This window comes from Litorerythrobacter xanthomarinus, from assembly GCF_046254955.1.
Taxonomy (GTDB): Bacteria; Pseudomonadota; Alphaproteobacteria; order Sphingomonadales; family Sphingomonadaceae; genus Qipengyuania_C.
In genome coordinates this window covers 940,081-1,052,693 of record NZ_JBJXRG010000001.1, presented here as the reverse complement: position 1 = coordinate 1,052,693, position 112,613 = coordinate 940,081, and the positions used below count along the sequence as shown (strand labels likewise).

Below are 112,613 nucleotides of genomic sequence, written 5' to 3'. Positions count from 1 at the left end.
GGCATGCGAGGGACCGGGAAGCGGCACGCCGAAAACGCCCTCGCTTGACGAACAGGCGGCGCTCGAAAAAGCCGAAGCGATGATCGAGGAAAACCGCGATCGCATCGAGAACCAGGAAACGGAAGGTGAGGAATGAGCGAGGCGGCCACGGCGCAGGGAATGGACCCCGAAATCTTCGACCAGTTCATCGAGCAACTCGAACGCTATGTCCGCGAGCGGCTGATCCCGGCTGAAAAGGACGTGATCGCGAACGACAAGATCCCGGACGAGATCGTCGACGAGATGCGCGAGATGGGCCTGTTCGGCCTTTCGATCCCCGAGGAATATGGCGGCGCGGGTCTCAACCTCTCGCAATACGCCCGCGTGGTCTACACGCTCGCCTATGCCGCCCCGGCGTTTCGCTCCATCATCTCGATCAATATCGGCATGTTCAATTCGGCGATCAAGAATGGCGGCACGGACGAGCAGAAGGCCGAATGGTGGCCGCGCATCGCTGCGGGCGAGATCGCTTGCTTCGGGCTGACCGAGCCAGGCTCAGGCTCTGACAGCGCTGCGATGGCAACCACCGCCACGCCCGATCCCGATGGCAATGGCTGGATCCTCAACGGGACCAAGCGCTACATCACCAATGCGCCGCACGCCAAAGTCGGCCTGATCATGGCGCGCACCGAGAAGGAAGCGCTGCCCAAGAACGCACATGTCAGCGCCTTCATCGTGCCGATGGATGCACCCGGCGTTTCAGTCGGCTCGCCCGACGAGAAGATGGGCCAGGCAGGCAGCCATATCTCCGACATCATGCTCGACGATGTGAAAGTGCCGGGCGAGAATCTGCTCGGCGGGGAAACGGGCCAGGGCTTCCGCTTCGCCATGATGAGCCTCGACAACGGCCGCATCTCAGTCGGCGCGGCGTCGACCGGCTATGCCCGCCGCGCGCTCGATAGCGCGCTGCGCTATGCTAATGAGCGCAAGGCATTCGGCGAACCGATTGCAAACTTCCAGCTGATCCAGCAGATGCTCGCCGAGAGTGAAACCGAGATCTATGCCGCCGAAGCGATGATGGCTGACGTGACTGCGCGTGCTGATCGCGGGGAGAATGTCATTACTAAGGCGGCGGCCTTCAAGGTCTTCGCCAGCGAGATGTGCGGACGCGTTGTCGACCGCGTGGTGCAGATTTACGGAGGCGCAGGCTATCTCGCCGAATATGACGCGGAGCGCTTCTTTCGCGATGCGCGCATTTACCGCATCTACGAGGGCACGACACAGATTCTCCAGCTCCAGATCGCCAAGCATATGCTGCGCGAGTGGGGGGAGAGATCTTGATTTTGGACGGCGCCAGCCCGCAAGGGAAGCGCGGACATGTTTCCCACGCCAACAGGAAAACTAATGTACAATCTGCTCTCAGGCCTTTCGATCATCGAAGCTTCCAGCTTCGTCGCCTCCCCCACAGCAGGACTATACTGCGCGCAGATGGGCGCCGAGGTGATCCGCGTCGACCACAAAGCCGGCGGGCTCGATTACGATCGCTACATGCTCACCAGCGAAGGCCGTTCGCTCAGCTGGGAGAACCTCAATCGGGCGAAGAAGTCGGTCGCGCTGGATCTGCGCAGCGGCGAAGGGCGAGAGCTACTGGTCGAACTGGCGGCGAAGACCGGCAACCTCATCACCAACTTGCCGGAGAAAAGCTTCCTTTCGCACGAGGCGGTTAAGGCAAAGCAGCCAGACGGCGCGCCTAATCTCGTCAGCGTGCGGATCATGGGCTGGCATGACGGCCGCCAGGCAATGGATTTCACCGTCAACGCCGCCTCCGGTTATCCTTTGATGTGCGGGCCGGAAGAATGGGACATGGATACCGCCCCGCCGGTCAACCAGGTGCTGCCGGCATGGGATTTCATCACCGGCGCCTATTGCGCCTTTGCCATGCTCGCCGCGCTGCGCCACCGCGACCAGACGGGTGAGGGCAGCGAATTGCGCGTGCCCTTGGGCGATGTCGCCATCGGCACCATGGCCAATTCGGGCGCAATGGCTGAGATGCTCTACCGCGGCGGGGACCGCGAACGGCTCGGCAATGCGATCTGGGGCGCGCTCGGGCGCGACTTCAAAAGCCGGGACGGCAAGCGCTTCATGGTCGCCGCTTTGACCGAAAAGCAATGGAATGGGCTCATCGAAGCCTTCGACGTTGGCGAGGAGATCGCCGCACTCGAGAAGGAAGTCGGCGCGAATTTCGCCGATGGTGACCGCCCGCGTTTCGAGCATCGCCACCGCCTGTTTGATCTGTTCCAGAACGCCGCCGAGCGCGAGGATTTCGATGCGCTGGCGATACGCTTGTCGGCCGCTGGAACGACTTTCGAGCGCTACCGCACGATGCACGAGGCTTCCACCGATCCGGTGCTGATCGACGAGAATCCCTTGTTCGGGCCGTCACCCGCCAATCCTTCACAGTTCGAATATCCCGCAACGCGAAGCTTCGCCAATATTCCCGGGCGCGATGCCGGCACTCCGGCCCCCGCCCCTTATCTCGGCCAGCACACGGAGGAAGTCCTCGCCGAGCGATTGGGGCTCTCATCTGGCTCAATCGGCGAGCTGGTGGATCGCGATATCGCGCGCCTTTCCGACAAGAATTCAAATTAGGACTTTGCCATGACCGAACTTCGCCGCGTTGCCATCTGCTCGCCCCTTCGCACGCCGGTTGGCAAGTATCTCGGAACCCTCGCACCGCTCGAAGCTGGCGCGCTGGGTGCTGTGATCCTCAAGGCGCTGGTCGAGCGCAGCAAGGTCGATCCGGAGCGGGTCGACGATGTGGTCTTCGCGCAAGGTTATGGCTCGGGAGAGGCACCGGCGATCGGTCACTGGAGCTGGCTGGCCGCGGGATTGCCGCTCGAGGTTCCCGGCTATCAGGTTGACCGGCGCTGCGGTTCGGGACTGCAAGCGGTGATCAATGCGGCGATGATGGTGCAGACCGGCGCGGCCGATTGTGTCGTCGCTGGCGGTGTCGAGAGCATGTCCAATGTCGAGCACTACACCACCAAGGCACGCCATGGCGCACGCATGGGCGACATGGTGCTGTGGGACCGGCTAACGCGTGGGCGGCTGATGAGCCAACCGATCGAACGTTTCGGGATCATCACCGGGATGATCGAAACCGCCGAGAATCTGGCGCAGGATTGCGATATTTCGCGCGAGGAGGCCGACGCCTTCGCCGTGCGCAGCCACCAGAATGCCGCCAAGGCCTGGGAGGAAGGCAAGTTCGCCGACCAGCTCGTTCCGGTCGAAATCCCGCAGCGCCGCGGTGATCCGATAGTGTTCGATCACGACGAAGGCTACCGCGCCGATGCGAGCATGGAAACGCTGGGCAAGCTGCGCGCAATCGACTTGAAGCGCGATGAGAAAGCCATCGTCACTGCGGGCAATGCCAGCCAGCAGAACGATGCCGCAGCAGCCTGCCTTGTGGTGGCCGAAGACAAGGTGGAGGAATTGGGTCTCACCCCGATGCTGTGGTTCTCGGGCTGGGCAGCGGCGGGCTGCGACCCCAGCCGCATGGGGATCGGACCGGTCCCGGCAGTCGAGCGGCTGTTTGCACGCAGCGGCATGGGCTGGGACGACATCGACTTGATCGAGCTCAACGAAGCCTTCGCGCCGCAAGCGCTGGCAGTGCTGAAGGGCTGGGGTTTTTCAAACGACGACAGCCGGCGCGAGATCGTCAACGTCAACGGATCGGGCATCTCGTTGGGCCATCCCATCGGCGCTACCGGTGGGCGGATCCTTGCCGATATGGCGCACGAGATGCACCGCCGGGGCAGCCGCTTCGGGCTCGAGACCATGTGCATCGGCGGCGGGCAGGGTATCGCCGCGGTGTTCGAGCGAGCCGCCTGATGAGCCAGCGGGATGCATGGGTCGGGGGCGAGGAGAAGCGTTCCGACCTGCTCGATAGAGCCCTGGCCTCTCGCTGGTTGGCGACTTTCGACCAGCCCTCACCTGCAGATGGTATCATGCCCCAAGGGATCCATTTGTGCCTGTGCACGCCGGATGCCCGCACCGACGCGCTGGGAATTGATGGCCATCCCTCGCGCGATGACAGCTCATCGAGCTTCTTCCCGCCAATCCCGCTGCCGCGAAGAATGTGGGCATCGAGCAGAATCGAGTTTCTCTCGCCGCTCAAGGTTGGAGCCAAGATCGAGCGTACCAGCCGCATCGTCTCGGTGTCCGAGAAGGAAGGCTCGACCGGCAAGCTTGGCTTCGTCGATGTCGAGCATGTGACGCGCGCGGATGGCACAGAAACGATCCGCGAGGTTCAGACGCTGGTTTATCGCGACGCAATGGCGAGCGATGCGCCGCTCAGCCCGCCTGCTCCGGGCGATGGTTCTCTTGATTCGAGCGAATGGGACACAGTCCAGGTGCTGACACCGTCTGAAGTGCTGCTGTTCCGCTACTCGGCACTGACCTTCAATACGCACCGGATTCATTACGACCTGCCCTATGCCCGTGACGCGGAACGCTATCGTGGCCTTGTGGTGCATGGGCCGTTGATCGCCAGCCTACTGTTGCAGCTCGCCGCACGCGAAGTCGGGGAGAATGCACTCAAGTCATTCGCCTTCCGCGCCGTGAGCCCGGCGATAGCACTCGAGCCGCTGCATCTTGTGATGCGCGGTACGAGTGAGGGAATCGAAATGGGCAGCTTTGCCAGCGATGGCCGCCAGACCTTGAAAGCGACCGCGACGCTCTAGTCGACCGGATAATCCGCGATCGGCTGCAGGACACCGTAGCTCTCCGCAATCGGCGCGTGATCCAGCTCGGGAAATTCGAGCGGCGGCGGATCGATATGCGTATCGGGCAAGCGGTCTAGCAGGTCGCGGATCAGCGTCAGTCGGCCGCGCTTCTGGTCATTGAAATCGACCAGAGTCCACGGCGCATGATCGGTGTGCGTTGCCGCGAGCATGGCCTCGCGCGCATCGGTATAGGCTTGGTATTTTTCGCGCGCGGCGAGGTCGATCGGCGAGAGCTTCCAGCGCTTGAGCGGATCCTCCAGCCGCTCTGCGAGCCGCTCTTCCTGCTGTTCCTGGTCAGTCGTCAGCCAGTACTTCAACAACAGTATGCCGTCATCGACCAGCATCCTCTCGAACCTCGGCGCTTCCTCCAGGAACTTCTCCACCTGCGCATCGCTGGCGAATCCCATGACCTTTTCGACTCCCGCCCGATTGTACCAGCTGCGATCGAACAGCACGATCTCGCCCGCGCTCGGCAGGTGTCTGGCGTACCGCTGGAAGTACCACTGCGTTTGCTCGTCTTCGCTTGGCTTGGACAATGCGACGATGCGGCATTGACGCGGGTTGAGGCGCTGGCTGACCGCGCGGATCGCGCCGCCCTTGCCCGCAGTATCCCGGCCCTCAAACAACACGACAATGCGTTGTCCCGTTGTACGCGCCCAGCGCGCCATTGATACCAGCTCTTCCTCCAGCGGATCGAGCAAGCGTTCGTAATCTTTGCCTTTCAGCTTCTTCAAGCCCACCTCCTGCCGAACTAACCCTTTGTTTGCGCAAAGTCTGCGCGATTGGTAGCATTTGATACTATGGCAACCGCATCAAAAGACGACCAAGATTTTTCGATCCTGCCCGAATTGCCGGCGGATGTCTTCACCGCTCCGCTCCAGAAGCCCGCACATGTCGGAAATGACTGGGTCGAACCGCAGCAGGCACAATATACGTCAGAAGACGACGCGATCTGGAACGACCTGTTCGCGAGGCAAATGGACGTGCTGCCCGGGCGCGCAGCCAGTGCCTTCATGGCTGGGCTGCAGAAGCTCAACCTCAACCGCGGCGGCGTCCCGGAATTCGGCAAACTCTCCGAAGACCTTGGCGCGCTGACCGGCTGGAGCGTGATCCCGGTGCCGATGCTGATCCCCGATCACGTGTTCTTCTGGCACCTGGCCAATCGCCGGTTCCCGGCCGGGAATTTCATCCGCACGCGCGAGACCTTCGACTACATCCAGGAACCCGACGTGTTCCACGATGTCTTCGGCCATGTGCCGATGCTGACCGATCCGGTGTTCGCCGATTACATGCAGGAGTATGGCCGCGCCGGGTGGAAGGCGATGCGCTATAACCACATCAAAGCTCTCGGCTCGCTATACTGGTATACGGTCGAATTCGGCCTTATCGAGGAGAAGCCCGACGATATCCGCGCCTATGGCGCAGGGATCCTGTCAGGACCGACCGAAGCGATATTCTCGGTTGAGGCGGAGAGCCCCAACCGGATCATGCTCAATGTCGACCGCGTCATGCGCACCGACTACGTGATCAGCGACCTGCAGCCGACCTACTTCGTGATCGAGAGCTTCGAGGATCTTTACCGTCAGACGGTCGAGCGCGATTTCGACCGCCTGTACCGCAGCCTCGGGCCGAGCTTTACCTACGCCAATTCGGCGGTGATCGACGTCGACAACGTGCTTCATCGCGGCAGCCAAGAATACTGGTTACGCGGTGGTCGGGGGAGCGGTGCAAAGCCGGTCTGAACCGGCCGCCGGTTTCAGGAGCCGGTACGCATCCGGAAGAAGTTGAACGCAGCCAAGATTGCTGCGCTTCCGGCAAACGCCGCAAGCACCGACACGCCACTGACGCCGAGCAGGACCGAGCCACTATTGACTACTGCCCCTACAAGGACTGCTGCCGCAGCTCCGACGCCCAGATTGAGCAATATGCCGCGCTTGTCCTCGATACGGGTCAGGATCGTTGCGAGCCATCCGAGGATGGCCCCCACCACCACCAAGATCAACAAACCCATTATTTCATTTCCAAATGTACTTACCTGTCTCCAAAGCTTCACCAAGGCATTGGTTCCGCGAAAAATCACGCATTTCAGCCATTTTTCCCTGGCTCACCGAGCTTCTAGCGAGTCGCCAGCCACACCAGCGCCGCACCGCCGACAACGATCCGGTACCAGGCAAATGGCGCGAAGCCATGGCGGCTGACATAAGCAACAAAGGCGCGGATCACGACCAGCGCGACGATGAAGCTCACGGCGAAACCGATTGCGATTTCGTCCCAGCCGACGCGCGTTGTACCGGCCATCAGCTCTCCGCCATTCTGCCACATCTCGAGCGTCGATGCCCCGATCATGGTCGGCACCGCGAGGAAGAATGAGAATTCCGCCGCCGTCTTGCGGTTGATACCCATCGCCAGCGCGCCCATGATCGTCGCGCCCGAGCGGCTTACGCCCGGGATCATCGCCATGCATTGCGCAAGACCGACACCGATGACCTGCTTGAGCGGCAAGTCGGCGACGGTGGCGTCTCCGGTCGGCTTGGCCACCTTCTCGATGCCAAGGATCGCGATGCCGCCGAGGATCAGCGCCCAGGCCACGATCGAGGGACTGCCGAGCATGATATCGATGTAGTCCTTGAAGGCGAGGCCCAGGATCGCCGAAGGAATGAAGGCGACGATTATATTGCGCGCGAAACGCAGCCCTTCACTTTCGAGCTTGAGAACGCCCATGCCCGCGCTCCAGAAGGTGCCCCAATACTGGTAGACCACCGCCAGGATCGCGCCGAGCTGTATCACGACATTGAACATTGCCCATTCGGCAGCGTCATATCCGAACAGCTCGGAAGCGAGGATCAGGTGCCCGGTCGAGGAGACCGGCACGAATTCGGTCAGACCCTCGACAATGCCGAGCAGGATGGCGGTAAGCGTCTCGTTCATGGCGCGCGGGCTTTGGCGCTTGTGGCGGCGAAGTCAAGCGATCGCCGCCGCAAGCAAAAGGAGTTACCAGATCTTGATGCGATCTTCCGGCGCGACATATAGCGCGTCATCGGGGGTCACGTTGAACGCCTCATACCAGGCATCCATATGGCGCACTGCATTGTTGAGCCGGAACTCATTCGGCGGATGGCTCGCCGAGATCAGCAGCATGCGCTGCCATTCGGGCGATTCGATCCCGCGCCAGCTCTGCGCGAAACCGAGGAAGAAGCGCTGATCACCCGTCAGGCCGTCGATCACCGGCGCTTCCTCGCCGCCCAACGACATCTGATAGGCGCGATAGGCCATCTGAAGGCCGATCGCGTCGCCCAGCACTTCGCCAAGCGATTGGCGCCCGGTCAGGCACAGCTCGCCATTATCAAGCGGACAATAGGCGTTGATGAATTCCACCATCGCATCGCCCTTGGCCGCGAATGCAGCCTTGTCTTCCGGCTGCCACCAATCGCGCAACGTTCCACTCTCGTCATAGCGTGAACCCGAATCGTCGAACCCATGGCCGATTTCGTGGCCAATTACGGCGCCGATCGCGCCGTAGTTAACCGCCGCTTCCGCTGCGAGGTTGAACATAGGCGGCTGCAGGAAGGCAGCGGGGAAGACGATCTGGTTCTGTAGATAGGCGTTGTAGGCATTAACTGTCTGCGGGGTCATGAACCACTCGCTGCGATCGACCGGCTCGTCGAGTTCGGCGCGATTGTCGGCAATTGCCCACGCAATCGCGTTCATGCGGTTCTGGAATGCGCTATCAGCAGATATCTCGAGACCTTCATAGGTCTCGAATTTCTCTGGGTAACCGATCATAGGTTCCATCGCTTCCAGCTTGGTTAGCGCCGCAGCCTTGGTCGCCTCGGTCATCCATTCGCTCGCTGTCAGCTGCTCGCGCATGGCCGCGCGCAAATTTTCCACGAGCGTGTCCATGCGGGCCTTGGCCTCTGGCGGGAAATAACGTTCAACATAGAGTGCGCCCAGCTGTTCACCGAGCATGCCTTCGACCGCGCCAGTCGCGCGATGGTCGATTGGACGCGGCGCCTGCTGGCCCTGAATCGTCCGCCCGTAAAAGTCGAAACTTGCATCATAGACATCCGCCGGCAGAACCGATGCATTCGAGGCTACCATGCGCGCCGCCATATAGGCCTTGAGCGTTGCAAGCGGCGTTTCGAGCAGCAGATCCATCATCGCAGGCAATCCGCCGCCGATCTGCGTCAGTTCGGCTTCGCTCAGCCCGGCCTTGGCGATTTCTTCCTCGGTTGGCGGGATCTGCGCGATCAGGAACTTGTCGACCTGCGCAAATTCGCTCGACTCGAGAAACGCGGCCAGCGGGAATTGCGGCGAAAGCGCTTCAAATTCCGCCCGCGTAATCGCGTTATAGGTCAGATCGGGATTGCGGAAGAACTGCCGGTCCCATTCCAGCTCAGCAACCTTTCGTTCAAAAGCATAGACCGCAGCAGCCGCAGAGACGGGATCCTGGTAACCCGCCTTGCCCAGCATGAATTCCAGCAGCTCTTTGTATTTGGCGCGAATTTCCAGATTGCGCTCGCTGTCGACTAGGTAATAGTCGCGGTCCGACATGCCCATGCCAACAAATCCAACGCTCACTTCGTGCTCGGTTGGGTTCTTGCTGTCGGGTCCGACCCCGGCAGAGATCAGTCCCGGGTATCCCGCCTGCGGGAACAGGCGCGCCAGCGAGGTCAGGTCAGGCGCAGAATAGACATTCTGCAGATAGGGTTGCAGCGGCGCCATACCGGCTGCCTCGATCCCATCACGGTCCAGATAGGCATTATAGGCATCGACGATGCGCCGCGCGCTGGTGCCCGGCGCCGGGTTCGACGCGGCAAGATCGGCGATCAGCGCCGCAATGTTCTCGCGCGACTTCTCCTGCAGGAAATCCGCGCTGGAGAAGCGCGGGCGGTCCGCCGGTAGCTCGTGCCGGGAATTCCAGCCGCCATTGGCATAGGCATTGAAGTCATCACCAGGATCGACCTCGCTATCGATGGTCGCCGGATCGAAGCCCCATTCGCCGAAGGTCATTTGCGGATAATCCGGCGCCTTTGCCTCCGTTTCGGCCAGTGCCGGAGCGGTAAGCGTCAGGGCAGCGAGCGAGGCTCCTGCGGCGAGAAGGATACGATACGTCATGATTGCTCCTGCGAACTCGAAGGGCCTTTGCGACCGAGAATGATAGTGCTTGCACAACCGCATAGCGCTCGATTTGATCCGGGCGATGGCGGTTGTCGGTTTCTCTTGTAACTTTGTCGATTAACGTGAGCCGAAGCGGCCTACAAGCGATGGTTTCAGGCGGCAGCGGTATCGCTGAACTGCAGCGATGCGAGGTGGGCATAAAGACCGCCCGCGGCGGCCAGCTCGGCATGCGTGCCTTGCTCGACGATCCGGCCCTCATCGAGGACCACGATCCGGTCAGCCGCGCGAACCGTTGCCAGCCGGTGGGCAATGACCAGCGTCGTGCGGCTCGCCATCAGCCGGTCGAGCGCCTGCTGCACCAGCCGCTCGCTTTCCGCATCGAGCGCGCTGGTGGCTTCATCGAGCAACAGGATCGGCGCATCGCGTAGCAGCGCACGCGCGATCGCGAGCCGCTGCTGCTGGCCGCCCGAAAGCCGCGTGCCGTTCTCGCCGAGATAGGTGTCGAGCCCTTCCGGCAGGTCTGCGAGGAACTGTTCGGCATTGGCAGCGCGCGCCGCGTCCCAGACTTCCTCGTCGCTCGCTCCCCAATTGCCGTAGCGCAGGTTATCGCGCGCGTTGGCCGAGAACAGCACACCATCTTGCGGCACAAAGGCCATCCGGCGGCGCACGTCTGCCGGGTCGGCACTGGTCAGCGGCACGCCATCGAGGCGGATCGTGCCGACCTGCGGATCGTAGAAACGTTCTGCGAGCTGGAAAATGGTCGACTTGCCCGCGCCCGAGGGGCCGACGATCGCCACCGTCTCGCCCGGCTCCACTTCGAGGCTGAAATCGGTCAGCGCGGCGGTTTCGGGCCGCGTAGGATAGCGGAATGTCACATTGCGGAAGGACAGGCTGCCGCGAGGCGGCTCGGGCAGCGATTGCGGCTTGGCCGGCGGCGCAATGCTGGGCTTCTCCCGCAGCAACTCGTTGAGGCGGCTCGCCGCGCCTGCCCCGCGCAAGAGATCGCCATAGACTTCGGTCAATGCGCCGAACGAACCTGCCACCAGACCACCGGTGATCACGAAGGCAGCGATCGTGCCGCCCGAAATTTCACCCTGGCTAACCCCGATCGCGCCGCGCCACATCAGCAGTGTAATCGATCCGAATATCACCGCGATAATGACAGAAGTCATCGCCGCGCGGATCGCGATCCGGCGCTTGGCCACGCTGAACGTCTGTTCCACCGCATCGCCGAAGCGATCGCCTTCGCGGCCTTCCTGGTTGAAGGCCTGGACGATCTTCATCGCCGAAAGCACTTCGGTGACCATCGCGCCGACGTCTGCCACGCGGTCCTGGCTGGTGCGCGACACATTCTGCAGGCGCCGCCCGAAGATCGTCAGCGGCATCACCACCAACGGGATTCCCAGGAGCAGCCACAAGGTCAGCTGCGGCGCGAGGAAGAACAGGATGATCGTGCCGCCGATCGCCATCAGGATATTGCGCAAGGCGACCGAGATCGTCGTCCCAACCACCATCTCGATCTGCGCGGTGTCCGATGTCATCCGGCTGGAGATTTCCTTGGGGCTATTCTCTTCGTAAAAGCCGGGCGAAAGCCGCAAGAGGTTGGTCTGCACCGCCAGGCGGATATCGGCGACAACGCGCTCGCCGAGCCAGCTGACGAAATAGAACCGCATCGCCGTGCCCAGCGCGAGCACGCCCACGATCAGCAGCAGGTAGCGAAACCAGCGCGCGATATCGGCTGGATCACCGCCTTCGGCAAAGCCGCGATCGATCACGAGCTTGAAGCCCCACGGGATCGCGAGGGTTGCGGCCGCCGTGATCAGCAGTGCAAGCAATGCGAGCGCAACCTGGGTGGGGTATTTGGTCGCTGCGCGCCAGACCATGCCGAGAGGGGCCATGGTCTTGGCTTTGGGAGGCAGGCTTTCGGAAGTACTTTCGGTCATCGGCTGACCGCCTAGACCCCTGCACAGCCGAAATAAACAGCCATCAATCCACAGGATCGGGCGAATTCCGCCACCAATCGCCAATTGTGCATTGCACAACGCTCAAATCGTCGCCATCTTGGCCGCAACAGGTGCTCGGGAGAAGCGCCAGGATGGCCTTGAGCAGGCCGAAGCAGGGGACGGACTATTCTCTACCACGCCTATGAGCTCCAGCGCGCCTGGCTGAGCAGCGCCAGCGCCATGGCTTCGATCGGGGCCGAGATGCTCACCAATCCGGTCAATCCGCTGGGATACACCGGGCTTGGCCCGATGACCGCTTCTGCGCTGGAAGTCTTTGCCCATGCCGCCGCCCCGCGCGGCAAGCCAGAATGGGGGCTGGATACGGTCCTCGTCGATGGCCAGCATCACGCCGTGCAGGAAGCGACCGTGCTCAATCGCCCGTTCGGCGATCTCAAGCGCTTCCGGCGTGACGATCTTCCCGAAAATGCCGCCAGGCTGCTGATCGTCGCGCCGATGAGCGGCCACTATGCCACGCTGCTGCGCGGCACGGTCGAGCGGATGATCGAAAGCTACGAAGTCTATGTCACCGACTGGGCCGACGCCAAGACCGTCCCGCTCAGCGCCGGGCGTTTCGATCTCGACGACTATATCGACTACCTGATCGCCTTCCTTGGCCATATCCACGAGACCTCCGGCCAGCGCGCGCATATGATGGCGGTGTGCCAGCCTTCAGTCCCGGCCTTCGCCACTGCCGCGCTGATGAACCAGCACATGGATCCGGCGCGTCCGGCCAGCCTGACGATGATGGGCGGCCCGATCGACACGCGCGAATCCCCCACCACGGTCAACGACCTGGCGATGGAACGCCCGATCGAATGGTTCCGCCAGACCGTGATCGCCACCGTGCCGATGAGCCACCGCGGGGCGGGCCGCCGCGTCTATCCCGGCTTCCTCCAGCTGGCGAGCTTCATGAGCATGAACCTCGGCAGCCACATGATGAGCCATTACGAGATGTTCAAGCATCTCACGGCTGGCGACGACGACAGCGCGCAACTGACCAAGGATTTCTACGAGGAATACCGCTCGGTCTGCGACATGACCGCCGAATTCTACCTCCAGACGGTCGAAGAAGTGTTCCAGAAGCACTCGATCCCCAATGGCACCTTCCTTCACCGCGGCGAGATCGTCGATCCGGGTGAGATCAAGGATACCGCGCTGCTCGCGATCGAAGGCGAGCGCGACGATATCTCAGGCATTGGCCAGACCAAGGCGGCGCTCGACCTTGCGACATCGCTCAAACCCGGCCGCAAGCACTACCATCTTGCACCAGGAGCCGGACATTACGGCATCTTCAACGGCAGCAAATGGCGCGACAGCATCGCCCCGGTGGTCGAGGACTTTATCGCCAAATACGGGTGATTCTGAGGGTCGTAGAGCGAAGGACCGTTAGCGACCCGATTGGAGGCGGTCGGACTATCTGACAGCCCTGGACCTTCAACTACGCCGGAGCGGACCCTCTTGGTTTTGTGCGTCCGCCGATCATAAAATGAAGGATGGCACCGACCAACATAAGGCTGATACCCATGATGCTTGCCTCCGTGCCCGACCCGTAGAGAACCCATCCACAAAACGCTAAACCCAGCACTGCCAATATCGGCTTGGCTCCATCCTTGAGGGCTGCGAGGCATATGCCGGCATAAAACCAGATATTCGCTGCGACCGTGAGCCGAAGCAGAAAATCGAATACCTGAGCGCCGAAAGCGTTCGAACTCATGAGCACCACGGTTGCAGCAATCACAGCTGCGACGATCAATGGACGCCTTCCAACTCCGCTGTCGCTGCCCGGAGCAACCCAATCCGGTAATTGGCCATCGCGCGCCATCCCGAACGGCACCTCGCCGAGCAGCAGCAAAATAGCGTTTAGGCATCCGATCGCCGAGATAACGGCAAACAGCGCAACTACATTTCCAGCCCAGGAGCCGGCGTGAGTTGAAGCAAAGGCCGCGACAGGTGCGCTTGCCCCGTGCAATTCGTCTGCGGGGGTAGCGAGCACAATACCTGTGCTCACCAAGAAATAAATGATGAGGACGAACAAGACACCAAAGAGTGTCGCCCGAACAACGTTTCGCTCGGGGTCACGCACTCGTTGCGCAACCAAGCTGGCGGCCTCAAATCCCAGGACGGCAAAAAACGTAGCGCCGAGCGCAGGAGTAAGAAGCGAGGCCCTGAAAGGTTCGGACTGCGATGCGGTGTAAGTCTCAGGCACTGCAAATGCGAGGTAGGCAACGATCGCAATCACAATAGCAAGCGGGAACAACTTCAAGGCGGTGGTTGCCACTTGGAACTTCCCAGCGCCTTTTACCCCGCGAAGGTTTATTATTACGAGCGAGGCCAGGATCACGGTCGCAATGACAGGTTTCAATCCATCGTCGGATCGAACATCTGGAAAAAGAAAGACCAGATAATCAGCCGCCGCCAATGCCAGGAATGTGGCTGCCACCAGTATCCCAAACCAGTAACTCCACGCAATCAAGCGCACTGCAAGCAGGCCGAGAATATCGCCAGAGATGGTAAGAGCGCTAGGCTCCTTTGGATATCTGACGTGGAGCTCAGCAATCAATCGGGCGATTACTAGAACACCGGCTCCGGCTACCACCCAACCGACGGCCACGGTCCAACCAAATTGCCCCAGGGAGCTTGGGAGAACGAATATTCCCGCGCCAATCATAGAGCCGACCACCATCGAAGCAGCAGTCCACAGGCCAAACGGTCGTTGCATAGATGTTCCCCCAGTCGAGAATTGCACAAGGCCGCTGCCGGGACAAGTATTGGGCGCTATCGGAGCGTCCACTTCCCGCCCTTGACCAAAAATACGCCACAAAGCTGCGATACCCAGCTACCCCTCCGGCTTGGGAGTCCTGAAGAACAGTCGCTTGATCACCCTGCGCGCCCAGAGCAGCAGCAGGACAACCAGCCCCAGCAGCACAAGCGCGACAGCGCCCGCCGCCACCGGATACTCGTAGGCGAGATAGAGCAATCCGACAGTCGCAACGTCCTCGACGCTCGAGGCGGCGATGTTGCTCACCGGTTCAGGGCTTGTGTTGATCGCTGCGCGCGCGCTCGCCTTGCTGCCGTGCGCCAGGAAGCTCGCCCCGCCGCCGAGCAGGAAGGCGACCACCTGCGTCGCCGGATCGCCCGGATCGACTATAGCCAACGCCAGCAGCGCTCCGCCCACAGGCCGAACGAAGGTATGCACCGCATCCCACGCGCTATCGAGCCACATCACCTTGTCGGCGAAGAATTCTGCCAGCGCAGCGATCGCCGCGACGCCCATCACCCAAGGATTGGCCAGCGCATCAAGCGCGGCGAGGTGTTCGGGCAATGGCAGCGCTCCCAGCCGCATCGCGAGGCCCGTCGCAAAGATGCACAGATAGAGCCGCCAGCCCGCCAGCAGGCTGACCGATCCGGCTATTCCGATGATTTCCATCACACCCATGGAAGGAGAATGCGCCCGAATGGGAATTGGCGCAAGTTTTCAGACGCGTAGGTCGGGATCGATTGTGTCGCCGTCTTCGATCTGGATGCCGAAGCTGTTGAGGATCATCGAGACCTGCGTGTACTGGCCAACGGTGAAGACGAGGTTCATCCGGCCCTTGTCGCCCAGCTCGGCGAGTGCTTCCCACGTCGAGTCCGATACATGATGATCGGCGACCAGCTCGTCACACGCGCGCAGCATAGCCGCCTCGAGCGCGGTCCAGCCCTCGGCTTGCGGTCCGGCCTTGATGCGCTCGATCTCATCACTCGACAGGCCGCAATCGCGCCCGATGCGGGAGTGCTGGGCGAACTCATAACCCGACTTGCAGAGCCAGCCGACCCGCAGGATCACGATCTCGCGCTCGCGCGGAGGCAGGCTGTTACGCCGCGAGAGCACGTAGTTGCCCCAGGCGAGAAAACCGCTGAGCGCCTTGGGCGCATGGACCAGCGTGCGGAAAATGTTGAGCACCTTGCCGCCGCCGACCATGTTCGACGGGTCGGCGAAGGGTGCAAGCGTGCTTTGCTGCTCCTCGCTGAGCCGATCCATATCGACCGGCTCGATCCGAGGTTTATCGAGACGCATTATACCTGCGGCCTCAAGTAGCGAAGCGGTAGGCCATCAAAGAACTTCAAAGAGCCCTGCCGCGCCTTGTCCGCCGCCGACGCACATGGTGATGACGACATATTTGACGCCCTGGCGCTTGCCTTCGATCAGCGCGTGGCCGACGCAGCGCGCACCGGTCATGCCAAAGGGGTGCCCGATCGAAACCGAGCCGCCGTTGACGTTGAGCTTGTCGTCAGGAATGCCGAGCCGATCGCGGCAGTAGATCACCTGCACGGCGAAGGCTTCGTTGAGTTCCCACAGGCCGATGTCGTCGATCGAGAGACCAAACCGGTCGAGCAGCTTGGGGATCGCGAAAACCGGGCCGATGCCCATCTCGTCAGGCTCGGTCCCGGCAACGGCCATGCCAACATAGCGACCCATGGGGGTGAGCCCGCGCGCCTTGGCGACTTCGGCTTCCATCAGCACCGATGCGGCGGATCCGTCGGCGAGCTGGCTGGCATTACCGGCGGTGATCGTGTGGCCTTCGCCCATCACCGGCTGCAACGAAGACAGCCCTTCAAGCGTGGTATTGGGGCGGTTGCAGTCATCCATTGAAATGGTGACTTCCTGCTCGCTCGTCTCGCCGGTTGCCTTGTCCTTGACGATCATGGTCGCCGTGCACGGGACGATCTCGTCGTCGAGCTTGCCTGCGGCTTGCGCAGCGGCAGTGCGCTGCTGCGACTGGAGCGAATATTCGTCCTGCGCTTCGCGGCTGATGTCGTAGCGCTTGGCAACGACTTCTGCCGTGCCGATCATCGGCATGTAGATATCGGGATGCTGGGCCAGCAGCGCCTCGCTGGGCACCAGCCCGCCGGTGTTCTTCTGCATGCCGCTGATCGATTCGAGGCCGCCGGCGACGCAGATGTCCATCCGGTCGACAATGATCTGCTTGGCTGCAGTGGCGATCGACATCAGGCCGGAAGAGCACTGGCGATCCATCGACATGCCTGCGACGGTTACCGGAAGACCCGCCATGAGGCCGATCTGGCGCCCGACGTTCATGCCCTGCATGCCTTGCTGGCTGGCGGCGCCCATGATGCAATCGTCGACTTCAGCGCCATCGATACCGGCGCGTTCGACCGCCGCCTTGACCGAAAAAGCGCCCAGCTCGACAGCGTGGGTGTTGTTGAATGCACCGCGGCCCGCTTTGGCAAGCGGGGTGCGGGCGGTGGAAACGATGACTGCATCGCGGGACATGGGAATTCCTTCAAATTGCGAGTCCCCGCAAAGGCGGGGATCTCAGGTAGTTTTGGGCCAGCCTACTGAGGCCCCTGCCTCAACAGGGGTTCAATGGCTCAGACGAAATACTGGGTGATCCATTCACAGATCAGCGCGGGCTTGTCCTCGCCCTCGATCTCGATCGTGATCTCAGCCGTCTGCTGCCATTGGCCGGGACGCTTCTCGATCATTTCGAGCAGCTTCCAATGGCCGCGGATGCGCTTGCCGACGCGCACGGGCGAGATGAAACGCGTTTTGTTGCCACCATAATTGACGCCCATCTTCACTCCGTCGATCTTGGGAGTTGAGCTGTTGGCGCCGAGGTAGGGAATCATCGAAAGCGTCATGAAGCCATGTACGATGGTGCCGCCGAACGGCGTCATCTTGGCCTTCTCTTCATCGATGTGGATGAACTGGTGATCGCCAGTCGCATCGGCGAACATGTTCACCTTGTCCTGGGTCATCTCGACCCATTCGCTGCTTCCGATGTTCTCGCCAACTTTTTCGGCAACTTCCTGCGGGCTCATGGGGCTCTCCTGTGCAAGTGATTCTCGGGAATATGGCCACCTTCATGCCGCATCGCAGCAGCAGGCGCAACGCGCACAAAGGTGCCGTTACGGCACGGCGGCTCGGCGAACAGGTGAGCGGCGCGCCGAGGCCTTCCGGGGCGAATCGGGTGGCGGAATTAGGCCTGCGTTTACTTCCGCGCGATACACGTACGGGCATGGATTATCGCAAGATCGGACAGGGTTTGCGGCCCGAGATGGTGGCAAAGGCGCGCGCCACGGGCGTACCGTCGCTGCAGGTCAAGCCGCTGGCGGAACTGGGCCTGACCGGACTGGTCGAGCGTCTGGCACTCGCAATTCAGGCAGCAGAGCAGCGCAAGAGATAGGGAAAAGCCTGCGCTCGGGCGCGATATCGCGCACCGAAATCTTTCGCTGGCCGAAATATTCCTACGCATCTCGCAGTTGCAAAAAACCGATTCTATCGGCATGAGGATCGTTCACGAAATTATCGCCACCCGGCGTCGTGCCCTCATGTACGACACTGCCGGACCCTCTCAGGGCCCGGTTGAGTTACGGTGGCTGCTTGGACGAGACGAACTATGGGCTACCCCGAGCCGCAAGGCTTATACGATGCACGCAATGAACACGATGCCTGCGGTGTCGGGCTGATTGCGCATATCAAAGGGGAAAAGAGCCACTCTGTCATCGGACAGGCGCTTGAAATCCTTGCCAATCTCGATCACCGCGGCGCAGTGGGTGCCGACCCGCTCCTGGGCGATGGCGCCGGCATCTTGCTGCAGATCCCGGATCCACTGTTCCGCACATGGGCGGATGAGAAGGGCCACGACCTTCCGCAGGCGGGCGACTATGCGGTCGCGATGTGTTTCATGCCGCAGGACGAGACGGCGCGCGACTTCATTACTGAACAATTCGAAAAGTTCATCACCAAGGAAGGCCAGCGCCTTGTCGGCTGGCGCGAGGTGCCGACGACCCTGGATGGCTTGGGCGATGCGGTGATCGAATCGATGCCGGTTATCCGCCAGTGCATCATCGCGCGCGGCGAAAACTGCGCTGACCAGGATGCGTTCGAGCGCAAGCTGATCGTCATCCGCAAACAGACGCAAAACCCGCTCAAAAAGCTGGCGGAGAAACATGATCTTCCCGGGCTGACAGATCTCTACATTCCGAGCTTCTCGTCACGAACCATCGTGTACAAAGGTTTACTCTTGGCGAACCAAGTTGGTTCGTTTTACGATGACTTGCGCGATCCTGACTGCGTTTCAGCGCTTGGCCTCGTACACCAGCGCTTCTCGACCAACACTTTTCCGAGCTGGCGGCTGGCTCACCCCTATCGCTTCATGGCGCATAACGGAGAAATCAACACGGTTCGCGGTAATGTGAACTGGATGAACGCGCGCCGCCGGACAATGGAATCGCCGCTGCTCGGTGCCGATCTCGATAAACTGTGGCCGATCATCCCGCATGGCCAGTCCGACACCGCTTGCCTCGACAATGCGCTCGAGCTGCTGTTGCTGGGCGGATACGATCTTGCCCATGCGATGATGATGCTCATTCCGGAAGCCTGGGCCAAGAACGAGTTGATGGATCCGGCGCTTCGGTCATTTTACGAATATCACGCCGCACTGATGGAACCATGGGACGGGCCCGCAGCAGTGTGCTTCACCGATGGCCGCCAGATCGGTGCTTGCCTCGATCGCAACGGCCTGAGGCCTGCGCGCTTCTGCGTGACCAAGGACGATTACCTGTGCCTCGCCTCGGAAAGCGGCGTGCTGCCTTTTGCCGAGGAAGACATCACACGCAAATGGCGGCTGCAGCCTGGCAAGATGCTGCTGGTCGATCTCGAAGAGGGCCGGATCGTCGAAGATGAGGAGCTCAAAGCCAACCTCTCTTCGGCGCAGCCCTACGCCAAGTGGCTGGACGAGGCGCAGTACAAGCTCGACGATATCGAGGAAATCGATCCCGAGTTCGCCGAGCTGCCGCAAGACGAAAACATGGAAACGCCAACGCTGCTCGAAGCGCAGCAGGCCTTCGGCTACACCCAAGAAGACATTTCGCGTTTCCTCGAGCCAATGGCGCTCAAGGCCGACGATCCGATCGGATCTATGGGCACCGACACGCCGATCGCGGTGCTCTCCAATCGCTCGCGCCTGCTGTACGATTATTTCAAGCAGAACTTCGCGCAGGTGACGAACCCGCCGATCGACCCGATCCGCGAAGAACTGGTCATGAGCCTGCTCTCGATGATCGGGCCCCGTCCAAACCTGCTGGGCAAGGAAGCCGGCACGCACAAGCGCCTGGAAGTTACCCAGCCGATCCTCACCAATGACGACCTGGCGAAAATCCGCTCGGTCCAGACCGCTCTCGACGGTGCGTTCCACACGGTCACGATCGACATCACCTGGGACGCTGAAAGCGGCGCCGAAGGCCTCGCGATGGCGCTCAAGGAAATGTGCTGGGCGGCGACCGAAGCAGTGCTGGGCGATGCCAACATCCTGATCCTCAGCGACCGCGCGCAAGGACCTGACCGGATTCCAATGCCGGCCTTGCTCGCGACCGCAGCCGTGCACCACCACCTTGTGCGGCAGGGCCTGCGCATGCAGACCGGCCTTGTCATCGAAACTGGCGAAGCACGCGAAGTGCATCACTTCTGCGTGCTGGCGGGCTACGGCGCGGAAGCGATCAATCCCTATGTCGCCTTCGAAACGCTCGAGGAACTGCGCGCCAAGCGCTTCCCCGAGATCGAAGCTGCGGCCGTCCAGAAGAATTACATCAAGGCGGTGGGCAAGGGCATCCGCAAGGTCATGTCCAAGATGGGCATCTCGACTTACCAGTCCTACTGCGGCGCGCAGATCTTCGACGCGGTCGGCCTGTCGACCGATTTCATCGAAAGCTACTTCACCGGAACCGCCACGACGATCGAAGGCATCGACCTGCAGGAAGTCGCCGAAGAAAGCGTACGTCGCCACGGCGTCGCTTACGGCAACAACCCGCTCTACAAGGGTATGCTCGATCCGGGCGGCATCTACCAGTATCGCCTGCGCGGCGAAGACCATGCCTGGACCCCGGCCAATGTCGCCCACCTCCAGCACGCCGTGCGTGGCAACCAGCCCAAGGATTACGATGAGTTCGCCAAATCGGTGAATGACCAGGCCGAACGCCTGCTGACGATACGCGGGCTGATGGAACTGACGCCTGCGGACGAGCCGCTCGACATCGACGAAGTCGAACCAGCGGTCGAGATCGTCAAACGCTTCAGCACCGGGGCAATGAGCTTCGGATCGATCAGCCACGAGGCGCATTCGACGCTTGCGATCGCGATGAACCGCATCGGCGGTCGCTCGAACACCGGCGAAGGCGGCGAAGAGCCGGAGCGCTTCAAGCCGATGGAAAACGGCGATTCGATGCGCAGCAGGATCAAACAGGTGGCGTCAGGACGTTTTGGCGTCACGACAGAATATCTCGCGAATTCGGACGATATCCAGATCAAGATGGCGCAAGGCGCCAAGCCGGGTGAAGGCGGTCAGCTGCCCGGCCACAAGGTCGACAAGCGGATCGGCGCGGTGCGTCACTCAACCCCGGGCGTCGGCCTGATTTCGCCGCCGCCGCATCACGATATCTATTCGATCGAAGACCTTGCCCAGCTGATCCACGATCTCAAGAACGTGCAGCCTGGCTCGCGCATTTCGGTCAAGCTGGTATCCGAGGTGGGCGTTGGCACCGTGGCAGCAGGCGTTTCCAAGGCGCGCGCCGACCATGTGACCATCTCCGGCTACGAAGGCGGGACCGGCGCTTCGCCGCTGACTTCGCTGACCCATGCAGGAAGCCCGTGGGAAATCGGCCTCGCCGAAACGCAGCAGACGCTGCTGCTGAATGATCTGCGCAGCCGTATTGCGGTGCAGGTCGACGGGGGCCTACGCACCGGACGCGATGTCGCTATCGGCGCGCTGCTCGGCGCCGACGAATTCGGGTTTGCGACCGCTCCGCTGATCGCGGCGGGCTGCATCATGATGCGGAAGTGTCACCTCAACACCTGCCCTGTAGGTGTTGCGACGCAGGATCCTGTCCTGCGTGCACGCTTCACCGGCACACCCGAACATGTGATCAATTACTTCTTCTTCGTCGCTGAGGAACTGCGCGCGATTATGGCCGAGATGGGCTTCCGCACGCTTGAGGAAATGATCGGCCGGGTCGACCGGGTCGATATGCGCCGCGTGCATCGCCATTGGAAGGCTGCTGGGATCGACCTTTCCCGCCTGCTCCACACGGTTGAGCTGGAAGAGGGCGCGCGCCTTCACCAGACCGAGAAGCAAGATCACGGATTGGGCGGTGCGCTCGACAACGAGCTGATCGACGCCTGCAAGGCGGCAATCCAGTCGGGCGAGACGGTGCGGCTTGAACGCGCTATCAAGAACGTCAATCGCACAGTCGGCGCAATGCTGTCCGGCCGCATTGCCGAGGCACACGGACATGCCGGCCTCGCGCCCGAGACGATCAAGATTGATTTTACCGGCGTTGCCGGGCAAAGCTTCGGCGCATGGCTCGCGCACGGTGTTACTCTCGAGCTTACCGGGGACGCCAATGACTATGTCGGCAAGGGCCTCTCTGGCGGGCGGATCGTGGTGCGCCAGCCGGGAAATGTCGGACGCGATCCGGGCGAGAACATCATTGTCGGCAATACCGTGCTCTACGGAGCAATTGCCGGCGAAGCCTATTTTAACGGCGTGGCGGGCGAACGCTTCGCCGTGCGCAATTCAGGCGCCATTGCGGTGGTCGAAGGCACGGGCGATCACGGCTGTGAGTACATGACCGGCGGCGTAGTCGTGGTGCTGGGCGAAACCGGTCGCAACTTTGCCGCCGGCATGTCGGGCGGCATTGCCTATGTCTACGATCCGCAAGGCAAGTTCTCCGACCTGTGCAACCTGGCGCAAGTCGAGCTGCGCGAAATCAGCGATTCGCCTGACGAGGACGAGGGCACCGGCAGGCCGCAGCAACGCCCGCAGAGCGTGCACGATTTCGGTATGGGCGACATGCTGCGCCACGATGCCGAGCGGCTCAGGATCCTGGTCGAGCGGCACAAGCTCCACACGGGCTCTGCCAAGGCCGCTCAGATCCTTGACAACTGGCATGCCGAGCTGGGCAATTTTGTGAAGGTCATGCCGACCGATTACGAGCGCGCGCTCAAACAGCTTGAAGCCGAGCGCGAGAACGCGGCCTCGGTCGCAGCAGAATAATTCAGACGGGACGCTAGAAATGGGCAAGGAAACCGGCTTCCTCGAATACGAACGCACGGATCGCACCTATGACGATCCGAAGGAGCGGCTGAAGCACTACAAGGAGTTCGTCGTCCCGCTGGATGACGAAACGCTCAAGCTGCAGGCCGCGCGCTGCATGAATTGCGGCATCCCCTATTGTCACAACGGCTGTCCGGTGAACAACATCATCCCGGACTGGAACCACCTCGTCTATGAAGACGACTGGAAGAACGCGCTCGAAGTGCTGCATTCGACCAATAACTTCCCCGAATTCACCGGTCGCATCTGTCCCGCACCGTGCGAGGCGAGCTGCACGCTCAACATCACCGACGAGCCGGTGACCATCAAGTCGATCGAATGCGCGATTGTCGATCGCGGATGGAAAGAGGGCTGGATCGAACCGCAGCCGCCCCGGGAAAAGACTGGCAAGCTGATCGCTGTCATCGGATCGGGCCCGGCAGGCCTCGCCTGCGCCCAGCAACTGGCGCGCGCCGGCCATACGGTCACGGTGTTTGAAAAGAGCGACCGCGTCGGCGGGCTGCTGCGTTACGGCATCCCCGATTTCAAGATGGAGAAGCATCTCATCAACCGGCGGTTGGTGCAAATGGAAGCCGAAGGGGTCGACTTCAAGACTTCCAAGGAAGTCGGCGTCGATGTCTCCTTCAAATCGCTCGAAGAGAATTTCGATGCCATCGTCATGGCGGGCGGATCGGAAGATGCGCGTGCGCTGACGATCCCGGGAGCCGAGCTGCCCGGCGTGCGCCTCGCGATGGAATTCCTCACCCAGCAGAACAAGCGCAATGCGGGCGACGATGAAACCCGCGCGGCACCGCGCGGCACACTGACCGCCACGGGCAAGGACGTAGTGGTGATCGGCGGCGGCGATACCGGCTCCGACTGTGTCGGCACTTCGAACCGGCAGGGCGCGAAGAGCGTTACCCAGCTAGAGATCATGCCGGAGCCACCCGAGAAAGAAGACAAAGCTCTGACCTGGCCCGATTGGCCGCTCAAGATGCGCACGTCATCCAGTCATGAGGAAGGCGTCGACCGTGATTGGGCCGTTCTAACCAAGCGCGTGGTGGGCGAAGATGGCGAAGTGGCCGGGCTCGAGTGCGCGCGCGTCGAGTGGAAAGACGGCAAAATGCAGGAAATCGTCGGCAGCGAGTTCACACTCCCTGCACAGCTGATCCTGCTGGCGATGGGTTTCGTCGGGCCGAAGAAGGCCGGGATGCTCGACCAATCGGGCGTTGAACTGGACCCGCGCGGCAATGTCGAAGCCAACACCGAGGACTACTCGGCGAGCAAGGACAAAGTCTTTGCTTGCGGTGATATGCGGCGCGGACAATCGCTGGTCGTCTGGGCGATCCGCGAAGGCCGCCAGGCCGCACGCTCGGTCGACGAATACCTTATGGGTGCGAGCGAACTGCCGCGGTAGGCATGGCTTCCTGCGCCTCGGCGCAAACCGGGTGTTGTTCTGTGACATGGGAAGTGGCGGCCCGCTACTGCCTGACAGCAGCTTGTATTACATGAAGCGCGGCACCATCTAGTGACAATCGAGAGCACGTCATGATGCGCCTTTTCGACTGAGAGACAATCGCGCTCCCGCATTGGGGGGCACGCAGGTTGAATTTCGACAGACTTCTTTACGACTACCAGATCGCCTTGATGCATGCGGCGACGGCAAGAGCCGCACCTGAGTGGTGCGTCCGCATCGGTCATCACGAGAGATTACTACACAACGCCCGGGCGCAAATCGGTGTCGCGCAGTATCCTGCCGCGCACACCAAAGCCGATTGCTCGCGGCCTCATCATCCCATCGCCAACTGAGGAGCCTCACATGAAGGCCATTATTGAAGAGCGAACTACACATGGCCGCGGCCAAGGCATTTTTGCGCTGCAATCGTTCAGCAAGGGCGACATTCTCTATGTCGGGGTGCTCGATGAGAAGCCGGTGAGCAATCATTCGCATGCTTCGCAGATCAGCAAGACCACGTTCGGATTCCACAAGGGATTGAGCTCCAAGTTCAACCATTCTTGCGATCCCAATTGCGGCATCGCGCTCAACGATTCGGGCGGTCACGATATTGTCGCGATGTCCGACATCGCGGCCGAAGACGAAGCCACATTCGATTATGCCATGCGCAACTACCGGATCGAACACTTCACCGCGAAGTGTGGGTGCGGACAAGCGCGATGTCGCGGGTCGATCTCTGGCTGGAAAGACCTGCCGCAGCAACGCAAGGACGATTACGCCGGATTTGTCGCGCCCTACCTGCTCGAAATGGACCGCGAGAACGCAGCAATCTCACGTGAGCCGGAACTTCTCTTGCTGGATCGATAACTGGCTTGTGGGCGCGGGCGCACTACGTCCTTCGCCTTTCGAATGACTGTGATTGGGCGGGATGCGGACATGGCGCTTGCGGTTCGCATGCTATTTTCGCATAATATTGATGCCCGTTGTGGGCCGACGGAGACTTTTTGAACACGATCGCATCGTACGACTGAGCTCGCGCAGCTCGGCTTTCTGAACTACCGCCGGCCAGCGCTGCTTTGCCGGATGGTTTCGTGTTTCAATGTTTCTCGAAGGTTTCCCAATGAATAATAGCCATATCCGCGCACTCACGCGCGATGATCTCGAACGCGTTTCTTATCTTGTCGATGCGAACGCAATGTTTCCATCGGAGATGCTGGCCGACATGACATCGCCATTTTTCGACGGCGATGAAACTCAACGTTGGCTTGTCTTCGACGATGGACAGGTTGATGCAGCTTGCTACTTCGTCCCTGAAGCTCTGGCCGAAGGCGTGTGGAACCTGCTCATGATCGCGGTCGATCCCAAACGACATGGCGCGGGACTTGGGACCAAGCTTATGCAAGCGGTCGAACTGCAGCTCGCTGATGAAGGATGCCGCATTCTGCTTGTCGATACGTCCGGAAAGGACGAGCTCCAGCGGACCCGTAAATTCTATGACATGCTCGGTTACGAGCGCGAAGCGCGCATCCGCGACTATTGGTCTCAGGGTGACGACAAGGTCACGTTTCGAAAAGTCCTTGCTTGAGCAGCAGAGAGGGCGGCCCAAAAGTCGCCCTGTCAATCGCTACTGCCCCCGTCCCCGCTCCTGCACCGCAGCACGGCGGGCTTCAACGTCATCAGCTGAAACCTCACTGTTCGCAGCAGAGGAGCGCTCGGCCTCGAGCGCCATTCCCTCGCCGAATGTCGCGGCATAGCCATCATCGATCAGCCGCTTGTAGTTTGCCGCGAATTCCGGATCGATACTCGCCATATCGCGCGCGAGCTTCTCGCAGAACGGCAGCAGCTGATCGGGCGCAACCACGTGGTTCACCAGCCCCCAAGCATAGGCCGTGCGCGCATCGAGGAAATTGCCGGTGAAGGCGAGCTCCTTCGCCCGCCCGATCCCGATCACGCGCGAAAGCTTTTGCGAGAGGCCCCATCCCGGCACGATGCCCACCCGCGCATGCGTATCGGCGAAGCGCGCGGTCTCGCTCGCGACCAACACATCGCAGGCCAGCGCGACTTCGAAGCCGCCGGTGATTGCTACCCCGTTGATCGCGCCGATCACGGGCTTGGCGCATTGCTCGATCGCCTTGACCGGGTTGTCATCGGGCGAAGTGGCATTGGCTGCGCCGAGCGAAGATGCGTCCGAGCCCAGTTCCTTGAGGTCTAGCCCGGCAGTGAAAGCCCGCTCGCCCGCGCCGGTAAGGATTACTGCCCGCACCTGGTGGTCCTCATTCACTTCGCGCATCACTTCGGCGAGCCGCTGGCGCACTTCGCGCGACAAGGCATTCATCGCATCCGGACGATTGAGCGTCACGGTTGCCACGCCATCCGAAACGGATTTCAGCACCACATCAGTCATCGGCTTCCTCCGTTTGTGTAGCGGACTGCACCTCTGCGCGCGCTACCGCCAGATCCGCCAGGAACCCTGCGTCCGTTTGCAGCCGGGCATAGGTGGCGGCAGCAAAACTACGCCCTTCCTCGACATCGCTTTTCCAATGGACGTTGCAGATCCAGCGGCTGTCACCAAAGTCGCGTCCGCGCTGGAGCAATTGTGCGGCTCTTTCGGGGAAAATACTCGCCAGCACCAGAGAAGTGCCATAGCCGATCGCGCTGTGCCCGGATGGGTAGGATCCGTTGTCCTCCAGAATAGCTTCATCGTGCGGCGTACAGCTTGGCTTGTCGTTTATCATGAAGGGCCTTCGGCGCTGGTATTGCTCCTTCACGGCGCCGGTCGACATCCCGAAATCGGTCGCAGATCGGCGTAGCACGTTGGCGATAGCAGGAGCGCTATCCGCATCGAGGGGGCGGCCCGCAGCGCCGGCAAAGGCGCGGTGATACCAGCCGCTACCCAAATCGGCATCGCGTGCTGCGAGTTCCCACCGCGGAGAATCGCGTATCGCGAGCGCTTCCTCATTGGCGACGAGATCATTGAGCAGGCGGGGATCCTCACCCTGCGGCTGCGGGCGGATCAGTTGCTCGCCCCCAGGCAGCGGCCCGCCGAGATAGGGCCGCCCAAGGTCATAGCGCGCCGCTGCCTGCGCCAGCGTTTCGGACTCGGCGTGGTCGCCGGCAGAATGCACCTGCCCTTGCACAGAGCTGCACGCGGCAAGCGCGAATATCGCCGTTGCTCCGCCCATTAGTGATCGCATGGTCATCCCCCTATTGCTCCCGATTGCCGCTGGCGCATTTCACACAGGTCGCGACGCTGGGATCGTGCGCCAGGCGCTTCTCGGCAATATCCTCGCCGCACGTGACGCAATAGCCCCATTCGCCCTCGTCGAGCCTCGCGAGCGCAGCCTCGACCCGCGCGCGTTCGCCCTTGCGGCGACGTTCCTGCGCTTGCGCCATAGCCTGCTGCTGCATCGCGTCCATCCGGCTCAAGCGCCCGACGCTATCCTGCTGCAGCTCGACTGTGTCGCGCGCATCAGCGTTCAGGCTTTCTTCGCTGTCCAGCTCGGCGCGTCGGTCCAACAGGGCCTTGCGGGCTTCATCTTCACTCATACGGCGACTTTCCTACAGGTGGGGTCGCATGGCAAGCGAGCTGCATGGCCTTGCCCGTTCAATTTCACCCGTCAACGACACCGTTTCAGCGAAAAGTGACACTCCGGTGACCCGGCGGGATGATATCCCATTGATATCACTCTTGAATATATCGATATCCGGTTTTGCAAAACACGCCGGTACGTGCTCCATCTCCGGCTCACAATCGCCAGTCGATCGGGGCAAGACCCTTAGCCGTGAGAAAGGCATTGGTCTGGCTGAAGGGTTTCGATCCAAAGAATCCACGATGCGCCGACAGCGGGCTGGGATGCGGGCTCTTGATCACAAGGTGATCGCCGCTGCGCCCCAGCGCCGGGATGCGCGCCGCCTTGCCCTGCGCGTGGCTGCCCCAGAGGATGAAAACAACCGGATCGCCGCGCTCGGCTACTGCCGCAATGCAGGCATCGGTGATCGCGTCCCAGCCCTTGCCCGCATGGCTACCCGCCATGCCATCCTGCACGGTCAGCGTGTTGTTCAAGAGCAGTACGCCTTGCTCGGCCCATTTGGCCAGATTGCCGTGATCGGGCGGAGCGATGTCGCAATCAGCGGCAAGCTCCTTGTAGATATTGGCCAGGCTGGGCGGCAGGCGCACGCCCTCGGGAACCGCAAAGCAAAGGCCCATCGCCTGACCCGGTCCGTGATAGGGATCCTGCCCGAGGATCACGACCTTCACCTGGTCAAGCGGGGTCAATTCAAGCGCGCGCAAGCGGCTGCCGCGCGGCGGATAAATGCGCTTGCCCCCCTCCTCTTCCGCGCGCAGCCAGCCCCCCAGCCTGCGCGCTTCGGGCGTTGCCAGCGCCGGCTCAAGAACCGCGTGCCAGCTTTCGGGTATCGCTTCGCTCGCCATCGGCCAAGCCTAGCCGTGCTTCGCCCTTGCCACCAGCAGGCCTTCCCCTTGTTCCCCAATGCTCCTAAAGCACCGCGCATATGACAGTACATTTTCACGAAGAAGACCTGCCCGAAGGTGTCCTCGCCGAGGGCCCAGTCGCAGTCGATACCGAAACCATGGGCCTCATCACCCCGCGCGACCGGCTGTGCGTGGTCCAGATCAGCGACGGCGGGGGCGATGAGCACTTGGTGCGTTTCGCGGTCGGTAGCGACTATGCCGCGCCCAATCTCAAAGCAGTGCTGGCCGATCCGGCCCGGCTCAAGCTCTATCACTTCGCGCGTTTCGATCTCGCCGCGATCGAGCACTATCTCGGTGTGATGGCAGCGCCGGTGTTTTGCACCAAGATCGCCAGCAAGCTGACACGGACCTACACTGACCGTCACGGGCTGAAGAACCTGGTCGAAGAGCTGCTCGGAGAATCCATGTCCAAGCAGCAGCAGTCGAGCGACTGGGGTGCGAGCGAGCTGAGCGATGCGCAGCAAGAATACGCCGCGTCGGACGTGCGTTTTCTCCACCGGATGCATGCGGTGCTGGTTGAGCGGCTCGAACGCGAAGGGCGTATGGAGATGGCGCAGGCCTGTTTCGATTTCCTCCCCACGCGCGCGCGGCTCGATATCGCCGGCTGGGCCGATCACGACATCTTCAGCCATGCGTAAGCCGGGATAGGCCACGGTTAGCCCATGATCATCAAACGGCGAATCGAAACGGAAGAAGCGAAGCAGCTGCGCGATGAGCGCCGCCATTTCGCTGCCCCCGGCGGTCGCCATGACCGCCTGATTCACGTACTGTCGCGCGGACTGCCGATGGCAGTCGGCATCATGGCCGCGCTGATGGTCATCACCCCGCTCAGCCCGCGCGGCGAAATCAGCTTCCTACTCGATCGCAATAAGGTGGCGGTTATCGACGAGCGTCTGCGGGTTGATAATGCAATGTATCGCGGGCGAGATGATCAGGATCGTCCCTTCTCGCTCACCGCCGGCGAAGCGGTGCAGAGGTCGAGCAAGGAAGGCATCGTGCGGATGCAGAACATGGTTGCGCAGCTTATGCTCGACGATGGCCCTGCCCGCCTTTCGGCAACGCGCGGATCCTACAATATCGATGCAGAGATGATGACCGTCGATGGCCCGGTTCGGCTGGTGGCTTCCGATGGCTACCGGATGATCGTGCGCGATGTTTTGGTCGATCTGGGCGAGCGAACGATGACGGGCGATGGCGGAGTGGAAGGCGCTATTCCGGCGGGGACATTCTCCGCTAACCGCATCATCGTGAATGTTGACGAACGGACGCTGCAATTGGCTGGCGATGCCCGGGTGCGCATGATACCCGGTGAACTGAGGATGCCGTAATGAATTTGCTATTTCGCACTGCGGCCCGTTGGGGCCTCGCCGGGTTTACGCTGACGCTAGCGAGTGTCGGCGCGATGCAATTGAACGCGCAGGCCATCTCCGCGCATGATTCGCGCGCGCCCGTGAACTATGCCGCCGATCGTATCGAGCTGCAGGACCGGCAGGATCGCGTCGTGCTCTCCGGGAATGTCAACATCACCCAGGCCGGTCTGACGATGCGCGCCGCACGTACGCTGGTGAATTACAGCGATGCCGGCGGGCTTGAAATCCAGAGGATCATGGCGACGGGCGGCGTCACCGTCTCGCGCGGCAACGAAGCGGCTAGCGGCGACGTTGCGGTTTATGACTTTGGTCGCCGGATCATCACCATGGCAGGCGACGTGCGATTAAAGCGCGGCGGTGATACGCTCAACGGCGGGCGGCTGGTTATCGATCTGGCGAGCGGCGTCTCAAGTGTCGACGGACGGGTTTCCGGATCTTCTTCCGCAACCGGCGAAGGCGCCAGCAGCGGCGGCAATGGCCGGGTGAGCGGGACATTCTCAGTCCCGCAAGATTGAGCGAGAAGGTTTGTGGCCGAGGCCACTGCGCCTTCCTACTTCAACGAGGCTCTCCTCCGGCTCCTCGGTCCGACTGATCGCCAGACTTCATCGCTGACTCATGAGCAATGGCAGGAGATCGACCGCATCGCCGCCGACCAGCGCTTGCAACCGCACCTTCACGGCCGAATGCAGCGCGGCGAGATCGTTCCGCAGGTGCCGGGTGACATCGCCCGGAACTGGTCTTCAGCGTATCGCGTCAACGCTCTAGCGGGTTTGGTGCAGCGCCGAGACCTGTTCAGCCTGACGCGCGCGCTCGAAGGAGCCGGAATCGAAAGCATCGCACTCAAGGGAGCATGGCTGGCTTGGCATGCCTATCCGGCTCCAGCAGAGCGCGTGCTTCGCGATATCGACCTGTTGGTCGCCGAAGCCGATGCGCCAAGCGCTCTCGAGGTGCTGCTTGCGCAGGGGCTCAAGCCGATCGATCCGCTCCCTGACGATCCCGAGGCGTTTGCGGCAGCCAACAAGCAGTTCCCCCCACTTGTTGGGGACTCCGGAACGGTAGCCGAACTACATGCACATGCGTGGGAGCCGCCTGGCAGCATGGAATGGCCTACGCCGCCTACCCGCGATGCCGAGCTGCTCGCGCATACCCAGCGCAACAGTTCCGATGGCCTTGGTTATCTCGCCCCAAACGACATGCTTGCGCACCTGGCGATCCACGCCGCCTACAGCCACCGCTTCGAAGTGGGGCCGCTCCTGCTCAGCGATATCGACTACTTGCTTCGCTCATCGCAGATTGATTGGCCCGAGTTCTGGCGCAAGGCTGGTACTGGGGGCTATCGTCGCGGTGGGGCGCTCACGCTCGCGCTGGTCGATCACTGGCGAGTGCCCGGTCTACTGAAGCAAGCCCAATGCCCGCTCGAGGTACCTCTCGCTGCCGTCAGCCATGCTTCGGCGCTGCTGCTTCAACCATCGGCAGGTCGGCATGATACGCGTAGCTTCGCAGCTTTCGAAGCTGCCAGGACGACCGGCGGCTTGGCCAAAGCAGCTGCGGTGGGCTTCGCACGTCTCGGTAAGACGGTGGCCAACCCAGCCCATCTCATCAGGCGAATGGCGGAGACGGCACAGGCAGCGAGCTCTTCGCGCGCGAGAAAGACGGCGCACAGTTCGGCGATGATCGGGCAATGGTTAAGCGAAGCGGGCTAGCGCACCTTCAGTAAGCCCGGCGATGGACAAGCACGAACAGAGTACGGATCGCTATCGCGATGTCGCGCCACAGGTTCCAGCCCGCGATATATTCGAGATCGGCCTGGAGGCGAACCGCCAAGTCCATCTCCTGTTCGGTGGCTCCGCGCAGGCCGCGCACTTGCGCAAGACCGGTCAAACCGGGCTTCAGGGAATGACGATGCCAGTATCGCGAATCGACTTCCCAGAACAGCTTCTCCCCCGCCAGCGAACCCAGCGCGTGAGGTCGCGGACCGACGATCGCCATCTCGCCGCGCAGCACATTCCAGAGCTGTGGTAACTCGTCGATGCTCGTGCGTCGCAGCATCCGCCCGATCCAGGTCACCCGCTCGTCGTAGCGGCTAGCCGAACGAGCACCGTCGACGCCCGGAATGCCTGCCTTCATGGTGCGAAACTTGAACATCGGGAAAAGCCGGTTTCCGCGCCCGACCCGGTGCTGGACAAACAACACCGGCCCGCCATCCTGCAGCTTTATCGCCAGCGCGGCGATGAGCATCACAGGAGTCATAACCAAGAGGCCGCCGCCAGCCACAACTACATCAAACCCGCGCTTTATCGCCCTTGCCCGCATGCCAAGCGGGCCCATCGAGACCACCAACGCGCTTGTTCCGGCGCTTTCATAGCGCGTGACACCAATCGCACCTGCAGCGTGAGCATTCTCGCTCACCACTTCGCCCGTCACTCCGGCTGCTTTGAGCACCCAGGCCCATTGTTCGCGCTTCGCCGGAGGGCAGCTTACTATCACTTTGTCCTGGTTCAAAAGATATCGGCCGAGGCGGTCGAGCGCGTGCGGGTCGTGTGATGCGGGATCAAGCGCGACCTGCTGCGCGCGCACCAGCATTGCACCCTTAAGGTCAATTTCTGGGCCGCCATCTGCGATAACGAGGATATTGGCCGTTCGGTCCCGCCAGCGCTGCCTGATCATCCGGCGGGCCAGAAGGCGAGAGCCAGAGATCAGTACGAAGGCAATGCCCATCGCAAGAGTGAACGCGAGCCGCGAATAAAGTGCACTGGTCTTGGCATAGAACAGCACGAAGTTGAGCAGCGCGGCGGAAACAAGCAGCGCCAGCGTTGCCCTCCCTATAGCGAAGCGCGCGTCTTCGAGCGCGCGCAACGAATAGGTCGAGTTGTAAAGGGCAATCGTGAAGTAAATCGGCAGCAACAACTGTGCCTGCTCAAAAGTCGTGGGGTGGGGAAAGATGCCATCGCGAAGCCAGCCGGCCGCCAGGAATGCGGCCAACAGCAAGCCAAGATCGCTCACTAGCAATCCGATATATGCCCAAAGCCGCCATCGTTCGCGCGAGCGCACAAGCGGCGGCACGCCGGCTTTCGCCTGCGCCAACGCCTCTTGCGGATCGTGGAAATCTCCCGTCACACCGTTCGCCTTTGCGGACCCGTTTTGCGCGCAGGCTACCGGAATCTAGGTGGTATTACGAGGGTGCGGGCTTAACCATTAACAGATGATAATCCTACCTCCGGGCCGCGAAGCGAGCGATTTCGGTGAGTTCTTGCGCCAGCAGCAATTCCGCCGCCTGGCTGTTGGCGAGCAACGATTGATGCAGCGCCGTGAGCCGTTTGGTCAGCCGGTCGAGCCGAAGTCCGCGCCAAGTGCCCAGCTGCGTGGCGATATCGCGCTCATCGCGGAAGAAGATGCCGAGAGCAGCCTTCTTGCCGCGATCGAGATCTCCCATCCTGCCGCGCGGCCCCAACGCGGCCGCAACCCGTGCCAACTGGGCCGCTCGCCGTTCGAAAGCGAGCAACAAGCCGACTGGATTGAGCGAGAGTTCGCGCATTCGGTGCAATTCGGCCGGAACTTTCCGGGCATCGCCAGATAGAACGGCATTGACGACCGGCATGAAACCATCCTCTTCGCACGAAGCGCCTATCGCATCGAGCGCATCGCTGTCCGCTGTGACTGGAGCCTGCGGGCAAGCGTCAAGGTAAAGCGCCAGCTTCTCGACTTCGGATTTGGCGAGGCGAACATCGAGGTTCGCCGCGCGGGCAATGCGCTCCGCCATGTCGCCGCCAAGCTTGAGTCCCACCGCTCCCGCCATGGTGCGAACCGATGCCGCCACCGCTGAAAGGTCTGGCGGCCAAAACATCGCGACCAACGCATCCTTGCGTGTGGCCAACAATTTGGCCGTGCGCGACTTGTCGGTGGCGGAGGTGGCAACCACGACTACCGGGCACGCCTCACCTGAACCGAGCAGCAAATTGCCCACCGCATCGAGCGTCTCGTCGCCGTTGGCGCGCACGTAGATATGGCGTTTGTCGCCGAACAAGGAGGTCGACCGCGCCTCATCGCCCAGCAGGATCGGATCCTTGCGCAATTGCGCGCCGCTCATCTCGACTCGCTCTCCCGGATCTTCGATCAGCTCAAGGATGCGGTCCGCCGCTGCCGAAGCCCCCGCTTCATCCGGTCCGCAAAAGAAAAATACCGAACATTCGCGGGCGGCGCGCTGGGCTACCGATGCGAAGTCACGCTGGGTCGCCTTCATTGCGCCTTCTTCATGGCTTGGGTCGAAGTGCCAGCGAGATATCGGTGACGATGAGGTCGGCAATTTCGCGTGACAGGTTTTCCAGCGCGGTCTGCTCGGCGGCGATGGTGGCATATTCGCTCGACACGACATCGATGCCCGCATCGGAGCCAGCGGTGTCATCGAGAAGGATGTCGCCTGAAGCGATATCGACCAGTTGGTAGCGTGCGCGCAGTATCCGTCGTTCGCGCGAGATTGTATCGTCGTTCAGGACGCCCAGCGCTTCGAGATCGTCGTCGAGCCTCACATCCAGGCGATACCGCGCCGAACCTTCGCCTGCGACACCCAATCGTTCCTCGAGCGCGTTGCGCACCAACCAGCCGCGGCGGCCGGGGATGGCCGGGACCACTATCTCGGATAGGCCCTGCGCCACAACGCCGCTCCCGCCGCCCGCATACATCGGCTGCAGGCCGCAGGCCGAAAGCGTCGCCGCAAGCAAGATAGCCAGCGCGCGCATCATGTCACGATATTGACCAGCCGGTCGGGCACCACGATCACCTTGCGAACTTCTGCCCCATCGATGGAGCGTTGCACCTTCTCGCTTGCGAGCGCCATTTCTTCAAGCAGCTCTTTCGCGGCACCCTTGGGAGCCTTCAGCGTATCGCGCAATTTGCCCATGTGCTGAACCGCGATCGTTACCTCGTCCTCAACTAGCAGTGCCTCGTCGAACTGCGGCCAAGCCGCCTCTGCGATCAGACCTTCAAAGCCTGCCTGCGCCCACGCCTCTTCGGCGAGGTGCGGCATCATGGGTGATACCAGCAGCATGACTCCGGCGATGGCCTCGCTTCGCGTGGCCGAGGGCTCCGCCTTCTCGATCGCGCTGGTCAGTTCGTAAAGCCGCGCAACTGCCTTGTTGAAAGAAAGAGCCTCAATATCCTCGCCCACAGCAGCGATGGTCTGGTGGAACTTGCGAGCAAGATCCTTATCGTTTCCGCCCGCAGCAGCATCATAATGTCCGAACATCCGCCACAGACGCTGGACGAAGCGTGCACAGCCTTCGATTCCGGCTTCCGACCATGGCAAGTCGCGCTCGGGCGGGCTGTCGGAGAGCATGAACCAGCGCACCGCATCGGCGCCATATTGGGCGACGATCGTGTCGGGATTGACTGTGTTCTTCTTTGACTTGGACATCTTGATGACGCGGCCGACCGTGACCGGTTCGCCATCCGCGATCAGGATCGCATTCTCGCCCTTCTTGGTAACTTCGTCGGGCGTGAAATATATTTCACGCTCGCCTTCCCTGCGGGAATAGGTTTCGTGGGTCACCATGCCCTGGGTGAAAAGCGACGCGAACGGTTCGCGCACTTCGAGCTGGCCCATCCGCGCCAGCGCACGGGTCCAGAACCGGGCGTAAAGCAAGTGCAAGATCGCATGTTCAATCCCGCCGATATACTGCTCGACCGGCAGCCACTTGGCGACTTCCTCCGAATCGAACGGCCGATCTTCAGGCTGGCTCGCAAAACGCAGGAAATACCACGATGAATTGATGAAGGTATCGAGCGTGTCAGTTTCGCGGCGAGCTGCAGCACCGCATTTTGGACAATCGACATGTTTCCATGTGGGATGCCGTTCGAGCGGATTGCCGGGCGTCTTGAAGTCGACGTCTTCGGGCAAGACAACGGGCAACTGGTCCTTTGGCACCGGGACAACGCCGCAGGTCTCGCAATGAATGAACGGGATCGGGGTGCCCCAGTAGCGCTGGCGGCTCGCTCCCCAATCGCGCAGGCGCCATACGGTCTGCCCCTTGCCCCAGCCCTCGGCCTCGGCCCGCGCGTTCACTTCACGCTTGGCGTCTTCCACTCTCATCCCGTCAAGGAACGCGGAGTTGACGATTACACCGTCACCCGGTTCTGCTTCGCCAGCGAATGATCTTGCAGCGTCGTCTGCCGAGGGCGCTACCACGCGCGGAATAGGCAGGGAGTACTTGGTTGCAAATTCGAAGTCACGCTGGTCGTGGCCGGGCACGGCCATGATTGCGCCGGTGCCGTAATCCATCAGCACGAAGTTGGCGATGAACACGGGCAGCGCTTCGCCGGTGAAAGGATGCCGGGCAGTTATCCCGGTTTCGAAGCCGAGCTTCTCCGCCGTTTCCAACTCCGCCGCTGTGGTCCCGCCGCGCTTGCAAAGGGCGATGAATTCCGCGGCTTGCGGGTTCGCTGCGCTTGTTGCTTGAGCGAGCGGATGATCCGCAGCTACCGCTACGAAACTTGCCCCAAAGATCGTGTCCGGACGGGTGGTATAGACTTCGAGCTGTTCGCCATTCGACAACTCAAAACCAAACTGCAGCCCCTCGGACTTGCCGATCCAGTTCTCCTGCATCAGCTTAACCTTATCCGGCCAGTTCTCCAGTTCGCCCAGTCCGGCGAGCAGATCTTCCGCAAAATCGGTGATCTTGAAGAACCACTGGTCGAGCTTGCGCTTCTCAACCTCGGCACCAGAACGCCAGCCCTTGCCGTCTATCACCTGCTCGTTGGCAAGCACGGTCATATCGACCGGGTCCCAATTGACCTCGCTCTGGCGGCGATAAACCAGACCAGATTCGTACATATCGATGAACAGCGCCTGCTCATGACCGTAGTACTCCGGCTCGCACGTCGAAAGCTCGCGGCTCCAGTCGAGCGCGAAGCCGAGCCGCTTGAGCTGCGCCTTCATGTTGGCGATATTGTCGCGCGTCCATCCGCCGGGGTGGACGCCCATCTCCATCGCAGCGTTCTCTGCCGGCATGCCGAAGGCGTCCCAGCCCATCGGATGCAGGACTTCGTGCCCCCGCATGGCTTTGTAGCGCGCAAGCACGTCACCCATCGTGTAGTTGCGCACATGGCCAATGTGGATCCGGCCCGAGGGATAGGGAAACATCTCAAGGACATAGCTCTTCGGCCTGTCGCTGGAACTATCAGCTTCGAATACGCGCGCCTCGTCCCAGGCACGCTGCCAGCGCCCGTCGGATTGCGACGGATCGAATGGGGTCTCGCTCATGGGTGCCACCGTCCCCCGATCGGGGGTGAAGTCAAGAGTGTGAGGGGATCAGCCGAAGATCAGCTGATGGCTTTGCGGCGAAGATCGCGCGCCTTGGTAAGGATGATGTCCTCAAGCTTCTGGACCGTAGCTGCCTGAACCGGTGCATCGACCCATCCGCCGCCCTGTGCCACCTGCCGGCTGGCGGCGACACGAAGGGCGTCAGCCCGCAGGTCCTGATCGAGAATCGTCACCGTCATCTTCACGCGCTCGCCCGGATTACTCGGATTGGCATACCAATCGGTCACGATCACACCGCCATTGCTGTCTGCCTGGAGCAGCGGCGCAAAGCTCACCGCTTCGAGCGCGGCGCGCCACAGATAGGAATTTACCCCGATAGTCGTCACCTGGCTTGCGGCGAGATCTGCGCGTGGGCGATCCTTGTTGCCGCCGCAGGCCGCGAGCGCGGCAATAGCCACGCAGCCGGTCAGCACACGGGCGCCGCGAGTGAGATTCTGGGAAGGGGTGAGAGCGATCTTCGACATGGTGATAGTAGGTTTCCTGTCTTGCCGGGACCTTGGGCCCGCCGCGAAATTCAATCGGTGACCTATACAGGCCGAGCGCCGGCGGCAAGCGGTGAATGGCCTGGTCTGCACCGCGCCTTTTGCCGATTCCAGCGGTGAACTTGTGCTTAACCGTGGCTGGCCTGGCAAGCCGAGTGTGGGTTCGCCGCAACAGTGAGTCTTCTCATTTTGGTGCAGGCTTGTGGAAAAGCTGGAAAATCAGTGATGAAGCGCTTACCCAGATATGTCGATACATTGGTCCGAGTCGCTACGACATGGTGGCTCAACTAATTTGTCAGGCGCGGTTCAGGCGCTGGCGGGTTTAAGGGTCAAGATAACGAGGCAGTTGGTACTGATGAGCAAGAAGCGTCATACAAGCGGCAAGAGCGGGGGTTTCCCCGCATTGCTGGCTGGTGCCGCAATGGCTCTCGCAATTCCCAGCGCCGGTCTTGCGGTGGCGACCGCCGGTCTCACCGCACCTTCACTTTCGGAGGCCACACTGGCCCAGTTTACGCCGGCCAAGGTCGATCCCCAGCTCGCACAGCGCGTTGCCAAGGTGGCGCGTGACAAGGGTATCCGCTTTACTCCTGCGGAACTGGGCACTCGCTCGTCGCGCAGCGTGACTGTTGCAGTTCGCGTGGATGATGAGACAGCGCGCGCGATTACAGTGCGTAGCGCGCTGCAATCGGCTGCATCGCAGATGGGCCAAGGCACCGTGACCCTAGCGCCGACCCGTTATAACCTTGGTGTCTCGCGCGGTTACCAGAGCTTTGCCAAACCGATCGCGTTGCCCAAGAATGTGAATCGCCTCTCGATGCCCGACCTGGCGACTTTCAAGCCGCGTGAAGCAACTGCGCCTGAGAAGCCCAACCGATTCCAGCCGCGCATTGCACTGGAAGAGGAAGAGCGGGCTGGCCGCACGCCTAACACGCTCCAGGGCCTAGGCGAGCAGTCGGTCGATGTTGGCGGTGCTTACCGTGTAACTCGCAACCTCGATGTGACCGCGGGCGTTCGCCTTTCACAGGACCGTGATCGCCTCGCTCCGCTGACTGATGCGGTGCAGGATAACCAGGCAGTCTATGTCGGGACCCAGTTCCGGTTCTAACAGCCTTTTGGGTTGCCCCAAGAATTTCCCTTACGGAATTCCCGCTTTTGGCCCCGCTCCGGCGGGGTTTTGCTTGGCCCGTGCCTGTTGAGCGCATAAGGAAGCGGGCGGAGAGGCGGCAGACTAAGGAATCGAGACAATGACACGTGTAGCAATTGTCACCGGCGGAACCCGCGGGATCGGCGAAGCCATCAGCCTGGCTCTCAAAGAACAGGGGCGCACGGTGATCGCCAATTATGGCGGAAACGACAATGCCGCAAAAGCCTTCACCGAACGCACCGGCATTGCGGCGCACAAATGGGACGTGGGTGATCACGAAGCCTGCCTCGCTGGCTGCAAGGCGGTCGCCGAGGAATTCGGCGAAGTCGATATTGTAGTCAACAACGCCGGGATCACTCGGGACGGGACGCTTCACCGGATGAGCTATGATGACTGGCACGATGTCATGCGTGTCAACCTTGGCGGGTGCTTCAACATGGCCAAGGCCTGCTTTCCCGGCATGCGCGATCGCGGTTGGGGCCGGATTGTCAATATCGGCTCTATCAACGGCCAGGCCGGACAATACGGCCAGGTCAACTATGCCGCGGCAAAGTCCGGCATCCACGGCTTCACCAAGGCGCTGGCGCAGGAAGGCGCGAAGTTCGGTGTGACCGTAAATGCGATTGCCCCCGGCTATATCGATACCGACATGGTCGCCGCGGTGCCTGAACCGGTGCTCGAGAAAATCGTTGCCAAGATCCCGGTCGGCCGGTTGGGCGAAGCTCAGGAAATCGCGCGCGGCGTCGCATTCCTGACTGGCGATAATGCAGAGTTTGTCACCGGGTCGACCATGTCGATCAACGGCGGCCAGCATATGTATTAAGTCAGCGCGGTTGGAGCCCCCCTACCACCCCCCGGTCAAGCGATCGGTCCAGATCGAGGGCCACAAGACTTCGATCAGCCTCGAGCCAATTTTCTGGGACATGCTGGTGGAGGCGGCGGACAGCGAAGGCATCGCGATCAACGCCTTGGTCGCGCGTATCGATGAGGAACGGATTCGTTCGGACACGCCGCCCGGTCTGGCTAGCGCAGTCCGCGTGTGGCTTGTGTCACAATGAAGATCGTTCCGTTTCAGGATCGCCATCTGGCAGGGATAGACCGGTTGTGGCGCGAATGCTTTCCCGATGATCCCCCGCGCAATAAAGCGGCGCAATCGATCCCTGCCAAGATCGCCCTCGGTAAAGAGCTGGGAGAGGATCTGATCCTAATCGCGGAAAATGAATCAGGCGAAATTGTCGGGACGGTCATGGCTGGATACGATGGCCATCGCGGCTGGCTCTATGCTGTCGCCGTGGATCCCGACGAGAGGCGTAACGGCGTAGGTGCAACACTTGTCGAGCATGCTTGCCAGCGCTTGCGAGCCCTGGGTTGCCAGAAGGTCAATTTGCAAATCAGGGCCGGCAACGAACCTGTAACGACTTTCTATAGCTCTCTAGGATTCGAGATCGAGCCGCGGGTCAGCATGGGCCGCGAGATCTAACCTCCTAATCGTCACCAACACGCTCGATATCGGCACCGGCGAGCTGGAGCTTTTCTTCCAGCCGTTCGTAGCCGCGATCAAGGTGATAGATTCGGCGCACGGTTGTTTCACCTTCCGCTGCAAGAGCCGCGATGATCAGGCTCATCGATGCCCGCAGGTCGGTCGCCATCACTTCTGCACCGTTCAGCGTCTCGACCCCGCGCACAATGGCAGTGCGACCATCGACTTCAATGTCGGCGCCCATGCGTTTGAGTTCGGGGACATGCATGTAGCGGTTCTCGAAGATGGTTTCCTTGAGCACACTGGTCCCGTCGGCCTTGCATAGCAGCGCCATCAGTTGCGCCTGCATGTCGGTTGCGAGGCCGGGATAGGGCGCGGTCGAGAGATTGGTCGCCTTGAGGGGGCCATCTGCGGAGACCCGCAGTCCGCCCTTCTCCTCCTCGACAGATACACCGATATTGCGCAATGCATGATTGGTGGCGGACATCTCGTCAGCCTTTGCGCCTGCAAGCAGGACATCGCCGCCCGTGATCGCCGCAGCGCAGGCATAGGACCCCGCCTCGATCCGGTCGCTCATCACGCGGTAGGTCGCGCCGTGAAGGCGCGGAACGCCATGGATAGTGAGGTCCGACGTTCCCACTCCTTCGATTTCCGCACCCATCGCTGTGAGCAGGTTGCAGAGGTCGACGATTTCCGGTTCGCGCGCAGCATTCAAGAGCTTGGTGGTGCCAGTGCAAAGCACCGCCGCCATCACCGCATTCTCGGTCGCTCCGACCGACACGACCGGGAAGTCGAATTCGCCGCCGGGCAAGCCGCCATCGGGCGCAATCGCCTTGACGTACCCCTGCGCCAGCTCGATCTCCGCGCCCATCGCTTCAAGCGCCTTCAAGTGCAGGTCGATCGGGCGATTGCCGATCGCACAACCGCCGGGCAGCGAGACCGTCGCCTCTCCCGCACGGGCCAGCATCGGACCGAGCACAAGGATCGAGGCACGCATCTTCCGCACCAGATCGTAGGGCGCGACAGTTGAGGTCACCCGCGTCGCCTCAAGCGTCACCACCCGCCCGAAATCCTCCGGTCGCTTGCCCTGGATCGTGTGCGAGACGCCGAATTGCGTCATCAGGTGCTGGAAGCCGTCGATATCGGCCAACCGGGGAAGGTTACGCAGTGTGAGCGGCTCATCGGTCAACAATGCACAGGGGATGAGGGTGAGGGCGGCATTCTTGGCCCCGGAAACCGGGATCGTTCCGCTGAGGCGTTTGCCGCCCCTGATGAGAAGCTTGTCCATATCCAGCGTTTAGCGCGTTTCGCCACCGCGGCAAGATGCCCGTTTGATATGCGCTCGCGCGCTGCTATCCGTGATCGCCATGAACGAGCGTAAACCGATCAAAAAGGCTGTTTTTCCTGTCGCCGGACTGGGCACGCGCTTCCTGCCTGCGACCAAGGCAATCCCGAAGGAGCTGCTCCCGATCGTCGATCGCCCGCTGATCCAATACGCGGTGGACGAAGCACGCGAGGCGGGGATCGAGCAGATGATCTTCGTGACCGGACGCGGCAAGACCGCGATCGTCGAACACTTCGACGTGGCCTATGAACTCGAATCGACCATGGGCGAGCGCGGCAAGGATCTTTCTGTGCTCGAGCCGACAAGAGCCACGCCAGGCGACATCATTACCGTGCGCCAGCAAGTGCCGCTTGGTCTCGGCCACGCGATCTGGTGCGCGCGAGCGATTGTTGGCGATGAGCCCTTTGCAATCTTCTTGCCGGACGAACTGATGGTGCCGCACGCGGGCGGCGGAACCGGCTGCATGAAGCAGATGGTCGAAGCATATGAGCAGGTCGGCGGCAACCTGATCAGCGTGCTCGAAGTGCCGCACGAGGAAGTCTCAAGCTATGGCGTGATCGATCCGGGTTCGGAGCATGGCGCGCTCACCGAGGTGAAGGGTCTCGTCGAGAAGCCGCCAGTCGATCAGGCACCTTCCAACAAAATCGTATCGGGGCGTTATATCCTCCAGCCCGAAGTGATGCGCACTCTTGAAAGGCAGGGCAAGGGTTCAGGGGGCGAGATCCAGCTGACCGATGCAATGGCAAAGATGATCGGCACCCAGCCCTTTCATGCTGTGACATTCGAAGGCCGCCGGTTCGATTGCGGAAGCAAGCTTGGCTTTGTCGAGGCGACGCTCGCTTTGGCGCTGGAACGCGAAGACATGGGCGAAGAAGTTCGCGCGATGGCAGAGCGACTGCTCAAGCGCTGATCAATCTCCCTTTTCTCGCGCCTCGCGCTCGGCATCGCTGCGCGCGACAATCCAGTCCAGAAGTTCATCATCGAACGGCCAAGACTGGATCATGTGCTTGGGATGCAGCGCCGCATTGAGGCACTGGAGGTGGATCCAGCCACCCATCCTCATCGAAGAAATTTCATCATCACTGATGGTGACGTCGAGCTGATGAAATGCGCCGTCTCCCATGGGCTTGTCGCAGAACATGCATGGCGATGGATTGGGCGTCGCCTTTTTCTTGCGCGGTTTCTTGACCTTCTCTTTCGGTTTGCCGAGCCGTTCCATCAACTCGGTCATCGCCCGGTTCCAATCTCCTGAGTCGCTTTCAGCCCACAGATCGCAGAGCTCACTCCGGCTCATCACCGCCGAGACATTGTTGCGCGCCAGCTCGTAAAGCTCGAGCGATGGCTTGCCAAAGCCATGGACTCTCTTGGCAAGTTCGCGAGGCATATCCTTGGAGCGATGGCCACGCATGGCTGCGACGCATTCCGCCGCGACTATGATCTGGCACGAGAGATCGCTATCGATCTCTTCGACAATCAGCGCATGCCCCTTCTCGTTGGATGCACGAAATGCGCCCCGAATATCGTCCAAGGCTTCGATATCAGCGACGAAATCCATCGCCGTATCATTGTCGAACGAACCTGCTCCCCAAGCGCCCATGACCGTCTCCTGCCTACCGTATCCGGATATCAATCCGAGGTGGCGAAAGCGTTACCTCATCCTGCAGTAAAGCGTAGCGGCAGCGTCTTGAGCCCACCGACAAAGGTCGAGCGGGACCGCTTCGGTTCGCCTGCCAATTCGACGCTCTCGATCCGGTCGAGCAGCGTTTCGAACAGGATTCGCATCTCAAGCCGAGCGAGATGCAAGCCCAAGCATTGATGCGCGCCCGCCCCGAAGGCGAGATGGCGATTGGGCGAACGCGCAGCATCAAACCGGCGCGGATCTTCGAACTGCGCCGGATCGTGATTGGCCGCGACATAATTCATCATCAGCCAGTCGCCTTTGGCCATCTTCTGTCCACCGATTTCGGTATCCTCGGCCACGGTGCGCATGAAATGCTGCACCGGGCTGGTCCAACGGATCGCTTCCTCGACAATGCCCGCGAGCAGCGAACGGTCCGCCTTTACTCTCGCAAACTGCTCGGGATCCTGCGCCAGTGCCAGCATCGCGCCTGCCGTACTGGCCGAAGTCGTGTCGTGACCGGCTGCTGCAATGATGATGTAGTAACCCATCATGTCTCGATCATTGAGCGGTTCGCCATCGACCGTCGCATTGGCAATCGTGCTCGCGACATCGCCGGTCGGGTTGGCGCGTTTCTCCGCAGTCAGCTGGGCAAAATAGGCCTCGAAATCACGCACTGCCCCGGCGACGATCTGCATGATCGCTTCGGGAGGCAAGTCTTTCATACCCGATTGATTGAGGTCTTCGTCCGATCCGCCGAACATCTGCTGGGTGAGCATCAGCATCCGCGGCTCATCTTCCTCGGGCACACCCAGGATCTGCATCACGACGTGGAGCGGGTAGGGTGCCGAAACGAGCTTCACGAAATCGGCTTCGGGCCCGGCTGCGACCAACCGATCCACCGCAGCGTGGGCGATCTGGCGCACCTCATCTTCGATCGTTTGCAGGTTGCGCGGCATGAACCAGTCTTGCGTCAGCTTGCGGTATTTCATGTGGATCGGAGCATCATAGGTGACGAGGCTCGCCACCATATGCTCGCTCCCCCCGCTGAACTGCCTGGCGAATTCTATTCCATCGGTGAGCGAGAAAACCACAGTGCGCGGGTTGTTGAGAAAGGTCGCATTGTCTTTCGAGACATGCATTACGTCCTCATATCGCGTGAGGAGCCAGAAGGGCGGGTGGCTGAGCTCTTCGCCGGGTTCGACCCATGCGACGGGCGCTTCTTCGCGCAGGCGATCAAACCTGTCGAGCAGCGGATCCCATTCGGCATAGGAACCGGGATCGATCACCATACGCGCCGTCTGCGGGTCCAGCGCATTGCGCGAAGCGGATGCCATCAGGCCTGCTCCTGAGCCTTGGCTGCGAACTCGTCTCGCAATTCGCGCTTGTAGAGCTTGCCATTGGCCTCGCGCGGAAGATCAGGCCGGAAATCGAACAGCTTTGGCATCTTGATCCGCGCCAGACTGGGAGCGAGGAATTCACGCAGCTCCGCCTCCAGCGCATCGCCGGCATCACCCATGTCGATCGGCTGAACCACCGCAACGACTTTCTCGCCCAGATCTTCGTCGGGAGCGCCAATCACCGCTGCATCCATCACCTTGTCATGCGTTACCAGCAGGTTCTCGATCTCCTGCGGATAGATATTGACCCCGCCCGAGATGATCATGTGGCTCTTGCGATCGGTCAGGTAGAGAAAACCATCCTCGTCCATGTGGCCGATATCACCGAGCGTCATCCAGCCCTTGGGGTGCATCGCATCCTTCGTCTTGTCGGGATCATTATGGTAGGTCGGGAGGATTTCGTTCTCGAAATAAATCACCCCATCCGTGCCTCTGGGCACCTCTTCGCCGTCCGGTCCGCAGATATGGATGATGCCGTAGAGCGACCTGCCGACCGAGCCGGGATGCTCTAGCCAGTCTTTGCTCCCGAGAATGGTCATGCCGATCCCCTCGGAACCGGCGTAATATTCGGTGATGATCGGCCCCCACCACTCGATCATCTCGCGCTTGATCGGGACCGGGCATGGAGCCGCCGCATGAATTGCCACCTTGTGCGACGATAGGTCGTAGCGTGTGCGCTCTTCCTCGGGCATCTTGAGCATGCGCACAAAGTGGGTCGGCACCCATTGGCTGTGCGTGACCTGATGTTTCTCGATCGCTTCCAGCGCGGATTCGGGAGTGAACTTCTCCATCACCACCACTGTGCCGCCAAGTCGGTGGACGGCACTGCACCAGGCAATGGGCGCCGCATGATAGAGCGGCGCAGGAGAGAGATAGGTCATGTCCCCATCCATTGGCATTCCGGCAGCCATGGTCGCCAATGCAAGAAAAGGAGAGGATTGATCGATGGGCTCGTCATCGGCCGGATCGGGCGGCCGCACGCCCTTGGGCCGGCCAGTCGTACCCGAGGAATAAAGCATGATCAGTCCGGGGAACATGTCTTCAAGCTCACCCGCATCCTGCTCCATCATCGCAGCATCGAAATCATCCTCCCCGCCGCCGCCTACGATGAGCACATCTAGGTCGGCGCATTCCGCGCGGACGCCTTCAAGCACTTCGGCGAACTTAGGGGACGTGATCAGCAACTTTGTCTGACTGTCATTGAGAATATAGGCGATTTCAGGAGCAGTCAGCCGCGTCGAAACCGGCACCATCATGGTGCCCGTCCGCTGCGATCCCCAAACGATCTCGAGAAACCGAAGGTTGTTCTCCATCAAGACCGCAAAGCTGTCTCCGCGGCCAAACCCTCGCGCGCGCAAGAGGCGGGCAATCCGGTTCGCATCCTCATCCATCTCGCGATAAGTCACGCTCTCACCGCTTGACGCCATAATGATCGCGGGACGATCGGGGCGGGATTTCGCGTGATGTACCGGATGCATGCTCATTGTCTCTCCTCGTGCCTGCGACATACTGGCCGCAGCGCTCTCTCGTTCCGATTCGAAACCTAAAGCGCCCGCGCGCAGCGGCAAGCAAAAACAACCTAACAAAAAAGGCGGCAGGTTTCCCTGCCGCCTCCTTTACCGGACACCCTCTCCAAAGCGTCCGCCGCCCCTTTTCGGGGTCAGTATCTCAAAAATTCACTCCGGACCGCCGCGGCCACCCTCACCGACGGCCAGCGCGAAGCGCTGCTGCGCCTGCGTTTCAACCATGTAGGGCATCGGATTCACTGCCTTGTTGGCAATACGCACTTCGTAGTGGAGGTGCGGACCGGTGGAACGGCCGGTGCTACCGACATAGCCGATCAGATCGCCCTTGCTGACACGCTCGCCAGCCGCAACGGTAAGGCGCGAAAGATGCGCATACCGGGTCTCCAATTCGGCACCGTGCTCAATCCGGATGAACAGTCCGTAGCTCGAGAACCAGTCTGCCCGCTCGACTACACCGTCAGCGGTGGCATAGACTGGCGTTCCCGTCGGAGCAGCCAGATCAACACCCTTGTGATTGCGTCGCCCGCCCAGAACCGGGTGGGTGCGCATGCCGTAATCGCTAGTGAGCAATGCGTTTTCGAGCGGCATTTGCGAGGGAATGTTGACCTTGTATTTCGCCACCATCTCGCCATTGCCACGCGCGTCGAGCGCTTCCCAATTGGCAAAGAGTTTCGCGAATTCCTCGTCCTGAGGCGCGGCCAGGCCGTGGGGCGCGGCTGCGGTGACATTGGTCGTGACTTCGGCGGCTACTACGTTGCTTTGGGCAGCTGCCGGGCTTGCTGCCAATGACAGGAAGCTCGCGAATGCAGCTACGAAAATGCGCCTTACGGCTGGTGATACGATCAAAGACCCGTCCTTTAATTGAACTCCGGGGTTTCCCGGTCGCTCCCTGCAGATTACCCCTTCCGCAGATTTTTAAATTTACTCGGAACCACCGGCTCCTTCGTGAGTTTGGGCTTATCGGGACAAATCTTTACGAAGCAATACCAGCGTAATATTCGCGCGGTAGTCCGGCAGCTTCACGCGCCGAGTCGTTGAATGGAGCCTTCAAACGCCCTTTGAAGTGAGCGTTTACGAGATTTTGCCAATGATTTTGGGCCGATTCTCCCATTTCATCGCAAATTCGCAGAAAATGCTTTGTCCCGACCGCCACATGGCGAATTTCGTCGTCAAGGATTCGTTCGAGAATCCGCGCTCCATGTTCGTCTCCCTGAGAGCGAACTCGCTCCGAGGTTGACGGCGTGACGTCAAGGCCTCGCGCCTCGAGCACCATCGGAACAATTGCTAATCGCGCGTCGACTGCGTGCGCCGTTTCTTGCGCTGCCTGCCACAGGCCCGCATGCGCGGGTAATGCTCCATAATGGCTCCCAAGGCTGCGCAATTTGCGATCCAGCAATGCGAAATGCATCGCTTCATCGGCTGCGACAGCGAGGAAGTCCGAGATGAACTCCTCGCCCATTTGTTCGCCAAAGCGACCCGCCATATCGAGCGCGAGGTCGATCGCAACGAATTCGATATGCGCCAGTGCGTGCCACAGAGCGACCCGCCCGCGCCCCGAACCGCCTTTGCTGCGTCTGGGCATCTGGTTAGGGGGCAAGAGCTCCGGCTGATCGGGCCACGTAGGCTGGGCGGGCATCGCGCAGTCGACGCTCCAGACGAGCCGCCCCAGCCGCCAGTCACGCGCGACCTCGCGCGTCGCCATGACCTTGGCATGCGGTTCGCCAGTCAGGAGCGCAGCACGGATTGCCGAAGAAACGCTCAAAGAGATCGGGCGGCCTCCAGAACTTCTTCCGCATGGCCTTTCACGCGCACCTTGTTCCAAACGCGCGCCACCTTGCCCTGCTCATCAATCAGGAAGGTGGTGCGCACTATCCCCATGTAAGTGCGACCGTAGTTCTTTTTTTCGGTCCACACGCCGATCAGATCGGAGAGACCACCCTTTTCCGCGTCGGTTGCCAGCGGTGTTTTCAAATCATGCTTGGCGATAAAGTTCTGGTGTTTCTTCGCCGAATCCTTGCTCACCCCCAGCAGCTCGACTCCGGCTTTCTCGAATTTCGGCTTGAGCGCCGTAAAATCCTTCGCCTCGGTTGTGCAGCCGGGAGTATTGTCCTTCGGATAGAAGAACAACACCAGCTTCTTACCTTTGAAATCGGCAAGATTGACGGTTCCGCCATCTGGCGTTTCCATAGTGAAATCGGGGAATGGATCGCCTGCTTCGAGCGTGCTGCTCATGTTCCTGTCTCCAGTTCTTCGTCGAAAGTCCGATGCCAGTTGCGGGCAACGCATTGGCGAGCCGCGTCAAATTCTTCAACCAATTGAGCTGCGCTTTCCAGCTTGCAGGCGCTTGCCAGCACACGCCCGGCAGCCGGCGAGGGTATTTCCAACTCGGGAGCCAAAAGACGGCATGAGATCAGCACGCGGGTAAGCAAGCGGTTCGCTTCGGCGAGATCTTGATCGACCAGTCCCGCGTCAGCCAGCGCTGCAAGCGCAGCGTCCAGATCGTTTGACAGCCCCACCTTGTCGCGCAGCTGGAGGAAGTGGACGAGGAATTCGAGATCGACCAGTCCCCCGCGCCTGAGTTTGGCGTCAAGCGTGCCGCCGGGCGCCTTGTGCGAAGCCATCTCGCCGCGCATCTTGAGGACATCGGCCTTGAGCTGGGAAGAGTCTCGATCCTGCCCCAAAATCTCAGCGATGAATCCTTCCAACCGATCGCGTGATTGCTGTGAGCCTACCAGCACGCGCGCTCTCGTCAGTGCCATATGCTCCCAGGTCCAGGCATCTTCGCGCTGGTATTTCTCGAAACTGTCGAAGCTCACCGCAAGCGGGCCTTGTGCACCCTGCGGCCTTAGTCGTGTATCGACTTCGTAAAGAGCGCCCTGGGCAGTGGGTACGCTAAGCGCCGCGCCGACCCGCTGGGCCAGGCGGTTGAAGTACAGTGTCGCTCCGAGCGGACGAGGGCCATCCGATTCCTCGTCATGCGATCCGGAGAACAAATGAATGATATCGAGGTCTGACGCGTGAGTGAGCTCGCCTCCGCCAAGCCTGCCAAGGCCAAGGACCACCGGTTCGGACCCTGCGATCCGACCATGCTGCTTGGCGAATTCCTCTTCAGCGGCCTCGCTCGCAACCTGCAAGGCGGCTTCTGCGGTTCGCGACAATGCGCCCGCGATTTCAAGCGGATCATGCGCTGCTTCGATCAGCTGGACACCCAACGCGAAGCGGGTTTCGCCGGTTACGATGCGGATCCGGTCAAGCTGCGCTTCATAGTCGTTTCGAAGGTCCCCGCCCCGCATCTTCCCCGCAAGGTTCTCTGCGCTGCCGGGAAGGTCGAAAGCGCTCTTGTCGATCAGCGTGTCGAGCAACTCCGGTCGGCGCGAGAGCTCGTCTGCCAATAGCGGCGCAAGCGAGAGGATATGCACGAGCTGGTCGAACAGTGCAGGCCTTGCCTCAAGCAGGCGGAACAGGTTGATCGCGCTCGAAACATTGCCCAGTACCGATTCCCACCGCAGCAATGCCTGCTCCGGTTCATCAGCATCGGCGAAAGATTCGAGGAGGTTGGGAAGCATGGCATCGAACGCTGACAGCGCCGCTTCGCTACGGAGTGACCGAAAACGCCCATCGCGCCACTGCTCGATCCTGCGGGCGACTCGCTCAGGTTCGGCGTATCCCAGCGCTTCGCACTGGGCGGCGATGCCGCCTGCCTGCGTCGCTGACTGGCCTTTGGGGTCATCATCATCGATCAAGGCATCGAAGCGCGTCGCAACTTCGGCCTGAACCGAGCGAAGTTCATCGAGCAATGCGCCGGCGCCGGACAAGCCATCGAGCCGCGCGACGTTCTCGAGCGCGTCCCCGCCGGGCAAGCTATGCGTCTGCTGGTCCGCCACCATCTGCAGCCGGTGCTCGACCGTGCGCAAGCGATCATAGGCTTCGCCCAGCGCATGCGCGTCATCGCCAGAAACATGTCCCGCTGCAGCCAGCGCGTCGAGCGCCGCCCGCGTTCCGCGCACCCTGAGCGCGGGGGCCCGCCCGCCGTGGATCAACTGGTGGGTCTGAGCAAAAAACTCGACTTCGCGAATACCGCCGCGCCCGGTCTTGAGATTCCAACCCGGCGCCACGTCCTGCGGACCAGACTGGTTCGCGCGGATACGCTTGGTCAGGCGGCGGATATCCTCGATTGCGCCGAAATCGAGGCTGCGCCGCCAAACAAAGGGCGCAATGGTCTCAAGAAAACGCTGGCCTTGCTCGATATCGCCGCTTGCAGCGCGGGCGCGAATGAATGCCGCACGTTCCCACGCCAAGGCAGAGCTTTCATAATGACTCATTGCTGCATCGAGCGAGATGGCGAGCGGGCTGACTTCCGATGCGGGCCTCAGCCGCAGGTCGACCCTAAAGACATAGCCTTCGGGCGTATTCTGCGAGAGCATTTCGACGATATCGCGCGCATAACGCTGCGCCGCTTCGCCCGGCTCGTCACGCTCGCGCCGCGGAAGCGTTTCGGGATCATAGAGCAGGATCGGATCGATATCAGAGGAGTAGTTGAGCTCGCCGGCGCCGTGCTTGCCCAGCGCGAGCCCGATCATCCCTGCCGGATCGACATCCGAAACCCGCTTGGAGATTGCGGCCGCAATCGCTTGATCGAGCGCGCGGTCGGCGAACTCCGAAAGCTCCTCCATCACGCGCGCAAGCGGGAAGACCCCGGCAAGATCACCGATAGCGAGCACCAGTGCCAGTCCGAGCCGCTCACGCCGCAGCGCTATAGCTTTAGACTGAACTTGGCCGCCGGACCGCTTGGCCAAAACGAGCGCCGCCTCTCCCTCTCCTGCGGCGAGTAACTCAGCGAGGTCTTGTCGAAGCTCCAATGCCCGGGCAAGAAACGGCGCATGCGCCCTTGCGCGCGTGATCGCTCCGTTCCAGTCCGCATCCATGGAATGCCTCCTGCCGCTGGGAGTGATTATACGCAAGGCCGCTTGCTCTTGCCCTTGCCTACCGCCTCTGCAAGACAGCGCCATTCGCATACGCCCCGCCGACAGGCGCAGAGGCCGAGAGAGGACGCAGATCCATGATACGCACCACGCTGGCGCTGGCCGCCGCAACCCTGCTCACCGCATGTTCCGCCACGGGCGATAGCGCGCTCGACATTCCCGATGTCGCAATGGGCGAGATCTCCGAAGACACCCTGCGCGACATCGTGCGCGAGCTGTCCTCCGACGAGTTCGAAGGCCGCATGCCGGGAACCATCGGTGAAGAGAAAACAGTCGCGCTGCTGATTGACCGGTTCGAAAAGGCCGGTCTCCAACCCGGCAACAATGGCAGCTGGACGCAGGATGTCCCGATCGTAACGATCGAGGGTTCCAACTTCTCGACCCTACGCGTCGGCGGTCCGGCAGCCTATCTCGAGTTCGAGCCGCGCAAGGACTTTGTCGCAGTCAGCTACCGCGAAGTGCCAGAGATCAGCCTCGAAGACAGTGAAATGGTTTTCGTCGGCTACGGCATCAACGCGCCCGAACGCGGCTGGAACGACTACGAAGGCGTGGACATGACGGGGAAGACCGCCGTGATCCTCGTCAACGATCCCGATTATGAAACCGACGGGCTCGAAGGCAACTTCAATGGCCGGGCGATGACCTATTATGGACGCTGGAGCTACAAGTATGAGGAAGCTGCAAGGCAAGGCGCAGCAGCGGCGCTAATTGTGCATGACGAATTTCCGGCTGCTTACGGTTGGAACGTGGTCGAATCCTCCTGGAGCGGTCCGGCTGGCTATGCCCAGCGCGAGAACAAGGGAATGGACCAGACGCTGGCGAATGGCTGGATCCAGAAGGGCGTGGCGGAAGCAATCCTGACCGCTGCCGGACAGGATCTCGCCGAATTGACAGCCGCTGCCAAGCAGAAGGACTTCAAGCCGGTTCCGCTGGGCATCGCGGCTTCGCTCTCGTTCGAAAACAGCTTCGAATCGCTCACAACCAAGAATGTCATCGGCGTGCTGCCGGGATCAGAACGCCCCGACGAGTATATCATCCATACCGCTCATTGGGACCATCTGGGCACTTGCCCTGCGGACGATGAAGGCGATGATATCTGCAATGGCGCAATCGACAATGCCACCGGCACGGCCGCGCTGGTCGCGCTGGCCGAAGCACATAGCAAGGCCGGTGCGCCCGATCGCAGCCTGGTGTTCCTGGCGGTAACCGCCGAAGAGCAGGGCCTGCTCGGTGCCTATCATTACGCGACCAATCCGGTGTTCCCACTCGACCAGACCGTGGGCGGCCTCAACATGGATGCCTTGTTGATGGGCGGCCCAGCCAAGGATGTAACGGTCGTTGGAGCCGGCAAGAGCGAGCTGGATGACTTCCTCGAGGCTGCGCTGGCACAGACCGGGCTGGTCGCGACTCCAGAGCCGACTCCTGAAAAGGGCTTCTACTATCGCTCCGACCATTTCGCCTTCGCCAAGCGCGGTGTGCCAATGCTGTACATCGATCCGGGGCTTGATCTCGTCGATGGCGGAACTGAGGCGGGCATCAAGGTGCAGGATGCCTATTATGCTGGCCCATATCATAGCCCAAATGACGAGTTCGACGAGAACTGGGACTGGTCGGGCATCATGGGATTGATGGATACCTTCTATCTCCTAGGCCGCAGCCTCGGGAACTCGACCAGCTGGCCTAACTGGGTCGAAGGTGACGAATTCCGCGCGACCCGCGACGAAGACTGCGCCGCCAGCGAAGCGGGCTGCTGACCAGGTACGTCTGGGCAGGGCCATGATTGCGACCATGCCGCCCGAATGGGCTCCGCAGGACTGGCTGTGGATCGGCTTCCCGCATCTGGCCGATGAATGGCCAGGCGTTCTTGGGCGCGCACAGGAACAGATCGCTGCCTTCGCCAACGCGGTCGCCGATAGCGGGCAGGAAGTGCGCCTGCTGGTTCGCGACGAAGCGAATGCGGCGCTGGCGCGCGGGTTGGTCTCGGACAGGGTCTCGCTCGAGAGGCGCAAATATGGCGATATCTGGTTGCGCGATACCGGGCCGCTGGTCCTGGGTAACGGAATGGCTGTGCGAGCCCGCTTCAACGGCTGGGGCGAGAAATACCTACTAGACGGTGACCAGACGATCGGAGACGAGCTCGCAAAATCGGCAGACCTGCCCGTAATTTCCGCAGACTGGGTGCTCGAAGGTGGAGCTGTCGATGGCGACAGCACCGGACTCTGTCTGACCACCGAGCAATGCCTCCTGAACCCAAATCGCAATCCCTTGATGAGCCGCGAAGACATCGAGCGGGCGTTGGAACGCGATCTCGGTTTCGAACGCATCGTCTGGCTGGGCGATGGCCTCATCAACGATCACACCGATGGCCATGTCGACAATCTGGCGCGATTCATTGCACCAGGTGAAGTCGCCCTTCCCTTTGCGACCGGCGCTGACGATCCGAATGCCGCGATCTACGCCGATGCGCGCCAGCGACTGTGTGAGGCGGACTTGAAAGTGCGCGACATCCCTTCACCCGGACGGATCGAGCGAGGCGGGGAGGTTGAGCCGGCAAGCTATGCCAATTTCGCGATAACCACCAATCTGGTCGTTGTGCCCACTTTCGGTTCGCCGCATGACAGCGACGGCGTTGCTGCCATCGCCGCGCTGTTCCCCGATCGCGAGACCATCGGCCTGCCTGCCGATGCTGTACTTGCCGGCGGCGGCGGCTTCCATTGCGCCAGCCAGCAAATGCCGCGCCTCAATTGAAGCCCCGCAGCCTGCGCTAGACGGCCCTTAACGGCTCGTTAGGATTTTACCGCCAGAATGCACCGCATGGCAAAGGTAATCGCCCTGGCTGATACACATATCCTCGGCGAGAAGGTGGCATTGCTGCGTCACCTGCTCGTCACGGGATGCGCTCTGTCGCTGATCCTTGCCGGCCAGGCCTTCCCGGCCATCCTCTAGGCAATCATGTCAATTCGCTAGGTCCGGCGCCGTCGCCGCGCCTTCCAGCATCGTGATCGCTTCGTCCAGGCTCATCACCTTCTGGTGCTTCTCGCCCAACGTCCGCACAGCAACCGTACTTTCCTCGGCCTCGCGCATGCCGACCACCAGCAGGTGCGGCACCTTGGCGACTGAATGTTCGCGCACTTTGTAGTTGATCTTCTCGTTGCGCAGATCCGCTTCGACGCGAATGCCCGCCGCTTCCAGCTTGGCCGCAACTTCTTCGGCATAGCCATCGGCGCTCGACGTAATCGTCGCCACAACCGCCTGCGTCGGCGCGAGCCATACGGGCAGGCGCCCTGCATTATGCTCGATCAGTATGCCGATGAATCGCTCGTAGCTGCCAAAGATCGCGCGGTGCAGCATCACCGGGCGGTGCTTGTCGCCATCCTCGCCGATATAGCTCGCATCCAGCCGTTCGGGCAGAACGCGGTCAGACTGGATCGTGCCGACTTGCCACGTTCGCCCGATCGCGTCGGTCAGATGCCATTCGAGCTTGGGCGCATAAAAGGCACCTTCGCCGGGCAGCTCTTCCCAGCCAAATTCCTCGGTCGCCATACCCGCGTCGATCACGGCCTGGCGCAATTCGGCCTCGGCCTTGTCCCAATCTTCGTCCGATCCGTAACGCTGCTCTGGACGCAGGGCGAGCTTGATCGAATAGGTGAAACCAAAGTCTTTGTAGATCCCGTCTGCGAGTTCGCAAAAAGCGCGCACTTCTTCGACGATCTGGTCTTCACGGCAGAAGATATGCGCATCGTCCTGCGTGAACTGGCGGACCCGCATGAGGCCATGCAGCGCGCCATGTGGTTCGTTGCGGTGGCAGCAGCCGTTCTCATAAAGACGCAGCGGGAGATCGCGATAGCTCTTGATCCCCTGGCGGAAGATCAGGACATGCGCCGGGCAATTCATCGGCTTCAGCGCCATCCAGTCGGCATCGCCCGAGATGATATCGCCCTCGTCTTCTGTATTCGGCACCTCATCCGGAATGACAAACATGTTCTCGCGATATTTGCCCCAGTGGCCCGATTGTTCCCACTGGCGTGCGTCCATCACCTGCGGCGTCTTGACCTCCTGATAGCCCGCACCGTCAATCTTGCGGCGCATATAGGCCTCCAGCTCGCGCCAGATGACAAAGCCATTGGGGTGCCAGAAGACGCTACCATGCGCTTCTTCCTGCAAGTGGAACAAGTTCATCTCGCGGCCCAGCTTGCGGTGATCGCGTTTCCCCGCTTCTTCCAGCCGGTGGAGATGCGCATCGAGCTGCTTCTTGTTGAGCCAGCCCGTGCCATAAATGCGCGTCAGCTGCGGATTGCGCTGGTCGCCGCGCCAATAGGCCCCGGCCACGCGCATCAGCTTGAAGGCTTGCGGATCAAGCTTGCCCGTGGAGGCCAGGTGCGGGCCGCGGCACATATCGAGCCAGGCCCCATCGGAATTGGGCTCGCCCGACCAATAGACCGTCAGTTCCTCGTCCTCAGGCAATTCCTGCGCCCATTCGGCCTTGAAGACCTCGCCTTCGGATTGCCATTTTTCGATCAGCTGCTGGCGCGACCAGACCTCGCGCACCAGCGGCTTGTCGGCATTGATGATCCGCCGCATTTCTTCCTCGATCGCGGGCAGATCATCCATTGAGAACGGAGCGCGGCCGTCAGGTGCTTTGACGTCATAGTAAAAGCCGTCGTCCGTCGCGGGCCCAAAAGTAATTTGCGTACCGGGCCACAGCGCCTGCACTGCCTCCGCCAGCACATGGGCATAGTCATGCCGCGCCAGTTCGAGCGCATCGGCTTCGTCGCGCGAAGTGATCAGCGCCAGCTCAGCATCGCCATCAAAAGGACGGCCAATGTCCCGCACCTCTCCATTCACGCGAGCGGCAATCGCGGCCTTCGCAAGGCCGGGACCGATTGCGGCGGCGACATCGCCCGGCGTCGAGCCCGGTTCCACTTCGCGCACCGATCCATCGGGCAGGCTGATCTTGAGAAGTTCCGTCATCTTACAATCCGTCTCGTTTGAGCGCGCTAATGGCACAGAGCCACACGCGCTTGAAGAGCGGTGTTTGCTTTACTTACCGATTTCAGGAGGACACCGCGCCACCCGAAACCGGGTGGCGACGCTTTGGCTTAGACCAACAGCGACCGCCCCCGGTTGCCCGAGGTGGTGGTAGTTGTTGCGGTCGTAGCGAGTGCCTTGTTCATTCCGGCGCACTTAGGTGCGAATGTTTAACAAGGCAAGAACCAGCGCACTACACCGTGAGTCGCTGTGACCCGAGTTCGCTTGAAACACGATGCGTTCCGGCGAGTGTCGTCGTGCGTTGACGGATCGTCTCCATGAAGCGCCATTCACTGGTCGCGCGCTGCGGTGTCAGCTCGAGCACCATGTAGCCGCGTTGGTGCGTGTTGACCCATTTGAGCTGCTCGCTGTTGGAGACTAACGATCGTGCGAGCTGATCCGGCGGGATCCAGCCGAGCGAATTCTCCATGCCCGGCGAGGTGACCGATTGTCCCGCAAACTCGATCCCTGCCCCGCCTAATTCGGACGCCCAGGCGTTATGTGTATCGCCAGTCAGGACAACGAGGTTTGCGTCCGCATCGCGTGCCGAGTTCAGCAATCGCTCGCGTGCAGCAGGATAGCCGTCCCACGCGTCCATATTGAGCGGCAATCCCTGATTTGCGACGAGTGCACGGTTGCGCAGTCGCGAACTGATGAATTCGCTCGCTTCCGCCGGGATGTTTTCGGCCAAGGACGGGTCGGCATAAAGCTCGGCCATGATCACCTGCTGGAGCAACACTTGCCACTTGCGGCCCGAACGCACGGAAGCAGCCATGCCGCCTGACAGCCAGCTCTCCTGTTCGCTTCCGAGCAATGTCCTAGAGGCATCCCGCCACTTGCCGTCGCGGAAGGCCGAGAGCTTGGCGTCCCATTCAGGTCCCGGCTCAAGCCCGCTGAGGAGCTCGGAGTAGCTGAATTGTTTGTCACGCGCGGTAATCCGGGTTTCGATGCGGAACAGCGTAACGAGGTCACCGATCTGGTAGCTTTCCCACAGCGCATCGCTGATTGGCATCCACTCGCGATAGACCCTGAGCGCGGTGGCTTTGCGCACCTCCCACGAACCCTCGGTTTCGGGCTGGTGGTTTTGCGCCCCGTCTTTCCACGGATCGTTGGTGAACTCGTGATCGTCCGGCACGGGAATCATAGGAAATAATTGATGGATGCGCTGGAGGTCAGGATCGCTGCGATAGGCTGCGTAGCGCATCCGGTAGTCAGCCAGTGCAACAATCTCATGCGCCGGATCGAGAACGCGGCCGTTTTGCGTCTGGCTTGGCGAGGGATAGGTCCCTTGCGGATACTCGTAGATATAGTCGCCCGTGTGCAGGACGCAGTCAAAGTCGCCGGCTTCGGCGGCATGGGCATAGGCGTTGAACCAGCCAAAGCCGAGATTGGAACATGCGAACACAGCCATGCGCCACTTGTCGATCCCGCCTTGAGGCAAAGTACGCGTCCGGCCGAAAGGTGACATCGCGCCATCGGGTGCAATGAAGCGAAAATAGTACCAGCGATTGGGCGAAAGCCCGCTTGCGATTGCCTTGACGCACCAGTCTCGATCGGGCGACGCTTCCACTTCGCCGCTGCTGACGACCCGCGCAAAATCGATCGCGTCGGACACTTCGAAGCGCAGCATCGCAGGTTCGCCGCTGGCGGGCCGAAAGCGGGTCCATAACAATACAGAATTTGCCGCCGGCTCGCCGCTCGCAACATTGTGCGTGAAGCCGCGCGCGCGCTGGAATGCACTCGCGTTCGCAGCCGCCGGAAGCCCGGCCATGCCAAAGAGGCCTGCAGCGAGGATCGAACGGCGATCGGTGGTGAGCGCCGGCGGCGCTTGCGGCTTCTCGGTTGGGTGCATGACCTCTCCTCTCTCGATTCATGCAATCCTAGGATTTCGTGGCGATTACAAGGCCTCATCAAATCACGGAGCCGTGCAGCACCAAATTGGTGCGGCTTGACTTGCCCTTGACGGGAAAGGACAAGCTTAGGGGTTACACGGGCTCAAGGGGGCGCAAGAGAATGGATCACGAGACTGCGGCGAACGAAAGCGCTTTCGAATTCGAAGGCACGTGGCAGGAATTTGCGCCGATTGCCTTTACCAACCTGCTGCTGACAATTGTCACTCTAGGCATCTACCGCTTCTGGGCGACTGCGCGCGAGCGGCGCTACCTGTGGTCGCGCAGCCGCTTTATCGACGAACGTCTGGAGTGGGCGGGGACCGGCCTTGAGCTGTTCCTGGGCTTCCTGATCGTGCTGGTGCTCTTCATCTTGCCTTTCACCCTGCTCAACTTTGTCCTTCAAGGCGCGATCTTCCGCGACCAGCAATGGCTTGCGGTCATCCTGTTTTCGGCCGCATTCCTGTTCATCTTTTACCTCACCGGCGTCGCCCGCTTTCGCGCGCTGCGCTATCGCCTGGCACGCACGCGCTGGCATGGCATTCGCGGTGGGAGTGATGATCCGGGCTTCAAATTCGGCCTTTCCTATATGTGGAAGACCTTCGTCGGCTATATTCCGGCCAGTTTGCTCGTGCCCTGGTCGATGACAAGCTTGTGGAACGAGCGCTGGAGCAAGATGAGCTTCGGGCCTTTTCAGTTTCATTCTGACGCTAGGGCGAGCGAAGTTTTCGCGCGCTACTTGCTCTTCTACCTCGCGCCGATCATTCTGTTTGTGGGCCTAGGGGTCGCTGCAGTTTCGGGTGGAGGTCTTGGATACGGCGTGGGAGGGGAATCCGGTGCCGGGATCGGGGCCGGACTTGGGATCTTCCTGGCGCTCGTCATCTGGTTTCTTGGCCTCGGTCTGATTGCCGCTGCGTTCTATGCCAAGTTCTATCGAGAAGCGGTCGGAGCAACCCAATTGGGTGACCTCCATTTCCATTTCGGCGCATCGACGATGGACTGGGTGAAGCTCTATCTTGGTGACTTTTTTCTAGTTGTCTTCACACTCGGCATCGGTTGGATCTTCCTGAGCTATCGCCACTGGAAATTCTTCATCAACCACATGGAAGCCTCAGGCGAAGTGCGGCTCGACGAGCTGACGCAGTCCACCACCAAGACTTCGAAGCACGGCGAAGGCCTGCTCGATGCCTTCGATGTGGGAGCAATCTGAACCTTGACCGACGACGAGCGCATCCCGGTCAGCTGGTACGACGGCCAATCGGCCGCGCGCCACGATGGCTGGGCGGCGCTAGAGGGTCCTGGCACCATCCGGCTGCGATCCGATTGGGGTGACGATGTCGCAGTCGCAGCGGACGACCTGCGCCATGTCGACAGCCGCCGCGACAGTCATGTCTATGCGCTCGGCAGCAATGACAACTTTCGCCTGACCGTGCCGCGCGACCTGCCCGCCAGCTTTGACGCAGTGCTTCCGGGCGAAGCGAGATATGGCGGATGGGTTGATCGCTTCGGCCTCATCAAGGCGAGCATCGCCTTCGGGCTGGTCAGCGCAGCAGCACTATCAGCGTTCCTCACCGCGCCCGAATGGCTCGGCCCGCGCGTCCCCGAAACCTGGGAGCGACGCTTGGGCGATGCGATGATCGGCGATTTCGGCAACCGGCTGTGCAGCACTCCTTACGGTGACGAGGCGATCGCGAAAATGGTCGAGGCCGTCGATCCCGGAGCCGAGAAAGTCCGCGTGGGCGTCGCCAATATCGACATGGTCAACGCGGTCGCGCTCCCCGGCGGGCAGATTCTTCTGTTCGACGGACTGATCCAGGAAGCGGAAAGCGTCGAGGAAGTGGTGGGCGTGCTAGCCCACGAAGTCGGCCACGTTCGCGAGCGCCATGTCATGACTTCGGTCCTGCGCCAGTTTGGCCTGTCGATCCTGTTAAGCGGCTTCAATTCCAGCTTTGCGGACACAGCCTTTGGTGTCGCCAGCCTCGATTACTCGCGCGACGCCGAACGCGAAGCCGATTCCTACGCCCGCGCCCGGTTGCAGGAAGCTTCCATCTCCCCGCTGGGAACCGCTGCCTTCTTCGAGCGCATGATCGAGCAATACGGCGGCGATGAAGATGGCGAGCCCGCGATTGTCGGATGGATCGCCACGCATCCCTCTTCAGGCGAGCGAGCCAAGGCATTTCGCGACGCGCATGAGAAGGGCCGCAACTACCGCCCGGTCCTGACCGAGGCCGAATTCGGAGCGCTCAAGACCATGTGCGAAGAGGACGAAGACGTCGAAGACTTCGACATGTTCTTTTAGGGACATATTCTACTGAAACCTTGCAATCGCGGCGGGGCCAACCGAGACGGTGGCAATGAGCGAAGTCCAATTTCACCAAATGCCCGACGGAAGGCGCATCGCGTACCGCTTCAACGCCGGTTCCGGTCCAGCGCTAGTGTTCCTGCCCGGCTACATGTCTGACATGGATGGCGGCAAGGCGACGACCCTGTTCGAATGGGCCAGCGGGGAAGGACGCGCTGCATTGCTGCTGGATTACTCCGGTTGCGGTCAAAGCAGCGGCAACTTTGCCGACGGCACACTGTCGCTTTGGCGTGAGGAAGTGCTGGCGCTCATCGATGCCAGGCTGACAGGAGATCGCGTGGTCGTGGTCGGCTCCTCGATGGGCGGATGGCTGATGCTGCTGGTGGGATTGGCGCTGGGAGACCGGCTTGCCGGCCTGCTGGGCATCGCCTCGGCGCCCGATTTCACCGAGTGGGGCCGTTGGGAAGCAGACAAGGCCCGGCTGGCTGCAGGCGAAATCGTGTTCGATGAGAATCCCTATGGTCCCGAGCCAACGCCGATGCATCCGGGCTTTTGGCAGAACGGCCAGTCGCAGCTCTTGCTTGGCGGCACGATCGGCCTCGATTGCCCAGTACGCCTGCTCCACGGCCAGCAGGATGAGGATGTGCCATGGGAGATCACGATGCGGCTTGCCAGGGCGCTTGGTTCACCCGATGTGCAGGTCACCTTGGTCAAGGACGGCGACCACCGCCTGTCACGTGAGCAGGACATCGCCTTGCTGGTGCGCACGGTCAGTGCCCTGCTCGAAACTGCCGAGGAATCTGACAAAAGATGATCATCGCGACGCTCCTGCTCATGGCCGCGCAAGTCGGCCCGAACCCCTCTCCATTGGAGCTCGAGCCACTGCCGATCCCGCGCGGCAAGCCATCCGTAGTCGCGGCACCCGATGCGCCCCAACCCGATCTCGCCACCGCAGCTCGTACCGGGGCGATCGCGGGAAACCAGTCTATCATTTCGGGCGATCATGACGGGGCAGCTGAACTGCTCCGACAGGCGCAGGATGCCGCCATCGCGGCAGATGAGCCGACGATGGCAGCCGAAATTGGGCTTGATCGCGCACGGGCGCTGATGATGCTTGGCAGGACGGACGAAGCCGCCAACTTGCTCGAAGCAGCGAGGGTCGATCTACCTGGCCATGCGCATGCCTGGGTTGTCTCCTCGGTCAATGCCCGCCGGATGGGCGAGTTCGAGAATGCGACCACGCTGATTGCCGAGGCGCTGTCCTTCGCGCCTAAGGATCCCGGCGTCAATCTGGAAGCGGGTACGCTGGCTTACGTGGCAGGCGACGACGAATCCGCTCTGATGCACTGGCAGGGTATCATCGACCGCGCACCGGAAAGCAGCGAAGCTGAATTCGCGGCGCAATATATCGAATCGCTGAAGGCCACTGCGGCCTTTGGTGTCGGGGAGAATTAATGGTTCACCTGTCAGTCCTAGACCTTGTTCCGGTGCGCGAAGGCGGCACACTAGGTGAAGCCTATGATGCCGCCAAGGATCTCGCGCGAACTGCGGAGACCTGTGGCTATAACCGCTTCTGGGTTGCCGAGCATCACGCAATGGAAGGTATCGGCGGGGCTGCGACTTCGGTGGTGATCTCGGCCATTGGCCACGTCACCTCGACCATCCGCATCGGTGCTGGTGGCATCATGCTGCCCAACCACAATCCGTTCGTCATCGCCGAGCAATTCGGCACGCTCGATGCGCTGTTTCCCGGAAGGATCGACCTCGGGCTCGGCCGCGCGCCCGGTGCCGGCCCCGAGTTGCAGCAGGCGCTGCGCAAGAATCTTCACCAGGCAGCCGAATACTTCCCGCAGGATGTGATCGAGCTTCGTGCCTTGCTGACCGGGGATATCGATTTGCCCATCAAGGCCACGCCGGGCATCGGCTCGAACGTCGAGATGTGGATGCTCGGCTCAAGCCTGTTCGGTGCGCAGCTCGCGGCCAAGCTCGGCATGCCATATGCCTTCGCCAGCCACTTCGCCCCCGATCACCTCGACACCGCACTCGAGCTCTATCGCCGTGATTTCGAACCGTCCGACTATTGCGAAAAACCGCATGTCATGGCTGCGATGATGGTACTGGCTGCGGATACCGATGAGGAAGCCGAGTACTTAGCCTCAAGCCAGGGGCAGGCATTTGTCCGCCTGCGCACGGGTGAACCCGGAAAGCTCCCGCCGCCGATCCGGGATTATCGAAAAGGCTTGCCCGCTCCGGCCAAGGCGATGCTCGATCACATGGGGCAGGCCCATGCGGTCGGCACGGTGGATACGGTACGCGAGAAGATAACTGCATTCGTCGAGCGCACTGGCGCAGACGAGATTATCGTGGCGGGTTCGACATTCGATCCAGCAGCCCGGACCCGCTCGCTCGAACGGACGATGGAAGCCGTTGCCAGTTGAGCGAGCAAGCCCGGGAGCATTCGAAGTGCATGCCGGCCAAGGGTGACACCGGCATACATGTCTATTGTAGAGAGCTGTGGGCATTTGCGGGCGGGGATCGAGAAAATTTGCCGCTCACCACGCTTGCGGCGACTCGGCTGGAAGCCTATTCGCGCATCTATGCTGCATAACGTAGCAAGAAAATTATAACGGGTACGCGTAGCAGCGCGGCCCAACGGAGCAGCAGGTATGGGAACGACACAGTCCCGCTCGGCCGGCAAGAAATCAGCCGCCAAACATTCTCCTGAACTTGCCAAGGCTTTGAGCGCGCAGCTCAGCGCATCGGTCCTACCTGGCGACACGCCTTTCGAAACCGGTCGTCTCGCCGAGGCCGCGCGCTTCGTGCTCGAGGCGGGAATGCAGCGCGAGCCGCTACGTTCGGCCATGCTGATCGAATCCGCCAGTGAAGAGCGACGCTTCATGCGCATCGCGATCATCAATGACGACATGCCGTTCCTGGTCGACTCGATAGCTTCCACGCTGTCCGATTACGGGCTCGCAATCGATCGGCTTGTGCATCCCGTAGTTGCCGTGCGGCGCACCGCTGCCGGCAAGCTCACCGCGCTCGGAAAATCGGCAACGGACGCGCTGCTCGAATCGATGATCTACATCGAGACGAACCGTATCGATGCGCGGCAGCGGCGCGGCCTGGAAAAGGCACTGCGGACAACGCTGGCCGATGTGAGGGCCGCGGTCACCGATTGGCCCATGCTGCAGGAAAAGGCCGCGCGCGACGCAGCCGGTCTTGAAGACGCCGAAGGCCGCGCGCTGCTCGAGTGGCTTAATGGCGGCATGCTGACCCAGCTCGGTCATGTCACAGTCTCACGCGATGGACAGCGGTCCGAAGTGCTCGGCATTTGTCGCAAGAGCGCCAAGAACCTGCTTGCGGATCCGTCGATCGAGCGGGCCTTCAAATGGTTCGAAGAAGGCGAGGTCGGCCACCTGAGCGAGCCGCTGATCGTCAAGGCCAACATCATCAGTAATGTGCATCGCCGGGTGCCGCTCGATCTATTTATCGTGCCGCAGCGCGAGCGGGGCAAGGTGCGTGCACTGTCGATCCATTCGGGGGTGTGGACCAGTGCGGCTCTGGCTGCGCCGCCATCCACAGTGCCGCGGCTGCGCCAGCAGCTGCAAACCCTTTTCAAACGGCTCGATTTCGATCCGGCTGGACATGCGGGCAAGGCGCTCGTCCATGCGCTCACGACGCTGCCGCACGACCTGGTGATCGGCTTCTCCGACAATGATGTCGAACGTGTCTCGACCGCGCTGATGAGCCTCGTTGATCGGCCACGCCCGCGCTTGGCGCTGGTTGAAGCACCGCTCGGGCGCCACGTATTTGCTTTCGTCTGGCTGCCGCGCGATATGCTTTCGACGCAGGTGCGGCTGCAGATCGAGGAACTCATCGAAGATGCCAGCGGCGCGCAGATGCTTGACTGGAGCGTCGAAGTAGAAGGCGGCAACCTTGCGATGCTGCGCTTCGTGCTCGACGCGAGAGTGAGCGGCAAGATCGGGGACGAAGCGGCAATCGAGAAAAGCCTCGAGACCATGCTGCGCGGATGGGCAGAAGCGGTCGAAAGTGAATTGGCGGAGATCGTCGAGCCCAGTCGCGCAGCTGCGATAGCCGCGCGCTATGCCGATGCCTTCCCCCAGCAATATCGCGCCAACCAAGGTCCAGGCGAGGCGGCGCTCGATCTCCAGCGCCTACGGCAATTGCGCGGCCATGATCCGGCCAGCGCAGAGCGGCACCGCGATGCGCGGCTGCTCCAGGCTGGCTCCGGCAATGCCGGCGATTTACGGCTCAAGGTCTATCAGGGCGAGGGTAGTCTTCCGCTATCCGACGCCGTGCCGGCGCTTGAGAACTTCGGCTTCACGGTGGTCTCGGAAATCCCCACGAAACTTGCCGATGGCGATTTTGGCACGATCCATGATTTCACGGTCGAACTGCCGGACGGCATCGATCCTCCCGCCGTGATCGAACGGGCGGAGCCGATCGAGCAGGCAATTGCCGAAGTGCTGAACGGCAGGGCCGAAGACGATACCTTCAATGGCCTCGTGGTCGCCAACGGCCTGTCGGAAAGCGAGACGGTATGGCTCCGCGCATTCTACCGCTACCTGCGCCAGACCGGCATGGGTTTCACCATATACACCGTGGTCGACGCGTTGCAGCGCGCCCCCAAAGTGACGGCTGGCCTCGTGGCGCTGTTCCATGCGCTGCACGACCCCGACTTCACCGGTTCGCGCGAGGCCGCAGCCGACGAGGCGCGCTCATCAATCCGGCGCGCGCTGGTCCAGGTAGCCGCAATCAATGATGACCGACTGCTGCGCCTCTATCACTCGTTGATCGAAGCGATCTTGCGCACCAATGCCTTCGCGCCCGCGCGTGAGGAAGCGCTCGCATTCAAAATCGAATCGATCAAGGTGCCCGGCCTGCCCAAGCCCGTGCCATGGCGCGAAATCTTCGTCTATTCGCGCCGCGTCGAAGGCATCCACTTGCGCGCCGGACCAATTGCGCGCGGCGGCCTACGCTGGTCCGACCGGCGCGACGACTTCCGCACCGAAATCCTCGGCCTGATGAAGGCGCAGCGGGTCAAGAACGCCGTGATCGTGCCAACCGGCGCAAAAGGCGGCTTCTATCCCAAGCAGTTGCCCTCTCCAGCTAAGGATCGCGCAGGTTGGGCTGCTGAAGGGCAAGCGAGCTACGAAGTATTCATTCGCAGCCTGCTTTCGGTCACCGATAACATCGTCAAGGACAAGGTGGTCCACCCCGAGCGCGTGGTAATCCGCGACGGGGAAGATCCCTATTTCGTGGTTGCTGCAGACAAGGGAACAGCACGGTTCAGCGATGTTGCCAACGCAATTGCCGAAAGCCGCGACTTCTGGCTCGATGACGCATTCGCGAGCGGCGGCTCCAACGGATACGACCACAAGGCCATGGGCATCACCGCGAAGGGCGCATGGGTCAGCGTCCAGCGCCATTTCCTGGAAATGGGTATCGACGTCCAGACCGATACTATACGCGTCGTCGGCTGCGGCGACATGTCGGGCGACGTGTTTGGCAACGGCATGCTTCTCTCGAAAGCGATCAAGCTGGTCGCGGCGTTCGACCACCGGCATATCTTTATCGATCCCGATCCCGATCCGGCCAAGAGCTGGAAGGAGCGCAAGCGCCTGTTCGAACTCGCCTCCTCGAGCTGGGAAGATTACAATAGCGATCTGATTTCGCGCGGCGGCGGGGTGTTCTCGCGCGCCGAAAAGCGGATCAAGCTGACCAAGGCGGCGCAGGATGCGCTGGGTGTGGGCACGGCGGAATGGGAGCCGGACGCGCTCATATCCGCGATTCTCAAATCCTCTGCAGACCTCATCTGGTTCGGCGGAATTGGCACCTACATCAAGGCCAGCCACGAGAATAATGCGCAAGTCGGTGATCCGGCCAACGATGCCTTGCGCATCGATGCCGAAGAAGTCCGAGCCAAGGTCATCGGCGAGGGCGCCAATCTCGGTTCCACCCAGGCCGGACGTATCGAGTTCGCGTTGAATGGCGGACGGATCAACACCGATTTCATCGACAATTCTGCCGGGGTCGATTGTTCGGACAACGAGGTCAACATCAAGATTGCCCTCGCTGCCGCCAAGCGCACCGGCAAGCTGAGCGAGCGATCCCGCAACCTCTTGCTCAAGAAGATGACCGATGAGGTCGCCGAGATCGTCCTGGAAGACAACCGGCTCCAGGCTCTGGCGCTTTCGATTGCGGAATTGCGCGGTTCCAGCGCGACCGATTCCTACCTGCGCCTGATGGAAACGCTTGAGGATCAAGGCGGGCTTGATCGCCGTACCGAAGGGCTGGGCGACAACGAAACGCTCTCGCGACGTGCGGGCGATGGCGCCGGACTTACGCGGCCTGAACTGGCCGTCTTGCTGTCATCGGCGAAACTGATGCTGCAGGATGCGATCGAGGGAGGCGATCTCGCGCAGGACAAGACCCTTGTCTCGACACTGCTCAAGGCGTTTCCCACGCCCATGCGCGACAAATTCCGGCACCAGATTCTCAATCATCGCCTGCGCACCGAACTTATTGCCACCAAGCTTTCCAACCGGATCGTAAACCGGCTTGGTCTCATCCACGCCTTCGAGCTGGTCGAGGAAGAGGGTGTCGATCTGGCCGAGGTTGCCGCGGCATTCGTCACCGTCGATCGCCTGTTTGGGCTTGAGGAGCTGTGGGAAGAGCTCGACCACGCCAAGATGAACGAATCTGCTCGGCTGCTACTGTTCGACCGCGTGGCCGCAGCAGTCGGCAATCTGATGTCTGACGTGCTCCGGACGGCTTCGGGCCATGTCGTGCCTTCGCAGATGATTGCCGAACTGGGCGCGCGTATCGCCACACTGGACGAATCGACCGACCAGTTGCTGGCCAATCAATCGCGCCAGCAATCGCAGGGACTTCGCGACGAATTGGTTGCCGCCGGTGCCTCGGAGAAACTTGCAGAGCGGGTCGCACACCTGTTCAATCTAGATGGCGCAGTTGGTCTGGCCGACCTTGCCCGAGACACCGGCATTGCACCCAAGCCCATTACCCAGGCATTCACCGATGTTGGCGAGAAGTTGGGGCTCGACTGGGCGCAAAGCACGGCAGCCATGATGAACCCTTCCGATGTCTGGGAACGACTGCTGGTTGCGGGGCTCGCGCGCGATTTCCAACAGATGCGGCTAGAGCTGCTGCGGCGATTGGCGCGCCGCAAGGGCGCGAAGAAGGACATGCCGCAAGTGGTCGAAAAGTGGTCTCAGGAGAATGCCCAGGCGGTCAGGCGCTTCAGCGGTATCATCGCGCGGGCCAAGCGCCAGACCTCGGTGGCCCCGGCCATGCTGGCACAGATCGCCAGTATGGCGCGCAACCTCCTCGCCCGCTGAGCAAGACGCTTCGGAAAGGTTCATAGGCTTGACGAACGGCGATTTTCCGCCGAATCGGGGCCGATGGACAAAGCCGATGTTGTGATCGTGGGGGCGGGCCACGGCGGGGCGCAGGCAGCGATTGCGCTGCGCCAAGCGGGCCACGAGGATAGCATCCTGATACTCGGGCGCGAACCCGAGATCCCCTATGAACGTCCCCCACTCTCGAAGGAGTACTTCGCCGGCGACAAGCCATTCGAGCGTATTCTGATTCGGCCGGAGAAGTTCTGGCAGGACAAGAATGTTGACGTGCGAACCAGTGCCAACGTCACCGAAGTCGACTGGATGGGACACGAGGTCGTGCTCGGTGATGGCAGCCGAATTGGCTATCGCAAGCTGGTCTGGGCCGGGGGCGGTGCGCCGCGGCGCCTGTCGTGCCCGGGTGCCGATGGCGAGGGTATGCACACTGTTCGGACCCGCGCCAATGTTGACCAGCTAAGGGCGGAGATCGATGCCGGCGCAAAACGTGCGGTCGTAGTCGGCGGCGGGTATATCGGGCTCGAAGCCGCAGCTGTGTTGCGCAAATTCGATTGCGAGGTGACACTGCTTGAAGCGCTGCCGCGCGTTCTCAACCGCGTCGCAGGCGAGGCCATCTCAAGCTTTTATGAAGCAGAACACCGTGCGCATGGCGTCGACGTGCGCACTGAAACGGGCCTCGAGCGGATCGAGCTGGAAGACGGCAAGGTCAAGGCGGTCATCCTTGCCGATGGCGAGGCGCTGCCTTGCGATATCGTAATCGTGGGAATCGGAATTGTGCCTTCGGTCGGCCCTCTCATTGCAGCAGGCGCGTCCGGAACCAATGGCGTCGATGTCGACGAATTCTGCCGGACGACACTCGATGACATTTATGCGATCGGGGACTGTGCCGCCCACGCCAATACTTTTGCCGACAATGCGGTGATCCGGCTTGAATCGGTGCAGAACGCCAATGATCAGGCCACCACTGCCGCCAAGGCAATCATGGGAGACAAGCAACCCTATGCGGCATTCCCGTGGTTCTGGTCGAACCAGTATGATCTCAAGCTGCAAACTGCCGGCCTGTCGCTCGAACACGATGCGACTGTTGTTCGCGGCAATCCGGCGGACCGTAAATTCTCGGTTATCTATCTCAAGGAAGGGCGCGTGATCGCACTCGACTGCGTCAACAGTATCAAGGACTATGTGCAAGGCCGCAAGCTGATCGAAACGCAGGCGACGCCCGATCCCGAACAGCTTGCCAACATTGATGTCCCGCTCAAGGAGTTGCTGTAAGTCGCCGGATAGCCCAGCCAGCGGCTTCAGCCACAACGGGATCGGGGTCTGATTGCAGTTCAGCCACCGGATTGAGCAAGTGCTGATCGCCTGAGTTACCAGCCGCTACCAGGCAATTCCTGACGAAGCGGTTGCGCCCAATACGTTTGATTGGCGAGCCGGAGAAAAGCGCCCGGAATGCCGCATCGTCGAGTGACAGCAAGTCCGCGAGGCGCGGCGCAACAAGTTCGTCGCGCGGCAGGAAGGCGCGATGCGCCGCAGCGGTCTCGGCGAACTTGTTCCATGGGCAGACTGCAAGGCAATCGTCGCAGCCATAGATCCGGTTGCCGATCGCTTCGCGAAACTCCTCGGGAATCGGCCCATCATGCTCGATCGTCAGGTAGGAGATACAGCGCCGCGCATCGACCACGTATGGCTGCGGAAATGCATCTGTCGGACATGCGTCCTGGCAAGCGTTGCATGAGCCGCAGCGATCCTCGTGCGGTTCGTCGGGCGGAAGCTCCAGCGCCGTGTAAATCGCGGCGAGAAACAGCCAGTTGCCATGCTCTCGGCTGACAACGTTGCTGTGCTTGCCCTGCCAACCAATCCCGGCAGCTTCGCCCAGCGGCTTTTCCATTACCGGCGCGGTATCGACGAAGACCTTGAGCTGGGTATCGCCAAGCCCAAGCGATGTGGCTTCAGCGACAAGGTATCGCGCAAGCGCCTTGGCCGCTTTCTTCACTATGTCGTGATAGTCGCGGCCTTGCGCGTAGACCGATATCCGCGCGCGGTCGCCAACACCTTCCAGCGCCAAGGGATCGTGCGCAGGCGCATAGCTCATGCCCAATGCGATAACGCTTTGTACGTCCGGCCACATGCTTTGCGGCCCCTGTCGAACCTCAGCGCGCGCTTCCATCCAGCCCATCGTGCCGTGATATTCTTCAGCCAGCCATTGCTTCAACCGGCTAGCGCGCATCGGGTCATCCGCCGCGGGCGCAACGCCGAATGCCGCGAAGCCGAGGCGCCTCGCCTCCGCCTCCAGCTGCGCTTTCAACCTTTCCGGAAGCGCAGCGTTAACCATGCTTGGGGTTGCTCCCATTCATTTCCTAGGGTTAACCACCTGATCCATGGACATGGCGCTAAGCGATCCCGATGCGGGGGGCAATCCCGACGCAGTGCAGGCTTCAGCGCCAGCTACCTCTCGCCAGCTGGCGATTGAGGCGCGCAGCCTCGTCAAACGGTTCGAAGGGACGCTTGCGGTAGACGGGGTCGACATCTCGGTTCCTGCAGGGGCGATCTATGGAATTCTTGGCCCCAATGGCGCTGGCAAGACCACGACATTGCGCATGCTGTTGGGCATTATCGATCCCGATGAAGGCGTGCGGCGTGTGTTCGGGCATGACAAGCCGCAAGAGATTGCACGGCTGATCGGATACCTGCCCGAAGAGCGGGGTCTATACCCGGCAATGAAAGCCTACGATGCGATTGCGTTCATGGGGGCGCTACGCGGGCTGCCTTTGAAACTGGGGCGCGAACGCGCACGCGAACTACTTGAGGCGCATGGGCTTGACCACGCCGCCGAACGCCAGATTCGCCAGCTCTCCAAGGGCATGGCGCAGCAGGTCCAGCTGCTTGGGACTTTGGTGCACAAGCCCAGGCTTGTGGTGCTGGATGAGCCTTTTTCGGGCCTCGATGCAATCAATCAGGGCAAACTCGAGAAACTGATCCGAGACCTCGCCGCAGAAGGCGCAACTGTCATCTTCTCGACACACGTCATCGCTCATGCCGAGCGCTTGTGCGAAGGCATTGCCATCATCGCCGGCGGCAAGGTCCCCTATGCCGGCTCTGTCGATGCAGCGCGCGACCGTATCCCCGCGCAAGTGCGCCTCGAAACCGGCGATGCCAAGGGAGACTGGCGCAAGGCCTTGCCTGCCAATGCGCGGCGAGAAGAGAAGGCCGATGGCTCCGCACTGTGGCATTTCGACCTGCCTGAGGGCGGTACCGACAGTCTGCTACGAGGCCTGGTGGAAGGTCATGCCGAAATCCTCTCGCTCTCGATCGAGCGGGCCGGGCTGCACGATGCCTTCGTGCATATTGCAGGCGAAGCGGCGGCTAGCGCGCTCGAGGAAGAGAAAGATACGGGAGGCCGGCGATGAGCAATCGCGTGACCGAAGTCTCCCCGACAGCGCATTCCCGCCTCGCGCTGTGGCAAGCCGTATGGGTGATCGCGCGCCGCGATTTCCTCGCCGTGCTTTTCAGCCGCGCCTTCCTGTTCTTCCTGTTGGGTCCGCTGTTCCCGATCCTGGTCGGGGGGCTTGCAGGGGGCATCGGCGGAGAAGTGCAGCGTCAATCGGCCGCCACGCATATCGGCGTCGCCATGGCGGACGAAGATTTCGAGCGGATTTTCACGGCCAAATCCAACCTTGCCGGCGACATCGGCCAGTTACTCCCGCCCATGACGAGGGTGGAAGTCGACGAAACGACGGGTGAGTTCGCCACTACGCGCGAGTTGCTCGCGGACGAGGATCGCAACCTTGCCGCGATACTGTCAGGCACGGTAGCCGACCCGGTGTTAACCGGCCCGCCGGGACAGATTTCCCGCGTTACCCCGTCGGTCAAACTGATCGTGGCTGAAGCCGCCGGCCAGGCCAACACCGCTTTTCCCGCGATATCCATGGACGAGATTCGCAACAGCAGCACTGCGGCGAATGTTCGCACCGACCGCATCCGCACGGCGCAAGCGTCGCAGATGCTCCTGTTCCTGCTGACCATGCTCCTCGCGGGCATGGTGCTTTCCAATCTGGTGGAAGAGAAAGCCAACAAGATCATCGAAATCCTCGCCGCCGCGATTCCGCTCGACGCGCTGTTTCTAGGCAAACTGTTCGCCATGCTTGGCGTGTCGCTGGTGGGAATAGCCGTGTGGGGAGGGGTTATCGTCGGGCTGTGGGCCGCAGTAGGCGAAGCCGTTACGCAGGTCACAAGCCAGGATATGTCCGACCTGCCAACTCCCGCATTGGGTTGGGCTGGGTTCCTGGCGCTGGGTCTCGCCTATTTCACCATGGCGTATCTATTGCTGGGCTCGCTGTTCCTCGCGATCGGCGGGATGGCCGCAACTGTGCGCGAGGTGCAGACTCTGTCGATGCCCGTAACATTGGTGCAGCTGCTGGTGTTCTTCTTCGCAGCTTCGGCCATTCCTTTCCTGGGCACCAACTACGAACTCGCCGCAACGATATTCCCGCTGTCCTCGCCATTCGCCATGCTCGCACGAGCCGCTCTGGTCGACACACTTTGGCCCCATGTGCTTGCATTGGCCTGGCAGGCCTTATGGGTAGGGATCACGATCAAGCTCGGCGCTGCCCTCTTCCGTAAGCGCGTGCTCAAGTCCGGAGGGGCCGGGACCGAGAAGAAGCGTCGCTGGTGGCGCAAGCGCGCTGCTGCATGATCGGTTTCTGATCGCAACCTTATTGACATTTCTGTAAGTAGCTGCAGGATGTCACGAAATGACGGCCGAGTCCCATAGCCGTCTTCAAAACGGAGAGAGACATGGCGACCCAGGCCGCTGAGAAGACCCAATGGAGCAGCTCACCATCTGCTTATCAGGCGATCACGGAGCATCGCAAAAAGCATCCGGAAGACAAGCTCGAGCACCCGCACAAGTGGGATGTCAGCCGCTCAGACATTTATTTCAATCACACCTGGATGCCGATCTTCAAGGAAATGCGCGACGCAGGGCCGCTGCATTACATTCCCGAAAGCCCGTTTGGTCCCTATTGGGCGGTCGTCCAGCACAAGGCGATCCAGCACATCGAAGCGCTGCCCGAACTGTTCTCTTCCAGCTGGGAACATGGCGGCATCACCATTCTCGAACGCCTGAGCGACGAACAGCTCGAGGAAATGGGCCGCGAACGTTTCGAATTGCCGATGTTCATCGCAATGGACCGGCCCAAGCATACCGGCCAGCGGCGCACGGTAGCCCCCAAATTCACTCCCTCGGCGATGAGCGCCATGGAAGGCGAGATCCGTCAACGCACCGGCGAATTGCTTGATACTTTGCCGCGCGGCGAAGTCTTCGATTGGGTAGACAAGGTCTCGATCGAACTCACCACCGGCATGCTTGCCATCCTGTTCGGCTTCCCATGGGAAGACCGACGCCTGCTGACCTTCTGGTCAGACTGGGCAGGCGACACCGAAGGCGCGACAATCCGTGATCTTGACGAGATGCGACAGGGCTTCCTGCGCGAAATGGCCGCCTATTTCATGCAGCTGTGGACCGCGCGCGCGCAGAACCCCGAAGGCGAGGATCTCATTTCGATGATGATCCGCTCCGAGGCGATGAACCAGCAAAGCCCGGAAGAGTTCATGGGCAATCTCGTGCTGTTGATCGTGGGTGGCAACGACACGACCCGGAACACGATGAGCGGGATCGTGCATACGCTCGACAAATTCCCCGAGCAGCGGAAACTGTTCGAAGAGAACCCGGACCTGATCCCCAACGCCGTGCAGGAAATCCTGCGTTACCAGGTGCCGCTCGCGCATATGCGCCGGACCTGCACCGAGGATACCGAACAGTTCGGTCAGAAGATCAAGAAGGGCGACAAGGTCGTGCTGTGGTATCTGTCGGCCAATCGCGACGAGGAAGTATTCGAGAACCCGGATCAGCTCGATATCACGCGTGAGAACGCACGGCGCCAGATCGCTTTCGGCTACGGCATCCATCGCTGTGTCGGCGCCCGGCTGGCCGAGCTTCAACTGCGCGTCCTGCTTGAGGAGATGCACAAGCGCCGCATGCGCGTGCATGTCGCCGGCGATGTGGAGCGCGTGCGCGCCAACTTCGTGCATGGCTTCCGCAAGCTGGAAGTCGAAATCACCGAGTTTTGAGCACGCCCGCGAAATTCTGTAACCGATAGGCTGTTCCGGGCGGATTAAGGCTTGGACAGCTAGAGGTTGCGAATGGCAAAGTTGAAAACGAAGACTGTAGCACGGCGTGAAACGCTCGCTCTTTTGGCGGGTGCGGCGTTCATGCCGCTGCTTTCAGCGTGTGGGCAGGCTTCGGCTACCGCCCGGTCTTATCCAATCAAGCATAGCGATGCCGAGTGGCAGCGACGCCTTACCAAGGCTCAGTACCGCGTTTTGCGGCAACAGGCGACCGAGCGCCGCTTCACCTCCCCGCTCAACGACGAGAAGCGCACCGGCACCTATCACTGCGCCGGCTGCGACAGTCAGGTCTATTCCTCCAAGACGAAGTATGACAGCAAAACGGGCTGGCCGAGTTTCTGGCGCGCGCTACCAGGAGCGGTTGGGAAGGATACCGATTACAAGATCGGCTACCCACGCACCGAAGTGCACTGCGCCGATTGCGGCGGCCACCTCGGACATATTTTCAGCGATGGGCCAAGGCCAACCGGCGAGCGTCATTGCATCAACGGCGTTGCCCTGAAGTTCCGGCCTGCCTGAGTTGGGGCGTCAGCCCTGAAGCAATTCGGGGCACTGCAGCTTGGCTGCCAGCAGCGCGAATTCACTCAGGCTGAAATGATTGTCGAATGCCAGGCCATAGGAATTGTCCTGACGCCAGCGTACTTTGGCGCGCACTTTTGGCATTCCACTCGCTTCGATCTGCAGTGGTTGCTCGATCGCAAACATCGCTTCGCAATCGAGCAGGGCGCCCTGTTGAGAGAGATTGCGAATATCTCCGCTGAATCGCTGGGTAATGGTCGTGACGCTCGTTGGCAGACTTACTTCCACGCGTAACTGGCGTTTGGGGAATTTTCCTGTCTCGACGATCAGCTGCTCGACATCGACCGAAGCGGGAAAGGTAAAGCTCGCCACGAGGTCCTGCATGCGGACCATGTTGAGTTCGTAGCGCAGTCCGTTCTGGAGCACGAGCTCCATGCGATCATCGGACGGAAGCGCATGGAAACTACGCAGGCTGATACCGGTTTCCGAGACATCGCGGACCACGCATACAAACTCGCCCTTGGAACATACGAGCTTAGCGCTTCGAATCAGCGAGGTGTAACGAGTGGCCTGGCGACGCTCGGCACTGCCTGCATCCGCCCGAGCACTGTCCAGATTGCTCGTCTGATAGTCCATTATCGCCAACCCCCGGCTTATCCGACCGTCTTCGGCCAACACCCATGTCCTAGCCGCACAGGCGTTTGGTCATGGCTACTAACCACCTAAGGGTTAAAACGGATTAAAGGCTGTTCGAGCGCATTTTCCGCAAGATTTTGAATGTGGTGCGGGTGGTGGGACTCGAACCCACACGATCTATAGGATCAGGGGATTTTAAGTCCCCGGCGTCTACCATTCCGCCACACCCGCCCGGTGCCAGCTCGCTATCCGCGCGCCTCTATCCGTCCACGCAAGCAACAGCAACGGTGCACGCAAAATGCAATGGACAGGTTTGCGGAATTTTTCTCGGTTGCGGAAGAGCGCCGGTCAGCGAAACTTCGCTGCGGCCTAGCCTTCGTTCAAAACGCGGCGCATTTCCTTGCCGGGCTTGAAATAGGGCACACGCTTGGCCGGTACATCGACCGCTTCCCCGGTTCGCGGATTGCGGCCTTTGCGCGCGTCGCGCTGGCGAGTGGAAAAGGCTCCAAACCCTCGCAGCTCAACCCGTCCGCCCTCGGCAAGTCGTGTCGCAATCTCATCAAAGAAGATATCGACGATCTGCTCGACTTCTTCCGCCCGTAAATCCGGGTTGTCCTTGGCAATCGCCTGCAGCAATTCCGATCTGATCATTCCGGCCTCCCATCCGGCCCTCTTGGGCTCGGCGGTGAAAATGGTCTGCGCAACCCGTTTGTCCTGTTGCCGCGATGATTCCGTTCGGCAACATCAGCATGGTGCCAGAGACTCGGCCAACAGGCAAGTCGCGAGGCTCAGAAAGTCAGCCCATCCAGAATGTTAGATCATTTGCGGCACTAGGCTTCGGCAAGGAGGTCTCGCGCCGAGATCCCGAGACGCTCCATCCGTTCACGAATTTCCGGCCATTCCTCGCTGAGGAATTGGGCGCGCTCGCGCGCGCGTAGTTTGGCCGCGGCGCCTTCAACAACATACATGCCGACCCCGCGCTGCACCTCCACCAGGCCATCTGACTGGAACTGCTGGTAGGCCTTGGCCACGGTAAGGGGATTGGCCCCCTGCTCCGCCGCCAAAGCACGGACCGACGGAAGCATGGCGCCCTCGGCATAATTGCCGTCGATTATCGCCGCAGCGATCTGGTCGCGCAGTTTGAGATATACCGGGCGGCTTTGTTGGCTCATCGGACAGTCCTTCCTCGGTGCATCAGTGCCATAATACAGCGGAGCAGGTCAAGGGCGCAGTCATGGAAAATGCCAGCAATTCTGCGGTTTCCAATGAAACTAATGCTTCACACCGGCGATTTGGGCGCTAGTGTGCGCGCCCATGGAGCACGCGGAGGCGTGAGCTGGAGAGGGATTCCCGAATGAAAGACATGGCCTTGTGGAACGAGGGCGACTGGGTTGCCGTCATTGCGGCGATTATCCTGGCGGCCTTCCTGACCGGCGGAATGCTCATCGCGGCGAGCAAGAAGCAGGAACCGCTGGGTCACCCCAAGGGTCTCTACATGCTGTTCTTCGCTGAGATGTGGGAGCGCTTTTCCTTCTACGGCATGCGCGCGCTGCTGATCTTCTATCTCACGCAGCACTGGCTTTTCAGCGACGGTGAATCGACCGTCATCTACGGCGCTTATGGCAGCCTCGTTTACATCACTCCGGTCCTCGGCGGCTGGCTTGCCGATCGCTATCTCGGACAGCGCAAGGCGGTGCTCTTTGGCGGCGTCCTGCTGACACTCGGCCATATCGCAATGGCCGTTGAAGGCGACGGCGGGCAGGGTGATCCGGCGATCAATGTCTTCTGGATGGCGCTGGCGCTGATTATCGTTGGCTCGGGCTTTCTCAAGGCCAATATCTCGGTGATGGTTGGCCAGCTCTACAAGCTGACCGATCCGCGCCGCGATGCTGCCTACACCATCTTCTACATGGGCATTAACGTCGGCGCTGCCGCCGGTACGATCCTCGCCGGCTACCTCGGCCAGACAATCGGCTGGGCTTACGGCTTCGGCGCTGCCGGTGTCGGCATGTTCGTAGGCCTTGTCGTGTTCGTCGTTGGCAGGAGCGCTTTGCGCGGTGCGGGTGAGCCACCGGCGATCCTCGCCAAGGGCAAAGAGTTCGCGATCTACGGCGCCGGTGTTGCTGCGGTCGCAGTGATGTGGGCACTGATCCAGTACCGCGAGGTCATCCAGACTCTGCTCATTGTCTCGGGCGTCGCATTGCTGGGCTACGTCCTCTACCAGGCTTCCAAGCTGGAGAAGGAACCGCGCGAGCGGATATGGGCGATCCTGTTCCTGATTGCGCTCAACCCGCTGTTTTGGGGCCTGTTCGAACAGGCCGGCGGCAGCCTCAATCTCTATACCGACCGCTATATCGAGATCGGCGACATTCCCGCATCGGTGTTCCAGTCGATCAATCCGATCTACATCATTCTGTTCGCGCCGCTCTTCGCCATGCTGTGGCAATGGCTGGGCAGGAGAGGCCTCGAACCGTCCGCTCCGGCGAAGTTTGCCCTGGCGTTGTTCCAGGTCGGTGCCGGTTTCCTTGTCTTCGTGTGGGGTGCACAGAGCGTGGGCATGGCGGCGATGACGCCGGTGCTGTTCCTGTTCCTGATCTACCTGCTGCACACTACTGGCGAACTTTGCCTCAGCCCTGTCGGCCTTTCGGCAATGAACCGGCTCGCGCCGAGCTTCATGGCCTCGCTCATTATGGGCGCATGGTTCTACATGACGGCAGTCGGCAGCTTCGTTGGCGGGAAGATCGGCGAGCTTACCGGCGGCGAAAGCGGTGAGATGTCGAAAGATATCACACTTGAGATCTACAACCAGATCGGCTGGATCGCGATCGGCGTTGGCGTGATCGTGCTGTTGCTCAGCCCGATCGTGAAGCGCTGGATGCACCTCGATACGCTCGAGGACGAGACGGTCGATGACGATCTTCTGGGCCAGAGCGAGCTTGGCGAACCAGGCGGTGCCGGCCTACAGCCGGGGATGCGTCCGCAGAACTGATCAGCCGGGTCTCATTTATGAGTTGCATTTTGCAACTAACGATGGCCTAATCCTGGGAGGGAGATCGCCATGGAACCCGCACTACTGTCGTTGACTGCTGCCTCGATCGCTTTCGTTGGCACGCATTTCGCATTGTCGCATCCCTTGCGCGCGCCGCTCGTGGGCATGGTGGGCGAAAAGGGCTTTCCGGCAATCTACTCGCTGGTCGCCCTCGCCACCTTCATCTGGATGGTGCTGGCTTTCCGCGCCGCCCCCAGCCCTGACCTTCCCGGAAGCGGAGAATTCGGATGGATCGCGGTCAGCGTGATCACCATTCCCGCGATCGTGCTGTGGCTGGGCTCTTTCAAGGGCAATCCGGCGATGCCAATGCCCGGGGCTGAGAAGGCCGCGCAGGCGGAGCCGAGCGGCGTTTTCCGCGTCACCCGCCATCCGATGATGTGGAGCTTCGCGCTGTGGGCGGTCTCGCACCTGATCCTGTTCTGGAGCATGCGCACGCTAATCGTCGCTAGCGCCGTGCTGTTCCTCGCGCTGGTCGGTGCGAAGATGCAGGATCGCAAGAAGCAGGCACTGATGGGCGAGGCCTGGATCGGTTGGGAAAGCCGCACCAGCTATTGGCCGAAATGGAGCGCGCTGTTCGGCGTCGGCTGGGGCCTTTGGCTGATCGCGATTGCGGTATGGCTGCTCTTCAGCTGGCTGCACATTCCTGTCGCCGATGTCCCCGCCGGGGTCTGGCGCTGGTTCTAAATCCTACTGGATGGAGCACATGGAGCACTGTCCATGCGCCGGGAAAACGGCTGTTCTGCGCGAGTTCTCCGGGCGTTCGACGATTTCAAGGAGCCGCCCGCAAGCTATCTCCGCACGCCGCTGTAGGAAACGCTATTCGCCGGTGAAATGCGCCGCGCGCTTTTCGAGCAGCGCGTCGATCCCTTCCATGTGATCATTGGTCAGGTGCATCAGCGCCTGCGTATTCGCCGCCATCTCGAGCGCGGTGTCATACGTGACCGAGCGCCCCTGCCGCATCAGGTTCTTGGCATGGCGCAACGAATGCGGCGGCATGGCGGCGATCTTGCCTGCCAGCGCCCGCGCCTCGTCCATCAGCGCATCGCCATCGACCACGCGGCTGACGAGGCCCCAATCGAGCGCGGTCGCCGCATCGATCACGTCGCCGGTGTAGAAGAGTTCGGCCGCACGCGCCTCGCCGATAATGCGCGGGAGGATCCACGTCCCGCCGTCGCCCGGGATGATCCCCAGCTTGAGGAATGTGACGCCGAACTTCGCCTTGTCCGAAGCAATGCGGATATCGCCGAGACAGGCGAGATCGCAGCCGAGGCCGATCGCCGCGCCATTGACGGCAGAGATCAACGGTACGCGCAGGCCATAGAGCGCGCGCAGCACCTTATGGATATTGTTGCGATAGCCGTCCGAAATCTCGGGCGCATTCCCGCCGAAGCTGCCGGTGCGTTCCTTCATCGCCTTGATATCACCGCCCGCGCTGAACGCCCGCCCCGCGCCCGTCAGGATCACGCAGCGCACATCCATATCGGCATTGATCGCATCGCAGGCCGCCGCGAAGGCATCGCCGTCGCCCTTCGCGCCAAGCGGGTTCATCGTTTCCGCACGGTCAATGGTGAGCGTGGTGACGTGGTTTGCGGTTTCGATTTTCAGGAGGCTCATGGGCTGGTCTCTTTGCGATTGGCTCGGTCTGCCGCGCTAGCCCGCGAACGGATCAAATACCAGCCAGCCATTTTGCCAGCGCCGCTTCGGCCTCGGGCCGATAGGCGAGCTCGTGGCCCGTACCTTCGATGATTTCGAGCCTGGCGGCAGGCACTACAGTTGCCAGCCGTTCGGCATGGGCATGCGGGATCACTTGGTCACGGTCGCCGTGGAGGATCAGCACCGGGCGGCCAAAATCCGCCAGCTTGTCGGCATTCTCGAAGTGATGGCGCAGCAGCAAGCTGGTCGGCATCCACCAGGCGCGCTCTGCGACGATGTCGCTCATGGCGGAGAAGGGGGAGATCAGCGCCAGCCCGCGCGCAGGGTGGCGAACCGCCATCTCGCTCGCCACGCCCGAGCCGAGCGAATTGCCGACCAGTATGATCTCATTCGGCTCCACGCCCTGTGTGCCGAGCCACGCGATCGCCGCTTCGCCATCGAGGTAGAGCCCCTGCTCGCCCGGCTTTCCGGCATTGCCTGCATAGCCGCGATAGCTTGCCGCAAATGCGCCATAGCCTCGCTCGGCCAAGCCGCGGAGCGCCGAAGCGCCGCTTTGCCAGTCGGCTGCATTGCCATGGAAGAATACCAGCGTGGGCATGCCGTCGCGCGCCGCTCGGTAGCCGGCGGCTATCCGAATCCCGTCAGAGGTCTCGTAAGTGACTGTCTCGTAGTCCGATAGCGACCCGCGATCCTGCTGCGGCGCAGGGAACAGGAAACGCTCCTGCCCGAAGTATAGCATCGCCGAGAGCGCCGCATAGGCAATGGCGAGCGCGAGGAGTAGTTTGGTTGCGAATTGGATCATTTCAGTCAGTCGCAGGACACATATCTAGCCATCGCCCGTAGTTTCGAATGGTCACGGCCCAGTCTTCTGGCCAATCCGGCAGATTGCTTTCGTGGAAGCTTTTCCGTTCGGCCCATTCACGCGGCCAATCCATGCTCCATTCCTCGTCATCTATGGGCAAATCATCGACAAGGTGGTCGTCCGGATGCGGGGTGATCTCCTGTTTGAGGACCTCAAGATAACTCATCGCAGAATCCCAAAGGAACCCGGAAGTTTCAGAGGTGACATCTGGAGTCATCTTCATGATAAACTCCTCCCTCGTCAGATTATTGCGTTTGCCAAGCGTCCTTTCGATTTGCCGATTGGTGTTGCGCCAAGCAACAGTGCCAAGAACGACAAAAAATGCAGCAATGAAGAGCGTGAGAGCCAGCCATTCCGGGATGCCAAGTAGCTCTCCCATCGACGATACTCGCTAAGCCCGCACTTCCTCGATCCCCGCTGAGTTATGCCGCAGTGCCTTGAGGACGGTATCGACGATATGCGGCGCGTTGAGGCCCGCCTCGTCATACTGCTTGTCAGGCGAATCCTGGTCCTGGAACACGTCGGGCAGGCGCATGGTGCGGATCTTCAGGCCGTCATCGGCGAGACCCGTATCGCTCGCCAGCGTCAGCACATGTGCGCCGAGCCCGCCGATCGCGCCTTCTTCCACCGTCACCACCACATCGTGATCGCGCATCGCCTTCTCGATCAGCTCACTATCGAGCGGCTTGGCAAAGCGCAGGTCGGCCACGGTAGTCGATAGCCCCTTGGCATCGAGCTGTTCTGCCGCCTTGAGCGCTTCATGCAGGCGCGGGCCGAGCGTGAGCAGCGCGACCTTGCTGCCCTGCTTGACGATCCGGCCCTTGCCGATCTCAAGCAGCTGCGGCGTTTCCGGCAGCTCCACTCCGACACCGCCGCCGCGCGGATAGCGCAGCGCAATCGGGCCGGTGTCATATTCGGCAGCGGTATAAGTCATATGGACCAGCTCGGCCTCGTCCGCCGCTGCCATCACCACGAAGTTGGGCAGGGTGGCCAGATAAGTGATGTCGAACGATCCGGCATGGGTTGCGCCATCGGCACCGACCAGCCCGGCGCGGTCGATAGCGAAGCGCACGGGTAGGTTCTGGATCGCCACATCGTGGACCACCTGGTCATAGGCGCGCTGAAGGAAAGTCGAATAGATCGCCGCGAAGGGCCGCATGCCCTGCGCGGCAAGGCCCGCAGCAAAGGTCACCCCGTGCTGTTCGGCAATACCGACATCGAAGGCGCGCTCCGGATGCGCCTGGGCGAAGCGATCGACCCCGGTGCCTGAAGGCATCGCTGCAGTGATGGCGCAGATCTTCGGATCGGTTTCGGCCAGCTTGGCGAGCGTATCACCGAAGACGTTCTGGTAGGCGGGAGGGCCGCTTGCCGATTTCGCCTTCTCGCCCGTCACCACGTCGAATTTGGGAACGCCGTGATACTTGTCAGCGCTTTGTTCAGCCGGGGCATAGCCCTTGCCCTTGGTCGTCACGACATGGATCAGGACCGGGCCTTCTTCGGCATCGCGCACATTTTCGAGCACGGGGATGAGGTGATCGAGATTGTGCCCATCAATCGGGCCGACGTAATAGAAGCCGAGCTCTTCGAACATAGTCCCGCCTGTGACCATGCCGCGCGCGTACTCCTCGGCCTTTTCCAGCCCGCCCCATACGCGGCGGCCGAGCTTCCGGGCAATTTTCGACGCCATCGAGCGCAGTCCGAGGTACTCGCTCGAGGAGACCATGCGCGCAAGATAGGCCGACAGGCCGCCCACCGGCGGCGCGATCGACATGTCATTGTCATTAAGGATCACGACGAGGCGATTGCCCGCCTGTTCGGCATTGTTCATCGCTTCATAGGCCATGCCGGCGCTCATCGCACCGTCGCCGATCACGGCGATCCCGCGGCCAGGCTGATTCTGCAGCTTGTTCGCAACCGCGAAACCGAGTGCGGCGGAGATCGAAGTGCTCGAATGCGCCGCGCCGAAGGGATCGTATTCGCTTTCGCTGCGCTTGGTGAAGCCCGAAAGCCCGCCGCCTTGCCGCAAGGTGCGGATCCGGTCGCGCCGTCCGGTAATGATCTTGTGCGGATAGCATTGGTGGCCAACGTCCCACACCAGCCGGTCTTCGGGCGTGTTGAAGACGTAATGGATCGCCACGGTCAGCTCGACCACGCCGAGCCCTGATCCCAGATGCCCGCCAGAGGTGCTGACGGCATCGATCATTTCGGCGCGCAGTTCGTCGGAGAGCTGGCGCAGCTGCTCCGGCTCTAGCTTGCGCAGGTCGGCGGGGTATTCGACGGTGTCGAGGAGAGGCGTTTCAGGCGTATTTGTCATCGACTCAACCCCCTAGCTCGCAGTTCCTGCCCTGTCGATGAACAGCTTTCGATTGTGACTATCCTGCCGGTCAACCAACGCAATCGGCGCACAGTCCGCGTAGCTCGACCACCGGGCGCACCTGGCTGAAACCCGCAGCCTTGCCCGCGCCGCGCAGCGCGTTGGTCAGCTTGTCGTCATCGAAGTGGCTGGCGGTCCCGCAATCGTCGCAAATCAGGAACACACAATCGTGGCGGCATCCAGGGTGCGTGTTGACCAGATAGGCGTTGGCGCTCTCAATCCGGTTGGCGAGATTGTTGGTCACGAACAAGTCAAGGATACGGTAGACGCTGTTGGGGGCGACGCGCTTGCCACGGGCTGCCGAGAGATTGTCCGCAATATCGTAAGCGGAAACGGGACGGTCGTGCCGCGCCAGCTCGGCAAAAACCGATTCGCGCATGCTCGTCCATTGCTCACCTGCCCCGGTGAGCGAAACACGCGCAGCGCTGATCAGGTCGTCGCCGAAGTGTTCCTCGTGTGCGTGATGATGGCTAGCCATACGCCACATATAGGCGCTTCAGCCGAGCGGCGCTACTCCCGACGCGAATCAGGAATGATCGCGCAGGAATTTCGCCCTATAATGTTCGGGGAAAAGGCGCTTGAGCGCGGCGAGCTTGGGCTTGTCCCAGCGCAAGACATAGCCCTGGCGCGGGTTTCGAGCGACGAAATCCTGGTGGTAATCCTCCGCCGCATAGAACTTGCGATAGCGCTCGGTCTCCGTGACGATCGGATCGCTCCATTTGCCCGAAGCCTGCATCTGCTTGAGGTAAGCTGCGGCGACCTGGTGCTGCTCTCTGCTCATCGGTACGAGCGCAGCGCGATATTGCGGGCCGACATCCGGACCTTGCCGGTTGTGCAGCGTGGGATCGGCCACCACCGAGAAGAAGATCTGCACCAGCTCGTCATAGCGAACGATCTTGGGATCGTAGACAATCCGTACCGCCTCGGCATGTTCGGTCATGCCGCTATTGGTGATCTTGTAGGTCGCGGTCTTGGCATTGCCGCCGTGGTAGCCCGACACCGCTTTCTTGACGCCCTTCACATGGCTGAAAACGGCTTCGGTACCCCAGAAGCAGCCGCCCGCAAAAACGGCGACCTTGAGCCCTTCCGGCTCGTCAGCGACGCGTGCGGCGGCAGGCGCTTCGAAATACTTGTCCTTGGCGAGGGCGGGCTGCTGGCAGGCTGACAGGAACAGACCACTCGCCGCGAGAGCGGGCAGGATCAGATGCTTCATAGCGGCAGGATAGCAGCAATCACGGGACCAATTGAGTCCCAATGTTCCGAGCTGGCCTGGATGCCCAATACAGCCGCGCCAACAGCGAAGCCGATGGCAAAGTTGCGAAACAGGTCTGGGGCGAACAGGCTCATTCTTCGTTCCGTCGTTGGTGTGCGTTGCGATGCATCCATAGCGCGAAGCTCTTTCCGTTTGGTGAACGCGGCGTTTGGGGCTGCGTCAGATTACGGGAATGAGTTCGGCTGGGTGCAAGGGATGGTTACAGCGGCCGACGATCAGTTAACGATCCAGTGCAGCAATAGCAGAAGTGAGAAAGGCATAAGTCCGATCCAGAAATACTAATGCCGGAAATGGCGCATCCCGGTGAACACCATTGCCAGCCCGGCCTCGTCTGCCGCTGCGATCACTTCATCGTCACGGATCGATCCGCCCGGCTGGATCACCGCTGTCGCACCCGCTTCGGCGGCAGAGATCAATCCGTCGGCGAATGGGAAAAACGCGTCCGATGCCACAGCGCTGCCCACGGTGCGCGATTCTTCCCAGCCGTATTTCTCGGCAGCTTCGGCGGCCTTCATCGCGGCTATGCGCGAGGAATCGCGGCGATTCATCTGGCCCGCGCCGATCCCGGCGGTCGCGCCATCCTTGGCGTAGACGATCGCATTGGATTTTACGTGCCGCGCAACCGTCCATGCAAACAGGCAGTCCTTGAGTTCCTGTTCGCTCGGCTCGCGCTGGGTGACAACCTTGAGATCGGCGTCAGAGATCGCACCATTGTCGCGCGTCTGCACCAGCAGGCCGCCAGTGATCGGCTTCACCGCCAGCCCGCCGCGCCGCGGATCGGGCAGATCGCCCGTGATCAGCAGGCGCAGGTTCTTCTTCTTCGCGAAGGCCTCACGCGCTTCTTCGGTAATCGATGGCGCGATGACCACTTCCGTGAATATTTTGGCAATGGCTTCGGCGGTCTCGCCATCGAGCTCGGTATTGACCGCAACGATCCCGCCGAAGGCCGAAACGCTGTCGCAAGCGAGCGCCGCTTCCCATGCCTCGCTGAGCGAGGCAGCCTGCGCCACGCCGCAAGGATTGGCGTGCTTGACGATCACGACCGCCGGATCGCCGCCCTTGAATTCGGCGCACAGTTCAAGCGCGGCGTCCGCATCATTGTAATTGTTGTAGCTCAGCTCCTTGCCCTGGAGCTGTTCGGCCTGAGCGATCCCGCGCGAATGCGGACCGACTGGCGTGTAAAGCGCAGCACGCTGGTGCGGGTTCTCACCATAGCGCAGCTCGACCGGTGTCTTCCCGTTCACCGCCAGCATGTCAGGGAACATCTTCCCTTGGTCGGCAAAGGCAAACCACTGGCTGATCATCGAATCATAGGCCGCGGTTGCGGCAAACGCCTTGGCTGCCATGGCTTTGCGGAAGGCGAGCGTGGTAGCGCCGTTATTTTCGGAGAGCTCCGCCGTCAGCGTGGCGTAGTCCGCCGGATCGGTCACAATCGTGACGTAGTGATGGTTCTTGGCGGATGAGCGCACCATGCTCGGCCCGCCGATATCGATGTTCTCGATAATCTCGTCGCGCTCCGCGCCTTTCGCCACTGTCGCTTCGAACGGATAAAGATTGACGACCACCAGGTCGATCGCGCCGATTTCGTGCTCCTCCATCGCGGCGGCATGCTCGGGATTGTCCCTCACGGCCAGCAGCCCGCCATGAACCTTGGGATGTAGCGTCTTGACCCGCCCGTCCATCATTTCGGGAAAACCCGTCAGATCGGAAATGTCGCGCACTTCCAGCCCGGCATCGCGCAATGCCTTGGCAGTGCCGCCGGTCGAGACCAGTTCCACACCCCGCTCGCCGAGCGCCTTGCCCAATTCGACCAATCCGCTTTTGTCGGACACCGAAAGCAGCGCCCGCTTGATTGCCACATTACTCACGTTGGAACCTATCCCATTTTCTTGAGCAGCCAGGGGAAGTTCCCCCCGCCGCGCGATGTCATGCCCTGGATTACCAATTGTTTCGTCGCGCGGGCGCGGCCGTGCCCGTCGACCCACATGCTATCTTCCAGCTGGAGCTCGCCGCCTTGCTGCGCCGTTTCGCCGGCAAGGCGGAATTGCCAATAGCTGCCATCGGGCAGCGCGAGGCCGGCACCGCGGGCATCTTCGGAGAGCCGCACCTCGATCCCCGGTGCAAGGTGGAAGCGAATGGCAAAGCCGATCTTGCCGCGCTGGCCCTTGCGCTTGACCGGGAGCAGCACGTCCTCTCCGCGCAGCTCGCTGCCGTCTTCGCGCAGCATCAATATCCTCTGATGCGCAAGCCCATAGCGCGCGGCATAACCATTGTGGCTGGCCTCAAGCCGTGTCGCACCATGTTCGCCCTGCGCCAGATCGCGGCGATCGGCCTCGACCTCCTCGACGCCCTTGCCGAGTGCCCCGTTGATCAGGACGGCGGTGGAATTGGCGTTGTCGAGCGTCAGCGTGGAATGCGCTGCAGTCGCCCGCAAGCCCTGCTCGATCCGCACTGGCACAGCGCCGCCCGCCCATGCGCCGCCGCCGCAATTGACGATAATACGCTGGTCGCCGCAGGACAGCTCGAAGGCGAGGGTGGAAGCGCAGCCGCTGCGCGAATGCGGTCCGCGCGGCGGCGGAGCGGCATCGAATTGCAGGATAGTGCGACCAGCCTTGATCCGGTGATAACCCCATTGGCCGACATCCTTCAGCCCGCGGGCGCGCACCCTGCTGGCATCGATCAGCGAGGCGACACGCTCGGGCGCGATCGCCCCGGCGCCCTGCCAGCTGCCCAGCCCGCCGTCGCTGTGCCGCAGGGCCAGCAGCGGCGGAACCAGGAGTTCCTTCATGGTTGCCAGCATCGCGGGCGGCTCGCGGCCCACGGCCTCGTAGCAAGCCTCGAGGTCGATCAGCAGCGCGATAGCGTCCATCTGAGCGATCGGGCTGCGCGAACATGCACCGCCGTCGTCAAACACGAAATCGCCCAGCGCCCTCACCAGCCCTGCCTCGCCGTGGAGGCGGCGCGGCTTGCCATCGGGCAGCAGCAGCCCGGCAGCGGTGAGCGCGCACCACGCGGCCACGCGGGCAAACCCGTCTGGCGTCTTGTTGGCCTTCCGATCCAGCCAGTTGGCGCTTTCAACCAGATGCTTGAGCGCTTTCCCGCGCAGAACCCCGTCACCGCTGGAAAACAGCAGCGGTGCGTGCACCAGCCAGGCGATGACGCGCAACGCAGTGTGCTCGACTTCTGCGGCGGGGCCTTTGGGCGTTCCGGGATTGGCGTCCAGCCAGCGCGCCAGCAGACCTTCTGCGAGCCGGGCGCATTCTTCGCGCGGACCGGCGCTGGCAAGGTCGCGCAGCCAGGTGAATCCGTGGACGACGCGCTCAACCGGCGGCGTGCTGCGCGCCGTGCCGCTCATTTCGATTTGCCCGGTCTGTAGCTTGAGACCGTGGACGAGGAAATGCCCGGCTCTGAGCGCCATGCCGGCAGCGCGGTCTCCCGTCAGCGGGCTGGCGACTGTGGCCTTGATCCGTGCCGGGCCTGGGCGCTTGAAGGGCGAGTCCAGCAATGCGGCGGGTACGCCCATGCGATACGCAATGCGGGTCAGCCGGTCCCCGATATGCGCGCGCGGCGGCGCAAGATCTGAGGGGACAAGCGCGCGCGACGGTTCGAGCGGCAGATCTTCATCGAGAGGGTCGCTTGCACCCGCGATTGGCGACGCTTTCGGTTTCTCACGCCGCAGCGGTTCAAGACCGGGAAGCAGCGGGATCGCACTCGCATCTCCGACCGGTACATCAAGCTCTTCGGCTTCTTGGTCGCGGCTGCGGGTGGCCATATCCATCGCGCTAGCCCTGTCCCTTCAATGCAGCGATATTGACAGCATACTGTGACGGGCCGCCCTTGAAGGTTGCGCTCCCCGCTACCAGCACGTCGGCCCCTGCATCGACGCACAGCCGCGCGGTTTCCGCGTTCACGCCGCCATCGACTTCAAGATGAATATCCTTGCCGCTCTTCTCGATCATCTTGCGGATCGCTTCGATCTTCTTGAGCTGCGAATAGATGAAGCTCTGCCCACCGAAACCGGGATTGACGCTCATCACAAGCACCAGATCGACTTCTTCGATCAGGTAGTCGAGCATCTTCGCCGGGGTCCCGGGATTGAGCACCACACCCGCTTTCTTGCCCAGCGCCTTGATGGCTTGCAGCGTCCGGTGGATATGCGGACCAGACTCCGGGTGGACAGTGATGATGTCTGCGCCGGCTTCTGCAAACTCTTCAAGATACGGATCGACTGGTGCGATCATCAGGTGAACATCGAAGGTTTTCGAAGTGTGCGGTCGCAGCGCCTTCACCACCGCCGGACCGATAGTGATGTTGGGCACGTAGTGGCCGTCCATCACGTCGACATGGATCCAGTCGGCGCCGGCTTCATCTATGGCGCGGATTTCCTCCCCCAGCCGTGCAAAATCAGCGGAGAGGATGGAAGGCGAAATGAGCGGTGCGGTCATGGCTGCCGATCGTCTAGAGGCCGAATGAACATGGCGATTACGCGCCGCCAGTTGCACCCTCAAGCACGGGGCGCCCCTTATCCACACTGCACGGCGGAAGCTGCGCACTATCCTTCTCATTGTCGACGCAAAACGCTACCCGGTTCAACATGGCTGCGCCGCGTAAGATCAAAGAGAACTTCATCGCCACTGTGGTGGATGACGAAGTGGTGCTGATCGACATGGCGGGCGGCGAGCTGTTCTCGCTGAAAGGTACCGCGCGCGCGATTTGGGACATGATCGATGGCAGGCGCAGCTACGCTGAGATAGCCGATGCCATGGCAGCCGAGTACGATGTCGCGCACAGCGAGGCGTTGGCGGACATCGAAACGCTGGGCGAGGAGCTCCGGCGTGCGAAACTACTGGAACCGTGAGATTATCTCGCTGGGCTATGCGAGCGGCCCGGAATTAACTATATGGGCTACGTAGAACAACAATGTCGCACAATGCACCCAAAGATGCTCCGGCAAGGGAGCCAAAGAAGGCTTGGCACAAGCCTCGCCTTGATCGGCTGGGTACGATTGCCGATATTGCAGGCCCGCCCATTCCCTTCGCCCAGGCGGCCGGGAACAAGCACTCCTGATAACTTCCGGGCAGGCAACTGATGATTGCCTGCTGGCATAGCTGGACCGATGCACCCGCGCCGCGATCCGCGATTGCGCAGGCGCTGACCCGCTACCGTGGGAGTGCCGCCCATCACAGCGATGGCTCATTGCATTGCCAATGGCTTGCCAGAGACGGACAGGATTTCGGATCGGTCGGACCGGTAATTGCGGTCCTGCAGGGGTGGATCGATAACGCTGCAGAGATCGCTGCGCAGCTTGGCTTGGCCGACGAAAGCCCTGCCTCCGTTTACGCTGCAAGCCTCGCGAAATGGGGAGGCGATGCCGATGGCCATCTGATCGGCAACTACGCTGCTATCGCTCGGCTTCCCAGCGGCGAACTGCGGCTTGCGCGCTCTCCCTGGTTTGCGCCCCCGCTATACCATCATGCAACACCTGAGCGCGTGATCGCCTCACCGCTGCATCGCGTTTTGTTCGCCGCCGGTGCTCCGCACGAGCTCGACTACGACCGTATCATCGACGAATTGGCTTACGATTATCGCGATGGCGAAGAATCGGGCTGGTACAGGAATATCTTGCAGGTGCCGCTGGGCTGCGCCGTCACGATTGATCGTGCGGGCCGTCGCCTCAATCGCTGGTACTCGGTTGCAAACCTGCCGCAGATCAGGCTGGCACACGACGCCGACTATCCCGATGCGGCTAACGCCTTGCTCGAAGAAGCCTCGCGCATGGCCCTGGCCTCTTGCCGCAAACCCGCGATCGCCTTGTCAGGCGGACTCGATTCCCCGCTCGCAGCCGATGCGCTGACGCGCGCTTTGCCAAGAGACGGGCGTCTCGACGCGATCACATTCGTGCCGCACCCCGATTGGGACAGCATCGAGCCAAGCGGCCTGATCGGCAATGAGGCAGCTCTCGCGCGCCGCTTTGCTGAATTCAATGGCCGGATCGACTTGCACATCGCCGATCCCGAACAAGGCGGCTTCGATTTCCGTTCGAAAGACATCTTCCAGGCGATGGAAATCTTCGCTCCTGGCCTCGCCAATATCGGCATGTTCCATGGGGTCTGGTCCAGGGCGCGGGACCTCGGCTGCGACATGCTGCTCGATGCCGAACTCGGCAACCAGACCTTCAGCGACAATGGCCGCTGGGCCTATATCGAGTATGCCCGCGCGGGAAAATGGAGCGAGCTGCTGAAGTTGCTGCGCAATCGGCCGGGCGATGATCGCTCGCTGGTGCGGAAGTTGGCCGCGCTCTCGATCCTGCCGCAGCTTCCCGCCAAAATGCGGGGCATTCTGCGAGGCGTGGTCCATCCCGAACGCCGCGATATGACCGGGCTGCTCACTATGCTTTCCCAAGGAGCGCGCGAGCAGCATCGGGCGCGTGCGGATAGAGCGGGCAGGGAGCGCGCATGGGACGACCTGACCCACCCCAGATCCCGCGCAGAAGCAGTGCGTCAATATGCCTTGCAGGCCAATGGTCCTGCAGCAGATGTCCATCTCGCCTTCGAACAACTCTATGGCATCAGGAGGCGGGATGTTTCCGCCTATCGCCCCCTGGTCGAGTTCTGCCTTGGACTGCCGAGCGATCAGTTCGCGTCGCATGGCATCGAACGAAGACTTGCACGGCATATGGCCAAGGGGCGAATGCCCGAATCGCAGCGGCTCGAAACACGTCACGGGCAGCATAATATCGATTGGCATGCGCGCATGACTCCGCGCCGCGGAGAATTGGTGCGCTACGCCGAAGCCATGCGGAACCATCCTTGGTTGTCGCAGGTCGCCGATATCGACCGGATGCAGGACCTGCTCGAGCGCTGGCCCGAAGCGCCGCAGCATAGCTGGGAGGAAGATTTCCCGCCCATGCTGGGGCTTCCGCGCATTGTGCTCGCCGCGCAGTTCATCGGAATGGCCGAGGGGCGCAATGATCTTTAGTCCATAAATTCAACGGCCTGGAACACAACCGGCGGCACCATTAACCGCAAGGATTCTCTCAATTCAGCCACAATTCAGCGCCACATGGGCAAAAGCTCGCTGAAGCAGGCGAAAAGTTCAAAGGTGCGGATGGCCGCGATTCGCTTGAAAATCAGCTTACTCGGCGCAAATATGCGTCATTACGGAAACCGACTGAGATGAAACGACTGGGTAAATCACCTCTAGCCGCGCTGGCGCTTGCTTCGGCCTCTCTGGGTATGGCGGTACCCGTTTCCGCGCAAGTCCAGTATCGTCAGAAGATTAGCCACAGCACCAAGCACTGCCATTCCGGCAATGATGCCCCGGCTGTGTGGATCACCGTCAATGGCATCTCCACTTCGCAAGGAACTGTGCGAGTGCAGAGCTATCGCGGCACCCGCGATGACTGGCTCAAGAAGGGCCGCTGGATCAATCGTATCGAATTGCCTGCGCGCGCCGGGCAGATGACCGTTTGCATGCCGCTGCCCGCCAGTGGGACTTATGCGATTGCCATCCGCCATGACATCAACGGCAATGGCGACACCGATCTCAAGGAAGATGGTGGCGGAATGTCGAACAATCCCTCGATCAATATCTTCAATCTCGGCAAGCCGAGCTACAAGAAGACAGCGTTCACCGTGAATGGCGGCGTGAAATCGATCACTATCAATATGCGCTACTGGTAGGTGTTAACGCCGCTTGGCGCGCCACAGCTCCCACAGCGCACCGGGCGCGGCGAGCAGCGGGTACTTTTCGCGAAACGGCGTTACTTCCATAGCGATGCCGGTGTGGCGCTCGATCTTCCACGCCGCATAGCGCGCTGCGCCATCGAAAGTCGTACTCGCCTTGGCGAGCCGCAGCAGATTGAGCGGTTTGCCGGCGCGGCGGCGCTTCTCCCACCATCGTAGTACTTCTTCACGCTCGGAATCGGGCAGCTTCGGCAAGAGCTGCTCTCCATCGCGCTCGTATGAAATGCCCAGTGCATTCAGTGCCTGCGGCAAGAGCCCTTCGAAATGCGCCGCATTGACCGAAAGGATCGAATCTTCGCGTCCCGCTTTCTCGACCCGGAATTCCGCCTGGTAAGTAGCTCTGAAGAGTGCCCGCCAATAATCCTCCGCAGCTCCTTGGTCTGGGCCGAGGGCTACAGCCAGTCGCGCGGCTGTCTTGGCAGCATTGGCGATAGCCTCGCGCACCGCCTCCGCCGCTTGATCGTTGCGCTGCCAGACCAACGCACTCGGTTGCACGAAACGCGCCCATATCGTCGTATCGCGCAACTCGCCGCGCGCCGCGCTTGCAAAGGTCGAAAGCGCCATGGTCGCGACCTTGGCGCGCAAGGTTTCGCCCGCGAAATCCCATTCGTGATAGCTTACGCGGGGCCAGATCTTCTCCCGTTGTTCACCCGGGAGAAGAATATAGAAATCGAGCACCCCTTCGCGTGATCCGGTGCGCAGGTTGGAGCCATAGAAAAGCACCGCCAGCGCATCGCTGCCGCGCGCAAGATGGTGCGCAAAGGCGCTTGCCGCTTCGTCAACCGGCGCCGCGAGCTGCTTCGCAATCCGCTGCTCGAGCGTATCGTTCATGGAGCAATGAAGGTGAGCGGAGCGCCCTGGCCGATGCGGTAGTGGCCTTCCGGGAATGCTTCACCATCTAGTATGAACTGGTCTTCGAGCTCGATCTCGAACGCCTCGGCACCGATCTGGTGGAGGCCCTTGTCGGACAGTCCAGCGGGCCGATAGCCGGCTAGGATCGCCGGGATAAGGGCCATCAGTCGGCGACGCGGATGGTCAAGCACCAGCAGTTTCAATCCCTCCCGCAGCGGCCCGAACGCCTTTACTCCCATCGGGAAATTCTCGAGCGTCGAAGCAAGCAGGAACGCGCGCCTGCCGGGATCGCCAAACCGGCTGCGCGGCATTGGCTGGCCTTCGGGCAGCAAGTTGATGTCCATCCGCACGCCGCTGCGCCACGGATTGGAGTCGCCGCCGAAGAAGACCTGCATGGCTCCCCACAGCGCGGTGACGCCTACTGCCAGGCTATCGAATGCGCCGAGCCGATGCGCATCCTGCCCCGCTCTGATCGCAATCGTGAAAGCGCCCGCACCGAATATGAATCCCCGGACTGTCGGGGACTCGCCGTCGGCCCGCGTAATCTCGATCGGTCGCCGCGTGATCCGCTGGCCGCCGTCCCACGCGGCCACTGCTTCGGCCAGCGTCCAGCCGCCCGGCGCCCCCAGATCGACATTGAGCGCATTGGTCTTGCCCTTGGGCAATACGGCGAGCTCCGGCCAATCGTCACCGAACACGGCCTGGCCGCAGGTCAGCACGTCGCGCACGGTACCGTCGCCGCCATTGATGATCAGGTAATCGATCCCGTCGCGGGCGAAGTCGGCCAGGCACTGTGTGATCTGATCGCGGCCATGGGGTTGGCTCACAGTGACGTTGTGCAGGCCGGCGATCTCCAGATCCTGTCCCTTGTTACGATGACTGCGCGGATTATAGACCACCCCGACACGTGGTGTGCTGCTGGTGCCATCGGTTCTGGTAGCACGGGCTTGCGGCGCACCATCGTTTGGCACGGCCTCGCCGTAAAGGTCGCCAAACTGGTGCACGCTCTTGCTCATTGCCCACGCCTTAGACGCGGCGCTCACCCTTTTCACTAACCTTTTCTTGGCGCGGCCGATCTTGTTGGGCTAATATGGAGCCATGCTGACATCCCAATTGCTCGAAGCCGCCCGCAGCCAGACCGACATGATTGTTGGCCTGCGCCGCGCCATCCACGCCGAGCCTGAACTCGGCCTGCAAACGCCGATGACGCTGGCCAAGGTGCGCGCGGCGCTCGCGGACCTGCCACTCGACTGGAAAGAAGGCGGCGCGACGACGGGAGCCGTCGCGACCCTCAAGGGCGGCAAGCCGGGCCGACGTGTCCTGCTGCGCGGCGACATGGATGCGCTGCCGATGGACGAACATACCGGGCTCGAATTTGCTTCGACCATTCCCGGACGCATGCACGCCTGCGGACACGATACGCACACCGCGATGCTGGCGGGCGCCGCCCGGATCCTTACCGCGCAGGCCGATGATCTGGCAGGCGAGGTACAATTCATGTTCCAGCCCGGCGAGGAAGGCTATCACGGCGCACGTCATATGCTCGACGATGGGCTGATCGATCCTTTGCCCGATGCCGCGTTCGCACTGCACATCATGCCCAACTCACCCTATGGCCGGATCGCCGGGCGCGCCGGGCCGCTGCTTGCCGCCGCCGACCAGTTCACCATCACCGTCAAAGGCGCGGGGGGCCATGCCTCCATGCCGCATGACACTGGAGACCCGATCCCGGGTGCAGCAGCGATCGTTTCGGCCTTGCAGACGATGGTGACGCGGCGCTTCAATGCAGCCTCTGCAGTAATCGTCACTGTGACCCAGATTCATGCCGGAACGGCGCACAATGTGATTCCCGACAACGTGGTGCTGGGCGGCACGATGCGAACGTTGTCGGCTTCGCACCGCGCCAAGGTGCACGCCCTGGTTGGCGAAGTGGCCCGGCAGACCGCCGCGGCCCATGGCCTCGAAGCCGAAGTCGAGATTGAAGAGGGCTTTCCGGTAACCGTTTGCGACAGCCAGGCCGTGGCATTGGGTGAGAAAGTCGCCAGCGATCTTTTTGGAGAAGGGGTGTGGCACGGTCTCGGCAATCCGATCATGGGAGCGGAAGACTTTTCCTACCTGCTCGAGAAGGTGCCCGGCGCGATGTTCTTCCTCGGTGTCGCCCAAGACGGGACCGATTGGAAGAGCTGCTGCGCCATCCATTCGCCGCGCATGATGGTAGACGAAAGCGCACTGCCGCGCGGCGCAGCCATGCTGGCGGGCTGTGCCATGGAATTCCTCGAGAACGGGTTCGGCGAAGTTTAGCGCGGGCGTGCGGCACGAAGGGGGTCGGTTGATGGAAGAATTGCGCGGAAGCTGTGGCTGCGGAAAATCGACTTACACCTTGTCACGTGCGCCCACCCGACGCTTCCTGTGTCACTGCGGGATCTGCCAGGCGGTCTACAAGGCGCCCTATGCCGATGCGATGATTACCAATGCCTCCACCGTTGAGATCGATCCCGCCAGTCCGCTTACCTTTCGCCATCTGAATGGCAGCAAGAGCATCGACCGCGGTATTTGCGATTCGTGCGGGTCGCCAACGATGGGCTTCATGAAGCTTGGGCCGGGACTGAGACTGGGCTTCGTGCCAACCCCCACCTTGTCTGGCGCTGCCGGCCTGCCGGATCCGGCGATGCACATCTTCTACGAAAGCCGCGCAGCCGATGTTGAAGATAGCTTGCCCAAATACGACACCCCGGGGCGAAGCATGCGCGCCTGCCTGTGGCCGTTTGTGGCGGGCTTTGCCGGTTGGTGAGAAGGGTCCCTGACAACTAGGCAACGCACAACAGGCGAGTAAGATGGCGCACCCGACAGGATTCGAACCTGTGACCTCTGCCTTCGGAGTGCAGGTCTGCACTACATGGTCAGACAAAACCGGATGAGGAAAAGCACATAATCACAAGTGCTTGAATCCTGCCTTGTCCGATTCCGTCCTGTGCTGTATTCCATATTCATTACATACAGTATGGAAAATGAGATGGGCAAGGTTCGAAAGTCAAAGATTGTTGACCTGAGCAAGGTGAAGGACCGGGAAGACCTCAAGAAACAGCGCGAGCCGCACTGGCAACGATTGCGTAACGGCTGCTTCCTCGGCTTTCGCCCATCGAAGCGCGGCGGGCCGGGAACGTGGATTGCGCGGGCATATGACGAAGACAAGGGCAGGTATCAGGTGAAGTCTCTCGGCGATTATGGGGCACTGGCAGGCAACGCACGCTTCGCGGCGGCAAAGAAGGATGCAGAGGCGCTTGCCGAACTCGTTGAGGCTGGCGGAACAATACGCGCGAAGGTTGAAACCGTTGGCGATGCATGCCGTGCCTATTCGGAAGACAAGCCAGAGGCACAATCCCGCTTCAAGCGACACGTGCACGGCGATCCGCTTGCCAAGGTTAAGCTGGATAAGCTCAGGCGACGGCATTTGCTGGATTGGCGCGCGCGGTTGGAGGAGAAGCCCGCTCTGGTTAGCCGGAACAAGGAGGGCGAAAAGACGGTGCGCAAGCGCGCACCCTCTTCTGTAAACCGCGATATGGCCGTATTGCGTGCGGCGCTCGCCAAGGTTCTAGCGATGGGCGCTCCGAATAGCGAGGCCGCTTGGCAGGAGGCGCTGCGGTCTATTCCTAATGCGAATGGGCGGCGCACCCTGTATCTGGATAAGGGCCAACGGCGGGCGCTCTTGAAGGCGATTAGCGATGAGGCGCGACCATTTGTGAGCGCTCTTTGCCTGTTACCCCTCAGACCGGGCGCAATGGCGGCTTTGACCGCTGGCGACTTTGACAAGCGCACAAACGAGCTTTCGATTGGGAAGGATAAGAACGGCAAGCCGCGCCGGATTCAGATACCAGCCGAGGCCGCGCAACTCTTAATCGAGCAAGGCAAGGACAAGCTGCCAACCGCTCCGCTATTCATGCGCGGCAATGGCAAAGTATGGGACAAGAACACGTGGAAAGTGCCGATAGCGGCGGCAGTGCGCGCGGCCGGAATGCCAGCCGGAGCGACTGCCTACACGCTTAGGCATAGCACCATCACAGACCTTGTGAGGGCCGGATTGCCGCTTCTCACAATCGCACAAATCAGCGGCACAAGCGCAGAGATGATTGAGCGGCACTATGGGCACCTTGCCAGCGATGCGGCGGTTAAGGCGCTTGGGGAGTTGGCGCTTTGAGCAAACGAGTTGGCGACGGGTGGCCAGACCTAAGCGATTGGGCAAAGCGGCTCTACGAACGGCTGGAAGAGCACGGTCAAGGCTTCATTGAGGCTTCTTGGGAACCTCTTGAAAGCCCCTCAGACTGCGAAGGCTTAAATCGAAAGCAAGTCTTGGCTGGCCATGCACTTCTACAAGTCTGCTTCGCATTGAGGGAGTTGCCCTCATTTGAAAAGTCGCACGGAGTTGCCGTTCTGCACACCTTGGCAACAGCGATGGACGAACTTGCGAATGGCGGGGACCCAAGGCTCTTGAGGTCTACTATGGCAGGCACCAGAGGTGGCGACGGCACGGCTCGCAGGTATGTGCGTAGCCATGTTTTGCGCTGCCTAAGATTCCTAGTTGAAGACCACCACATAGCCGACGCAACGGCTCGAAAAGAGGTCGCTCGCATCTATGCAGGCGCGGGTGCCACAGGACGGAAAGGACAACCTTTAAGCGCCTCCACTATCAATGACTGGAACACCCGAACGCACCCCGATTCCATCAACGCTCATGATGCAAAGCTACATGCTGAGATTGAGGAAAGGCTCGCTCTTTTCCGTGCTCACCCAAACTATCCCGGAACGTACGAAGACGCACTGCAATGGGTCCATAATCTCGCCAACGATCCTCTGATGAAAGCTAAATACGGATAAACTAGCTTTTACCGACGCGACCGATCGGCATGTTCCTGTGTGTCCGCACCAACGCGGCAAGGCACAGGAGAACAAAATGCAATCCCTACTTGCAGTCCCTATTCCCAAAGCGGTTGAGCTTTCAGGACTATCGCGCAGCGCGATCTATGAGGCGCTAAAATCTAAATCGCTAACCGCAAAAAAGGCAGGGCGGCGCACGCTTATCCCTGTTGCCGAGCTTGAGGCCTATTTGGCCAGCCTTCCCTCTTACGGAGAGGGCGAATGATTATGGCGGATAAGCAAAACCCCGGCGTACAGGCCGGGGCTTCGCGCAATCAACTTGGCGGCTGGTTGCATAAATCGAATACCGCTCAAACGCGGCAAACGCAAACCCTCATTGCACGATTTTGCGTCTCTCAATCGATGGCCCGCACCTTTGCGCACCTTGCCTATGGGGAGAGCGCTAATGACGAATAAAGCCTTTTCAAATCAGCGCGAGGCAGCCCTGGCGCTGCTAAATGGTGGATACCGTCTCACCCGCAAGGCGGGGCAGTTTCTTGGCCAGATAGCGGTCGATCCCGCGCCCATGAGCGAGAAGCAGAGCGATTGGCTTGCAAAGCTCTTAGAACGATTCGAGCTGCCGCCTTTGGCAAAGGGAGGCGCACAATGAGCACCTATCCCGACACTCCAGGAAGCAAGGGGCAAGACGGCACATCGCAGGATGCGGCCAAGGTGATAGCGCCCAATGCCAAGAGCCTGCGAAGGAAAGCGCTCGCCACCCTAGCCAAGCTAGGCACCGGAACGCCTTTGGAAGTCACTTCCAGCGCAAAGGCGCACCCTTCGCAGCTCCAGCCGCGCTTTTCCGAATTGAAGGCAATGGGGCTAATCGCTGCAACGGGCGAACGACGCCGGAATCCAAGCGGCAAAATGGCGGCGGTTTTGGCTTTGACCGAACGCGGCAAAGAGGCGCTCAAATGACGGTTGCGGCCATGCGGGGTGAATATGCCAGCGCCTCGCATGGCTGCCCGTTTGAAACTTCACCGGATTGGCAAAACAGTGAAGTCTCAAAGGGAGCTGGCCCGTTCGTAAGCGGTGGAAAACGGTGCGTTCCGGCGATTGGCACGCGATCTGCAATAACTAGGTTACCTCTAAGTGAGGCAGCCAATTGTCCTAAGGCAACAGGCAGGGGCGGTGCGCGCAATAGAGCGGACAGACCAAGCCAAACACTCACACGAGCTCAGATTGCCAATTTGAAGGCCGCTGAGAGCCACAGCGCCGCAATCGGTTTACCTTTCACACGAATGGTTTCAATCCACTGGAAGGCGGCTGGTGTGGCCCTAGAGGGCATGGCAAGGGCGACAGGGACGTTCATTGACAGGCTAACAAAGTGGCTCGCTCGCAGAGGCCACAGGACTGCTTGGCTCTGGGTACATGAGAATGCGGGCGGCAAAGGTTGGCATTGCCATATCCTTATTCACATTCCCGCGTGCGTCGTGAGCCAGTTACCAGCCGCGCAAAAGAGATGGCTGCGCCAGATGACGGGGCGCGCCTATTCCAAAAGCATCATTCGAAGCGATCCGATAGGTGGGCGGCTAGGCTTGGAAAGCAGCAATCCGCAATTGCACTTCGCCAATCGCCAAGCAGCTCTCAACTATCTCATGAAAGGGGCAGACGAGGTGGCGGTGCAATCGGCAGGTTTGGAGCTAGTTAAGCCACAAGGGCTGATCTTGGGGCGGCGTTGCAGCACTTCGCAGAACATCGGGAAAGCAGCGAGAGCAAGTTGGGGAAGGCAATGACTAAGCGAACAGGCAAAAAGAAGGCGGCAGACGCGCTTGAAGTAAAGGCGGTGAAGGGCGAGGAGCCTCTCAAAACAGTGGCGCGCTTGAGCCTTCGTCCGGGTGTGCGCCATGCTCAAGTCGCAGGCAGCGCGGCTGGCTATCTTTTTGGCGACACGAACACGCCTTCGATTATGGACAACACTGAAGTGCTTGCCGAGATTCTCAAGTCTGCAAAGTGCGGCGACAAGGAACTTTCGAGCCAACTTCTAGCCGCGCAAGCTGTGACACTCGATGCACTTTTCACCGAGCTTGCGATGCGATCCAAGCAGAACATGGGGCAGTATTTTGACGCAGCCGAGCGCTATATGCGGCTGGCATTGAGGGCACAAAGCAATTGTCGAACAACGCTGGAAGCTCTGGCAAGACTGCACCAGCCGCGTGAGCAAACGGTTAAACACGTTCAAGTGAATGAAGGCGGGCAAGCCGTGGTTGCCGATCAATTCCACCAGCATCGGGGGGAGGGGCAGAATGCAAAATCAGACGAACAATCCCATGCAACCGGAACAGCTGGCACGGGCCCCGCGATGCTTGGCGCGGACACGGAGGGGAACGGAGTGCCAATCTCCAGCGGTGAGCGGTCGGAAGCGGTGCAGGATGCACGGCGGGACCAATCCGGGCGCGCCTAAGGGTAATCGTAATGCTTGGAAGCATGGGGCGCGCGCTGGTGGCCTTGGCCAGCTATTGCATTTAGTGCGAATAGCCGCAGACAATCCTTTGGGTTAAATTATGCTTCGGCGGACGATGGCTAAAGAAGAACTAGTTAGCGCGGAAGCGCTTCGGATTAGAAGGGTGCCAAGGACGCCCCACAGTGCGGAAAGGTACTTCTCAGCGTACCCGGACTTGTGCGCTTTTCCCGCCCTGAGCGAGAACACTCGTCTCTTTGCGCGCCTTATCACGCCTTTGGAGAGTGAACTATTAGATTCGCAAAATGAAGAAGGACATTTGTGGCAACAGTACCAAACATCGAGCGATGTAGATGAGTTTATCACGCTAAGAGACGAATTGGGGATTGTTAGCGGACGCACGCTTACACTTGGTCGCGCACTTGAGACGGCTGCCCAGCTGCAGCTAATACTGGCCTATAGGGACTTGGAATTGGCTAGGACGGATCTGCTAAGCAGACTCTTTCCACAAACTCAAAGTAGGCGCCTTTCCAATTGGAATTATGTAAAAACCTCTTTCCCCTTCGTTTTGCGAGCCTTTGGAGCTCGCGAGATGGATGAACTCCGTATGCTGAATAACTGCATCAAGCATTCTGGAAAGGCTACCATCGCCCTCTCCCGTAACAACTCTAACTGGGTCGCTGGGGAGCCGCTTTCAGGCCTAAGGCAAACGTTCGATAGGCTCGCTCCGTATCTGAGCGCGTACTGGGCCGATTTAGTGCATATCGCGAAGCAAGAAGGCAAGAAAACGGCCTCGTGATGCCAACGGATATGGAGGGATAGCGAAGTCGCGAGGGGGGATGGAGTGCCAGTCTCCAACGATGAAGGGCGAGCGACGCAGACCTCATTCCGTGGCAGGTTCAATGGCGCAAGCCTCAAAGTCTTGCGATCCGCGTATCTTCGGAAAATAGGGGTTGTGCACCGTTACTAGGGTCAATGACTGTCGCGCGGATTCGGCGTTGTCTTGAGGATCAAAATCCCAAGCGGCTACCACGCCAGGGGTGTCGGCAATCAAATGGCTTTCCCAAAATCTAGATCCTGTCGCATCGGTGACCACGTGCGCACGAACTATTCTCGAACAGGGATCGATCGAGTCCGCCTCATTCGGATAAGAAAATTCGGTCACCCAGACGTACTTTGGGAAGTCTCTTCGAATGACTTCGTATTTCAGTTGTTCACACGTGTTGTTGCGGAGAGCCCTTGCCTTGTACTTCCACCCATAGGTTAGATATGTGCGGGCGACTAGTTCCCCGGCCACCGCAGAACCGTAAAAGTCCGGCTCGGGCGGCCATGAAGATTGCTCGTCCTCCGGCAATTGTGAGCGCAGGTTCGGGAGCTGGGTTGCGATACTATCAATAAGCCCACGAGCGATCAGCTCCGCCACTTCAGGTGTCATGAAAACCTTGTGGGGAAGAGGAACAATTATGAACCGCAAATGCTCTCGCAAGTTGAAGGGAAGCGCTTCTTCTGAAGGGGCTTCTGTAGGCAAGCGCAGATACGCTCCGCGCTGATCATCCATGACGAGAAGATGTGAGCAATACGCTGCCTGCGAATGGGTCTTTCCTTCCCCATCCGACACAACGGATTCGCCCCGGACTGCGCCAACTGCGACAACAGCGTGACCAACAGCTTGTCCATCGTTCAATCCGAGAATGACGGGTATTCCTGAATCTACATACTGGCAAATCACATCCCGTGGATCAAAACCCCAGAGATCGCCAGATTCTGTTGGTTGAGGGGCATAGAAGACCGGGTGTCGCCCCATGGCGCGCAACGCTCGGACCATGTTGTCCGAAGTCAAGTAATCTGACCCGGCGGGCAGTGATCTGGTAATCGCGGAGTCGGTTGGCCTGAGGGCGCTTGACGTAATTTCCGGAAGTGAAACCCATGGCCCCTTGTGTTTCAAATGAAAGTGGCGGCTTGCCATCCATATCGAAGCCTGCGCGCATGCCCCTACTCTCGTATCTTGTTGTGTGAGAGGGAAGCCAACGATATGTAGGGACGCACCCAAAAGGTGCACTTCATGGACAGATCGGACTGAAATTTCTTCTGCCTGTTCCGGGCATAATGCCGCATGGGCTAGAAAGGCATGACTGACTGGAGCGTGCGTCAGCGGCCTCAGCACCACATAGCCAATATAATGTTGGGCTGCATCTTCTAGGGCAGTCGAGATTGCCAACGGACTGTCTTGCGAGAACGCCTCTGAAAGATCAGTCGAGAAGAGGTGAATGCGCCTGCAGAGCTTTTTGTATGGCCGAAAGAGAGAGGCATAGAACGCTGTGAACGAAGCCGAGAAGTCCCTATCGATATATGGGGTCTCGATAATCGCGAAATTACAACCAGATTGATGAGCCGTGGCCATTAGGTTGGCCAACAAAGGATTCTCGCTCGACGGCCCGATAACGCTTCTCAGGCGATCCCAGGCCCCCTCCTCATGAAGAGGGATAATTTGCGCGTTCGACAGCACAATTCAGTCAGGCGCGACCAGACCTTAACCTACGCGAAATTCACCTATGCGGTGACCTGCCAGTATAGCATAGCGCTCCAGCTTCTCGATTTGCTGGAGAGTTTCGGCACCGAGTGATATTGAAACATCGCACCCGTCTTCTGGCACGCAAGCAACAATTGCTTCCTTACTCTTTATCGCGCTTGTCGCTTCCAAAATCATGCTCTCTTTCTCGTCCTTGTCAGCCAATCCGCACCCTCCCCAGACCATCTAACGATCGATTCCGTATCGCTGGAGCAACCCACCGGCAAGCTCATAGTGCCCGCCAAGGGTCAAAAAGAAATAAACGGAATCAGCAACCCATGCCCTCGATTCGAAAACCACACAGACTGAGTCTTTTTAGACTTAAGTCGGGGCGTCCGCTTGGCTTGCAACGATACCGATCGAACAGAATCGCAGACCCGGATAACTAGTCCTTCGCACTGGCAATACAAGTGGAATCTACCCCCTGTTTTCCGTACCCATTTCGTACGAACAGGACGCAAATTTCCTAAGTCATTGATTTAATGGCGCACCCGACAGGATTCGAACCTGTGACCTCTGCCTTCGGAGGGCAGCGCTCTATCCAGCTGAGCTACGGGTGCCGCGGCCGCTATCGGGCCAATGCCGGAGGCGGGCGCTTAGCAAAGCCCCCATGGCAGCGGAAGCCCCATTATCCAGGTTAACAAAACCGAGCCGCGCATTAGGGATTTGGCAATGCCGCAGGTCTAGTCCTGTGAATCGTCATGAGTTCGCTAAACCAAGAGTTCCCGATTGATCGCGAAGTGGCCGTGCCGGCCGAGCTCTCGCTCGAGCTGCCGCTGTCGCCCGACTTTTGCCGGGCGTGGAAGACAATCCACGACAAGGCGCACGAGGTGGCACTGCTCGGTCAGCTGGGAAGCGAGCGGCTCGACAACCGGGTGATCGGCTTCATCGACAAGGCAAAGGCCTCACCGGCATTCCGGCAGGCGCTGATCTGGCGGGCAATCGAGGATATCTCGGCGATGCTCGCGCCCGGCCTGTCCGCGCTCCAGCAGATTGAAACCGAAGGCCGCGATCCGACGGCGGCGGCCGTGACCTTGTGGCGAGAGTTCTTCAAGGCTCGCTCGGCCGTCCTGGATCTGGTCGAGACCTGAGCCGAGCCAGCAACGTCGCGCAGGCGGACAACTAGCCGTCCCGCAGCAGCTTGACCGAGTTCCCGTTCTGTTCCAACAGGGTGTGATGGAGCCGAACGCTGATTCGCAATTGCTGGATGCCGCCCTGCCTCTCGACGCCCGGGGTGTTGCGCGGGGCATCATGCGCCTGTTTGCGCGCAATGATATCTGGTGCCTGCCCGAGATGCCGCTGCGCGGCGGTCGCCGGGCAGATCTCATGGGGATCGATGCCAAGGGCAAGGTCATCATCGTGGAGATCAAGGTCCAACGCGGCGATATGCTGGGTGACGGGAAATGGCCCGACTATCTCGAACATTGCGACCGCTTTTATTGGGGCGTACCGCCTGATCTCGATCGCAGCCCCCTGGAAGGGCCGGACTACCAGCCCGATTGTTGCGGTGTGGTCGTAGCCGATAGCTACGATGCCGAGATATTGCGCCCCGCCCCGCTCCAACCGCTCAATGCGGCGCGGCGCAAGGCCGAAATCGAGCGCCTGTCGCGCGCAGCCATGCGCCGGATGACGGTCGCGCTCGATCCCGACTGCGCGCCCTGGGGAGGCGGCGAATAGTGCGAAACAGTGAATAGACCCGTCGCCTTGTGATACGCGCCGCGCTAAGGCGCAGACATGGTCGCTGCGATCATCCTTTCCGCCTTGGCTATGACGGCCATTGTCGCGCTGCGCTATCTCGCCTCGAGCGGGTTCTTCGCCTGGCTCACCGGCAGGCTGCGCCCCGGCTATCACGCAGCGCTGAAACCGCAGATCGGCCGGGAAATCGGCTGGTCGCTCGCATCGGCAGCGATATATGGAGCGCCGGCGGGAATTGTCGCATGGGGCTGGCAGGAGCGCGGATGGACCCAGATCTATACCGAGTGGGGTGCCTACCCACTGTGGTATCTGCCGCTTGCGCCGCTGATCTATCTCTTGCTGCACGATACCTGGTTTTATTGGACCCACCGGTTGATGCACGCGCCGCGCCTATTCAAGGCAATGCATGCGGTCCATCACGCCAGCCGCCCGCCGACGGCTTGGGCCGCGATGAGCTTCCATCCCTATGAGGCGGTAACCGGTGCGATCGTGATCCCTCTGTTGGTAATGGCGATCCCGATTCACGTCGCGATGCTGGGGGTGGTCTTGTTGGTGATGACGATTATGGGTGTGACCAATCACATGGGCTGGGAGATGTTTCCGCGCCGACTGGTTCACTCGCCGTTAGGAAGCTGGCTGATAACGGCCAGCCATCACCAGCGTCATCACGAAGAATATCGCTGCAATTACGGGCTATATTTCAGGCTTTGGGACAGAATATGCAAAACCGACAAAGGTCTTTCCGACAACTTCGCCTGATCGCGGCAAGCGGCGTTGCGCTCGCCGCAGGCGCTGCCTCGCTCGGCGCGACAGAAACGTCAGCGACCGGTGATATCACGGTCACGATCACAGAGATGCGCAATGCCAAGGGTGTCGTGCGCGCCTGCATGACGACCAATCCTGATATCTTTCCGCGCTGCCGCAAGGATCCGGAAAGCCATCGGCTGGTGGTTGCCGCTGGCGAGGACATGAAGCTGCAATTTCGCAATGTGAAGCCCGGCCGCTATGCGATCGCTCTCCTTCATGACGAGAACAACAACGGCAAGGCTGATCGCGCGCTGGGAATGATGCCCAAGGAGGGCTTTGGCTTTTCGCGTGATGCCAAGGTGCGAATGGCGCCGCCCAAATTCAAAGACGCGGTTTTCGATTACAAGGGTGATGACCGCTCCCTTACGGTCAAGATGCGGTACATGCTCTGATCACCAGGCCGGGCCCGCTGGCCGGAAGATCGAATGCAGCTTCGCGCCAATCTTTAATCATATGTTTACCATGCTCCGCCACAAGAAGCCTCGCATAGTGCTCAATGGGGGCTTCAAAGGCGATGGATACGCTACGTGGACAATTCGATCCGGCTGATTTCAGCGAGGATCTACACGATTTCGAGTTCGCCGAAGATGACGGCCTGCCCGAGCCGCCGCCCTCGCCCATCGGGCAGGACGAGCGCCGCATGCAGGTGCGCGCCTACAATCATTGGGCGGGCCAGCTCGGCAATCGCAATTTCCCCAACATCGAAGATCTCGAACCGGAGAAGCTCGATGATTTCGGCCCTTACAGCGTATTGCTCGGCTTTACCGGCGATATCGAGAATCCCGACGTCCGCTTTGTCGGCGCGGAACTCGCTCAAGAATGCGACGCCGGCGAAGGCATCGGCAAGCTTTCCGACGTGCCCAGTCGCTCGCTGCTGAGCCGTATTACTGATCACTACATGCAGATCCTAGCCAACCAGGCCCCGATCGGCTTCGAAGCTGAGTTTGTAAACCAGCGCGGTCGCACGATCCTCTACCGCGGCATCCTGCTGCCCTACTCAAGCGACAATGAAACGATCGACTATATCTACGGAGTGATCAACTGGAAGGAAATGGCCGACCAGCAGACCACCGACGAGTTGATGCTGGAGATCGATCAGGCGCTGGAAGGCACCGATCCGGGCGACGCCGCAATCGATGAAGAAGACGAGAGCAATATCCTCGATCTTGCAAGTTTCCAGCCGTCGGAAGAAGAAGAACTGGATTCTGCCGCACAAGATGCGCCAGCCGGCGATGACGCGCCGGCAATGCCCAAGCCTACCTTTGGTTCGCTGCTGACTCCCGAAGGCTACGAAGACGATGACGACGACGAGTTCTCGCTCCCCGCCGATTGGCGGCTGTCAGATCCGACTGCCGAGACCGATGGCGAGTATGCTGACGACAGCGCTGACGTTTATGACGAGGATTTCGATCCCGAGACGACCGAAGACGAAGAGGACGAGAGCAACGAGCTGGGCCTTTCGCGCCTGATCGAGAGCGAATTCGAACGCGCTGAACGCAAGCCGATCGACCTATCCGCACTAGATATCGAAGAAGATGCAATCGACCCCGAAGAGCCGGGCGCCGATACGCTCGAGTTTGCCCAAGAAGAATTCGGCCTGACTGAACCAGTCACGCCCTCTGAGCCGATCGATGACGTTCCGCTCGATGATGAAATCGAGCTCGAGAACGATATCGATTTTGGATCATTCTCAACCGAAGAAGACGAGACGGTGATTGGGGATACCCCAGTCGAGAGCGACGCTCCAGCGGCGCCAACCATCCCAGCGACCGACACGTACGAAGCCGCATCGGAAGAATCGGTCGAGCTTGAAACCGCTGAAGCGCCCCAGTTCGAGGACGTCATTGCCGATCCCGAGCCGGAGATCGAACTCGAACCCTCCCAAGATGCCTTTGGCCTCTATGACAGCCTCGCCGAAGCGCGCGAGCTGGCGCAGGTCGCAAGCCAGAGCGAAGAGCGCAGTCGCCACGCCCTTTATGCTGCTGTCGGCCGCGCATACGACGTGAGCCTCGCGGCGCAAGAAGCACCTGCAGAGTTCGACGAGCTGCTCGAGGAAAGCGGCCTAACCGTGCAAGATCGCGCACCGATGACACCGGTCGTAAAGCTGGTTTTCGGAGCCAAATACGACAAGACTCGCCTGACCGAATATGCTGCTGCCCTATCGCATGCACATCGCATCGGCATAGCGCGCGGCAAGCTCGGCACATTCCTGGCCGAGGCTGATGGCGGTCTTAAGGGTGTGGTCCAGACCGAACGCCGCTTGCGGCGCGAAGAGGCCGGCAAGCCAGTCGCACCGCGCGATGCACCGCGCGAAAGCCTCGCCAAGAAGCTGCGCGCGCTCGAAGGCATCGATCTTGCCGATATTCCGGTCGACGGTAGCGAGTTCGGTGTCGTCATGATCCGCCGCACCGAAGATGGTGACATCGTCGTGCTCGGTGAAGTCTCTGACGACATTCCGCTGCTCGAGCGCCTCGGCCGCAAGATCCTAAACTAGAGCCTGAAGCTTTCTAAGCGTTTCAAAAAGCTCGCTTTAGACAGGCTGGCGCTTGCCGCCGTAACGCGCTAGCTGATGGCCATGGATCTCATTCATGGCCCGCCCGTCCGCATCCAGCCCTACTTCGGATATCGCTCGACCGAGCGCCTGACGATTTCAGCCCGCGCCTTGCGCGCAGGCAATCCGCGGCTCGAACGGCGCGGGAGGCTTCAAGCTTTCCGCACTATGGTCTCGCAGTTCGCATCACGCGAGGAGCCCGGCCTGCCAGTCGAACTGGAGCTGAAATGCGGCAAGGGTTCGGCCCATCGGCATGAAGGCGTGACCGACAAGGAAGGCTTCGTACACTTCAATGTCGCGCTCGCCGGGGACTGGCAATTTCCCAGCTACACGCGCTGGGAAACGGTCACTTTTCATTGGCGCAATCGCAAAGGCGAGATGTCGGTCGACGGGCATGTCCTTGCTCCCGGACAGGCAGCGCCGCTGGGTGTCATTTCGGATATTGACGATACGATCATCGAAACCGGGATCACCGGCGGGACCCGCTCGCTACTCAGGAACTGGCGGCGCGTCTTGGCGCAAATGCCGGAAGAGCGGATCGCGGTTCCCGGCGTTGATGCCTTCTACGGCGCGATTGGCGGAGGCGCAGTGATGGCCGGGGACACCGGCAATGCGGGCGAAAGCGTCGCCGCCACGCACCGCCCGTTTTTCTACGTGTCCTCCAGCCCGTGGAACCTGTTTTCCTACCTGGTCGCGTACAAGCGCAGCCGCAACCTGCCGCTGGGCCCGATCCATTTGCGCGACTGGGGATTGAACCGAGAAACATTCGGCTCCTCAAGCCACGGCTCGCACAAGACCGATGCGATCCAGCGCATCCTTGATTTCTATCCTGAGCTTCGATTTGCAATGATCGGTGACGATACGCAGGGCGATTTGCCCGCATTCGCGCATATCGCCTCCGCCAATCCGGGGCGTATCGTTGCCATCTTCCTGCGCCGTGCAGCTGGACCTTTCTCGCCGGAAGAAGAGGAGGCAGAAGCCATCCTGAAGCGCGAACAGGTGCCGCTATGGATGGGTGAGGATTACTCCACCGGCAAAGCGTTTCTCGCCTCGGTCGGCCTCGAACAGGACGGGGAGGCGGCGGAAATCATAGAAGCGGTCGATAAGGCCCATTCCGACGAAGATGCTGGCGTCTAAGCGGCGTCCCGCTATGCGAAAGAGCATGTGGTTTCTCATAGGAATTGTCGTGGCGCTTGCTGTCACCTTCATCGCGCTACAGATCGCGATCGCGCGCGATGGCCCAGCGGTTCTGAGCAATGTTGATAGGATAACGGGCGGAAGTCAGGGCGCGGAGCTGCTCGAGCGAGCGCGATATGGCGAGGATCCAGCCCAGAAACTTCGCGTATGGCGCAAGACGGGCACACACTCCCCTATGCCAATGATGATCTTCGTGCATGGCGGCAGCTGGTCGTGGGGTGATCCCGATTCCTACGATTTCATCGGGCGCAATTTCGCCGCGCAGGATTTTGTGACCGTCGTTGCTGGCTACCGGCTCTATCCCGATGTCCGTTATCCGGCGATGCTGGAGGACTCAGCCGCTGCAGTGCGCTGGGCGCGCGAGAATGCCGCTCGGCTCGGCGGCGATCACGATCGCATCTGGCTCATGGGTCATTCCGCCGGAGCATATAATGTCGTCGGCATTGCGCTCGATCCGCGATGGCTCGAAGCGGAAGGCGTGCCCGAGCATGCGCTGGCCGGTGTGATCGGCATCTCGGGTCCGTATGATTTTTATCCCTTTAACAGCGAATCGACGCGCAACAGCTTTGGCGAATGGCCCGATCCGGAAGCGACCCAGCCGATAAGCTATGCGCGCGGCGACGCCGCGCCGCTCCTGCTTCTCACCGGGTATGCGGACACGACCGTCAAGCCGCGCAACAGCAAGGCTCTTGCTCGGGCAATCGAAACGAAAGGCGGAGCAGTAGAATTGGAGATTTATTCTGACATGGAGCACTCCGATCCGCTGATCGCGCTCGCGAACCCATGGCGCGATCGCCGCGAAGTCATGGCCCGCATTTTGGCTTTTACCGGAAAGTACGCGCAGCATACTCAGTCCGAAGCGGCCAATCCTTCACTCGCTGTTCAGGCGGATTCACGCTAGGACGGTATAGACATGTCGATCCTCTCCCGCTTCATCGCCCTTTTTGCGGCGGCGGCTATGGCTGTGCAGCCGGTGGCTGCGCAATCGATCCTGCGCGATGCGGAGACTGAAAAACTGCTCGATGACATGGCGGCCCCGCTGGTCGAAGCCTCGGGTCTCGAGCCGGGCAACGTCGATATCGTGCTGATAAACGATCCTTCGATCAATGCTTTCGTCGCGGGCGGGCAGGCAGTCTATATTCACAGCGGCCTGATCGACGCCGCCGATACCGCCAATGAAGTCCAGGGCGTCATCGCGCACGAGCTGGGCCATATCACCGGCGGCCACGTGGTGCGCTTCGGCGAAGGCGCGAGCGCCGCGAACAACATCTCGATCCTTTCCATGCTGCTCGGCGTCGCTGCGGCGCTGGCAGGGGCCGGAGACGCCGCAATGGGCGTGATGATGGCGGGACAACGCGCGGCGCTGGGCAAGTTCCTTGCGTTCACCCGGGTCCAGGAATCGGCGGCCGATGCAGCGGGGGCCGAATATCTCTCTACGGCCGGAATATCGGGACGCGGATCGCTCTCCTTTTTCAAGAAGCTGCAGAACCGCGAGTTCCGCTATGGCTATAGCCAGGATGACGAACAGACATTCGTGCGCACCCACCCGCTGTCGGGTGACCGCATTTCCTATCTGCGCGATGTCTACACGGTCGATCCGGCATGGGACGCACCCGATGATCCGGTTCTGCAGGCGCGTTTCGAACGCGCAAAGGCCAAGCTTTCAGGCTATCTTTCTACTCCGCAGAAGACCTTGCGCGACTTCCCGGAAAGCCGCACCGACGTTCCGGCGCGCTATGCGCGCGCCTATGCGTTTCACAAAAATGCACTGATCGACAAGGCGCTGGCCGAAGCCGACGCGCTGCTCGACGTTGATCCGGACGATCCCTATTTCCTTGAGCTAAAGGGACAGGTGCTACTCGAATCAGGCAGGCCGCGCGAAGCGCTTGAACCACTGCGCATGGCGACCGATATGACCAACAACGAGCCGCTTATTGCCACGATCTTCGGCCACGCCCTGATAGCCACCGAGGATGACAGTCATTTCGAGGAAGCGGCCCGGGTGTTGAAGGCTGCCGTTGCGCGCGATCGGTACAATCCCTTCGCATGGTACCAGTTGGGGATTATCCATGCCTCGCAAGGCGATATGCCCCGCGCCCGCCTTGCCAGCGCCGAACAGCAGGTGCTGAGCGGGCGTTGGCCCGATGCCCTGCGCAGCGCGAACGCCGCCGAAGCGGGGCTACCCAAAGGCTCGCCCGACTGGATTAGGGCCCAGGACATTGGCTTGCAGGCCCGCGCGGCACTCGAACAGATTCGCGATCGTTGACCACAAGCAGGAGTTGAGGGGCACTATGCGACACCATTTGATCACCGCCGGACTGGCCTTGGTGTTTGGCTTTATCGGCGCTGGGCTGTGGCAGGTCAGCGGCGTAGGCGACCGGCTAACGCGCAATTACCTGATCGAGAACGCCGATGTCCTGCCGGAGATGGCGCAGCGGCTGCAGCGGATGGAAATGGAAGCGCGCCTCGCGGAAGTGGGCGCCGATGCCAATACGGCATTCCCCGGCGCAGTGCTGGGCAACCCCAATGGCTCCAAGATCATGGTCAAGTTTTCCGACTATGCATGCGGCTATTGTCGCCAGGCCGCGCCCGACGTTGCCGCTATGATTGCAGCCGATCCCGACCTCAAGGTCGTGCTGCGCGAATATCCGATCTTCCCGGGCAGTGAAGTCTCGGCCCGCATGGCTCTCGCCGCAGCGAAACAGGGGCGTTTCGCAGAGTTTCACGAAGCGATGTTCTCGCTTGGCCAGCCCACGACAGAGAATGTCCGCGCCGCCGCCGAGATTGCCAAGCTCGATATGGAGCAGGCGCAAGTGGACGGGCAATCGGACGAAATCTCCAGCGAGTTGGCCAAGAATTATGCCCTGGCACAGCGACTTGGCTTCACCGGCACTCCAAGCTGGGTGATCAACGGCCGTCTATACGAGGGTGCGATTGGCCGTAAGGCATTGGAAAACGCGCTGGAAGAGCCCGCCGAGGGATGATCGGGTCCGCCATGGCGGGAATTCGCTTAACGGCGCTACCAGTGCTCGCTTTCATTGCCGCATGCCTGCTGGCGGCATCGCCCGCAGGTGCCACTGGACACAAACCGGATGAGCATTTGCGCGAAGCGCGATTCCACAATGTC

General features: G+C 61.0%; 108 protein-coding genes and 2 tRNA genes (2 of these 110 only partly in view). 60 read left to right on the top strand and 50 right to left on the bottom strand.

Annotated elements, in window-relative coordinates:
* The 5 genes from ACEWMW_RS05445 to ACEWMW_RS05425 form a co-directional block, all read left to right on the top strand.
* A protein-coding gene (locus ACEWMW_RS05445; RefSeq protein WP_409412876.1) for a hypothetical protein crosses the window boundary here: on the top strand, positions 1 to 136 show its 3' portion. It extends 41 nt beyond the left edge of the window; the window shows 136 of its 177 coding nt (coding positions 42-177); its start codon lies beyond the left edge, outside the window; it ends in the stop codon at positions 134 to 136.
* On the top strand, positions 133 to 1,320 hold the full coding sequence (locus tag ACEWMW_RS05440) for an acyl-CoA dehydrogenase family protein (RefSeq protein ID WP_409412875.1): 1,188 nt from the start codon (positions 133 to 135) through the stop codon (positions 1,318 to 1,320). Before ACEWMW_RS05445 ends, ACEWMW_RS05440 begins: the two co-directional genes overlap by 4 nt.
* Before the next feature lie 63 nt (positions 1,321 to 1,383).
* Positions 1,384 to 2,628 carry a CoA transferase gene (locus tag ACEWMW_RS05435; protein WP_409412874.1) on the top strand — a complete coding sequence of 415 codons (1,245 nt, stop codon included), beginning with the start codon at positions 1,384 to 1,386 and terminating at the stop codon, positions 2,626 to 2,628.
* Positions 2,629 to 2,637: 9 nt separating this feature from the next.
* Positions 2,638 to 3,870 (top strand): acetyl-CoA C-acetyltransferase, encoded by a 1,233-nt coding sequence (locus ACEWMW_RS05430; RefSeq protein WP_409412873.1) that lies wholly within the window; start codon positions 2,638 to 2,640, stop codon positions 3,868 to 3,870.
* A complete protein-coding gene (locus tag ACEWMW_RS05425; protein ID WP_409412872.1) occupies positions 3,870 to 4,721 on the top strand; it encodes an HTD2 family dehydratase in 852 nt (283 codons plus the stop codon). The genes ACEWMW_RS05430 and ACEWMW_RS05425 overlap by 1 nt, the downstream gene beginning before the upstream one ends.
* Here ACEWMW_RS05425 and ppk2 read toward each other — a convergent pair.
* Positions 4,718 to 5,497 carry a polyphosphate kinase 2 gene (gene ppk2, locus ACEWMW_RS05420; RefSeq protein ID WP_409412871.1) on the bottom strand — a complete coding sequence of 260 codons (780 nt, stop codon included), beginning with the start codon at positions 5,495 to 5,497 and terminating at the stop codon, positions 4,718 to 4,720. The two genes, ACEWMW_RS05425 and ppk2, sit on opposite strands and share 4 nt — an antisense overlap.
* Positions 5,498 to 5,563: 66 nt before the next feature.
* Here ppk2 and phhA point away from each other — a divergent pair, with 66 nt between their 5' ends.
* A complete protein-coding gene (gene phhA / locus ACEWMW_RS05415) occupies positions 5,564 to 6,505 on the top strand; it encodes a phenylalanine 4-monooxygenase (protein WP_409412870.1) in 942 nt (313 codons plus the stop codon).
* 14 nt (positions 6,506 to 6,519) lie between these two features.
* Here phhA and ACEWMW_RS05410 read toward each other — a convergent pair whose 3' ends face one another.
* The 4 genes from ACEWMW_RS05410 to ACEWMW_RS05395 form a co-directional block, all read right to left on the bottom strand.
* A complete protein-coding gene (locus tag ACEWMW_RS05410; RefSeq protein ID WP_409412869.1) occupies positions 6,520 to 6,774 on the bottom strand; it encodes a GlsB/YeaQ/YmgE family stress response membrane protein in 255 nt (84 codons plus the stop codon).
* A 104-nt stretch (positions 6,775 to 6,878) separates the two neighbouring features.
* Positions 6,879 to 7,691 (bottom strand): undecaprenyl-diphosphate phosphatase, encoded by an 813-nt coding sequence (locus tag ACEWMW_RS05405; RefSeq protein ID WP_409412868.1) that lies wholly within the window; start codon positions 7,689 to 7,691, stop codon positions 6,879 to 6,881.
* A 63-nt stretch (positions 7,692 to 7,754) separates the two neighbouring features.
* Complete coding sequence (locus ACEWMW_RS05400; protein ID WP_409412867.1) at positions 7,755 to 9,878, bottom strand: M13 family metallopeptidase; 2,124 nt, start codon at positions 9,876 to 9,878, stop codon at positions 7,755 to 7,757.
* 155 nt (positions 9,879 to 10,033) lie between these two features.
* Positions 10,034 to 11,824 carry an ABC transporter transmembrane domain-containing protein gene (locus ACEWMW_RS05395; protein ID WP_409412866.1) on the bottom strand — a complete coding sequence of 597 codons (1,791 nt, stop codon included), beginning with the start codon at positions 11,822 to 11,824 and terminating at the stop codon, positions 10,034 to 10,036.
* Between the two features lie 186 nt (positions 11,825 to 12,010).
* Here ACEWMW_RS05395 and ACEWMW_RS05390 point away from each other — a divergent pair, with 186 nt between their 5' ends.
* The gene (locus ACEWMW_RS05390) at positions 12,011 to 13,243 is read left to right on the top strand and encodes a polyhydroxyalkanoate depolymerase (protein WP_409413610.1); all 1,233 of its coding nucleotides are present in this window, start codon (positions 12,011 to 12,013) and stop codon (positions 13,241 to 13,243) included.
* A gap of 79 nt (positions 13,244 to 13,322) precedes the next feature.
* On the opposite strand, the gene ACEWMW_RS05385 is transcribed toward ACEWMW_RS05390, so the two are convergent.
* The 5 genes from ACEWMW_RS05385 to ACEWMW_RS05365 all read right to left on the bottom strand — a co-directional run bounded on the left by ACEWMW_RS05385 (position 13,323) and on the right by ACEWMW_RS05365 (position 17,707).
* The gene (locus ACEWMW_RS05385) at positions 13,323 to 14,603 is read right to left on the bottom strand and encodes an APC family permease (protein ID WP_409412865.1); all 1,281 of its coding nucleotides are present in this window, start codon (positions 14,601 to 14,603) and stop codon (positions 13,323 to 13,325) included.
* A 117-nt stretch (positions 14,604 to 14,720) separates the two neighbouring features.
* Positions 14,721 to 15,320 carry a DUF4126 domain-containing protein gene (locus ACEWMW_RS05380; protein ID WP_409412864.1) on the bottom strand — a complete coding sequence of 200 codons (600 nt, stop codon included), beginning with the start codon at positions 15,318 to 15,320 and terminating at the stop codon, positions 14,721 to 14,723.
* 39 nt (positions 15,321 to 15,359) lie between these two features.
* Positions 15,360 to 15,941, bottom strand: a complete 582-nt coding sequence (locus tag ACEWMW_RS05375) for a carboxymuconolactone decarboxylase family protein (RefSeq protein WP_409412863.1) — start codon at positions 15,939 to 15,941, stop codon at positions 15,360 to 15,362.
* A 36-nt stretch (positions 15,942 to 15,977) separates the two neighbouring features.
* The gene (locus ACEWMW_RS05370; RefSeq protein ID WP_409412862.1) at positions 15,978 to 17,159 is read right to left on the bottom strand and encodes an acetyl-CoA C-acyltransferase; all 1,182 of its coding nucleotides are present in this window, start codon (positions 17,157 to 17,159) and stop codon (positions 15,978 to 15,980) included.
* A 98-nt stretch (positions 17,160 to 17,257) separates the two neighbouring features.
* On the bottom strand, positions 17,258 to 17,707 hold the full coding sequence (locus ACEWMW_RS05365; RefSeq protein ID WP_409412861.1) for a MaoC family dehydratase: 450 nt from the start codon (positions 17,705 to 17,707) through the stop codon (positions 17,258 to 17,260).
* Positions 17,708 to 17,718: 11 nt separating this feature from the next.
* Between ACEWMW_RS05365 and ACEWMW_RS05360 the strand changes: the two genes are divergently transcribed.
* The 5 genes from ACEWMW_RS05360 (at position 17,719) to ACEWMW_RS05340 (ending at position 26,018) form a co-directional block, all read left to right on the top strand.
* Positions 17,719 to 18,072 carry a hypothetical protein gene (locus ACEWMW_RS05360; protein WP_409412860.1) on the top strand — a complete coding sequence of 118 codons (354 nt, stop codon included), beginning with the start codon at positions 17,719 to 17,721 and terminating at the stop codon, positions 18,070 to 18,072.
* Between the two features lie 213 nt (positions 18,073 to 18,285).
* Positions 18,286 to 22,938, top strand: a complete 4,653-nt coding sequence (gene gltB / locus ACEWMW_RS05355) for a glutamate synthase large subunit (protein ID WP_409412859.1) — start codon at positions 18,286 to 18,288, stop codon at positions 22,936 to 22,938.
* A gap of 19 nt (positions 22,939 to 22,957) precedes the next feature.
* A complete protein-coding gene (locus ACEWMW_RS05350; protein ID WP_409412858.1) occupies positions 22,958 to 24,394 on the top strand; it encodes a glutamate synthase subunit beta in 1,437 nt (478 codons plus the stop codon).
* A gap of 402 nt (positions 24,395 to 24,796) precedes the next feature.
* On the top strand, positions 24,797 to 25,300 hold the full coding sequence (locus ACEWMW_RS05345; RefSeq protein ID WP_409412857.1) for an SET domain-containing protein-lysine N-methyltransferase: 504 nt from the start codon (positions 24,797 to 24,799) through the stop codon (positions 25,298 to 25,300).
* Positions 25,301 to 25,553: 253 nt separating this feature from the next.
* Positions 25,554 to 26,018 (top strand): GNAT family N-acetyltransferase, encoded by a 465-nt coding sequence (locus tag ACEWMW_RS05340; protein WP_409412856.1) that lies wholly within the window; start codon positions 25,554 to 25,556, stop codon positions 26,016 to 26,018.
* Between the two features lie 39 nt (positions 26,019 to 26,057).
* Here ACEWMW_RS05340 and ACEWMW_RS05335 read toward each other — a convergent pair whose 3' ends face one another.
* The 4 genes from ACEWMW_RS05335 to ung form a co-directional block, all read right to left on the bottom strand.
* Entirely contained in the window at positions 26,058 to 26,837 is a 780-nt protein-coding gene (locus ACEWMW_RS05335; protein WP_409412855.1) for an enoyl-CoA hydratase, read from the bottom strand.
* A complete protein-coding gene (locus ACEWMW_RS05330; RefSeq protein ID WP_409412854.1) occupies positions 26,830 to 27,627 on the bottom strand; it encodes an acid phosphatase in 798 nt (265 codons plus the stop codon). The genes ACEWMW_RS05335 and ACEWMW_RS05330 overlap by 8 nt, the downstream gene beginning before the upstream one ends.
* A 10-nt stretch (positions 27,628 to 27,637) precedes the next feature.
* Positions 27,638 to 27,979, bottom strand: coding sequence for a TraR/DksA family transcriptional regulator (locus tag ACEWMW_RS05325; RefSeq protein ID WP_409412853.1), 342 nt, complete (start codon positions 27,977 to 27,979; stop codon positions 27,638 to 27,640).
* 199 nt (positions 27,980 to 28,178) lie between these two features.
* Complete coding sequence (ung, locus tag ACEWMW_RS05320; protein ID WP_409412852.1) at positions 28,179 to 28,865, bottom strand: uracil-DNA glycosylase; 687 nt, start codon at positions 28,863 to 28,865, stop codon at positions 28,179 to 28,181.
* A gap of 80 nt (positions 28,866 to 28,945) precedes the next feature.
* On the opposite strand from ung, the gene ACEWMW_RS05315 reads away from it, so the two are divergent.
* Genes ACEWMW_RS05315 through ACEWMW_RS05300 form a run of 4 tightly spaced genes read left to right on the top strand, consistent with a single transcriptional unit; the run spans position 28,946 to position 31,998 of the window.
* A complete protein-coding gene (locus tag ACEWMW_RS05315; RefSeq protein ID WP_409412851.1) occupies positions 28,946 to 29,563 on the top strand; it encodes a ribonuclease D in 618 nt (205 codons plus the stop codon).
* 24 nt (positions 29,564 to 29,587) lie between these two features.
* Entirely contained in the window at positions 29,588 to 30,253 is a 666-nt protein-coding gene (gene lptC / locus ACEWMW_RS05310; protein ID WP_409412850.1) for an LPS export ABC transporter periplasmic protein LptC, read from the top strand.
* A complete protein-coding gene (locus ACEWMW_RS05305; protein WP_409412849.1) occupies positions 30,253 to 30,810 on the top strand; it encodes an LptA/OstA family protein in 558 nt (185 codons plus the stop codon). Before lptC ends, ACEWMW_RS05305 begins: the two co-directional genes overlap by 1 nt.
* 12 nt (positions 30,811 to 30,822) lie before the next feature.
* Positions 30,823 to 31,998, top strand: a complete 1,176-nt coding sequence (locus ACEWMW_RS05300; RefSeq protein ID WP_409412848.1) for a nucleotidyltransferase domain-containing protein — start codon at positions 30,823 to 30,825, stop codon at positions 31,996 to 31,998.
* Between the two features lie 7 nt (positions 31,999 to 32,005).
* Here the strand turns inward: ACEWMW_RS05300 and ACEWMW_RS05295 are convergent, their stop codons facing one another.
* The 5 genes from ACEWMW_RS05295 to ACEWMW_RS05275 form a co-directional block, all read right to left on the bottom strand.
* Positions 32,006 to 33,412 (bottom strand): sugar transferase, encoded by a 1,407-nt coding sequence (locus ACEWMW_RS05295; protein ID WP_409412847.1) that lies wholly within the window; start codon positions 33,410 to 33,412, stop codon positions 32,006 to 32,008.
* A gap of 94 nt (positions 33,413 to 33,506) precedes the next feature.
* Positions 33,507 to 34,535 carry a DNA polymerase III subunit delta gene (locus tag ACEWMW_RS05290; protein ID WP_409412846.1) on the bottom strand — a complete coding sequence of 343 codons (1,029 nt, stop codon included), beginning with the start codon at positions 34,533 to 34,535 and terminating at the stop codon, positions 33,507 to 33,509.
* Between the two features lie 10 nt (positions 34,536 to 34,545).
* Positions 34,546 to 35,034, bottom strand: coding sequence for an LPS assembly lipoprotein LptE (gene lptE, locus ACEWMW_RS05285; RefSeq protein WP_409412845.1), 489 nt, complete (start codon positions 35,032 to 35,034; stop codon positions 34,546 to 34,548).
* Complete coding sequence (gene leuS, locus ACEWMW_RS05280) at positions 35,031 to 37,550, bottom strand: leucine--tRNA ligase (protein WP_409412844.1); 2,520 nt, start codon at positions 37,548 to 37,550, stop codon at positions 35,031 to 35,033. Before leuS ends, lptE begins: the two co-directional genes overlap by 4 nt.
* Before the next feature lie 59 nt (positions 37,551 to 37,609).
* Complete coding sequence (locus tag ACEWMW_RS05275) at positions 37,610 to 38,074, bottom strand: DUF3576 domain-containing protein (RefSeq protein ID WP_409412843.1); 465 nt, start codon at positions 38,072 to 38,074, stop codon at positions 37,610 to 37,612.
* Positions 38,075 to 38,447: 373 nt separating this feature from the next.
* Between ACEWMW_RS05275 and ACEWMW_RS05270 the strand changes: the two genes are divergently transcribed.
* From ACEWMW_RS05270 to ACEWMW_RS05255, 4 genes are all read left to right on the top strand, one after another.
* Complete coding sequence (locus ACEWMW_RS05270) at positions 38,448 to 39,197, top strand: hypothetical protein (protein WP_409412842.1); 750 nt, start codon at positions 38,448 to 38,450, stop codon at positions 39,195 to 39,197.
* Between the two features lie 139 nt (positions 39,198 to 39,336).
* Positions 39,337 to 40,059, top strand: coding sequence for an acetoacetyl-CoA reductase (phbB, locus tag ACEWMW_RS05265; protein ID WP_409412841.1), 723 nt, complete (start codon positions 39,337 to 39,339; stop codon positions 40,057 to 40,059).
* A gap of 10 nt (positions 40,060 to 40,069) precedes the next feature.
* On the top strand, positions 40,070 to 40,294 hold the full coding sequence (locus tag ACEWMW_RS05260; RefSeq protein WP_409412840.1) for a ribbon-helix-helix domain-containing protein: 225 nt from the start codon (positions 40,070 to 40,072) through the stop codon (positions 40,292 to 40,294).
* The gene (locus ACEWMW_RS05255; RefSeq protein WP_409412839.1) at positions 40,291 to 40,716 is read left to right on the top strand and encodes a GNAT family acetyltransferase; all 426 of its coding nucleotides are present in this window, start codon (positions 40,291 to 40,293) and stop codon (positions 40,714 to 40,716) included. The genes ACEWMW_RS05260 and ACEWMW_RS05255 overlap by 4 nt, the downstream gene beginning before the upstream one ends.
* Positions 40,717 to 40,720: 4 nt before the next feature.
* Here the strand turns inward: ACEWMW_RS05255 and murA are convergent, their stop codons facing one another.
* A complete protein-coding gene (gene murA, locus ACEWMW_RS05250) occupies positions 40,721 to 42,004 on the bottom strand; it encodes a UDP-N-acetylglucosamine 1-carboxyvinyltransferase (protein ID WP_409412838.1) in 1,284 nt (427 codons plus the stop codon).
* Positions 42,005 to 42,083: 79 nt separating this feature from the next.
* Between murA and ACEWMW_RS05245 the strand changes: the two genes are divergently transcribed.
* Positions 42,084 to 42,971, top strand: a complete 888-nt coding sequence (locus ACEWMW_RS05245) for a UTP--glucose-1-phosphate uridylyltransferase (RefSeq protein ID WP_409412837.1) — start codon at positions 42,084 to 42,086, stop codon at positions 42,969 to 42,971.
* Here ACEWMW_RS05245 and ACEWMW_RS05240 read toward each other — a convergent pair whose 3' ends face one another.
* The 7 genes from ACEWMW_RS05240 to ACEWMW_RS05210 all read right to left on the bottom strand — a co-directional run bounded on the left by ACEWMW_RS05240 (position 42,972) and on the right by ACEWMW_RS05210 (position 51,530).
* Entirely contained in the window at positions 42,972 to 43,658 is a 687-nt protein-coding gene (locus ACEWMW_RS05240) for a DUF4259 domain-containing protein (RefSeq protein ID WP_409412836.1), read from the bottom strand.
* 56 nt (positions 43,659 to 43,714) lie between these two features.
* Complete coding sequence (locus ACEWMW_RS05235; RefSeq protein WP_409412835.1) at positions 43,715 to 45,016, bottom strand: cytochrome P450; 1,302 nt, start codon at positions 45,014 to 45,016, stop codon at positions 43,715 to 43,717.
* Entirely contained in the window at positions 45,016 to 46,557 is a 1,542-nt protein-coding gene (locus ACEWMW_RS05230) for an acyl-CoA synthetase (protein ID WP_409413609.1), read from the bottom strand. Before ACEWMW_RS05230 ends, ACEWMW_RS05235 begins: the two co-directional genes overlap by 1 nt.
* Before the next feature lie 198 nt (positions 46,558 to 46,755).
* Positions 46,756 to 47,451 (bottom strand): M23 family metallopeptidase, encoded by a 696-nt coding sequence (locus ACEWMW_RS05225; protein ID WP_409412834.1) that lies wholly within the window; start codon positions 47,449 to 47,451, stop codon positions 46,756 to 46,758.
* 127 nt (positions 47,452 to 47,578) lie between these two features.
* Positions 47,579 to 48,373: a ferritin-like domain-containing protein gene (locus tag ACEWMW_RS05220; RefSeq protein WP_409413608.1), complete on the bottom strand. Its 795-nt coding sequence runs from the start codon at positions 48,371 to 48,373 to the stop codon at positions 47,579 to 47,581.
* A complete protein-coding gene (locus tag ACEWMW_RS05215) occupies positions 48,364 to 48,837 on the bottom strand; it encodes a peroxiredoxin (protein WP_409412833.1) in 474 nt (157 codons plus the stop codon). Before ACEWMW_RS05215 ends, ACEWMW_RS05220 begins: the two co-directional genes overlap by 10 nt.
* Positions 48,834 to 51,530, bottom strand: a complete 2,697-nt coding sequence (locus ACEWMW_RS05210) for a bifunctional [glutamine synthetase] adenylyltransferase/[glutamine synthetase]-adenylyl-L-tyrosine phosphorylase (protein ID WP_409412832.1) — start codon at positions 51,528 to 51,530, stop codon at positions 48,834 to 48,836. Before ACEWMW_RS05210 ends, ACEWMW_RS05215 begins: the two co-directional genes overlap by 4 nt.
* 134 nt (positions 51,531 to 51,664) lie before the next feature.
* Between ACEWMW_RS05210 and ACEWMW_RS05205 the strand changes: the two genes are divergently transcribed.
* The 3 genes from ACEWMW_RS05205 to ACEWMW_RS05195 are packed head-to-tail and all read left to right on the top strand — an operon-like array spanning position 51,665 to position 54,533.
* Positions 51,665 to 53,341, top strand: coding sequence for a M28 family metallopeptidase (locus tag ACEWMW_RS05205; protein WP_409412831.1), 1,677 nt, complete (start codon positions 51,665 to 51,667; stop codon positions 53,339 to 53,341).
* 22 nt (positions 53,342 to 53,363) lie between these two features.
* Positions 53,364 to 54,335, top strand: a complete 972-nt coding sequence (locus tag ACEWMW_RS05200) for an agmatine deiminase family protein (protein WP_409412830.1) — start codon at positions 53,364 to 53,366, stop codon at positions 54,333 to 54,335.
* Positions 54,336 to 54,392: 57 nt separating this feature from the next.
* A complete protein-coding gene (locus tag ACEWMW_RS05195; protein ID WP_409412829.1) occupies positions 54,393 to 54,533 on the top strand; it encodes a hypothetical protein in 141 nt (46 codons plus the stop codon).
* A gap of 9 nt (positions 54,534 to 54,542) precedes the next feature.
* On the opposite strand, the gene thrS is transcribed toward ACEWMW_RS05195, so the two are convergent.
* Together thrS and ACEWMW_RS05185 are read right to left on the bottom strand one after the other, a co-directional pair.
* Positions 54,543 to 56,558 (bottom strand): threonine--tRNA ligase, encoded by a 2,016-nt coding sequence (thrS, locus tag ACEWMW_RS05190; protein ID WP_409412828.1) that lies wholly within the window; start codon positions 56,556 to 56,558, stop codon positions 54,543 to 54,545.
* A 250-nt stretch (positions 56,559 to 56,808) separates the two neighbouring features.
* Positions 56,809 to 58,467: an alkaline phosphatase D family protein gene (locus tag ACEWMW_RS05185; RefSeq protein ID WP_409412827.1), complete on the bottom strand. Its 1,659-nt coding sequence runs from the start codon at positions 58,465 to 58,467 to the stop codon at positions 56,809 to 56,811.
* 161 nt (positions 58,468 to 58,628) lie between these two features.
* Here ACEWMW_RS05185 and ACEWMW_RS05180 point away from each other — a divergent pair, with 161 nt between their 5' ends.
* The 8 genes from ACEWMW_RS05180 (at position 58,629) to ACEWMW_RS05145 (ending at position 69,478) form a co-directional block, all read left to right on the top strand.
* Positions 58,629 to 59,714 carry a YjgN family protein gene (locus ACEWMW_RS05180; RefSeq protein WP_409412826.1) on the top strand — a complete coding sequence of 362 codons (1,086 nt, stop codon included), beginning with the start codon at positions 58,629 to 58,631 and terminating at the stop codon, positions 59,712 to 59,714.
* A gap of 3 nt (positions 59,715 to 59,717) precedes the next feature.
* Positions 59,718 to 60,803 (top strand): M48 family metallopeptidase, encoded by a 1,086-nt coding sequence (locus ACEWMW_RS05175; RefSeq protein ID WP_409412825.1) that lies wholly within the window; start codon positions 59,718 to 59,720, stop codon positions 60,801 to 60,803.
* Positions 60,804 to 60,858: 55 nt separating this feature from the next.
* A complete protein-coding gene (locus ACEWMW_RS05170) occupies positions 60,859 to 61,620 on the top strand; it encodes an alpha/beta hydrolase (protein WP_409412824.1) in 762 nt (253 codons plus the stop codon).
* Positions 61,617 to 62,261, top strand: coding sequence for a tetratricopeptide repeat protein (locus ACEWMW_RS05165; protein ID WP_409412823.1), 645 nt, complete (start codon positions 61,617 to 61,619; stop codon positions 62,259 to 62,261). The genes ACEWMW_RS05170 and ACEWMW_RS05165 overlap by 4 nt, the downstream gene beginning before the upstream one ends.
* Positions 62,261 to 63,244 carry an LLM class flavin-dependent oxidoreductase gene (locus ACEWMW_RS05160; protein ID WP_409412822.1) on the top strand — a complete coding sequence of 328 codons (984 nt, stop codon included), beginning with the start codon at positions 62,261 to 62,263 and terminating at the stop codon, positions 63,242 to 63,244. The genes ACEWMW_RS05165 and ACEWMW_RS05160 overlap by 1 nt, the downstream gene beginning before the upstream one ends.
* 29 nt (positions 63,245 to 63,273) lie before the next feature.
* Complete coding sequence (locus ACEWMW_RS05155; protein ID WP_409412821.1) at positions 63,274 to 63,414, top strand: hypothetical protein; 141 nt, start codon at positions 63,274 to 63,276, stop codon at positions 63,412 to 63,414.
* A gap of 58 nt (positions 63,415 to 63,472) precedes the next feature.
* On the top strand, positions 63,473 to 68,188 hold the full coding sequence (locus tag ACEWMW_RS05150) for an NAD-glutamate dehydrogenase (RefSeq protein WP_409412820.1): 4,716 nt from the start codon (positions 63,473 to 63,475) through the stop codon (positions 68,186 to 68,188).
* A gap of 63 nt (positions 68,189 to 68,251) precedes the next feature.
* Positions 68,252 to 69,478, top strand: coding sequence for an NAD(P)/FAD-dependent oxidoreductase (locus ACEWMW_RS05145; protein WP_409412819.1), 1,227 nt, complete (start codon positions 68,252 to 68,254; stop codon positions 69,476 to 69,478).
* Here ACEWMW_RS05145 and queG read toward each other — a convergent pair.
* Positions 69,462 to 70,538, bottom strand: coding sequence for a tRNA epoxyqueuosine(34) reductase QueG (gene queG, locus ACEWMW_RS05140; protein ID WP_409412818.1), 1,077 nt, complete (start codon positions 70,536 to 70,538; stop codon positions 69,462 to 69,464). The two genes, ACEWMW_RS05145 and queG, sit on opposite strands and share 17 nt — an antisense overlap.
* Before the next feature lie 52 nt (positions 70,539 to 70,590).
* On the opposite strand from queG, the gene ACEWMW_RS05135 reads away from it, so the two are divergent.
* The 4 genes from ACEWMW_RS05135 (at position 70,591) to msrB (ending at position 74,911) form a co-directional block, all read left to right on the top strand.
* The gene (locus tag ACEWMW_RS05135) at positions 70,591 to 71,613 is read left to right on the top strand and encodes an ABC transporter ATP-binding protein (protein ID WP_409413607.1); all 1,023 of its coding nucleotides are present in this window, start codon (positions 70,591 to 70,593) and stop codon (positions 71,611 to 71,613) included.
* Complete coding sequence (locus ACEWMW_RS05130; protein WP_409412817.1) at positions 71,610 to 72,899, top strand: ABC transporter permease; 1,290 nt, start codon at positions 71,610 to 71,612, stop codon at positions 72,897 to 72,899. Before ACEWMW_RS05135 ends, ACEWMW_RS05130 begins: the two co-directional genes overlap by 4 nt.
* A gap of 101 nt (positions 72,900 to 73,000) precedes the next feature.
* Positions 73,001 to 74,335, top strand: a complete 1,335-nt coding sequence (locus ACEWMW_RS05125) for a cytochrome P450 (protein WP_409412816.1) — start codon at positions 73,001 to 73,003, stop codon at positions 74,333 to 74,335.
* A 72-nt stretch (positions 74,336 to 74,407) separates the two neighbouring features.
* On the top strand, positions 74,408 to 74,911 hold the full coding sequence (gene msrB / locus ACEWMW_RS05120; RefSeq protein WP_409412815.1) for a peptide-methionine (R)-S-oxide reductase MsrB: 504 nt from the start codon (positions 74,408 to 74,410) through the stop codon (positions 74,909 to 74,911).
* A gap of 9 nt (positions 74,912 to 74,920) precedes the next feature.
* Here msrB and ACEWMW_RS05115 read toward each other — a convergent pair whose 3' ends face one another.
* The 4 genes from ACEWMW_RS05115 to ACEWMW_RS05100 form a co-directional block, all read right to left on the bottom strand.
* Positions 74,921 to 75,547, bottom strand: coding sequence for a PilZ domain-containing protein (locus ACEWMW_RS05115; protein ID WP_409412814.1), 627 nt, complete (start codon positions 75,545 to 75,547; stop codon positions 74,921 to 74,923).
* A 144-nt stretch (positions 75,548 to 75,691) separates the two neighbouring features.
* Positions 75,692 to 75,778: transfer RNA gene (locus ACEWMW_RS05110), tRNA-Leu, on the bottom strand.
* A gap of 138 nt (positions 75,779 to 75,916) precedes the next feature.
* Positions 75,917 to 76,198 carry an integration host factor subunit beta gene (locus ACEWMW_RS05105; RefSeq protein ID WP_409412813.1) on the bottom strand — a complete coding sequence of 94 codons (282 nt, stop codon included), beginning with the start codon at positions 76,196 to 76,198 and terminating at the stop codon, positions 75,917 to 75,919.
* A 179-nt stretch (positions 76,199 to 76,377) separates the two neighbouring features.
* Positions 76,378 to 76,719 carry a GntR family transcriptional regulator gene (locus ACEWMW_RS05100; protein ID WP_409412812.1) on the bottom strand — a complete coding sequence of 114 codons (342 nt, stop codon included), beginning with the start codon at positions 76,717 to 76,719 and terminating at the stop codon, positions 76,378 to 76,380.
* Between the two features lie 182 nt (positions 76,720 to 76,901).
* Here ACEWMW_RS05100 and ACEWMW_RS05095 point away from each other — a divergent pair, with 182 nt between their 5' ends.
* Complete coding sequence (locus ACEWMW_RS05095) at positions 76,902 to 78,536, top strand: peptide MFS transporter (RefSeq protein ID WP_409412811.1); 1,635 nt, start codon at positions 76,902 to 76,904, stop codon at positions 78,534 to 78,536.
* 69 nt (positions 78,537 to 78,605) lie between these two features.
* On the top strand, positions 78,606 to 79,280 hold the full coding sequence (locus ACEWMW_RS05090; protein ID WP_409412810.1) for an NnrU family protein: 675 nt from the start codon (positions 78,606 to 78,608) through the stop codon (positions 79,278 to 79,280).
* A 132-nt stretch (positions 79,281 to 79,412) separates the two neighbouring features.
* Here the strand turns inward: ACEWMW_RS05090 and ACEWMW_RS05085 are convergent, their stop codons facing one another.
* The 10 genes from ACEWMW_RS05085 to rpe all read right to left on the bottom strand — a co-directional run bounded on the left by ACEWMW_RS05085 (position 79,413) and on the right by rpe (position 89,203).
* Complete coding sequence (locus tag ACEWMW_RS05085; RefSeq protein WP_409412809.1) at positions 79,413 to 80,210, bottom strand: crotonase/enoyl-CoA hydratase family protein; 798 nt, start codon at positions 80,208 to 80,210, stop codon at positions 79,413 to 79,415.
* A gap of 52 nt (positions 80,211 to 80,262) precedes the next feature.
* The gene (locus tag ACEWMW_RS05080; RefSeq protein WP_409412808.1) at positions 80,263 to 81,051 is read right to left on the bottom strand and encodes an alpha/beta hydrolase; all 789 of its coding nucleotides are present in this window, start codon (positions 81,049 to 81,051) and stop codon (positions 80,263 to 80,265) included.
* A 1-nt stretch (position 81,052) separates the two neighbouring features.
* Positions 81,053 to 81,490, bottom strand: coding sequence for a hypothetical protein (locus ACEWMW_RS05075; RefSeq protein WP_409412807.1), 438 nt, complete (start codon positions 81,488 to 81,490; stop codon positions 81,053 to 81,055).
* A 12-nt stretch (positions 81,491 to 81,502) separates the two neighbouring features.
* Positions 81,503 to 83,425, bottom strand: a complete 1,923-nt coding sequence (gene dxs, locus ACEWMW_RS05070; protein WP_409412806.1) for a 1-deoxy-D-xylulose-5-phosphate synthase — start codon at positions 83,423 to 83,425, stop codon at positions 81,503 to 81,505.
* Positions 83,426 to 83,495: 70 nt separating this feature from the next.
* Positions 83,496 to 83,963, bottom strand: a complete 468-nt coding sequence (locus tag ACEWMW_RS05065) for a Fur family transcriptional regulator (protein WP_409412805.1) — start codon at positions 83,961 to 83,963, stop codon at positions 83,496 to 83,498.
* Positions 83,964 to 84,011: 48 nt separating this feature from the next.
* Complete coding sequence (gene msrA / locus ACEWMW_RS05060) at positions 84,012 to 84,698, bottom strand: peptide-methionine (S)-S-oxide reductase MsrA (protein WP_409412804.1); 687 nt, start codon at positions 84,696 to 84,698, stop codon at positions 84,012 to 84,014.
* On the bottom strand, positions 84,695 to 84,832 hold the full coding sequence (locus ACEWMW_RS05055) for a hypothetical protein (RefSeq protein WP_409412803.1): 138 nt from the start codon (positions 84,830 to 84,832) through the stop codon (positions 84,695 to 84,697). The genes msrA and ACEWMW_RS05055 overlap by 4 nt, the downstream gene beginning before the upstream one ends.
* 204 nt (positions 84,833 to 85,036) lie before the next feature.
* Positions 85,037 to 86,626, bottom strand: a complete 1,590-nt coding sequence (purH, locus tag ACEWMW_RS05050; RefSeq protein WP_409412802.1) for a bifunctional phosphoribosylaminoimidazolecarboxamide formyltransferase/IMP cyclohydrolase — start codon at positions 86,624 to 86,626, stop codon at positions 85,037 to 85,039.
* An 8-nt stretch (positions 86,627 to 86,634) separates the two neighbouring features.
* Entirely contained in the window at positions 86,635 to 88,536 is a 1,902-nt protein-coding gene (locus tag ACEWMW_RS05045; protein ID WP_409412801.1) for a heparinase II/III family protein, read from the bottom strand.
* 4 nt (positions 88,537 to 88,540) lie between these two features.
* A complete protein-coding gene (rpe, locus tag ACEWMW_RS05040) occupies positions 88,541 to 89,203 on the bottom strand; it encodes a ribulose-phosphate 3-epimerase (RefSeq protein WP_409412800.1) in 663 nt (220 codons plus the stop codon).
* 149 nt (positions 89,204 to 89,352) lie between these two features.
* Here rpe and ACEWMW_RS05035 point away from each other — a divergent pair, with 149 nt between their 5' ends.
* The 3 genes from ACEWMW_RS05035 to ACEWMW_RS05025 all read left to right on the top strand — a co-directional run bounded on the left by ACEWMW_RS05035 (position 89,353) and on the right by ACEWMW_RS05025 (position 92,440).
* A complete protein-coding gene (locus tag ACEWMW_RS05035) occupies positions 89,353 to 89,616 on the top strand; it encodes a PqqD family protein (RefSeq protein WP_409412799.1) in 264 nt (87 codons plus the stop codon).
* A 230-nt stretch (positions 89,617 to 89,846) separates the two neighbouring features.
* Positions 89,847 to 91,736: an asparagine synthetase B family protein gene (locus ACEWMW_RS05030; protein WP_409412798.1), complete on the top strand. Its 1,890-nt coding sequence runs from the start codon at positions 89,847 to 89,849 to the stop codon at positions 91,734 to 91,736.
* Positions 91,737 to 91,933: 197 nt separating this feature from the next.
* The gene (locus tag ACEWMW_RS05025; RefSeq protein ID WP_409412797.1) at positions 91,934 to 92,440 is read left to right on the top strand and encodes a DUF2141 domain-containing protein; all 507 of its coding nucleotides are present in this window, start codon (positions 91,934 to 91,936) and stop codon (positions 92,438 to 92,440) included.
* A gap of 3 nt (positions 92,441 to 92,443) precedes the next feature.
* Here the strand turns inward: ACEWMW_RS05025 and ACEWMW_RS05020 are convergent, their stop codons facing one another.
* Both ACEWMW_RS05020 and ACEWMW_RS05015 read right to left on the bottom strand, forming a co-directional pair.
* Complete coding sequence (locus ACEWMW_RS05020) at positions 92,444 to 93,334, bottom strand: hypothetical protein (RefSeq protein WP_409412796.1); 891 nt, start codon at positions 93,332 to 93,334, stop codon at positions 92,444 to 92,446.
* Complete coding sequence (locus tag ACEWMW_RS05015; RefSeq protein ID WP_409412795.1) at positions 93,331 to 94,371, bottom strand: diacylglycerol/lipid kinase family protein; 1,041 nt, start codon at positions 94,369 to 94,371, stop codon at positions 93,331 to 93,333. Before ACEWMW_RS05015 ends, ACEWMW_RS05020 begins: the two co-directional genes overlap by 4 nt.
* A gap of 82 nt (positions 94,372 to 94,453) precedes the next feature.
* Between ACEWMW_RS05015 and ACEWMW_RS05010 the strand changes: the two genes are divergently transcribed.
* The 7 genes from ACEWMW_RS05010 to ACEWMW_RS04980 all read left to right on the top strand — a co-directional run bounded on the left by ACEWMW_RS05010 (position 94,454) and on the right by ACEWMW_RS04980 (position 99,184).
* Positions 94,454 to 95,656, top strand: a complete 1,203-nt coding sequence (locus ACEWMW_RS05010; RefSeq protein ID WP_409412794.1) for a M20 metallopeptidase family protein — start codon at positions 94,454 to 94,456, stop codon at positions 95,654 to 95,656.
* A 31-nt stretch (positions 95,657 to 95,687) separates the two neighbouring features.
* Positions 95,688 to 96,146, top strand: a complete 459-nt coding sequence (locus tag ACEWMW_RS05005) for a GFA family protein (protein WP_409412793.1) — start codon at positions 95,688 to 95,690, stop codon at positions 96,144 to 96,146.
* Positions 96,147 to 96,368: 222 nt separating this feature from the next.
* Positions 96,369 to 97,550: a tyrosine-type recombinase/integrase gene (locus ACEWMW_RS05000; RefSeq protein WP_409412792.1), complete on the top strand. Its 1,182-nt coding sequence runs from the start codon at positions 96,369 to 96,371 to the stop codon at positions 97,548 to 97,550.
* 753 nt (positions 97,551 to 98,303) lie between these two features.
* Positions 98,304 to 98,492, top strand: coding sequence for a helix-turn-helix domain-containing protein (locus ACEWMW_RS04995; RefSeq protein ID WP_409412791.1), 189 nt, complete (start codon positions 98,304 to 98,306; stop codon positions 98,490 to 98,492).
* Positions 98,489 to 98,683: a hypothetical protein gene (locus ACEWMW_RS04990; RefSeq protein WP_409412790.1), complete on the top strand. Its 195-nt coding sequence runs from the start codon at positions 98,489 to 98,491 to the stop codon at positions 98,681 to 98,683. The genes ACEWMW_RS04995 and ACEWMW_RS04990 overlap by 4 nt, the downstream gene beginning before the upstream one ends.
* Positions 98,673 to 98,876 carry a hypothetical protein gene (locus ACEWMW_RS04985; RefSeq protein WP_409412789.1) on the top strand — a complete coding sequence of 68 codons (204 nt, stop codon included), beginning with the start codon at positions 98,673 to 98,675 and terminating at the stop codon, positions 98,874 to 98,876. The genes ACEWMW_RS04990 and ACEWMW_RS04985 overlap by 11 nt, the downstream gene beginning before the upstream one ends.
* Positions 98,873 to 99,184 carry a hypothetical protein gene (locus ACEWMW_RS04980; protein WP_409412788.1) on the top strand — a complete coding sequence of 104 codons (312 nt, stop codon included), beginning with the start codon at positions 98,873 to 98,875 and terminating at the stop codon, positions 99,182 to 99,184. Before ACEWMW_RS04985 ends, ACEWMW_RS04980 begins: the two co-directional genes overlap by 4 nt.
* A 259-nt stretch (positions 99,185 to 99,443) precedes the next feature.
* Here ACEWMW_RS04980 and ACEWMW_RS04975 read toward each other — a convergent pair whose 3' ends face one another.
* The gene (locus ACEWMW_RS04975) at positions 99,444 to 99,578 is read right to left on the bottom strand and encodes a hypothetical protein (RefSeq protein WP_409412787.1); all 135 of its coding nucleotides are present in this window, start codon (positions 99,576 to 99,578) and stop codon (positions 99,444 to 99,446) included.
* 420 nt (positions 99,579 to 99,998) lie between these two features.
* On the opposite strand from ACEWMW_RS04975, the gene ACEWMW_RS04970 reads away from it, so the two are divergent.
* On the top strand, positions 99,999 to 100,670 hold the full coding sequence (locus ACEWMW_RS04970; protein ID WP_409412786.1) for a hypothetical protein: 672 nt from the start codon (positions 99,999 to 100,001) through the stop codon (positions 100,668 to 100,670).
* Entirely contained in the window at positions 100,615 to 100,767 is a 153-nt protein-coding gene (locus ACEWMW_RS04965; RefSeq protein WP_409412785.1) for a hypothetical protein, read from the top strand. The genes ACEWMW_RS04970 and ACEWMW_RS04965 overlap by 56 nt, the downstream gene beginning before the upstream one ends.
* A gap of 783 nt (positions 100,768 to 101,550) precedes the next feature.
* On the opposite strand, the gene ACEWMW_RS04960 is transcribed toward ACEWMW_RS04965, so the two are convergent.
* The 3 genes from ACEWMW_RS04960 to ACEWMW_RS04950 form a co-directional block, all read right to left on the bottom strand.
* Complete coding sequence (locus ACEWMW_RS04960) at positions 101,551 to 103,068, bottom strand: hypothetical protein (RefSeq protein WP_409412784.1); 1,518 nt, start codon at positions 103,066 to 103,068, stop codon at positions 101,551 to 101,553.
* 129 nt (positions 103,069 to 103,197) lie between these two features.
* Positions 103,198 to 103,401 carry a hypothetical protein gene (locus tag ACEWMW_RS04955; protein ID WP_409412783.1) on the bottom strand — a complete coding sequence of 68 codons (204 nt, stop codon included), beginning with the start codon at positions 103,399 to 103,401 and terminating at the stop codon, positions 103,198 to 103,200.
* A 318-nt stretch (positions 103,402 to 103,719) separates the two neighbouring features.
* Positions 103,720 to 103,796: transfer RNA gene (locus tag ACEWMW_RS04950), tRNA-Arg, on the bottom strand.
* Between the two features lie 141 nt (positions 103,797 to 103,937).
* Here ACEWMW_RS04950 and ACEWMW_RS04945 point away from each other — a divergent pair.
* The 10 genes from ACEWMW_RS04945 to ACEWMW_RS04900 form a co-directional block, all read left to right on the top strand.
* The gene (locus ACEWMW_RS04945) at positions 103,938 to 104,327 is read left to right on the top strand and encodes a hypothetical protein (protein ID WP_409412782.1); all 390 of its coding nucleotides are present in this window, start codon (positions 103,938 to 103,940) and stop codon (positions 104,325 to 104,327) included.
* Positions 104,328 to 104,412: 85 nt separating this feature from the next.
* On the top strand, positions 104,413 to 104,913 hold the full coding sequence (locus ACEWMW_RS04940) for an MmcB family DNA repair protein (protein ID WP_409412781.1): 501 nt from the start codon (positions 104,413 to 104,415) through the stop codon (positions 104,911 to 104,913).
* A gap of 57 nt (positions 104,914 to 104,970) precedes the next feature.
* Positions 104,971 to 105,690 (top strand): sterol desaturase family protein, encoded by a 720-nt coding sequence (locus ACEWMW_RS04935; protein WP_409412780.1) that lies wholly within the window; start codon positions 104,971 to 104,973, stop codon positions 105,688 to 105,690.
* Positions 105,651 to 106,130 carry a DUF2141 domain-containing protein gene (locus tag ACEWMW_RS04930; RefSeq protein WP_409412779.1) on the top strand — a complete coding sequence of 160 codons (480 nt, stop codon included), beginning with the start codon at positions 105,651 to 105,653 and terminating at the stop codon, positions 106,128 to 106,130. The genes ACEWMW_RS04935 and ACEWMW_RS04930 overlap by 40 nt, the downstream gene beginning before the upstream one ends.
* Before the next feature lie 122 nt (positions 106,131 to 106,252).
* Positions 106,253 to 108,232, top strand: coding sequence for a PAS domain-containing protein (locus tag ACEWMW_RS04925; protein WP_409412778.1), 1,980 nt, complete (start codon positions 106,253 to 106,255; stop codon positions 108,230 to 108,232).
* Positions 108,233 to 108,313: 81 nt separating this feature from the next.
* The gene (locus tag ACEWMW_RS04920; RefSeq protein ID WP_409412777.1) at positions 108,314 to 109,426 is read left to right on the top strand and encodes a phosphatase domain-containing protein; all 1,113 of its coding nucleotides are present in this window, start codon (positions 108,314 to 108,316) and stop codon (positions 109,424 to 109,426) included.
* A gap of 25 nt (positions 109,427 to 109,451) precedes the next feature.
* The gene (locus ACEWMW_RS04915) at positions 109,452 to 110,387 is read left to right on the top strand and encodes an alpha/beta hydrolase (RefSeq protein WP_409412776.1); all 936 of its coding nucleotides are present in this window, start codon (positions 109,452 to 109,454) and stop codon (positions 110,385 to 110,387) included.
* A gap of 12 nt (positions 110,388 to 110,399) precedes the next feature.
* Positions 110,400 to 111,752 carry a M48 family metalloprotease gene (locus ACEWMW_RS04910; protein ID WP_409412775.1) on the top strand — a complete coding sequence of 451 codons (1,353 nt, stop codon included), beginning with the start codon at positions 110,400 to 110,402 and terminating at the stop codon, positions 111,750 to 111,752.
* 25 nt (positions 111,753 to 111,777) lie between these two features.
* On the top strand, positions 111,778 to 112,470 hold the full coding sequence (locus ACEWMW_RS04905) for a DsbA family protein (RefSeq protein WP_409412774.1): 693 nt from the start codon (positions 111,778 to 111,780) through the stop codon (positions 112,468 to 112,470).
* 11 nt (positions 112,471 to 112,481) lie between these two features.
* Positions 112,482 to 112,613, top strand: the beginning of a protein-coding gene (locus ACEWMW_RS04900) for a hypothetical protein (RefSeq protein WP_409412773.1). The gene runs 813 nt beyond the window's last position; the window shows 132 of its 945 coding nt (coding positions 1-132); its start codon is at positions 112,482 to 112,484; its stop codon lies off the right edge, out of view.

Coding starts and splice junctions, on each gene's coding strand:
- ACEWMW_RS05395 (WP_409412866.1), bottom strand. CDS start 11,824: ATGACCGAAAGTACTTCCGAAAGCCTGCCTCCCAAAGCCAAGACCATG.
- lptE (WP_409412845.1), bottom strand. CDS start 35,034: ATGATGCGCGCGCTGGCTATCTTGCTTGCGGCGACGCTTTCGGCCTGC.
- ACEWMW_RS05255 (WP_409412839.1), top strand. CDS start 40,291: ATGAAGATCGTTCCGTTTCAGGATCGCCATCTGGCAGGGATAGACCGG.
- thrS (WP_409412828.1), bottom strand. CDS start 56,558: ATGACGGAACTTCTCAAGATCAGCCTGCCCGATGGATCGGTGCGCGAA.
- ACEWMW_RS05425 (WP_409412872.1), top strand. CDS start 3,870: ATGAGCCAGCGGGATGCATGGGTCGGGGGCGAGGAGAAGCGTTCCGAC.
- ACEWMW_RS05245 (WP_409412837.1), top strand. CDS start 42,084: ATGAACGAGCGTAAACCGATCAAAAAGGCTGTTTTTCCTGTCGCCGGA.
- ACEWMW_RS05035 (WP_409412799.1), top strand. CDS start 89,353: ATGGCTGCGCCGCGTAAGATCAAAGAGAACTTCATCGCCACTGTGGTG.
- ACEWMW_RS04925 (WP_409412778.1), top strand. CDS start 106,253: ATGGATACGCTACGTGGACAATTCGATCCGGCTGATTTCAGCGAGGAT.
- ACEWMW_RS04910 (WP_409412775.1), top strand. CDS start 110,400: ATGTCGATCCTCTCCCGCTTCATCGCCCTTTTTGCGGCGGCGGCTATG.
- ACEWMW_RS04970 (WP_409412786.1), top strand. CDS start 99,999: ATGACTAAGCGAACAGGCAAAAAGAAGGCGGCAGACGCGCTTGAAGTA.
- ACEWMW_RS05020 (WP_409412796.1), bottom strand. CDS start 93,334: ATGAACGATACGCTCGAGCAGCGGATTGCGAAGCAGCTCGCGGCGCCG.
- ACEWMW_RS04905 (WP_409412774.1), top strand. CDS start 111,778: ATGCGACACCATTTGATCACCGCCGGACTGGCCTTGGTGTTTGGCTTT.
- ACEWMW_RS05215 (WP_409412833.1), bottom strand. CDS start 48,837: ATGAGCAGCACGCTCGAAGCAGGCGATCCATTCCCCGATTTCACTATG.
- ACEWMW_RS05160 (WP_409412822.1), top strand. CDS start 62,261: ATGGTTCACCTGTCAGTCCTAGACCTTGTTCCGGTGCGCGAAGGCGGC.
- ACEWMW_RS05325 (WP_409412853.1), bottom strand. CDS start 27,979: ATGAGTGAAGATGAAGCCCGCAAGGCCCTGTTGGACCGACGCGCCGAG.
- ACEWMW_RS05345 (WP_409412857.1), top strand. CDS start 24,797: ATGAAGGCCATTATTGAAGAGCGAACTACACATGGCCGCGGCCAAGGC.
- ACEWMW_RS05340 (WP_409412856.1), top strand. CDS start 25,554: ATGAATAATAGCCATATCCGCGCACTCACGCGCGATGATCTCGAACGC.
- ACEWMW_RS04975 (WP_409412787.1), bottom strand. CDS start 99,578: ATGAACGTCCCTGTCGCCCTTGCCATGCCCTCTAGGGCCACACCAGCC.
- phbB (WP_409412841.1), top strand. CDS start 39,337: ATGACACGTGTAGCAATTGTCACCGGCGGAACCCGCGGGATCGGCGAA.
- ACEWMW_RS05400 (WP_409412867.1), bottom strand. CDS start 9,878: ATGACGTATCGTATCCTTCTCGCCGCAGGAGCCTCGCTCGCTGCCCTG.
- murA (WP_409412838.1), bottom strand. CDS start 42,004: ATGGACAAGCTTCTCATCAGGGGCGGCAAACGCCTCAGCGGAACGATC.
- ACEWMW_RS05375 (WP_409412863.1), bottom strand. CDS start 15,941: ATGCGTCTCGATAAACCTCGGATCGAGCCGGTCGATATGGATCGGCTC.
- ACEWMW_RS05010 (WP_409412794.1), top strand. CDS start 94,454: ATGCTGACATCCCAATTGCTCGAAGCCGCCCGCAGCCAGACCGACATG.
- ACEWMW_RS05440 (WP_409412875.1), top strand. CDS start 133: ATGAGCGAGGCGGCCACGGCGCAGGGAATGGACCCCGAAATCTTCGAC.
- ACEWMW_RS04930 (WP_409412779.1), top strand. CDS start 105,651: ATGCAAAACCGACAAAGGTCTTTCCGACAACTTCGCCTGATCGCGGCA.
- gltB (WP_409412859.1), top strand. CDS start 18,286: ATGGGCTACCCCGAGCCGCAAGGCTTATACGATGCACGCAATGAACAC.
- ACEWMW_RS05185 (WP_409412827.1), bottom strand. CDS start 58,467: ATGCACCCAACCGAGAAGCCGCAAGCGCCGCCGGCGCTCACCACCGAT.
- ACEWMW_RS05150 (WP_409412820.1), top strand. CDS start 63,473: ATGGGAACGACACAGTCCCGCTCGGCCGGCAAGAAATCAGCCGCCAAA.
- ACEWMW_RS05290 (WP_409412846.1), bottom strand. CDS start 34,535: ATGAAGGCGACCCAGCGTGACTTCGCATCGGTAGCCCAGCGCGCCGCC.
- ACEWMW_RS05045 (WP_409412801.1), bottom strand. CDS start 88,536: ATGGATATGGCCACCCGCAGCCGCGACCAAGAAGCCGAAGAGCTTGAT.
- ACEWMW_RS05315 (WP_409412851.1), top strand. CDS start 28,946: ATGACAGTACATTTTCACGAAGAAGACCTGCCCGAAGGTGTCCTCGCC.
- ACEWMW_RS04935 (WP_409412780.1), top strand. CDS start 104,971: ATGGTCGCTGCGATCATCCTTTCCGCCTTGGCTATGACGGCCATTGTC.
- ung (WP_409412852.1), bottom strand. CDS start 28,865: ATGGCGAGCGAAGCGATACCCGAAAGCTGGCACGCGGTTCTTGAGCCG.
- dxs (WP_409412806.1), bottom strand. CDS start 83,425: ATGACAAATACGCCTGAAACGCCTCTCCTCGACACCGTCGAATACCCC.
- msrA (WP_409412804.1), bottom strand. CDS start 84,698: ATGAAGCATCTGATCCTGCCCGCTCTCGCGGCGAGTGGTCTGTTCCTG.
- ACEWMW_RS05055 (WP_409412803.1), bottom strand. CDS start 84,832: ATGAGCCTGTTCGCCCCAGACCTGTTTCGCAACTTTGCCATCGGCTTC.
- ACEWMW_RS05205 (WP_409412831.1), top strand. CDS start 51,665: ATGATACGCACCACGCTGGCGCTGGCCGCCGCAACCCTGCTCACCGCA.
- ACEWMW_RS04990 (WP_409412790.1), top strand. CDS start 98,489: ATGATTATGGCGGATAAGCAAAACCCCGGCGTACAGGCCGGGGCTTCG.
- ACEWMW_RS05145 (WP_409412819.1), top strand. CDS start 68,252: ATGGACAAAGCCGATGTTGTGATCGTGGGGGCGGGCCACGGCGGGGCG.
- ACEWMW_RS05210 (WP_409412832.1), bottom strand. CDS start 51,530: ATGGATGCGGACTGGAACGGAGCGATCACGCGCGCAAGGGCGCATGCG.
- ACEWMW_RS05305 (WP_409412849.1), top strand. CDS start 30,253: ATGAATTTGCTATTTCGCACTGCGGCCCGTTGGGGCCTCGCCGGGTTT.
- ACEWMW_RS05240 (WP_409412836.1), bottom strand. CDS start 43,658: ATGGGCGCTTGGGGAGCAGGTTCGTTCGACAATGATACGGCGATGGAT.
- phhA (WP_409412870.1), top strand. CDS start 5,564: ATGGCAACCGCATCAAAAGACGACCAAGATTTTTCGATCCTGCCCGAA.
- ACEWMW_RS04920 (WP_409412777.1), top strand. CDS start 108,314: ATGGATCTCATTCATGGCCCGCCCGTCCGCATCCAGCCCTACTTCGGA.
- ACEWMW_RS05025 (WP_409412797.1), top strand. CDS start 91,934: ATGAAACGACTGGGTAAATCACCTCTAGCCGCGCTGGCGCTTGCTTCG.
- ACEWMW_RS05005 (WP_409412793.1), top strand. CDS start 95,688: ATGGAAGAATTGCGCGGAAGCTGTGGCTGCGGAAAATCGACTTACACC.
- ACEWMW_RS05230 (WP_409413609.1), bottom strand. CDS start 46,557: ATGCATCCGGTACATCACGCGAAATCCCGCCCCGATCGTCCCGCGATC.
- ACEWMW_RS05270 (WP_409412842.1), top strand. CDS start 38,448: ATGAGCAAGAAGCGTCATACAAGCGGCAAGAGCGGGGGTTTCCCCGCA.
- ACEWMW_RS05155 (WP_409412821.1), top strand. CDS start 63,274: ATGCCGGCCAAGGGTGACACCGGCATACATGTCTATTGTAGAGAGCTG.
- ACEWMW_RS05130 (WP_409412817.1), top strand. CDS start 71,610: ATGAGCAATCGCGTGACCGAAGTCTCCCCGACAGCGCATTCCCGCCTC.
- lptC (WP_409412850.1), top strand. CDS start 29,588: ATGATCATCAAACGGCGAATCGAAACGGAAGAAGCGAAGCAGCTGCGC.
- ACEWMW_RS05165 (WP_409412823.1), top strand. CDS start 61,617: ATGATCATCGCGACGCTCCTGCTCATGGCCGCGCAAGTCGGCCCGAAC.
- ACEWMW_RS05200 (WP_409412830.1), top strand. CDS start 53,364: ATGATTGCGACCATGCCGCCCGAATGGGCTCCGCAGGACTGGCTGTGG.
- ACEWMW_RS04985 (WP_409412789.1), top strand. CDS start 98,673: ATGACGAATAAAGCCTTTTCAAATCAGCGCGAGGCAGCCCTGGCGCTG.
- ACEWMW_RS05350 (WP_409412858.1), top strand. CDS start 22,958: ATGGGCAAGGAAACCGGCTTCCTCGAATACGAACGCACGGATCGCACC.
- ACEWMW_RS04995 (WP_409412791.1), top strand. CDS start 98,304: ATGCAATCCCTACTTGCAGTCCCTATTCCCAAAGCGGTTGAGCTTTCA.
- ACEWMW_RS05135 (WP_409413607.1), top strand. CDS start 70,591: ATGGCGCTAAGCGATCCCGATGCGGGGGGCAATCCCGACGCAGTGCAG.
- ACEWMW_RS05090 (WP_409412810.1), top strand. CDS start 78,606: ATGGAACCCGCACTACTGTCGTTGACTGCTGCCTCGATCGCTTTCGTT.
- ACEWMW_RS05030 (WP_409412798.1), top strand. CDS start 89,847: ATGATTGCCTGCTGGCATAGCTGGACCGATGCACCCGCGCCGCGATCC.
- ACEWMW_RS04945 (WP_409412782.1), top strand. CDS start 103,938: ATGAGTTCGCTAAACCAAGAGTTCCCGATTGATCGCGAAGTGGCCGTG.
- rpe (WP_409412800.1), bottom strand. CDS start 89,203: ATGACCGCACCGCTCATTTCGCCTTCCATCCTCTCCGCTGATTTTGCA.
- ACEWMW_RS05000 (WP_409412792.1), top strand. CDS start 96,369: ATGGGCAAGGTTCGAAAGTCAAAGATTGTTGACCTGAGCAAGGTGAAG.
- msrB (WP_409412815.1), top strand. CDS start 74,408: ATGGCAAAGTTGAAAACGAAGACTGTAGCACGGCGTGAAACGCTCGCT.
- ACEWMW_RS05075 (WP_409412807.1), bottom strand. CDS start 81,490: ATGGGAGAGCTACTTGGCATCCCGGAATGGCTGGCTCTCACGCTCTTC.
- ACEWMW_RS05430 (WP_409412873.1), top strand. CDS start 2,638: ATGACCGAACTTCGCCGCGTTGCCATCTGCTCGCCCCTTCGCACGCCG.
- ACEWMW_RS05125 (WP_409412816.1), top strand. CDS start 73,001: ATGGCGACCCAGGCCGCTGAGAAGACCCAATGGAGCAGCTCACCATCT.
- ACEWMW_RS05385 (WP_409412865.1), bottom strand. CDS start 14,603: ATGCAACGACCGTTTGGCCTGTGGACTGCTGCTTCGATGGTGGTCGGC.
- ACEWMW_RS05275 (WP_409412843.1), bottom strand. CDS start 38,074: ATGTCGAAGATCGCTCTCACCCCTTCCCAGAATCTCACTCGCGGCGCC.
- ACEWMW_RS05335 (WP_409412855.1), bottom strand. CDS start 26,837: ATGACTGATGTGGTGCTGAAATCCGTTTCGGATGGCGTGGCAACCGTG.
- ACEWMW_RS05365 (WP_409412861.1), bottom strand. CDS start 17,707: ATGAGCCCGCAGGAAGTTGCCGAAAAAGTTGGCGAGAACATCGGAAGC.
- ACEWMW_RS05180 (WP_409412826.1), top strand. CDS start 58,629: ATGGATCACGAGACTGCGGCGAACGAAAGCGCTTTCGAATTCGAAGGC.
- ACEWMW_RS05115 (WP_409412814.1), bottom strand. CDS start 75,547: ATGGACTATCAGACGAGCAATCTGGACAGTGCTCGGGCGGATGCAGGC.
- ACEWMW_RS05065 (WP_409412805.1), bottom strand. CDS start 83,963: ATGGCTAGCCATCATCACGCACACGAGGAACACTTCGGCGACGACCTG.
- ACEWMW_RS05330 (WP_409412854.1), bottom strand. CDS start 27,627: ATGCGATCACTAATGGGCGGAGCAACGGCGATATTCGCGCTTGCCGCG.
- ACEWMW_RS05380 (WP_409412864.1), bottom strand. CDS start 15,320: ATGGGTGTGATGGAAATCATCGGAATAGCCGGATCGGTCAGCCTGCTG.
- ACEWMW_RS05405 (WP_409412868.1), bottom strand. CDS start 7,691: ATGAACGAGACGCTTACCGCCATCCTGCTCGGCATTGTCGAGGGTCTG.
- ACEWMW_RS05095 (WP_409412811.1), top strand. CDS start 76,902: ATGAAAGACATGGCCTTGTGGAACGAGGGCGACTGGGTTGCCGTCATT.
- ACEWMW_RS04980 (WP_409412788.1), top strand. CDS start 98,873: ATGAGCACCTATCCCGACACTCCAGGAAGCAAGGGGCAAGACGGCACA.
- ACEWMW_RS05170 (WP_409412824.1), top strand. CDS start 60,859: ATGAGCGAAGTCCAATTTCACCAAATGCCCGACGGAAGGCGCATCGCG.
- ACEWMW_RS04940 (WP_409412781.1), top strand. CDS start 104,413: ATGGAGCCGAACGCTGATTCGCAATTGCTGGATGCCGCCCTGCCTCTC.
- ACEWMW_RS05080 (WP_409412808.1), bottom strand. CDS start 81,051: ATGATCCAATTCGCAACCAAACTACTCCTCGCGCTCGCCATTGCCTAT.
- ACEWMW_RS04915 (WP_409412776.1), top strand. CDS start 109,452: ATGTGGTTTCTCATAGGAATTGTCGTGGCGCTTGCTGTCACCTTCATC.
- ACEWMW_RS05435 (WP_409412874.1), top strand. CDS start 1,384: ATGTACAATCTGCTCTCAGGCCTTTCGATCATCGAAGCTTCCAGCTTC.
- ACEWMW_RS05105 (WP_409412813.1), bottom strand. CDS start 76,198: ATGATCAGATCGGAATTGCTGCAGGCGATTGCCAAGGACAACCCGGAT.
- queG (WP_409412818.1), bottom strand. CDS start 70,538: ATGGTTAACGCTGCGCTTCCGGAAAGGTTGAAAGCGCAGCTGGAGGCG.
- ACEWMW_RS05235 (WP_409412835.1), bottom strand. CDS start 45,016: ATGGCATCCGCTTCGCGCAATGCGCTGGACCCGCAGACGGCGCGTATG.
- leuS (WP_409412844.1), bottom strand. CDS start 37,550: ATGAGCGAGACCCCATTCGATCCGTCGCAATCCGACGGGCGCTGGCAG.
- ACEWMW_RS05100 (WP_409412812.1), bottom strand. CDS start 76,719: ATGAGCCAACAAAGCCGCCCGGTATATCTCAAACTGCGCGACCAGATC.
- ACEWMW_RS05410 (WP_409412869.1), bottom strand. CDS start 6,774: ATGGGTTTGTTGATCTTGGTGGTGGTGGGGGCCATCCTCGGATGGCTC.
- ACEWMW_RS05085 (WP_409412809.1), bottom strand. CDS start 80,210: ATGAGCCTCCTGAAAATCGAAACCGCAAACCACGTCACCACGCTCACC.
- ACEWMW_RS04960 (WP_409412784.1), bottom strand. CDS start 103,068: ATGGCCACGGCTCATCAATCTGGTTGTAATTTCGCGATTATCGAGACC.
- ACEWMW_RS05195 (WP_409412829.1), top strand. CDS start 54,393: ATGCACCGCATGGCAAAGGTAATCGCCCTGGCTGATACACATATCCTC.
- ACEWMW_RS05015 (WP_409412795.1), bottom strand. CDS start 94,371: ATGAGCAAGAGCGTGCACCAGTTTGGCGACCTTTACGGCGAGGCCGTG.
- ACEWMW_RS05370 (WP_409412862.1), bottom strand. CDS start 17,159: ATGTCCCGCGATGCAGTCATCGTTTCCACCGCCCGCACCCCGCTTGCC.